Here is a 115,343-nt window from a genome sequence, read left to right on the forward strand (position 1 = left end):
TCCCGCCTGGAGCCGTAGCTCCGCCATGGCTACTCCATGAGTCGGTTGAGCACCTCATCGATGTCCAGCGACCCACCCGAGGCCACGCGATCTTTGGGAGCACTCCTTACCGCTTCGACATAGTCAGGAATGCCGCGCAGACGAATGGTCGCGAGGAGATTGTTAGCGAAATGTACTAGGTGGTCAACATCCTTGGTCCGCTGAAAAGCCAGCATGGCACGGCAGGTGCTACGTAGGAGTTCCCTCTGTTCAGAGGCTTCCAGCCCATCAATTGTTGCCATAGCCCGTTCGACCGCTGGGTCATCATGGGGAACAGAACCGGCCGGGAGGAATTCCTCGTTCATGCCTTCCAACTCCGTGGTGTAGTTTGCTGTTGGTTTCGATGCGAAGAGAGACGGCTATCGATGCTCTCAGCGCACAAACAGGGGTTGCCTGAAGGGAACACCTTCATATAGCGATCACGGGGCCCCGAAGGATCGAACCTTTATTCGATGTGACAGTACGCCTGCGGGTCCTTCTCTGCCAGGGGCGCCCACGGACCTTACCTTTGCGTAAGGAGGCGCCCGGCCGGCACCTCTAGACCCATCCGGTAGAAGATGCCACCCGTGCCGAGCCCCCGGGCGTCAGGCCAGAGTGCCCTCGATGTGCCCTGCTCCACTCATACCGGCTGTTGGATGCCAGGTAAGGCGAAGGATTAGGGGACGAGTCGGCCTGTAGGCCGGGTTCTGTCCTTCGTACGAAGGGGCGACCATCCATCTAGGGCCGCCGTTGCCGGCGGCCTCGAGCGGTCTACCCGCGCGACTCGGGCGGGCAGCCCTCGAACGTCGCGCGCGGAACGCTCCGAGAAGCGTCCCTTCTTGACCTTGCTCCGGGTGGGGTTTACCTAGCCGCCCACGTCACCGTGGGCGCTGGTGGTCTCTTACACCACCCTTTCACCCTTACCTCCCGGCGGAACCGGGAGGCGGTCTGCTTTCTGTGGCACTGTCCCGCGGGTCACCCCGGGTCGGCGTTACCGACCACCCTGCCCTGTGGAGCCCGGACCTTCCTCGGCGGGCCTGGTGGGCCCGACGCGGCCGCCCGGCCGACTCGTCTGATGGACTTTATCAAATTTCAAGCCGTTCCCAACTCGGCGACAAGATCGGCTCGCTGGAATGGGTCCGTCATCGCCTGAGGGGGGCGGTGGCAGGCGCGGTCGTGCCGGGTGAGTCTTCTGGCGGCACCCGGCACGGCCCCGATCAGCTTCCCGACGGCGCCGACGGCACGGCCCCGATCAGCTTCCGGCGTGTGCCTGGGCGAGCTCTTTGCGGCTGCGATGCCCGTCAGCGCAGGTGTGACGTGTCGTTGAACGACTTCACCACGGCCGGGCCGTCCGCGTAGTACTCGACGAGCGACAGGCACGCCACGTCGAGGTGCATCCGGTAGAGGGCCGCCAACGGCGCCAGGAGGGCGTCTGTGAGCAGCAGCTTGATGGGCGTCACGTGGGACACGGCGAGGACCGTCTTGCCTTCGTACCGCTCCACCAGCCGCTCCCTGGCCGCTCCCACGCGCCGGGCGGCGGTGGCGAAGCTCTCGCCGCCGGACGGGGCCACGTCGGGGTCGGCGAGCCAGGCGGACAGCTCGGCGGGCCAGCGCCGCTGCACTTCGGTGAACGTGTGGCCCTCCCAGGCGCCGAAGTCGATCTCCCTGAGGTCCTCGGCCACCTCGACGTCGAGGCCGGTACGGCGGGCGACCGCCTCCGCGGTCTGCCGGGCGCGCTTGAGCGGGGAGGTGACGATCACGTCCAGCCGGTACGGCTCGCGCGACAGCCTCTCCGCCGCCGCCGACGCCTGGGCCAGGCCGTTGGCCGTGAGCTCGGCGTCGCCGACGCCCGAGAACCTGCGTTCGAGGGACAGCTCGGTCTCGCCGTGGCGCAGCAGGAGCAGCGACGTGGCGACGCGGGTGGGCGGGGCCCAGCCGGTGCCCTTGCCCTGGGCGGTCTGCTGCGCGGCGGCGACGGAGGCGGTGGGGGCCGACAGCTCGGCGATGTCGCCGGCGTCCAGGAGGTCGGTCTGCCGGGACGAGCGGGGCTTCTCACGGGTGCCGGGGGCCGTCGCGGCGCGGGCGCCGGAGTCGGTCGCGACAGGGCCGGCGGCGGTGGTGGTGCCGGCGGCGGGGCTGGTGGTGGTGCCGCCGGCGCTCCAGGTCAGGCCCTTGGCGGCGGCGTCCATGGCCTCGTTGGCCAGGCGGTCGGCGTGGCCGTTGCGTTCGCGCGGGATCCAGGTCCACTCCGTCACCCGCAGCCGGCGCACGAGCGCCCCCGCCTCCGACGCCAGCGGGCGCAGGCCCTCGTTCTTGATCTTCCAGCGGCCCGCCATCTGCTCGATGACCAGCTTGGAGTCCATCCGGACCGCCACCTGGGCCCCGTCGCCGCCCAGGTCGAGCGCGGCCCGCAGGCCGGCGATCAGGCCGCGGTATTCGGCGACGTTGTTGGTGGTGACGCCGATCGCCTCGGCCGCCTCCGCCAGCACCTGGCCGTCGGAGGCGTCCTTGACGACCGCGCCGTAGCCGGCCGGGCCCGGGTTTCCGCGCGAGCCGCCGTCGGCCTCGATGACGTATGAGGTCACAGGCCCGACGCCGCCGTACGGACGAGGATGCGGCGGCACTCGTCGCACCGGAGCACCTCGTCGTGGGGGGCGGCCTTGATGCGGTTCATCTCGGCGATGGACAGGGCCACCTTGCAGCCCTGGCACCGGCCGCCGTGGAGCATGGCGGCGCCCACGCCGTACTGCTCGCGCAGCTTCTCGTACAGGGCGAGCAGGTCGGCGGGGATCTCGCCGGCGACGCCGGCCCGGCGGTCCTTGACCTCGGACGCCTCCTTGTCGATCTCGCTGAGCGCGGCGTCGCGGCGGTCCTCCGCCGCGGACAGGGCGACGCGCACCTCGTCGCGCCGGGCCGCCAGGTCGGTCACCTTGGTGTCGGCCGCCTCCCTGCGCTCCATGATCTCCAGCACGACCTCTTCCAGGTCGCCCTGCCGCCTCTGCAGGGAGGCGATCTCGGACTGCAGGCCGGCCAGGTCGCGCGGCGAGGTCACCGCGCCGGAGTCGAGGCGCTTCTGGTCGCGGTCGGCGCGGGTGCGCACGGCGTCGACGTCACTCTCGGCCTTGGCCTGCTCGCGGGCGAGGTCGCCCGCCTCGGTCTCGGCCTCGATCACCTGGGTGGCGAGCTTGGCGAACGCCTTGGAACGCTCGTCGATCTCGGCCAGCTCGGGCAGGGTGCGGCGGCGGTGGGCCAGCCGGTCAATCATGGAGTCGAGCTCCGCCAGGTCGAGCAGTCGCTTCTGGGCCTCAGGGGCTGCTTTCATGATCAAATCCCTCTTGTCCATGCATCGGTGACCGTGGCGGAGACACGCGTTTCAACGGTAACGCCACTCTCGCGCAGGATGGACGCCGCGCTGTCGAGCCAGGGCCACTCGGTGGCCCAGTGCGCGGCGTCGATCAGCGCGGGCCCGCCCGACTCCACGAACTCGCTGGCAGGATGATGCCGCAAGTCCGCCGTGAGGAACACATCGACGCCCGCGGCGGCGGCCGTGCCGAGGAGCGAGTCGCCCGCGCCGCCGCTGACCGCCACGCGCGTGACGGGACGGGACGGGTCGCCCGCCACCCGGATGCCCCAGGACGTGCGCGGCAGCCCCGCGGCCACCCGCTCCGCGAACTCCCCCAGCGTCGTCGGCTCCGCCGGCTCGCCGATGCGGCCCAGCCCGCGCCACGGGTCGTCGGGGAACGGCCGCAGCGGCACCAGGTCGCCGACCAGCCCCACGGCCCTGGCCAGGGCGTCGGACACGCCCGGATTGGCCACGTCGGCATTGGTGTGGGCGGTGTAGAGGGCGATGTCGTTCTTGATCAGGGTGTGGACGAGGCGGCCCTTGGGGGTGGTCGTGGCGACCGTGGTGGTGCCGCGCAGGTAGAGGGGGTGGTGGGTGACGATCAGGTCGGCGCCCCAGTCGAGGGCCTCCTCGGCCACGGCGGCGACCGGGTCGACCGCGAACAGCACCCGCCGCACGCCCTGCGCCGGGTCTCCGCTGACCAGCCCCACCGCGTCCCACGACTCGGCTCGCGCGGGCGGGTAGGCCGCCTCGAGCACCTCGATCACGTCTGTCAACGTCACAGCAGCCACCTGCGCAGACTACCGGGCCGCGGGGTGGTGCGCGGCGGGCGCGGGAGGGGTGACGGCAGAACGGGGTTCGGCGTAACGTAAGTGCACACTGACATCCGGAGGACGGCATGGCACCTAGCGTCGCGATCATCGGAGCGGGGTTCGGCGGACTGTGCATGGCGATCCAGCTCGAACGGGCCGGGATTCGCTCGTACACGGTGTTCGAGAAGGCCGGGGACCTCGGGGGGACGTGGCGGGACAACAGCTATCCGGGGGCGGGGTGCGACATTCCCTCGCATCTGTACTCGTACTCATTCGAGAAGTACGCGAGCTGGACGCGCCGCTATCCCGAGCAGCCGGAGATCCTCGGGTATCTCACGCATTGCGCCGATAAATACGACGTCAGGCGGAAAATCCGCTTCCGTACGGAAGTGCGGGGGCTGGTCTTTGACGGCCGGAAATGGCAGGTCAGTACCGTCTCCGCCTCCCCGGAGGACTCCGACGACTGGGAGGTCGCGGACGCTTCCGCTGAGGGCGAGGGCGCCGCGGATGACGACGGGGCCGCTGCGGACGATGGCGGCGGGGCCGCTGCGGACGATCGCGGCGGCGCCACAGCGGTCGCGAGCGAGTCCGGTGGACCCGGCGGATCGGGCGGACCCGGCGCGGCCGGCGGGACTGGCGGGACTGGCCCGCAAGGCTGGTCGGGCCCGCAAGGCTGGTCGGGCGCGCAAGGCTGGTCGGGCAGGCCGGGCGGGTCCGGGGTTCCGGGGGACGGCGAGGTCCGGACGGAGGCGTTCGACGTGGTGGTCATGGGCGTGGGGCAGCTCAACCGGCCCAGACTGCCCGACATTCCCGGCATGGCGGACTTCGACGGGGTCTCCTTCCACTCCTCCCGCTGGAACCACGCCCACGACCTCACCGGCGGCCGCGTCGCGGTGATCGGGAACGGGTCGTCGGCCGCCCAGTTCGTGCCGCACGTCGCGGAGCAGGCCGAGCACCTGTACGCCTTCCAGCGCACCCCCAACTGGGTGATCCCCAAGCCGGACGCCACGTTCGGGCCGCTGACGCGGCTCGCCTTCCACTACGTCCCCGGCCTGCAGCGCGCCTACCGGGAGTGGATCTACCGGTATGCCGAGGGCACCCTCTATCCGGCGCTCGCCCAGGGCTGGAGCGTGGACCTGCTGAGACGGCGGGCGCTCGCGCACCTGCGCGACCAGGTGCCCGACCCGGAGCTGCGGGCCAGGCTCACGCCCGACTATCCACCGGGCTGCAAGCGGGTCGTCATCGACAGCTCCTTCTACCCCGCCCTGACCAGGCCCAACGTGTCTCTGGTGACCGACAAGATCGTACGGATGACGCCGGAGGGCGTGCAGACCACCGAGGGCACGTACGAAGTGGACACCGTCATCTACGCCACCGGCTTCAAGAGCACGGAGTTCCTCGTCCCGATGCGGGTCGTGGGGCGCGAGGGGCGTTCGCTGGAGGAGCGGTGGAAGGAGGGCGCCGAGGCGTACCTGGGCATCTCGGTGCCCGACTTCCCCAACCTGTTCCTGCTGTACGGGCCCAACACCAACCTGGGGCACAACTCGATCATCTTCATGATCGAATGCCAGGTGAACCACATCATGGCCTGCCTGCCGCACCTCGCCGCGAACGGGCCCATCGAGGTGCGGCCCGAGGTGATGGCCGCCTGGCGCAGGCAGCTCGACGCGGCCATGGCCAGGATGGTGTGGGGGGCGGAGTGCCAGAGCTGGTACAAGACGGCCGACGGCCGCATCACGAACAACTGGCCCGGCCCCACGACGCTGTACCGCCGCCTGACCTCCCGTCCGCCGTGGCCGGCCTACCGGGTCGTCGGCGCGGAGTAGGACGTGCCATGGCCGGGCCGGACGTGCCTGCCGGCCCGGCGTGCCAGGCCAGGCTCGACATGCCGGGCCGGGCTCGACATCCCGGGCCGGGCAGGACGTGCCGGGCAAGACGTGCCGGACCGGGCAGGACCGGCGAGGTCGGCGGGCCGGCACTTGCCTGGTGGGCCTGGCGTGGAGGCTTGGGTTCGGGTCCGACCGGGGGCGCGGGTCTGGGGCGGGGGTGTCGAACCAGGGTCGTACAAGTGATCCAAAAGATCGGACCTGAGGGCGTTGGAGCAGCTCCTGGCCTCGCGATAACGTCCTGCCATGATGCTTCCCCTGCACCAGCGCGCCGTCGTGGCCGACACTCACAACGATCTGCTCATGGCCGTCTCCGCCAGGCCGCCGCGGCAGTGGGCCTCGTTCTTCCGGGAGAGATGGCTGCCGCAGCTGCTCGACGGCGGCGTGAACCTTCAGGTCTTGCCCGTCTTCATCGACGACCAATACCGGCCGGAGGGCGCGCTGCGGCAGACGTTGCGCATGATCGAGTGCGCCCATGTGCTGGCCGAGGGAAATCCCGACCACGTGCGCGTCTGCGTCGACGCCGACCAGATCGACCGGACGCTCGCCGAAGACAAGATCGCCCTGGTGCTCGCGCTGGAGAGCATGCCGGGCCTCGACGCGAGCGTCGAGCTGATCTCGACCATGCACCGGCTGGGCGTGCGGGTGGCCTCCATCGCGCACTGGGGTCGCACACCGCTGGCCGACGGCAGTGGCGAGGACGCGACGGGCAGCGGCCTGACCTCCCACGGCGTGGCCGCCCTGGCGGAGATGGAACGGCTGGGCATGATCTTCGACGTGTCCCATCTGGGCGCGTCCGGCGTCGCCCACGTGCTGGAGCTGGCCACCAAGCCGGTCATGGCCACCCACTCCTCCGCCCGCGCCCTGCGCGACCACCACCGCAACCTCACCGACGACCAGCTCCGGGGCGTGGCGGAGACCGGGGGCGTGATCTGCGTCAACTTCTTCGCCCCGTTCCTCGCCGAGGACGAGCGGGACATGACGCTCGACCGCCTGCTCGACCACATCGAGCACATCGTGTCGGTCGCCGGCATCGACCACGTGGGGCTCGGCCCCGACTTCATCCGCGAGGTGATGGACGACCTGACGCCGCCGTGCTGCGAAGACCTCCACACGAGAGGCGTCGACCCGAAGCAGTCCGTGCCCGGGCTGGAGGGGCCGGCCGGGCTCCCCATGGTCACGGAAGGACTGCTGGCACGCGGTCTGCCGGAAAAGGACGTCATGCAGATCATCGGCGGCAACGTGCACCGGTTCTTCGGAGAGCGCCTCTCGTGACCCCTTCCCCCACCCCAGCCGCCCTCACCATCGTCCATGCCAGGTCGGTGGATGCGTCCCATCGAGGGACGCCGAGCCCTCCCGACGACACGGCCAATGCCAGACCCGCGGACATGTCCCGTCCAGGAACAGCCGACGCGCAGGGCGACGAAGCCGATGCAAGGCCGGTGGACGTGTTCCACCAGGGAACGGCGAACGCGCCCGGCGACCTAACCCGTACCGGGCCGGTGGACGGAGCCGGCGGTGAGGTGGGGAGACGTACCGGCTGCCGCGACCGCTTTCGTTCGCGAGCACAACCACGACCGGTCCGCCGGCCGATCCAACGACCTTCACGCTTTCACGCTCTACACGGGGGACGAACAGCATGATCGACAACGCTGCCCGGGCAGCCACCGCCGCCGGCATGGTCGAAGACCTGGAGGAGCTGGTTCTGTGCGAATCCTTCTCCAGTGATCTGGAGGCCGTGGGCCGCAGTGCGAAGGTCGTGGCCGCGATGGGCGCCCGGCACCTGGGCGTGGTGCCGGAGTTCCTGGTGATCGAAGGGGTCACCCACCTGCGCTGGTCCTTCGGCACGCCCAAGGTGCTGCTGCTCGGGCACCACGACACGGTCTGGCCCATCGGCACTCTCGCCACGCACCCGTGGTCCGTGGTGGACGGGGTGGCGCGCGGGCCGGGCGTGTTCGACATGAAGGCGGGGCTGGTGCAGACGTTCCACGCGCTGGCCGGCCTCGATTCGCTCGACGGCGTCACGCTGCTGGTCACCGGGGACGAGGAGGTCGGTTCGATCACCTCGGCGCGCCTCATCCAGGACACCGCGCGCGGGCTGGCCGCCGCCTTCGTCATGGAGGCCAGCGCCGACGGCGGAGCGTTGAAGACCTCCCGCAAGGGCACCTCGCTCTACACCGTCAACGTGCACGGCAAGGCAGCCCACGCCGGCCTCGAACCCGAGAAGGGCGCGAACGCGGGGATCGAGCTGGCCCACCAGATCCTGGCCATCGCCGGCCTGGGGGCCGGTGCGACCACGGTCACGCCCACGGTCCTGTCAGGTGGCACGACACTCAACACGGTTCCGGCGGCGGCCACGGTGGGGGTGGACGTCCGGGCGGCGGAGACGGCGGAGCAGGAGCGGGTGGACGCGGCGATGCGCGCGCTCCAGCCGATGGTCGCGGGCACCCGCCTGGAGATCGTCGGCGGGCCCAACCGGCCGCCGCTGGAGGCCGCCATGTCGGCCGACCTCTTCGCACTGGCCCAGGAGCTGGCGGCGGGGCTGGGGCTGGGGCCGCTGACCTCGGCTTCGGTGGGCGGCGCTTCCGACGGCAACTTCACGGCCGGGGTGGGGTGCCCGACGCTCGACGGGCTGGGCGCGGTGGGCGGCGGCGCGCACGCCGACCACGAGCACGTCATCGTGTCCGAGATGCCCGGCCGAACGGCCCTGCTACGCGCCCTGATCGAAGCAGTCCGCACCCGCTGACGCCCCACGGCCTACGGCCTCATGGCCCATGCCCCACGGCCCCACGCTCCCACGGGAATTGCGAGGACTGCGGCGTTGCGGGGATTACGGGGACTGCGGGGGGTCGCGGGCCGTGGGCCAAGCCGGCCGTGCCCGTCCGCGGGGGTGGGACACGGACGGGCAGGGGTCATGGGGTTCGGCGGTAGTTCAGACGACCGGGCCGAGGGTTCTCTTCATGACGCACTCATTGGGGAACTGCCTGAGGTACGAGACCGGCATGCCGTACCAATGGCCTTCCACGGTCACGTCCACCGGAGCGAGGATCAGCTGGCAAGGGCCCGGATCATAGTTGAGGTCTTCGATGTACCCGTTCACGCTCCGCACCGCGTCGCAGGCCAGTTCCGGGCGAGGGTGGAGACCTCCGTCCGGGTCGCAGAACAGGCGCACCGCGTACGCACCGCCCGCTTCGGGCGTGACGGTGATCGTGAGCTGCGCGCTCGCGGCGGCGACGGCGGGAAGTGACGCGAACGGGGCCGCGAGGGTGGCGGCCGCGCCCAGCCCGAGTACGGCAAGCCTGCGGGCGACGGTGTGCGCGAACGGCATGAGAACCTCCTGCTCAATGGACGTCCCGCGGCGGGAGCGCGGCCCCACCATGACTACCGTCTGTGATCGTAAAGGGACTAGAGGTGACACAGCTAGCTAGGCGTGATCACTTGGTTAGGGAGTGGTGTCGGTACTGGGCATAGACGTGATCGCCGAACCGGGCGCGAGACCGGGTCGGACGACGGGGAGAGTGCCTGGTAGGGGGCCGCAGGCTGCGGATCGGGCGGCAGGAAGGGTGCCTGGTGGCAGCGGCAGGCGGCAGGTTGGGGGGTGGGGATTGTGTCTGGTGGAGGGTGGGTGGGCGGAGGAGAGTGCGGGACGAGAGTGATGCGGGGTGGTAATTAACTAGGTATTCCACCGGTGTTTCGGGCCTCTGTAATGTGTGGCGATAGGCAAGCTGAACTGAGGAGATCCGCATGGCGGAATTCACCCCCACCGTTCCTGCGCGAGTCCTACCGGCCGTCGCCATCCGCGACCTTCCCGAACCACCCCGTTCCACCTGGAGAATCATCGGCCCCGGGCTGGTCGGTGCCGGCGTCGGGCTGGCGTCCGGGGAGTTCATCCTCTGGCCGTACATCGCCTCACAGGTCGGGCTCGTCTTCATCTGGGGCGCCGCGATCGGCATCATCACCCAGTGGTTCCTCAACATGGAGATCGAGCGCTACACCCTGGCCACCGGCGAGACCGCGCTGACCGGTTTCAGCCGCATGTGGAAGCACTGGGGCCTGGTCTTCGTGATAATGACGCTCTGTTCCAACCTCTGGCCGGGCTGGGTGACCACGTCCGCGACCATGGTGACGTATCTGACGGGCTCCGGCGAGGGGTCCGTGCGGTGGATCGCGATCGGCATGCTCATCCTGATCGCGCTGAGCCTGACACTGGCACCGGTGATCTACACCGCTCTGGAACGGGTGATCTTCGTGAAGATCGCTCTGGTGGCGACGCTGGCCGTGGTGGCGATCGTGGTCGCGATCAACGCCGAGAGCTGGCTGGAGCTGGGCAAGGGCCTGACCGTCGGGGCCCAGTTCCCGGTGCCGCCGCTGGACTTCGCGGTGCTGATGGGCGCCATCGCGTACGCCGGGGCGGGCGGCGGACAGAACCTGTGCCAGAGCAACTGGATCCGCGACAAGGGCTTCGGCATGGGCCTGTACGTGCCGCGCCTGGTCAGCCCCGTCACCGGCCACGAGGAGGCGGCCGCCTCGACCGGCTTCCAGTTCCCGCCGACGAAGGAGAACCTGGCGCGGTGGAAGCAGTGGTGGCGGTTCGCCAACATCGAGCAGGCGTGGACGTTCGCCATGGTGTCGTTCGTGACGATCGCGCTCATGTCGATGCTGGCCCACTCGACGGTGTTCGGCCGGGAGGGGCTGGCCAACAGCATCGGGTTCCTCCAGGTCGAGGGTCAGGTGTTGCAGGAGGTCGTGGGCACGTGGTTCGGCCTGCTGTTCTGGGTGATCGGGGCGCTGGCGCTGTTCGCCTCGGCCATGGGCATCGTCGACTACACCTCGCGGCTGGCCTCCGACACGCTCAAGACGGTCTACCTGCGCGACAAGCCCGTCTCCGTGAACCGCGTCTACTTCTTCACGGTCTGGGCGATCGCGCTGATCGGGATCGGCATCCTGCTGGCGGGTCTCGACCAGCCGCTCATCCTGCTGGTGTTCTCGGCGTGCTTCGCGGCCGTGATGATGTTCGTGTACTCGATCCTGCTGATCGTCCTCAACCGGCGGGCACTGCCGCAGGAGATCAGGGTGCGCTCGTTCCGGCTGGGAGCGCTGATCTGGTCGGTGGCGTTCTTCGGCACGCTGACCGTGATCGTCGTCATTCAGCAGGCGCAGCGGCTGTTCGGCGGGTAGTGACCGGAACGGGTGATCGACGCCCCGGCGTGCGCTCTCCCTTCTGACTCCACACTCCACACTCCACACTCCACACTCAGGCTCCCGCGCTGCCTCGGCGTGCGGGAGGCGGTGCGGGGAGGTGGTGTGGGGAGGTGGTGTGGGGAGGTGGTGTGGGTGGGGGCAGCCTGCGAGAGGCGGCCTGCGGAAGGCGGCCTGCGGAAGGCGGCCTGCGGGAGGCAGTCCGCTGATGGTTGGGCTGTCTCTCGCATGGATCGTGGCATGACTTGACCTCAAGGTAACTTGAGGAAGCAGACTCGACGGCATGAAGACTGTCGAGGTGACGAAGTTCGGCGGCCCCGAGGTGCTCGTGGCCGCGCAGGCGCCGGACCCCGTGGCGGGGCCGGGCCGGCTCGTGATCGGCGTGTCGGTGGCGGACGTGATGTCCATCGACGCTCAGTTGCGGGCCGGGTGGGGGCGCGACTGGTTCCCGGCCGCGCCGCCGTTCGTGCCGGGGACCGGGGTGGCCGGGCGAGTGCTTTCCGTGGGCGACGGCGTGGACCCCTCCTGGGTGGGGCGGCGGGTCGCGGCGCTGCTCCCCCTCGGCGGCGGGTACGCCGAGCGCGCCGTGGCCGCCGTGGAGACCGTCGTGGAGGTGCCCGATGAGCTGCCCTTGTGGCGGGCGGCGGCGCTGATCCAGGTGGGGCCGGCGGCGTTGAGCCTGGTGACGGCGGCCGGGCTGCGGCCGGGGACGCGGGTGCTGGTCACGGGTGCGGGCGGGGCGCTGGGGCTGCCGATCGTACGGCTGGCGAGCGCGGCGGGCGCGCGGGTGACGGCGGCGGCCCACGGCCCGGAGAAACGCCGCGCGGCCCTGGAGGCGGGGGCGGCCCGGGCCGTCGACTACCCCGAACTGGCCGGTACGGGCGCAACGGCCGACCTCGACCGGCCCTGGCCGAGCGGTGCGGACCAGGCCGGAGGATCCGAACCGCCCGTGGCGGATGGCGGCGGACCGGCGGGCGACAGCGGACCGGCGGCCGACGGCGGACCGGTGAGCGACGGCGGACCGGTGAGCGACGGCGGACCGGTGAGCGACGGCGGACCGGTGAGCGACGGCGGACCGGCGGGCGACGGTGGACCGGTGGAGGGGCGGGGTGGGCGGTTTGAGGTGGTGTTCGACGGGGTCGGCGGGAAGGTGGGGGCCGAGGCGTTCGAGCTGGTGGAACCCGGCGGAACGTTCTTCGCGTACGGGGTGCCCAGCGGGTCTACGGCCCTGATCGACCCGGCGGAGGCCGAGCGGCGCGGGGTGCGGGTGGTCGGTATGGAGCAGGTGCAGTTCGCGCCGGAGGAGTTCAGGCGGCTGGCCGAGCTGACCCTGCGCGAGGCCGTGGCGGGCAGGCTGACCACCGCCGTCGGCCTGGCCCTGCCCCTGGAGCGGGCGGCCGAGGCGCATGCCGCGCTGGAGGCGCGCGCGCTGGTCGGCAAGGCGGTGCTGCTCGTGACCGCCACGGCGGTGCGCTACCGGGAGCATGGCGGGCCCGAGGTGCTGGAGCTGGAAGAGGTACCGCTCCCCCAGCCGGGGCCGGGCGAGGTGCGGGTCGCGGTACGGGCGGCGGGGGTGAACGCCATCGACTGGAAGCTGCGCACGGGCTTCCCCGGTGGCCCCGGCGATCCTCTCGACGGCCCCAGGGGCACGGGGATCGAGCTGGCGGGCACGATCGACGCGCTGGGCCCTGGCGTGACCGGGTGGCGGCTGGGCGACGCGGTGTTCGGGCAGGTGGCGACGGGGGCGGTCGCCACGCACGCGATCGCCGACGCCGCCGCGCTGGCGCCCAAACCGGACGACCTCACGTACGAGGAGGCCGCGGCGTTGCCCGTCGCCGTCGAGACGGCCGGGCGCGCGCTGGACCGGCTCGGGATGGCGGAGAGGACGACGGAGGGAACGGCGGAGAGGACGGCGGAGGGGATGACGCTGCTGATCCACGCGGTGGCGGGTGGCGTCGGGCTGGCCGCGGCCCAGCTCGCCCTGGCCCGCGGGGCCAGGGTCATCGGGACGGCGAGCGAACGGCACCACGCGTTCCTGCGCGCCCTCGGGGTCCATCCCGTCGCGTACGGCGAGGGGCTGGCGGAACGCCTGCCGGAGTCGGTCGATCGGGTGCTGGACGCCTCGGGGCGGGGCGAGCTGGAGCTGTCGGTCCGGCTGACCGGCGACCCGGACAAGGTGGTCACGATCGCGGACCCGGCGGGCGCGGCCCGGCTCGGGGTGCACTTCTCCAGCGGCGGGAAGAGCACGATGCGAGAGGGTTCGGGGGAGGCGTTGCTCGCCGCCGCGCGGCGGGTACGGCTGCCGATCGCCGAGGTGTTCCCCCTGGAGCGCACGGCCGACGCGCATCGCCGCAGCCAGGACGGGCACCTGCTGGGCAAACTGATCATCACCACGGAATCGTTCTTGCCGCGTTGACCGGCACACTGGTGCCATGTTGGAAACCTCGGCCCGCCTGCTCAAGCTGCTGTCCCTGCTGCAGGCCCACCGTGACTGGTCGGGCCCGGAGCTGTCGGCCAGGCTCGGCGTCTCGACCAGGACGATCCGCAACGACGTCGAGCGTCTGCGCTCGCTCGGCTACCCGGTGCACGCGACGCCGGGCGTGGCGGGCGGGTACCGGCTGGGCGCGGGGGCGGCGCTGCCGCCGCTGCTGCTCGATGACGAGGAGGCGGTCGCGGTGGCGGTCGGGCTGGGCCGGGCGGCCGGGGGCGGGGTCGAGGGGATCGAGGAGACCTCGGTGCGCGCCCTGGCCAAGCTGGAGCAGGTGCTGCCGTCGCGGCTGCGCCGCCGGGTGAGCGCGCTCAACGCCTACACGGTGCAGATCACGGGCAACGCTCCGCCGGTCCCGCCGGAGGTGCTGACCACGCTGGCGAACGCGGCCCGCGACCACGAGCGGCTGCGTTTCGACTACACCGGCCATGGGGGCGGGGCGAGCGTGCGGAACGTGGAGCCGTACCGGCTGGTGCACCGGCACGGGCGCTGGTACCTGCTGGGCTACGACGTGGACCGGGAGGACTGGCGCACGTTCAGGGTGGACAGGGTGTCGCCGCGCACCCCGTCCGGTCCCCGCTTCACGCCGCGCGAGCTGCCGGGAGAGGGCGACGTGGCGGCGTACGTGGACAAGGGCGTGAACACGGCGATGTGGCGGTACCACGCGACGGTGCTGCTGCACGCGCCGGCCGAGCGGATGGCGGCGCTGCCGCTGCGCCTGGAGGTCGAGCCGGTGGACGAGGCCACGTGCCTGCTGAAGCTGGGCGGTGACGACATCAACGGGATCGCGGTGTGGATCGGCTTCCTCGGCGTGGACTTCGAGGTGATCGACCCGCCGGAGCTGGCCGAGCACGTCCTGACCCTGTCCGAGCGCTACAAGCGCGCGGTCAGCCGGCGGTGAGCGGGGCGCGGCACGCCGGTCAGCGGCCGGTGAGCGGGGCGCGGCACGCCGGTCAGCGGCCGGTAAGGCCGCGGTCAGCGGGCGCGGCGAGGCTCGATGGCATGAAGAACATGACGCACGTGGCGGGCGGCAAGAACGACTTCCAGCTCGTCACCCACCTCACCCTCACCGGCGGGCAGCACGAGATCGGCCGGGCGCTCGCCGAGGAGGCCCGCCGCCTGGGCTGGTCCCCCCAGCCGATCGACCCGGCCGTGAGCCGCGCGCGCAGGACGTGGTTCGAACGCCACTGGCCGCAGCACCACGCCCGCATGGACGGCGCGGCGGAGGCGCTCGGCCTGGACCCGGAGCAGGACGAGCTGGCCCTCGACTGCCTGGGCTTCCTGCCGGAGGACTCGGGCTGCTCGGCGCTGTGGGTGCCGCCGTCGGCGGCGACGGACGGCCACGGCCGGGTGGGCCGCAACTACGACTTCTTCCCCACCACGACCAGCGAGGTCATGGGCGGGCAGCCCCGGCCGGGCGAGCTGCCGATGGCCTCGCGCCCGTACGTGATCACCACGATCCCGGACGAGGGGCTCTCCTCCACGGTGATCACGATGTCGGTCCTCGACGGCTGCATGGACGGCATCAACTCGGCCGGGCTGGCGGTCATGCTGCTGATCGCCGACTTCGAGAGCGCCGCGCCGCCGGAGAGCGACACGCCGCAGGTCGGGGTGGACAGCGTGCAGCTGCCCCGGTTCCTCATCGACACCTGCGAGAATGTGGACCAGGCCAAGCAGGCGCTGCTGGGCGCCAAGCAGTACGACCACGGCATGCCCCTGCACTACCTGGTCGCCGACGCCAACGGGCAGGCGTTCGTGTGGGAGCGGGGCAAGGACGGCAGCGAGCACATCGTGGAGTTCGGCGACGGGCCGCTCTGCGTCACCAACCACCTGCTGCACCGCCATCCCGACCCGATGAACCTGCCCGCGGACAGCGAGGGCAGTTTCGCCTCCTTCGCCCGCCTGCGCGCGCTGTACGAGAGCAGCAAGGGCGCCACGATGTCGGCCGGGGACCTGCGCGAGGCCCTGCGTGCCGTCCGGCCGGCGGAGGACCCGGCCGTGCCGTTCCGCACGTTGTGGAGCACGGTCTTCGACACCGCGGACCGTACGCTGTCGACCTGCTTCTACCTGGGCGACGGGCGTTACACCGAGGAGCTGGAGTTCTCGGCCAGGTAGTCGGCGCGCACCTTCGAGCGCGACAGCTTGCCCGTCGGGGTGCGCGGGAGCTCCTCGCGGTATTCGATCACCTTCGGCTGCTTGAACCTGGCGATGCGCGGCCCGCAGTGCTCCAGCAGCTCGGCGGTGAGCGCGGGGCCGGGCGTGACGCCCTCGGCCGGCTGCACGAGGGCGACCACGTTGTGGCCCCACTCCTCGTCGGGCACCCCGATCACGGCGACGTCGGCCACGGCGGGATGCTCCAGCAGAGCGGCCTCGATCTCGGCGGGGTAGATGTTCACCCCGCCGGAGACGATCAGGTCGGTGCGCCGGTCGCACAGGAACAGGTAGCCGTCGTCGTCCAGGTAGCCGATGTCGCCCGGCGCGTACCAGTCGCCGCGCATGCTGGCGGCCGTCTTGGCCGGGTCGTTCCGGTACTCGAACGAGCCGAGGCTCGACCTGATGTAGATGAGGCCGGGCTCGCCCGGCGGCAGCTCGTTGCCGTCCTCGTCGAGGATCCTGGCCTCGAACATGGGCGCGGGCCGGCCCACGGTGCCCGGCCTGGCCAGCCAGTCGTGCGGTTTGACGGAGAAGGCGATGGTGGACTCGGTGGAGCCGTAGTACTCGTACAGGACCGGCCCCCACCACTCCATGATCCGCTGTTTGACGGCGACGGGGCAGGCGGCGGCGGTGTGGATGACCTGGCGCAGGCTGGAGAGGTCGTACGTGGCCCTGACGTCCTCCGGGAGCTGCAACATCCGGTGGAACATGGTCGGCACCATCATCGCGTTGGTCACCCGGTGCCGCTCGATGAGCTCCAGGATGTGCACCGGGTCGAACCTGGGCGTGATCACCACGGTGTGCCCGAAGTGCAGCGCGAACTGGGCGTGCGCGCACGGCGCGGAGTGGTACATCGGCGAGGTCACCAGGTGCACGCCGTCGCCCGGCTTCAGGTCCACCACCTGGTCGAAGAACCAGGCGTAGAGGGGCACGATCTCCTCGGGCGCGGCGCCGGGCAGCTTGCGCTGCACGCCCTTGGGGAAGCCGGTGGTGCCCGAGGTGTACCACATGACGGTCCCGGCGGTGCGGCCGGCGGGCGCGTCCGCCGGCTGTCCCGCCGCCAGCCCGTCCGTGCCGACCTCCCCGCCGGGCACGGCGTGGCCGGCGTCGGTGACGACCACCTTGGCGTCGCAGTCGTCGAGGATGTACGCCACCTCGGAGGCGGTCAGATGCCAGTTGATCGGCACGTAGTAGAGGCCGATCTGCCCGGTCGCCATGACCATGACCAGGGCGTCGATGCCGTTGGGCAGCACGCCGGCCACGACGTCCCCGGTGGTGAGCCCGCGGGCGCGCAGGCCGTGGGAGACCTGGTTGACGCGGGCGAGCAGGTCGCCGTACGAGGTCCTGGCGCCGTCGGTGTCGATCACCGCGAGGCGGCCGGGGTCGGCGGCGGCGATGGAGTAGAAGCCCGGTAGCCCACTGATGTCCATCACAGCTCCAGCAGTTGCGCGAGACGGGCGCGGTGGATCCGCGGGGGGCCCAGCAGCACTTCGTTCGCCTTGGCCCGCTTGTAGAACAGATGCGCGTCGTGCTCCCAGGTGTAACCGATGCCCCCGTGCAGCAGCAAGTGGTCGCGGGCCACCTCGAAGCAGGCGCGGCCGACGTACGCCTGGGCGAGGGCGGCGGCCTCGGGCAGGTCGGCGGGGGACTCGTCGGTGGCCCAGGCGGCGTATCGGACGATGGACTCGGCCTGTTCGAGCTTGCAGTGCATGTCGGCGAGCTTGTGCTTGACGCCCTGGTAGGAGCCGATGTAGCGGCCGAAGGCCACGCGGACCTTGGCGTAGGCCACGATGGCGTCCAGGGCGGCCCGCATCACGCCGAGCTGCTCGGCGGCCAGGGCCACGCGGAGCCGGTCGAGGATCCCGCTCTCCGGCGCCGGGCCGAGCACCCGGGCGGGCGCGGCGTCGAGCGTCACCAGGGCCTGGCCGCGCGTGAGATCGAGCGTCTCCAGCGGGGTCCTGGTCACGCCCGGCCCGGCCAGCTCGACGGCGGTCATGACCAGGCCGTCCGCGCCGTGCGCCGGCACGACCAGCACGTCGGCCTCCATGCCGGACAGCGTGCGGGGCAGGACGCCGCTGACGGCCGCGCCGTCGTGGGTCAGCTCGGCGCCGTCGATGGTGGCCGCGATCCGGCCCTCGGCGATGCCGCTGAGCAGCTCCTTGTCGGGCACCTGGGTCAGCGCGAGCGCGGTGAAGGCGGTGGCGAGGAACGGCCCCGGCAGGAGCGCGGCGCCGGTCTCCTCCAGGACCACCGCCAGCTCGGCCATGCCGGCGCCCGAGCCGCCGTACTCCTCGGGGACGACCAGCCCCGGCAGGCCCAGCTCGCCGTTGAGGCGCGTGTAGACCTGCGGGTCGTAGCCCTGGCGGGCCTTGGACAGCGGCGAGGCGGTGCTCAGGTATCCCCGGACGGCCGCGCGCAGCTCCTGCTGTTCCTGGCTGAGTACGAGCTTCACGCCTGTGTCCCCACCTTCAGATCCTTGAACGGCACGGTCTTGTCCACGCGCGGCTCCGGCGGCAGGCCGAGCACGCGGTCGCCGACGATGTTGCGCATGATCTCGTTGGTGCCGCCGCCCAGCGCCATGCCGGGGGCCAGCGAGATCGCGCGGGCGAGGGGATGGTCGGCCAGCGCGGCCTCGGGGCCGACGAGCCGCGTGCCGAGGTCGGCCTGGTACATCGCCAGCTCGGCCAGCAGCAGCTTGGCGGCGCTGCCGCGGGCGCCGGGGAAGATGCCGGCCTTGGTCTCCTGGGCCAGCCGCTGGTTGAACAGCGCCAGCGCGCGGCTGCGGATGTGCAGCTCGACCAGCTCGTCGCGGACCAGCGGGTCACTGGTGTCGACGACCTCGCGCAGCGCCTCCAGCGAGGCGGGGTTGTCCTTCTGCCCGCCCATGCCGACGCCCGCCGAGATCGACAGCCGCTCGTGCAGCAGCGTCGTGACGGCCACGCTCCAGCCGTCGTTGACCTCGCCCACGCGGTGCTCGTCGGGGATGGGGACGTTGTCGAAGAAGATCTCGTTGAAGTTGGCCCGGCCGGACATGTCCTTCAGCGGCCTGACCGTCACCCCCGGGTGGTGCATGTCGATGACGAACATGGTCAGGCCCTTGTGCTTGGGCACGTCCACGTCGGTCCTGGCCAGCAGCAGGCCCCAGTCGGCGTGGTGGGCGACCGAGGTCCACACCTTCTGGCCGTTGACGATCCACTGGTCGCCGTCGCGTACGGCCCTGGTCTGCAGGCTGGCGACGTCGCTGCCGGCGCCGGGTTCGGAGAAGAGCTGGCACCAGATCTCCTCGCCGCGCAGCAGCGGGCGGATGAACCGGGCGCGCTGGGCGTCGGTGCCGCGGTCGACGATGGTGGGCCCGGTCATGCCCAGGCCGATCATGAAGACGTTCGTGGGGAGGGTGTAGTGGCGGGCCTCCTCGGCGAACACGCGCTCTTCGGCCTGGGTCAGCCCCTGGCCGCCCCACTGTTCCGGCCAGGTGATGCCGGAGTAGCCGGCGTCGTACAGCTTGGCCATGAATTCCTTGACGCGGGTGAGGCCGTCGGCCTCGGGGTGGTCGTCGGATGGAGCGTTCTCCTGCAGCCAGGCTCGGGCCGCACGCCGATACTCAGCAAGGTTCACATCGACTCCTCGGCATCAGTGCTCACTTACTTTAGTCACGATGGGGCGACTGGTACAGAGCAATGCTCTGGAGGTCCCGGCGACAGGTTCGGAGGTTCTGCCCGTTTCGTCCTTTGAAGGGCAGCCATTGGGGGTATGAGGGCCCCGACCGAAAGGCATTCCGGTGATCTGGTTACCATGATCAACGTGACTGTCGGTGAACGCGGAAACCCGGCCGTACGGGGATTCCCCGGACCAGCGCAGTCCACGCCCGGTTTGTCCTATTAGCCTCATGAACAGAAGTTAGAGTTACTCGCTGTGACAACAGGTTTCAGCCGATTACGGCGCGAGGATTTGCTGAAGACGGCCTGCGAGGTGATCGCGGAGCAGGGATTCGGGCATACCAGGACCCTGGACATCGCCAGGGCCGCCGGAGTCAGCCAGGCGTTGCTCTTCTACCACTTCGAGACCAAGGAGCGACTGCTCGCGCAGGCCTTCGGCTATGCGGCCCGCCTGCACCTCAACGCGCTGGCCGACGTCGAACGCTCAGAGGGCACCCCCACCGAGCGCCTCCGCTCCCTGCTGCGGCTCTGCTCCCCCGCGATCCCCACCGAGGGGTGGCGGCTGTGGATCGACGCCTGGTCCGAGGCGATGCGCAGCGCCGAGCTGGAGGAGACCTCGCGCCGGATCGACGCCAGGGGCCGCACGCTCATGCGCGGCATCATCGAGTCGGGCGTGGCCTGCGGCGAGTTCACCTGCGAGGACCCCGACGCGACCACGTGGCGGCTGTTCGCGCTCATCGACGGGCTGGCGGTGCAGACGCACACGCATCCCAAGGTGTTGTCACGGCGGCGGGTCAACGTACTGATCCGCACGGCGGCGGCCAAGGAACTGGGGGTGCCGGCGGAAAAGCTGTGATACTCACCCTTCCCAGCCTTATTGGACTTTACGTACAATTGCTGGGCGAGGAGAGGAGTGCACGCGATGACATCCGCACCGAGGACATCCGCACCGGGCTCCATCGCCGCCAGGGAACGCGACGAGCAGGTCGCCGGCCGCAGCGCGTACCAGGCGGTCATCGAACGCCTCTCGAAGGCGTCGGTGGACAAGCACTGGGAGCCGTACCGCGACATTCCCTGGGACGACCCGGAGTTCCTCGTCGACCCGGCCGATCCGCGCTGGGAGCTGCCCGAGGTGGACCGGCTGGGCGGGCACCCCTGGTACCGCAGCCGCTCCCCCGAGGTCCGCGCGCGGATCGGGCTGTGGCGCGTGGCCACGGCCATGAAGATCGGCCTGCAGTTCGAGAACCTGCTCAAGCGCGGGCTGCTCAACTACGCCTACCGGCTGCCTAACGGGTCCCCCGAGTTCCGGTACGTCTACCACGAGACCATTGAAGAGGGACATCACGGGATGATGTTCCAGGAGTTCGTGAACCGTACCGGGATGCCGATCCGCGGCATGCCGCGGCCGCTGTCGCTGATCGCCCAGGTGGCGCCCTGGATCCCGCTCATCTCGACCGAGCTGTTCTTCGTGTTCGTGCTGGGCGGCGAGGACCCGATCGACCACGTCCAGCGCAGGGTGCTCAAGGACGGCAGGGCGCACCATCCGCTGGAAGAGACGATCATGCGCATCCACATCGCCGAGGAGGCCAGGCACATCTCCTTCGCCCGGCACTACCTGCGCAACCGGGTGCCGCGCATGCCCGCCCACCGCAGGCTGCTGCTGGGCATCGCCGCGCCGCTCGTCCTCGGCGTGATGGCGCGCATCATGCTCGCGCCGCCCGGGGCGATGATCCGGCGCTTCAGGATCCCCGCGAACGTGGTCGCCGACGTCTACCTGCGCAATCCCGGCGCCAAGCAGGAGGTCCGCGACTCGGTCGGCAAGACGCGGGAGCTGTGCGCCGAGCTCGGGCTGGTCAACGCGCTGACGCGGCGGATCTGGCAGGTGATGGGCATCTGGGACGCCCCCGCGCCGAAGCCCCGCTGACCGGTCTCGCCCCCTGATCAGCACCCGCCCGCCGGCCGGTTTCGCCTGCTCCTCGGGGTGCGCCCGCCGAACTCGTCCGCCGTGGATGGGACCATATACAGGTCAGCGACGTGTATATGGAAGGTTCTGATCTGTGAGGCGGCTACTCACGGTCCTGCTGCTCGCCCTCGCCGCGGTGGGGGTGCTGCACTCCCCCGCGCAGGCGCACAACGTGCTCATCGGCAGCGACCCCCAGGACGGGGCCACGCTCACGGCCTCGCCCGCCCAGGTGACGCTGGTGTTCGACCAGGCCGTGCGCCAGGGATACGCGCAGGTCGGCGTGACCGGGGCGGACGGGTCGGCGTGGGCCGACGGGAGCGCCGTGGTCGCGGCCGAGCGGGTGTCGGTGAAGGTGAAGCCGCTGCCGGCCGGCGGGTCGTACACCGTGGGCTACCGCATCCTGTCCGCCGACGGGCACCCGGTCACCGGGAAGATCAGCTTCAGCCTGGCCGCGTCCGCCTCCGGGGTCGCGGCGGCGGACGCCGCCCAGGGCGCGGGCGCGGAGGCGGCCGAGGCGGCGGCGAACGGCGGGGCCGGGATGGCCGTGGTGTGGATCGTGGCGGCGCTGCTGGTGCTGGGCGCCGGCACGGCCGTGGCCCTGCGCCGCGCCGCCCCCGCCAGGACGGCCGGGGCCGCGGGGACCGGGGCCGCGGGGACCGGGGCCGCCGGGACCGGGGCCGCCGGGACCGCCGGGACCGGGGCCGCCGGGACCGGGGCCGCCGGGGGCACTGTCCCCGAGGCGGTTTCCGGGGGTGCTTCCGGGAGCGCTTCGGAGGCCGCGGGTGAGGGGAGCCGCTCGTGACCGCGCTCGCGCCCGCGCTGCCGCGGCAGCGCGTCGGCGGGCGGGTCGTGGCCGGGGCGTTCGGCGTCTGCGCCGTCGTCGCAGCCGTGGCGGCCAGCTCCTTCACCGCCCAGGAGTCCGTGCCGGGCATCCCCATGCCGGGGCCGGTCGTCTCGATCGGCCTGCCCGTCGTGCGGGTGCTGCTCGACGTGGCCGCCGTCGCCGTGGTGGGGCTCAGCCTGCTGCCCAAGCTGCTCGGGTTCAACCGGCCGGAGCGCACGGAGCCCGTGCTGCTCAGGGTGCGCCCGCTGGCCGTGATGGCCGCCTGGGCCTGGGCGATCTGCGCGCTGCTGACGATCGTCTTCCAGACCGCCGAGCTCAACCCGGGCCGGGTGCCGACGTTCGGGCTGATCGCCGACTATGTCGGGAGCGTCGGCACCGGCCAGGGGCTGCTGTTCAGCGCGGCGTGCGCGCTGGCGGCGGCCGGCATCGGGCTGATGGCGGTGCGGTTCGGGGAGAAGGTGCCGGCGGAGCTGCGGATCATCGTGGCGCTGTTCGGGCTGCTGCCGATCCCGGTGACCGGTCACGCGGTCAACTCGGTCTGGCACGACCCCATCATGATCTCGATGGAGATCCACGTCATGGGCGCGGCGGCGTGGACCGGCGGGCTGGTGGCCACGGCCGCGTTCCTGGCGCCGCACCGCGACCTGCTGGCCGTGGTGCTGCCGAAGTTCTCCAGGATGGCCTCGGTGTGCCTGCTCCTGGTGGCACTGTCCGGGCTGGTCACCGGGCTGGGCACGATGGCGCTGACGCCCGGCGTGACGCTGCCGGACGCGATCCTGACCAGCCACTACGGGCTGCTGGTCGTGGTCAAGACGGCGCTGGTCGCGCTGATCGTGCCGCTGGCGGCGCACATCCGGTTCCGGCTGCTGCCCGCCGTGCGCCGGGGGCGGGCCACCGCCATGGCCGGCTGGGCGGTGGCCGAGGTGAGCGTGATGGGGCTGGCGTACGGCGTGGCGGTGGCGATCACCCGCGCCTCGATCGCCTGAGCGTCCCCCGTCCCCGTCCGGCCGCGCCACCGGGTGCGGCCGGACGGGGACGATGCTGTGACGGCATGCTGTCACGGCGTCCCCGGGGGTGATCCTTATGGCGTGGCGGGGGCGATGACGGGGCGGGGTGGCGTGGTCTCGACCGGCCGGAGGTTGCGCCGGCCGGCCGCGTACTCGATGGCCAGCCAGGTGGCCAGCAGTCCGAGCCCGGCCCACAGCGCCGAGGGGGTGGCCGGCGGCGGCGCGCCGAGCAGCCCCTCCTGGCCCTTGATCGCGCCGTACACCGGGCCCATGACCGCGCTCTGCGCCACCAGCGCGCCGTAGGCGCCGGCGGTCACGACGGCCGCCCCGAGCACCGCGCGCACGACCGGCAGGCGCAGCAGGAACGCCACGTCCACCAGCAGCCCGGCGACCACCATGAAGAACGGCACCGCGGACGGCGGGAACCCGGTGAAGGTCAGCAGCGGCCACAACACCGTCCTGAACCCCACGTAACCGGCCGCGATCAGCGTGGCGGCGCCGAACCTGCCGATCATCACCCTGGCCGCGACCAGCACCGACAGCACGGCGATCACCGCGTAGACCGGATAGAGGAAGTCGGGCACGGGCAGCGTGAACCCGGCCATCATCGTCCGGTCGATCGGCCGGCCCATCTGGTCGGCCGCGAACTGCAGCAGGATCGGCTCGGCGTAGGTGGCCCCGTTGTCCCAGGCGCCGAGCGACAGGATGCCGTATTCCTGGTGCTGCTCGGGGAAGTGCACGTTCTCCAGGAAGAACGCGAACAGCGCGCCCAGCACCACCACGCGCTCCCTGCCTTGGGGCGCCCCCATGAACCAGCCGCGGATGACCCCGGCGATCATGAAGAACGTTCCGACGTAGAGCATGATGTGCGACGGGCTCCACGAGGTGATGTCGAGCCCGTTGACGCGGTGGTTGATCAGGTCGAGCGGCACGGCGACCAGGAAGATGCCGGTGCCCCACTGGATGAGCCTGAGCGCGGCCTTGTCCACGCCGTAGCCGGTGTAACCGTGGATCACGGTCAGGGCGACGGCGATGACCGTGCCGACGGAGTTGAGCAGGTGGGGCGGGGCCAGGTCGTCGCGCAGCCACTTGAAGTGCCACGAGACGTCCCAGGCCGAGCCGAGCACCTTGAGCGTGAACGCCGCCAGCCAGCCGAAGTAGAGCACCCTGAACAGGTCGTGCGGGGTCTCGCGGCCCGCCTCGCCGCGGGTCCAGTAGGGCAGGGCCCAGGCGGCGGCCCTCTTGAACGATGCTGGAGACTTCACGGCAGAGAATCTTACGGTCATCGGCCGCGCCGCCCCTCGACGACCCGGTACGGCCCGTGCGGCGTGATCCTCTCGCCGTCACATAGAGGCTCTCAAGGAGAACATGAGGGGGATCCTGGGGGCCTCGCCGGGCATGCGGTAAACGCCCTCCTCGCCGGTGAGGGTGGCGAAGCGGCGGAAGAGGGTGTGGTCGTGCTCGTGCAGGAACTCCACGCGCAGCCCGGCCGCCGCGATCGCGGTGACGATCTCGCCGAGCCCGTGCCTGAACTGCACGGAAGTCTGGTGTTCGAGCACGTCGTCGCCGGCGTAGGAGTACGGGTCCGCATAGACGTGGGGGCCGCGGTCGAAGTAGTCGTGGGTGACCCGGGTGCCCGTCTCGTCGTCCAGGACGTCGGTGAACGGGTGAAACTCCGCGATGTACAGGAATCCGCCCGGCCTGAGCAGGGCGGCGACCGTCGCGGCCCAGCGCGTGACGTCCGGCAGCCACACCAGGGCGCCGACGCCCGTGTAGACGATGTCGTAGGTCGCGCCGCCGAGCGCCTCCGGCGCGTCGTAGACGTCGGCCGCGACGAACCTGGCCGGGATGCCGCACTCCCCGGCGATCCGCGCGGCCTCCCCGATGGCGGCGTCGGAGAGGTCGAGGCCGGTCACCCGCGCGCCCCGCCTGGCCCAGGACAGGGTGTCGAGGCCGAAGTGGCACTGCAGGTGGACCAGGTCACGGCCCGCGACGTCACCCACCTCTTCCAGCTCGAACGGCCGCAGCGCGCTGCCGCCCGCCCGGAAGCCCGCGACGTCGTAGAAGTCGCTGGTGACGTGGACGGGGACGCGGGCGTTCCAGTTGGCCCGGTTGATCCGCAGGTAGTCGTGCATGATCGCGATGGTAGGCGGGCGTTCGCGGCCGGCGCACGGGCATTTCCCGGCGTTCGTCATCCCGCGGACGCGCGGTTTCGGTGCGGGAGGCGGCGCAGGCGTACGGGGAGGTGTTTGAGGCCGTTCTGGAAGTTGGAGGTGAGCCGGCGCGGGGTGCCCGCCAGTTCGACCTCCCACCTCAGCAGTTCCCTGAAGACCGCGCGGAGCTGCGCGCGGGCCAGGTGGGCGCCCAGGCAGAAGTGCGGGCCGAAGCCGAAGCTGACGTGGTCGTTGGGGGTGCGGGCGATGTCGAAGCGGTCCGGTTCGGGGAAGACGGACGGGTCGCGGTTGGCGGAGGCGTGGTAGACGACCACCTTGTCGCCCGCCCGTACGGACCGGCCGGCGAGGGTGAGGTCGCGGGTCGCCGTACGTCTGAAGTGCATGACCGGGGGCCAGAAGCGCAGCATCTCCTCGATCGCGGAGTCCAGCAGGGAGGGGTCCGCGCGCAGGCGGGCGAACTCGGCGGGATGGCGCAGCAGCGTGAGCAGCCCGCCGGGGATGCCGTTGCGCAGGGTCTCGTTCCCGGCGACGGCGAACAGGAAGAACATGTTCTCGAACTCCGCCTCGGTCAGGCCGCCCTTGCGCATGGCCGACATGACGGACTCGCCGTCCACGGGGTTCTCGGCCAGGGCGTGCGCGTAGGCGAACATGTCGGCCAGCGCCGCCCTGGACCGCGGATTGACGCCCGGCCGGAGCTCGGGCCTGGCCGCGAGCGCCGACCGGCCCATGGGGGTGAGGGCCGCGACGTCCGCCGTGGACAGGCCCACGTAGTCGTCGTCCTGGTAGCCGATCACGCGTGAGGCCCAGTCGTACAGCAGCCGCCTGTCCCGGGCCGGCACCCCCATGACGTGGGCCAGCGTCCAGACCGGCAGATCGGCGGCCACCTCCACGAAGTCGCACTCGCCCTCCGCGAACAGCGCCGCCGCCCGCTCCTCGATCGTCCGCTCCAGCGCGCGCACGGCGCGCGGGGTGAAGGCCGCCGCCACGATCCGGCGCAGCCGGGAGTGGCCGGGCGGGTCCATGTTCAGCATCTGCATCTGAACGAAGCGCAGGTCGGCCGGGGTGTCGGGGTCGCGGATCTGGGTGGCGCCGAGGTGGGAGGAGAAGTCCTCCGGGGTACGGAGCACGTGCTTGACGTCGGCATGCCGGAACACCGCCCAGTAGCCGGGGCCCTCGCGCCACGGGCCGACGGGCGGCTCCGGGACCCAGCAGACGGGTGACTCCTCGCGGAGACGGGCGAACAGGTCGTACGGGACGCAGGTCTCGTACGTGGACGGCATGAAGATCTCCACCACCGCCCGCTCCCCACCGTCACCCGCCGCCCGCCCGGCACGGCCGGGCCCTTCGACGCGGCCCTCACCCGAACACCCGGCCCCCGGCCCTCCCCCGCGCCCCTCGCCCGAGCGCCCGGCCCCCGGCCCTCCGGCGCGGCCCTCGGCTGGACGCCCCGCGTCTTGGCCGTCACCCTCGCCCGTCCCTGCGCCCGTCCCTGCGCCCATCCCTGACATGCCGTCCTCCCGGCTCTTGTCCACAGGCATGTCGAGTCGGCGGCGGCTTGTCCACAGAACCCGAACGCCGCCCCTCAACCTCCCCGTCCAGCGTGCATGATGTCCGCGTGACTCCAGAAGACGCAGAGGCGATCCTCCAGGACTACTTCGCCCCCTGGATCAAGCAGCTCGGTCTGCGGGTGGAGGAGGTGGGCGAGCGGCGCGTCGTCGTGCGGCTGCCGTGGTCCGACGACCTGGCCAGAGAGGGCGGCGGGCTGTGCGGCCAGGCCATGATGGCGGCGGCCGACACGGCCACGGTCCTGGCCGTGTCGGCGGCGCGGGGCGGGTTCGTGCCGATGACCACCGTCCAGCAGTCCACGACCTTCCAGCGGCCGGTGGTGGGCAAGGACGTCCTGCTCGACGTGCGCATCACGAAGCTGGGCCGCACGCTGGCCTTCACCGAGATCACCCTCACGGCCGAGGGCTCCACGGAGACCGCCGCCCACGCCACGACCGTCTACGCGATCATGGGCTGACCAGGCGACCAGGGCCGCGGAGGCCGCCCTCCCTCCCCGGAGAGCGACGACCGGCGCCACACCCATGCCGGCCGGAACGGCCCGCCTGATCCGCGGCGCCGCAGCCCGTGCCGGCCCGGAGCGGCCCGCCTGATGCGTGGCATCGCGCCCCGTCCCGGCGCGGACAGGCTCGCATGACCCGTGGCCCGATCACCGCCGCCCTTATCTGACAGGTAATCGCCAAGCCGCACCGATCCGAGGAGACTGACGAGTGCACACACCGCCATAACGGATTTAAAGGATGAATCATGACGACTTTGGGCACTGTGCAGGAGCTGCTTCGCCGGATCGGTGAGGGTGACGTCGACCGGGCCGCCGAGATGTTCGCCGAGAAGTGCGACTGGGGCTACAACTGGCCGGCGGAGGGGCACCCGGCGGTGCCGTGGATCCGTCCCCGGTCGAGCCGTAGTGACGCGGCGGACCTGTTCCGCGCGCTGCGGACCTACCACGTGCCCGAGCTCAACGAGACCACCGTCGCCCGGATCCTCGTCGACGGGGACGACGCGGTCGTGCTGGGCGAGTTCACCCAGACCGTCACGGCCACGGGGCGACCCTTCACGTCCGCGTTCGCCCTGCATCTCACGGTCACCGACGGCCAGATCAGCCGCTACCACATCTACGAAGACAGCCTTGCCGTGGCCAGGGCGCACTCCGAGGCCTCCCCGGAGCACCAGGCCCCGTGACGGGCGTCCCCCCGGAGGTTCCATGATCCACCAGTCCGCCTTTCGGCAGGTCCCGGCGAGAGTGCCGTCTCAGCGATCTCTCAGGTGCGGTAAGTAGGCTCACCGCATGAAGCGTGTGGCCGCCCTGGTGGTGGCGCTCGCCCTCATCGGGGTGACGACGTGGCTCGTGTGGCCGTCGGCTCCCGAGGTGCGGGGCCAGGACCAGCAGATAACCGTCGTCGACGGACCAGCCGACGACCAACGGGTCGAGCTCGATACGACGTTCTTCCCGCCGCCTGATGGCGGGAAGGCGCCTGCCGTGCTGCTCGCCCACGGTTTCGGCGGCAGCAAGCAGAGCATGCGCGACCAGGCGGTCCGCCTCGCCCAGCAGGGTTACGCCGTGCTGACCTGGTCGGCCCGCGGCTTCGGGCGCTCGACCGGGCAGATCGCGCTCAACTCGCCCGACTACGAGGTCAAGGACGTCAAGCAGCTCATCGACTGGCTGGCCAAGCGTCCCGAGGTGCAGCTCGACGCCTCGGGCGACCCGCGCGTCGGCATCGCGGGCGGCTCGTACGGCGGCGCCATCGCGCTGATGACGGCGGCCCACGACCAGCGCGTGGACGCGATCGTCCCGCAGATCACCTGGTCCGACCTGGCCGACGCCCTCTTCCCCAACGCCGCCACCACCGCCACCACGGGCTCCACCGGCACCACCACCGGCACCACCGGAGCAACCTCTGCCACCGGCGCCACCGGTCAGCCCACCGGCAGTGCTGCCGATCCCTCCTCGGGCGGGCAGGAGGCGGATGCGGCCACCGGTGGCGCGACGGGCACCGCCCCCTCCACCGCCGGTCAGGCGGCGGTCGCGAGCGGGGTTTTCAAGCGCATGTGGGCCGGGATCTTCTTCGGTCAGGGTGTCTCGCTGGACACCATGTCGCTGCTCGGGCGCAGGGAGGCGGCGGGGCCGCTGACGGCGGAGCAGGCGCGGTGCGGCAGGTTCCTGCCCGCGATCTGCGACATCTACCAGCAGGTCGCCAAGGACGGCAGGGCCACCCCGGAGGCGATCGCGCTGCTGCGCGAGTCGAGCCCGGTCACGGTGGCGAACCGGATCAAGGCGCCCACCCTGCTCATCCAGGGCCAGCGCGACTCGTTGTTCCCGCTCAGCCACGCCGACGCCAACGCCAGGGCCATCGCCTCCGCCGGCACGACGGTGAGCCTGGCCTGGTTCGACGGCGGGCACGACGGCGGCAACGGCGAGGCCGACTGGCTCTTCGACCAGTCGGCGGCCTGGTTCGCCCGCTATCTGAAGGGTGAGGGCTCGGCGGAGGCGGCGCCGCCGGTGAGCGCGTTCACGGTGACGCGTGACGGCGGGCGCGACCCCGGCACCCGCCAGCGCGTCCGGCTCCACCCGGAGGCCGGCTCCTACCCCGGCCTGGCGGGCACCGACGTCACTTCCGTCGAGCTGAGCGGCCCCGAGCAGAACATCGTCAACCCGCCCGGCGGCGCCCCGGCCTCGATCTCGACCGTGCCGGGCATCGGCGGCCTGCTGGGCGGCCAGGGCAACGGCGGCGTCGCGATCGACATGCCGGGGCAGAGCGCCACGTTCGAGTCCCGGCCGCTCACCGCCCCGCTCCAGCTCACGGGCAGCCCCACCGTCAAGGTCAAGGTGTCGGGCAAGGGCGAGGCGACGTTGTTCGCCAAGCTGTACGACGTGGCCGACGACGCCCAGTTGCCCACCCTGCCCGCCGGGCTGGTGGCGCCCATCCGGGTGACGATTCCCGAGGGGGCGGGCAGCGCGGAGGCCACGGTCACCCTGCCCGCCGTGGACCACCGCTTCGCCGTGGGCCACCGGCTGCGCCTGGTCGTGACCACGACCGACATGGGGTTCGCGACGCCCGCGGAGCCGGCCACGTACCAGGTCTCGCTGGCCTCCCCCACGCTCGCGGTCCCGACGGTGAGCACGCTGGCCGCCGCGCCGACCGGGGTGGCGTGGTGGGTCTGGGCGATGCCGCTGGCCGCCGTGGTCATCGCCGCCGCCCTCCTGGCCACGGGCCGCACCGCCCCCCGCTCCCGCCTCCGTACGATCCCCGCCACGGCCGGCACCGGCGTCTCCTCCGCGGAGAAGACGGGTGCCGACCTCACGACCAGCGTCAATGGCAGCACCGTCACGGCAGACGCCCACGCCGACACCGGAGCCGAGCCGGAGGCCCGAGCCGAAACCAGCGCCGGGACCGAGCCCGGAGCTGTGGCCGGAGCTGCGGCCGGGGCCGGGGCTGACGAGGGCGCGGCTTCTGACGACAGAACGGACGGCATCACCGCCCGCAACGGTCACGCGGGCCGGGCGGCCGCGGCTGAGGAGCAGGTCACGACGGCTGAGGGCCGAGTCACGACGGCTGAGGGCCGAGTCACGACGGCTGAGGGCCGAGCCACGACGGCAGAGGACCGGGTGGCGGTGGTCGCGGGCCGGGTGGGCGGTGGTTCTCCGTCCGGTGAAAGTGATTCGGGCGGTGGGCGTCGTGAGGGGGACGGTTCGGAGGTGCCGCTGGAGATCAGCGGGCTGACGAAGGCGTACCGCAACGGTGAGCTGGCCGTCGACGGGCTGTCGTTCCGGGTCGAGCGGGGCCAGGTCCTGGGGCTGCTCGGGCCCAACGGCGCGGGCAAGACGACCACCATGCGGATGATGATGGGCCTCATCCACCCCGACGCCGGCGAGATCCGCATCTTCGGCGAGCGTGTGACGCCGGGCGCGCCGGTGCTGTCCAGGCTCGGGTCGTTCGTCGAGGGGCCCGGCTTCCTGCCGCACCTGTCCGGGCGCGACAACATCGAGCTGTACTGGGCCGCGACCGGCCGCCCCAGGGCGGACGCGCACTTCGACGAGGCGCTGGAGATCGCGAACCTGGGCAAGGCTCTGGAACGTGCCGTGCGCACCTACTCGCAGGGCATGCGCCAGCGGCTGGCCATCGCCCAGGCCATGCTCGGGCTGCCGGACCTGCTCGTGCTGGACGAGCCCACGAACGGGCTCGACCCACCCCAGATCCGCGAGATGCGGGAAGTGCTCAAGCGCTATGCGCGCGACGGCCGTACGGTGATCGTTTCGAGTCACATGCTGGCCGAGGTGGAGCAGGCCTGCAGCCATGTCGTGGTGATGCAGCGCGGCCGGCTGATCTCGACCGGCCCCGTGTCGCTGCTGCTCGGCTCTGCCACCGTCGCCAACGGGCACGGGCCGCGCCTGGAAGACGTGTTCCTCGACCTCATCGGAGACAAGACGTGACGACCGCGACAGGCTACGCGCCGAACCGCACGCTGCCGTTGCGGGTGGAGATCGTCAGGCAGTTCAAGCGGCGGCGCACGCTGGGCATGTTCGCGTTGCTGCTGGCGCTGCCGTGGGTGCTCGTGATCGCGTTCCAGATCGGGCCGCAGCCGAGCGGGCAGGGTCAGGCGGCGCTGCGCGTCTCGGACCTGGCCACGCAGAGCGGCCTGAACTTCGCCACGTTCGCCCTGTCGGTGTCGGCCAGTTTCCTGCTCGTGGTGGCGGTCGCGCTGTTCTGCGGCGACACCGTGGCGAGCGAGGCCAACTGGTCGTCGCTGCGCTACCTGCTGGCGGCGCCGGTCCCGCGCGACCGGCTGCTGCGGCAGAAGCTCATCGTGGCGCTCGGCTACTCGGCGACGGCGGTGATCTGCCTGCCGGTGATGGCGCTGGTGGCGGGCACGCTGGCGTTCGGCTGGAAGGACATCCAGGTGCCGGGCACGGGTGAGGTCCTCCCGGCGCTCGACATGTTGCCGCGGTTCGGGATCGTGATCGCGTACGCGCTGGTCAGCCAGCTCGTCGTCGCCGCCCTGGCCTTCCTCATCTCCACCATGACCGACTCCCCGCTGGGGGCGGTCGGCGGGGCGGTCGGGTTGTGGATCGTGAGCACGATCCTCCAGGCGGTCGAGGCGCTGGGGGTGGTGCGCGAGTTCCTGCCCACGTTCTGGAACAACGCGTGGACCGACGCGCTGGCGCCCGAGCTGGACTGGAGCGGCATGATCAAGGGCGCGTCGGTGTCGATCACGTACGCGGCGATCCTGGTCGCGGTGGCGTTCCGGAGATTCCGCCACAAGGACGTCACCAGTTGACCGGCGGTCCGGCACGCGGATGAGCGAGTGAGCGGGTGGGCAGGTCCGGGAGTCGGCGAACAGACGGGTGGGCGGGTCAGTCCTGGGTCCAGTCGAAGGCCTTGGTGACGGCTCTCTTCCAGCCCGCGTACGCCTGCTCCCGCCGCTCCTCGCTCCACCTCGGCTCCCAGCGGCGGTCCTCGGCCCAGTGGGCGCGCAGTTCGTCGGTGTCCCGCCAGTAGCCGGCGGCCAGGCCGGCGGCGTACGCGGCCCCGAGGGCGGTGGTCTCCGAGACGACCGGGCGGCTGACCGGGACGCCCAGGATGTCCGACTGGAGCTGCATGCACAGGTTGTTCGAGGTGACGCCGCCGTCCACCTTCAGCACGTCGAGCACCACCCCCGAGTCCCGCTGCATGGCCTCGACCACGTCCCGGCTCTGGTAGCAGATGGCCTCCAGCGTGGCGCGGGCGAGGTGGGCGTCGTTGTTGAAGCGCGACAAGCCGACGATGGCGCCGCGCGCGTCGGCCCGCCAGTACGGGGCGAACAGGCCGGAGAAGGCCGGCACGAAGTACATGCCCCCGGAGTCCTCCACCTGCCGGGCCAGCGACTCGCTCTGGGGCGCGGAGGTGATGATGTGGAGCTGGTCGCGCAGCCACTGCACGGCCGATCCGGTCACCGCGATCGAGCCCTCCAGCGCGAACACCGCCGGCTGGTCCCCGAACTGGTAGGCCACGGTTGTGAGCAGGCCACTCTCGGAGCGCACACGGTCGGTGCCGGTGTTGAGCAGCAGGAAGTTGCCGGTGCCGTAGGTGTTCTTGGCCTCGCCGGGCGAGAAGCAGACCTGGCCGACGGTGGCAGCCTGCTGGTCGCCCAGGATCGCGTTGATCGTCACCTCGCCGCCGAGCGGCCCGTACCGGAAGGTGGTGCCGTAGCCCTCGGGCTCGGCGGAGGGCCGGATCTCGGGCAGCATCTCGCGCGGGATGCCGAAGAAGGACAGCAGCTCGTCGTCCCAGTCCAGCGTGTCGAGGTTCATGAGCATGGTGCGGCTGGCGTTGGTCACGTCGGTGATGTGCACGCCGCCGTTGGGCCCGCCGGTGAGGTTCCACACGGTCCAGGTGTCGGTGTTGCCGAAGACGGCCTCGCCCCGGCCCACGGCCTCGCGGACGCCGTCCACGTTCTCCAGGATCCACTGGATCTTCCCGCCGGAGAAGTACGCGTCCGGGCGCAGGCCGGTCTTCTCCCGGATGACCTGGCCGCGGCCGTCCCGTTCGAGCGCGGCGGCGATCCGGTCGGTACGCGTGTCCTGCCAGACGATCGCGTTGTAGTACGGGCGGCCGGTGCGCGGGTTCCACACCACCGTGGTCTCGCGCTGGTTGGTCACGCCGAGGGCGGCCAGGTCGTAGTCGTGCAGCCTGGTGCGCTGGAGCGTCGTCTGGATCACGGCGGCGGTGCTGGTCCAGATCTCGATCGGGTTGTGCTCGACCCAGCCGGCCCTGGGCAGGATCTGCTCGTGTTCGAGCTGGAACTTGGCGACCTCGGCGCCCTCGTGGTCGAAGACCATGAAGCGCGTGCTGGTGGTGCCCTGGTCGACGGCGCCGACGAAGTCAGGCATGGAACTCGGTTCTCCTCGGTCATGCGGTCTCGGAACGGGCGGCTTCTCGGGCGGCTTCTCGGGCGTGGGGCGGGTCAGTCGGAGGGCTTCTTGGGCGGCTTCTCGGGCGTGGAGCGGGTCAGTCGGAGGGCTTCACGGTGTCGCGGTCCTCGTCCGGGGGCAGGAAGCGGGCGATGCAGAGCTGGTACAGGCCGGCGCCCAGGAGCGCGCCGATCAGCGGGCCCACGATCGGGACCCACCAGTACAGATCGCCGTACTGATCGCGCCACGCGCCGCCGTAGCCGGTGAGGAAGCTGGCCAGGCGCGGGCCGAAGTCGCGCGCCGGGTTGATGGCGTAGCCCGCGTCGGTGCCGAAGGACATGCCGATCCCCACCACGAGCAGGCCGATGATGAACGGGCCCAGGTTCGCGCTCGGCGCCATGTTGGTCGTGTCGGAGAGGGCGAAGATGACGAACAGCAGGATCGCGGTGCCGATGATCTGGTCGCGCAGGCCGCCCCACATCGTGACGGGCAGGGTGCCGTTGCCGGGCAGGGTCGAGAAGACGGTCTGGGTCTTGATCGTGTGCCCGGGGTCGACCATGGCCAGGACTTCGCTGTAGTTCCAGCGCACGATGAGCGCGGCCAGGAAGGCACCGGCCGTCTGCGCGGCGGCGTACGGCAGGACCTTGTGCCAGGGGAAGCCCCTGAAGAGGGCGAACCCCAGCGTGACGGCCGGGTTGAGGTGCGCGCCCGTGGTGCGCCCCGCGACGTAGACGCCGAGCATCACGCCGATCCCCCACGCCCAGGCGATGCTGTCGTGGTCGCCGAGCCCGCCGGCCGCCACCTGCGCGACGACGCCGACGCCGAACAGGATGAGCACCATCGTCCCCGCGAACTCCGCGATGAGCTCCCCGGTCATCCCCATCCGGCTGAGTCGTCCGGCCACCGGCCACCTCCCTGTAGCAGCGGTGGGTGGCATTCCCGATTCAAGGGAGAGGCACACGGTGGGTGCTCAATAGGTTGCGGAAAGTGATGGCGGCGATGTTCGCCTCGCCGTGCGAGGGGGAAGCCGTCCGGCGGTCAGAGGGGGCGGGTGAAGGTGACCAGGCTGGTGCCGGGGCCGTTGTAGCCCGGCACGGCGTCACTGGCCTCGAAGCCCATGCCGCGGTGGAAGGCGATCGACGTCTCGTTCACCGGTGAGGTGATGGCCCGGACGACGCGGCGGCCGTCCGCGCGGGCCAGGCCGAAGAAACGCTCTACATGGCGCGGGCCAGGCCGCTCTTCCGCGCGCCGGGAGAGACCCCGACGAAGTGGATGTACGCCTCGTCCGGCAGGGACGGCGACAGGAAGCCGATCAGGAAGCCGGTCATCCCGGAAGGGCCCTCGGCGATCAGGCTCGTGCGGTGGAAGTGGTCGAGGAAGAGCCGGGGCAGCGCGGGCAGCAGCGGCCGGCCCCACCAGTCGTCGACCACGGCGGCGATGGCGTCGTAGTCGGCGGGGGTCGCGGAGCGCAGCCGCGAGCTGCCGGCGGGGAGAGCGGGATCGGGGGTTTCGGGCACGCTGGTCAGTCCCGGAGAGGGTACGGGAGAGCCGGGGCAAGGCTCCGGACAGGCGGGTCAGCCTCGGAGGGCGGAGGGCGGACCGGGAGAAGGCTCCGGGCGGGCGGGTCAGCCCCAGTGGGGTGGGCGGTTGTCGAGGTAGAAGGCGTCGGAGTCGCGCTCCCGCCAGTCGCCCCAGCCGAGGTCCGTGTCGTCCGCGGTCTGCTCCGGCAGGCTCATGCTCCGCGCGGGCAGACCGGCCGAATCCGGCGAGGCCGGATCAAGAAGGGCCGGATCGGGGGGAGATGTCCGTTCGGGTGGAGAATTCTTCACGTCACACATGCTACCCGCGCGTACAAAGCAACACCCAGCGTGTCCGCGGGTCCAGGGACAGGTCGCGACCGCGGCGGTACGATGCGAGAGCAGGTGTCGCCTACCCCCGTGAGGCTGCCCATGGCCACCCCGACCGGCTGGCGGCGAGAAGGCAATCTGCCGGCGGAGCTCACCAGCTTCATCGGCCGGACGCGTCTCCTCGCCAACCTCAAACGACACCTCAGCGAGTCGCGCCTGGTGACGGTGACCGGCATCGGCGGGGTGGGCAAGTCCCGCACCGTGCTGCGGCTGGCGCACCAGGTGCGCGCCCACTACCCCGACGGCGTGTGGTTCGCCGACCTGGCGCGGCTGCAGGACGCGGGCATGGTCAAGCACACGATCGCCTCCGCGCTGGGCATCGCCGACCAGTCGTCGCGGGCGGAGTCGGAGTCGCTGTCGGAGTGGGTCGGCGAGCGCGACATGCTGCTCATCATCGACACCTGCGAGCATCTCGTGCAGGGCTGCGCCGAGCTGGTGCACGAGCTGCTGGAGGCGGCGCCCAACCTGAAGGTGCTGGCCACCAGCCGCCAGTCGCTGCACCTGCCCTACGAGCACGTCGTGCCGGTGCCGCCGCTGCAGGTGCCGGGCGACGATCCGGCCGAGAGTCTGTTCACCAACGAGTCGGTGCAGCTGTTCGCGGCCAGGGCCGGGGCGAGCGTGCCCGACTTCGTGCTCGACGAGGACAACATCGGGCCGGTGGCGGAGTTGTGCCGCAGGCTCGACGGCATCCCCCTCGCCATCGAGCTGGCCGCGGTGCGGCTGCGGGCGCTGTCGGTGGAGCAGATCCTCGGGCTGCTGGCCGACCGGTTCAGCCTGCTGGCGGGCGCCAGCCGTACGGCGCTGCCGCGCCACCAGACGCTGCGCGCGGCCATCGGCTGGAGCCACGAGCTGTGCGAGCCGGCCGAGCGGTTGTTGTGGGCGCGGCTGTCGGTGTTCGCGGGCGACTTCGAGCTCGACGCGGCCCGCTTCGTCTGTTCCGACGGGCGGCTGCCCTCCGAGGACATCACCGACCTGGTGACCGGGCTGGTGGAGAAGTCGATCCTGCTGATCAGGAGCAACCACGCGGGCGTGCGCTACAAGCTGATCGACACCCTGGCCGAATACGGCGAGGAGTGGCTGGCGAAGCTGGGCCAGTCCGAGCAGCTGCGCCAGCGGCACCTCGACTACTACCTGAGCCTGGCCCAGCGCAGCGAGGACGCCTGGTCGGGGCCGCGGCAGATCTACTGGTTCGTCCGGATGCGGCAGGAGCACGACAACGTCCGGGTCGCGCTGGAGCACGCGCTGTCGACGCCGGGCAAGGAGCCGCTGGCGCTGACCCTGCTGTCGTCGCTGTGGTTCATGTGGGTGTGCTGCGGGTTCGCCCGCGAGGGGCGCCTGTACCTGGAGCGGGCGCTGGCGGCCAACCCGGTGGTGAGCAAGGAGCGCTGCAAGGCGCTGTGGGTGCTCTCCTACGTCAAGAGCGCCCAGGGCGACAGCGCCGGGGCGCTCCAGGCGGCCGAGACGTGCAGCACCGAGGCGGTCCGGGTGGGCGACTCGCGCGCGGTCATCCTGGCCTCGAAGATGCAGGGCACGGCGGCGCTGCTCCAGGGCGACCTGCAGAAGGCCAGCGCGCTGCTGGGCGTGGCGATCGAGTTCAACACCGACAACAAGGAGCTCAACCCCGGCCTGCTGCCCGCGATCGTCGAGCTGTCGATCGTGCTGACCACGCAGGGCGAGCTGTACGAAGCCGAGTCGCTGCTGCAGGACTGCCTCCAGGTGTGCAAGGAGCGCGGTGAGCTGTGGGTCAGCTCCCACGCGCAGTGGGCCCTGGCCAGCACCCGGCTCGCGGCCGGCCGGATCGAGGACGCGCTGCAGAACGCCAGGGAGGCGCTGCGGATCAAGCGGCACTTCCACGACACGCTCGGCACCCTGACGGCGCTGGAGGCCGCGGCGCGGATCTTCGTCAAGCTGGGCCAGTCGCCGCTGGCCGCCCGGCTGCTCGGGGCGTTGCAGCAGAACTGGAAGACGGCCGGGCTGCCGCAGCTCGGCGCGCCGTGGATGACCGAGGAGCACAACGCCTGCGTCCGGCAGTGCCAGAAGCAGCTGGGCGAGCAGGCCTACAAGAACGCCCTGGAGGAGGGCGCCCGGCTCGATCTCGACGAGGCGTCCGCGCTCGCACTCGACGACCCGGACGCCCCTGGCGAGAGCTGACGCGGGAGCGTCAGACGGCCTTCGGCCACTGGGTGCCGTCCGGCCAGGCGTGCACGTAACGCGCGCTGCCGAGGGAGAACTCGATGTGGCCGCGCACCCAGTGTTCGAGGCCGCGCACATACTTGCGGACCGGGAGCGGAGCCCACCGTTCGAGCGCCGCGCGCCGGTCGAGGAACGCGGCGATGGCGGTGTTGTGCATCTGGGAGATCTCGTGCAGCGCGTCCTGGAGGGTGAGCGACTTGTGCGTGGCCAGGACCGTGACGAGGTTGTGCCGGGCCTTGTCCTTGCCGCACTCCTTGGCGTACGACAGCAGGTCGTTGTCCCAGCCGATGAGGTCGCACGCCAGGTCGGAGAGCGCGCGCACGTCGGGGTGGTGCCACTCCTCGGCTTCGAGCCGGTAGCCCCCGCCGGCCTCGATGAGCGCGAAGCAGGTGTAGGTCGCGCCGGTGATGCGGCGCATCAGGACGTAGTCCTCAGGGGTCGGGATCAGGTCGGCCTCGCGGTTGGCGGCCTCCCAGATCTGGGCGAAGAGGTATTCCTTGACCGTGATGCGCCACCGGTCCACCTGGGCCGGGGTGGCGCTGCCGACGATGCGGCCGAGGAGCTCCTTGAGCGCCAGGCCGAAGGGGTCGTCGCGATCCGGATCACGGCGCCCGTCGAGGATCTCCAGGAGCGGCGGCAGGGCGCGGGCCAGCGCCGACGCGCGGTGCGCCATCAGCTCGCCCTCGCAGAACGCGTCGTCGAAGGCGAAGAGCCAGTTGTACCAGTCGTTGATCAAACGGAGACTGTCGCGCGGCACGGTGGGGTTGGTCCGTGCCGCGAGCAGGCCGATCTTCGAGCGGCGGAAGTGCTCGAGGACATCGGCGCCGTTGAGCAGGTGCGAGGCGGCCAGCCATGCGTGACTCTCCGCGTCGACCTCCGAGGCATGAACGTTGATCTCATTCGGGAACGGACATGGCAGCGGAGGGATGTGGAGCGGTCGCCTACTGATGGAGTGCGCAGAAGTAGCCACGTCCCCAGCATGACGATGGGGTGACTGAAAGGCCACACTCGGCAATTTCTATCCCAATAATACTTATTTCATACTATGAATCTCGTTCTGTGAACCACTGGATAAACTGGTCATTCGCGAACATCTGCGCCGTCTCCAGCGCGGACGGCTGCCCCGCGTTCGGGTCGGCCCCCGCGTCCAGCAGCGCCCTGACCACGGCGGACTCCTTCTTGAACACGGCGCCGGCGAGCGGCGTCTGCCCACGGTCGTTGACCCGGTTCGGGTCGGCGCCGCTTGTGACAAGCATGTGTACAGTCTCGGCGTGACCGTAATAAGCCGCCAGCATCAGCAAAATGTCACCTTTGCCATTGGTCAGATTGACCGGCACCCCCGCTTCGACGTAGGCCCGCAGCGCTTCGGTCTCACCCGCCCTGGCCAGGTCGAACAGCTTGGTCGCGAACTCTTCGAGCTCCGGATCCCCCTCCATGCATCCCATTGTGCCTCGATAGGGTGCCGTGCACGGAATCGTTCCGACGCGCCGTAGGTTCTGGGAAGAGTACCTAGGGAAAGGCTGTTCAACCGTGTTCGACCCGAAGGATCTCTACAAGCTCGCAGACGACGCGCCCGAGCTGCCCGATCCGGTGTTGCTGTACCACTTCGACGGCTTCGTCGACGCGGGCTCCGCCGGACGCCTCGCGCTGGGCCACCTGCTGGCCGAGCTGGAGCACCGGGTCGTGGCGACGTTCGACGTGGACCGGCTGCTCGACTATCGCTCGCGACGGCCGATCATGACGTTCGACACCGACCGGTGGGTGGAGTGCGAGAGCCCGGAGCTGGCCGTTCATGTCGCGAAAGACGCGACGGGCACGCAGTTCCTCGTGATGACCGGGCCCGAGCCCGACCGGGAGTGGGAGCTGTTCGCCGAGGCCGTGGCGGCGCTGGTGGAACGGCTGAAGGTGAGCAAGCTGGTGACGCTGCACGGCATCCCGATGGCGGTCCCGCACACCCGCCCCCTCGGCCTGACCATGCACGCCAGCAGGCCGGAGCTCATCAATGCGCAAAGCAGCGCGTTCGGGCGTGTCCAGGTGCCGGGCAGCGTGGCGGCGCTGCTGGAGCTGCGGCTCGGGGCCAAGGGCCACGACGCGCTGGGATACGCGGTGCACGTGCCGCACTACCTGTCGCAGGCCGAATACCCGACCGCCGCCGTGACGGGGCTGGAGGCCGTGACGAGGGGGACGGGGCTGGTGTTCCCGATGGAGGCGCTGCGCGAGGCGGCCCGCCGCACGACGACGGAGATCGAGGAGCAGATCCAGGCCTCCGCCGAGCTGTCCACCGCGATCACGGGGCTGGAGCAGCAATATGACGCGTTCGCGGCGGGGGCGGAGCGCGAGAACCTGATGGCCGAGACGACGCCCATGCCCACGGGCGACGAGCTGGCCGCCCAGTTCGAACGCTTCCTCGCCGAACGCGACGACGAGTAGCCCGAAGCCCCCTCTTCTTCCGCGCCGGCAGGGGTGACGGCCGGCGCCGGCGCGCCGCCCTGCCCGCGCCGGCCGCCTACCCGCCGCAAAGAGGTGACGGCCGGCGCCGGCATCGCCCGGTCCGCGCCGGCCGCCTTCCCGCCGCAAGGGGTGAGCGCTCCCTCCCTCTCGTACGGCACGGCCGGGGCCGGCCGCCACCCGCCGCACTCCGGCCGGGGGTTTTCCAGGAACACGGCCGCTGACCCTTCAGTGGCGGGCCGCCGTTACGGAGCGCCCCGTGGGCCGTCCGCGGGGCGCCTCGATACCCTGGTCGGATGAGCGAGATCCGCGTCGGCCTGGTCGGCTACGGCACCGCGGGGGCCTACTTCCACGCCCCGCTGATCCATGCCACGCCCGGCCTGTCCCTGACGGCCGTCGTGACCAGGAATCCCGATCGCCAGGCGGAGGTGGCCGGCCGGTACGGCGCCGCGGCGGTCGGGGACGTGCGTGAGCTGTGGGAGCGCTGCGATCTCGTCGTGGTCGCCTCGCCCAACAGGACCCACGTCGCCACGGCCGCCGCCGCGCTGACCGCGGGCCTGCCCGTGGTGGTGGACAAGCCGCTGGCCAGGACCGCCGAGGAGGGCCGCGACCTGGTGCGGCTGGCCGAGGAGCGCGGGCTCATGCTGACCGTGTTCCACAACCGCCGCTGGGACGGCGACTTCCGTACCGTGCGGCGGCTGGCCGATGAGGGGCGGCTGGGCGAGGTGCTGCGGTTCGAGTCGCGGTTCGAGCGCTGGCGGCCGGTGCCCAAGGGCGGCTGGCGGGAGTCCGGCGGGCCCGAGGACGTCCCCGGCCTGCTCTACGACCTGGGCTCCCACCTCGTCGACCAGGCGCTGCAACTGCTCGGGCCGGTGCGCGAGGTCTACTGCGAGAGCGATGTCAGGCGGGCGGGGGTGGCGGCCGACGACGACACGTTCATCGCGCTGACGCATGCCGGCGGGGCCCGGTCGCACCTGTGGGCCAGCTCGATGGCGGCCCGGCTCGGCCCGCGCTTCCGGGTGCTGGGCTCGTCCGGCGGCTTCGTGAAGCACGGGATGGACGTGCAGGAGGAGCGGCTGCGGGCCGGGATGACGCCCGACTCCCCCGGCTTCGGCGACGACGAGGAGGAGCGCTGGGGCGTGCTGGGCACGGAGGACGAGCGGGAGATCGTGCGCACGGAGCCGGGGGCGTACCTGGACTTCTACCGGGGTGTGGCGGCGGCGCTGCGCGAGGGCGCGGCGCCGCCGGTGGACCCGGGGAGCGCGGTCGAGACGCTGGCCGTGATCGAGGCGGCCCGCCTGTCGGCGACCCAGCGCATCGTCGTCCACCTGAGCTGACCACCCGCCGCCTCGGACCGGCACCCGACACCGACGCCCGCCCGACGCCGACGCCGGGAACCTGGCGTGCGCCGGCGTGCCCCCTGGCGGGACCGGGCGCGGCGGGCGCGGGCGGGCGGGGATTGTGGTCAGTCGAGCAGGCGGGAGCGCAGGGCGGCCGTGTCGGCCGGGGTCCAGCCGTTCGCGGACAGCCAGCCCATCGGCCCGCCGAACCGGTCGTCCAGCACGCCGAGGAACTGCTCGATGTAGCGGGCCCTGGGCATGTGGTCGTCGGCCGGGCGCGAGTCCAGGTCTCCCCGGTAGGTCTCGCTCCCGCGCAGCCGCTTGAGGATCAGCTCCAGCCGCTCCCCCGTGGCCTCGTAGTCCTCGACGATGGCCTCCCGGGTCACCCCGGCGATCTCCAGGGCCAGCGCCGACAACACGCCCGTGCGGTCCTTGCCCGCCGCGCAGTGCACCAGCGCGGCCCCGTCGTCGAGCGCCATCGCGCGCAGGGCCGCGACCACGGAGTCGGGCCGCTCGCGCAGGTAGCCGAAGTAGAACCCGGTCACCCGCAGCTCCTCGTCCAGCCCCCGCTCGGCCCACGGCAGCACGCGCTCGCCGTCGATCGTGTCGGCCTCGACATCGGTGTGCCGGCCGCCCTCCGCGAACAGCGTCAGGTGGTGGTGGCGCACCGCGGGCACCCGGGTCAGCGGGCCAGGCCCCTCCAGGGACACCTCGGCATGCGAACGCAGGTCCACCACGTGCCGCAGGCCCAGCTCGTCCACGAGCAGGGTCACGTCGGCGGGGGTGAGGCCCTGCAGGTTGTCGGCGCGGAAGATCCGCCCGCGACGGGTGCGGCCACCGTCGCGAGTGGGCAATCCGCCCAGGTCACGCGCGTTGACCGCGCCTTCCAGGTCGATCCACCTCGTCATCTCGCTCATTATTGCGACCCTATATGTCCGCCAATGATGAGCGAATTCGAGGTTCATAACGCAGCATGAACGTATGGATCCACGTGCTCTGCCCCCACGGCTGGTGATCGATCCATCGCTGCACCCCGAGATCTCGGTCGAGCTACGGTCGAGCCCGCACATTCTGCGCATGGCTCGGTCGGGCGCGCGAATGGACACCACCCATCATCCCGTCCTGCTGTTCGTCCTGCCGGCCTTCCTGCTGATGCTGCTGCTGGTGGCGCAGTGGGAGGTCTTCTTCGTCGCGTGCCTGGGAGCCGGTCTCATCGTGCTGATGCGGTGGCTGGCGATGGACAGCGCGTATCGGTCGACGAAGCGAAGACTCCGGCTGGCCAGGGAGCACGCCAACCAGTACATCCTGCCCGAGGACCTGGACCATCCCTGCCAGATGCTGCTGCGCCGGGCGCAGAACGCGGTGGAGGCGATCATGGCCTCCGCGGTCCACAAGGCGGGGCTGATCGACAGCATCGAGAACCAGGTGTCGCTGCCGGAGGAGCTCTGGCAGATCGCGCAGCGGCTGCGGAAGCTGTCGACGATGCACGCCGAGCACGGCAAGATCATTCCACGGGATCTGCCGCCGGGCATGGAGGACGCGTTCAAGCCGTACACGACGGCGCTGGACGCCGCGTGGACGTCGTTGTCACAACGCGTACGGCACCTGGAGAAGTACGCCAAACAGGTGCTCAAGGCGGACAAGGTCTACCACGCCCATCTCCGGCTGGAGAAGCTGGCCGCCAAGACGCCCGAGTACCAGCAGCTCATCGCCGAGACGGTGCGTGACGAGCTGGCGCACGAGCGCATCAGGGAGCTGTCGGACCAGGCGGCGCACGTGCGCAAGCTGTTCGAGGAGAGCATCCTCCAGGCCAGGCAGGCGGCCGGCGAGCTGCTGCGCTCCCCGCTGACCTAGCCGGGGGCCGCGCGTCGCAGGAGCTCCAGCGTCCTGCGCATGCCGGCCTCGTTGCCCAGGCTGCGGTAGATCTCCCTGGCCTGCTCCAGCGGTCCCACGGCCGCCCGGGGCCCGCCCGCGTCCAGGTGCGCCTCGCCGAGGTAGCGCAGGCTCATGGCCATCCACCACCGGTCCTCCAGCCCCTCGAACTCGTGCACCGCGCGCCGCAGCTCCGCCTCGGACTCCTCGATCCGCCCGAGCCTGGCCAGCACCCGCCCGGCCGAGACCGCGGTCCGCGCCACCCCCCACGAGTCCCCGAGCGCGGTGAGGATCGCCTCGGCCCGCCGCACGTAGTCCAGCTCGCGCAGCCCGTTGTCCGGGTCGCCCACCTCGCCGGCCGCGCGCAGGCAGCGGGCCTCCTCCCACAGCTCCCCGCGCTGCCTGAACATCTCGCCCGCCCGGTCGAGGCTGAAGCCGGCCCTGGTGAACAGGTTCGTGGCCAGCCGGTGGTCGCCCGCGCGGTGCTCGCCGCGCGCCTGCGCCGCCAGCACCTCGCCGTAGACGCGCAGGGTCTGGGCCTCGGAGTAGCGGTGACCCTCCCGCTTGAAGATCTCCAGGGCATCCTCCAGCAGCTCCCTGGCCTCCTCGGGCCGCCGCTCCGCCATGCGCATCTCGGCCAGGTTGCGCTGGGTGCGGGCCATCCACCACAGGTCCTCCTCGCCCTTGAACGCGGCGATCGCCTCGATGAGGTAGCCCTGCGCCCGGTCCAGGTGTCCCTCGCTGAACAGCGTCATCCCGATCGTGCGCATGGCCCTGGCGGCCCACCAGGTCTCGCCCAGCTCCCTGAACAGGCCCAGCGCCCGCTCGGACTCCGCCAGCGCCCGCTCGCGCAGGCCCATCCCGCCGTGCACGGCGGCGGCGTCGAGCAGCGCGATCGCCAGCGCGCGCCGGTCGCCGCCGCGCTCGGCGGCCTCGCAGCCCAGCTCGGCCACGGCCGCCCAGTCGGCCCAGTACGCGCGCAGCGAGTGGCACAACGAGCAGAACGCCCTCGCCAGGCCCCACGTCAGCTCCCAGAGCCGGAGCTGGTGTGCCAGGTGCACCATGGAGATGAGGGAGAGCCGCTCGGCGTTGAGCCAGTCGCCGGCCTTGAGCTGCCCGGCGGCGCCGGCCCGCCGGCCGCCCCTGCTCCAGTCCTGCGGCCAGCGGTTCTGGGCGGCCTCCTCGGCGCGGCGGCGGTAGCCGTACAGGACGCGCTCGATGGCGGCCCTGCGCCGCTCCTCCTCGTCCTGGTCGGCCAGCTCGGCGGCGAACACCCGCACCAGGTCGTGCAGCCGGTAGCGCATCGTGCCGGTCTGGTCGGTGCCCGAGCACTCGGCGAGCTGCACGTCGATGAGCGCCTCCAACTGGTCGGCGCCGTCGAGGCCGGAGATGTCGAGCAGCTCGCCGGCCACCCAGCCGGGCACGTCGGGCGCGGTCAGCGCGCTGAGCAGGCGCAGCAGGCGGCGCTGCATGCCGGTGCAGTCGTCGTAGCTGAGCTGTACGGAGGCGCGCACGCTCTTGTCCACTGTGGGCGCGATCTCCAGCTGGTCGAGGCGGCGGTGCGTGACGGCCAGCCGGCCGGCCATCTCGCGCATCGTCCACTGCTCGCGGGTGGCGAGCCGGCCGCCGCAGATGTTGATCGCCAGCGGCAGGTAGTCGCACAGCCGCACGATCTCCTTGGCGGCCTCCAGGTCGTCGACGACCCTGGCCCCGCCGGCCAGCCTGGCCAGCAGCTCCACCCCGTGCGCCTCGCTGAACTCGCCGAGCCGGGTGTCGTGCGTGCCGTTGAGGAACAGCGGGGCGCGCGAGGTGACCAGCACGGCGCAGCCGGGCTCGGCCGGGATCAGCGGTTTGACCTGCTCGGCGTCGTGGGCGTTGTCCAGGCCGATGAGGATCCTGCGGCCCTTGGTCCAGGTCAGCCAGAGCTTGCGCAGCTCCTCCAGGCCGCCGGGGTCGGTGGTCAGGCGGACGTCGAGCGCGCGCAGGAAGCCGATCAGCACCTCCTCGGGGCGGACCGGGGCGTCCACGCCGCCGCGCAGGTCGGCGTAGAGGCGGCCGTCGGGGAACCAGCCGGCGACCTCCTGCCCGAACCGGGTCATCAGCGCCGACTTGCCGACACCGCCGCGGCCGTACACGGAGACGACCAGGGGCGGTGAGAGGTCGGAGGACTTCCTGCGGGCGGCGAAGACGTCGCGCAGCTCGCCGAGCGCCTCGGCGCGGCCGGTGAAGTGCTCGGGCACGGGCGGCCACTGGTCGGGGGCCAGCGGGCCCGGATCTAATCGCAGCCTGCGCTTGGGGCCGCGCGACTCGGTGGTGGCCCACGTGGTCAGGCCGACGAGGACGGCCGCGGCCATGGTGACGCCGATCTTGGCGGCGGGCGGGATCTCCCATTCGAGGGAGGCCGCCAGCACGCTCGCCGCGGCGGCCGCCAGACCGGCGGAGACCGGTGCGGCCAGCGGCATTTTCCGCCGCTTTCGCGGCTTATCCGGTAGGTCCCCTGTCAAAGAACACCCCCTTTTGGGGGTGATTCAAGCCGATGGGGTACGGCTTGCGCCAGCCGTACCCCACCGTTCACTCAAATGCCGATCACGTGACAGGTGGCCGTCATCGTCTTGCTCGGGTCGCTCTCGGAGGTGGCGGTGAGCTTGACCCGGGCCAGCCGGTCCCCGCCCGCCTCACGCACGGCGTTGACGCTCACGAGCGCCTGCTTGCCGAACGCGACGGAGGCCAGGGCGTTCGGGAGCTGGGCGGTCCAGCCCTTGCCCTGCACCTCGGCCTTGAGGCGGTAGAGGTCGGACGTCAGGTACGCGCTGACGTCCTCCGGGTGCTGCCCCTGCGCCGGGGCCGCCCTGCCGGTGTTGAACAGCGGGAACGTGCAGGTGGACAGGTTCCTGCCGGAGGGGACGCCGGCGGCGGGCAGCAGCCGGAGGCCCCGCTTCTGCGGTCCGGCGCCGTCGAGGGAGCGGATGGCGACGGTGTAGGAGAGCTCGCCGGCGCGGTTGCGGTGCACGTCGGTGATGTAGAAGTGCAGGCGGTTGGCCTCGTCGACGTACTCGTACTCGCTGCCGGAGTCGGTGCCGGCGTGGAAGAGAGCGTCGGAGAGCTGCCGGTAGTCGCCGATCGTGATGGGCACCTTGGTGCCGTCGGGCAGCACGTAGTCGGTCATGCCGATGTCCTGCGGGTTGGCGTCGATCACCCATTCGAACGCCGGGATCTGCCAGCCCGGCCCGCGGTCCTCGTTCTTGGTCTTGGCCAGCAGCACGCCCGAGTCGGGCGTGAAGGAGTCGCTGCCCATCCGGTCCACGACCTCGACGGTGTAGTTCTCCCAGCCGCCGCCGTCGCAGAGCGGGTCGGTCTTGACGTCGCAGGCGGGGCTCTTGTCGCCGGTGTCGAAGGAGATGTTGACGCCCGACAGCCCCTTGTCGCCCGGCTGCACCGACCGGGCCGTGACCCGGGCCGTGACCAGCCCCGACTCGTCGAGCGCCTCGCGCGAGAGCCGCAGCACGTTCTTCTCGTCCACCATGCCGAGCTTGATCTTGTTGCGCAGCATGTGGTGGGCGCCCATGGACGCGCCGCCGGTGGGCGGGATCAGCCAGCGCGAGTGCGGGCCGCCGGGGCCGTTGAAGCTGCCGCGGCTGAGCATCTCCCAGATGCCGGTGTAGGCCCGGCCCGGCGGGCTGGCGTAGGGGTTGTTGTAGTTGTCGGCGATGCCCATGATGTGGCTCAGCTCATGGGCGTAGACGGCCATGCCCGAGCTCTCGGCCTGCACCGAGTCGACGCCGAAGCGGGCGTTGGGCCAGAACGTGGAGCCGGCCTGCCAGGAGGTCCACTCGACGTAGCGGGTCGGTGACCAGTTGGGCAGGGCCGGGTCGGGCGGGCCCCACTCGTCGGTGACGTCCTCCTTGGTGGGGAACTTCATCATGCCGAACTCCTGCCAGGTGGACGACTCGTCCTGGCCGGCGCTCAGGTAGAAGACGAAGTCGAACTGCGCGGCCACGTCCGGGCCGACCGCGGCGAGCCAGGCGGCGTTGCCGTCGGTCCGCAGGTTCCTGGTGCAGGTGTCGCCGGCGGGGCACGAGGAGCGCTGGTACTCCATGGCGTACTCGTGGTCCTTGCCGGGCATCTCGTACGGGCCGAACCCGGTCAGCTCCACGCCGATCCGGCCGCCGGAGTCCTCCATCCAGTACTCGTGGATGGTGTGGCCCTTGTTCAGCTCGTTCGGCGTGTTGAGGAAGTCCTGGTAGAACTTCGCGACCTGGTCGCGCGGCACGCCGTGGGCCTCGGCGCTGGGGTTGCCGAAGACCGTCGAGCCCTTGGGCTGGGTCACCACGAACGGCTGGTTGGGGTAGTCGAGCAGCACGAGCGCGCCCTTGAAGGTGCGCTGCGAGCCCTTGACCGAGGGGTCGTTCCAGTTGGTGCCGGGCGGCTTCTTGTAGTCCGCCCAGGTCATGTTGTCGGGATTCTCCCAGTTCTGCGGGTCGATGGGCTTGATGCCGCCGGCCGGTCGGCCGCGCAGGGCCCGTTCGCCGGCCGCGGGGGCGTCGAGGGGGGTGTCGAGTTGCCAGGGCTGCGTCTGCGGCCAGTGGTTCTGCCGCCACGGGTGCTCAGGATCTTCGGGGGGTGCTGCGGAAGCGGGGGTCGCCATCAGGCTCACCGGGATCAGCACGATGGCCGCCAGCAAACCCTTCAGCAGCTTCTTCGGGGCGTTCACGGATTGACGGTATAGACGTTATTGACGGAGATCACCGAGCAGTTGTAGGGAAGACCTGTACCGGCAATTCCGTCAATTGACGAAATATCCAGGTAAGAGGGTGCTTGTGGCGGATCTCCAGCGGACCGTTGACGAGCTCGCCGCCCGGCTCGACCGGCCGCTGCTGCTGGAGGACCGCGTGCAGCGCGTCGTGGCCTACAGCGAGCAGAGCGGCGCCATGGACGACGTCCGCCGCGACTCGATCCTGCGCCGGCACACGGTGCCCGAGGTGCGGCAGTGGTTGCGCGCGGCGGGCATCCAGGAGGCGACCGCGCCCCTGCGCACGCCCGGCGCGCCGCACCTGGGGCTGCTGCCGCGCGTCTGCGTTCCCGTACGGCACGCCGACCGCCTGCTCGGCTTCCTGTGGTTCATCGACGCCGCGCCGCCCATGACGCAGGCGCAGGTCGCCGAGGCCGCGTCCGCCGTGCCCGGCCTGGCGCTGGCCCTGTTCCACGAGAGCCTGGCCAGCGGGCTGGCCTCGCACCGCGAGCTGGAGGCGGTGACCGGGCTGCTGACCGGCACGCGGGAGGCCGCCGTGGACGCCGCCAGGCAGCTCATCGAGGCGGGCGCGTTCCCGCAGGCGCAGCCGGTCAGCGTGCAGGTGGCCAGGCCGCGCACGGCCGAGCCCGACGACGCGCTGCGGCTGGCGCTGGAGCAGGGGCTGCTGGCGGTGCGGCGGCGGCTGAGCGGGCACCATCCGCTGCACCTGGTGCGCTACGACCACGCCGTGCTGCTCGTCGCCGGGCCGCCGGTCCCGGCCGACGAGCTGCACGCCGCCATGCCGGTGCCGGTGGTGGTCGGGATCGGGCGCGGCCGGCCGGTGCTGGCGGAGGCGGCGGGGGCGTACCGGGAGGCCAGGCACGCGGCCGAGGTGACCGCGCGGGTGCCGGGGCTCGGCCGGACGGCGGAGTGGGCGCGGCTGGGCGTCTACCGGATGCTCACCCAGCTGCCCGACCAGGAGCTGCATCCGGGGCTGGAAGGGCTGCTGGCCGACGCGCAGTACCTGCCGCTGCTGGAGACGCTGGAGACGTACCTCGACCTGGCGGGCAGTGCGGTGGCCACCTCGCGGGCGCTGCGGTTGCACCGCACGTCGCTGTACTACCGGCTGCAGCGGGTGGAGGAACTGGCGCGCACCGACCTGAAGGACGGCGGCGAGCGGCTCGCCCTGCATCTCAGCCTCAAGCTCGCGCGGCTGTCCGGGCGCTACTCGCCCAGGGATTCACATGGTTCGTCCTGATTGCAGCGGGTGCTCGCCGTGGGGCCGCGGGCGGAGGTGCTCGCCTCCCAACCGGCCGCCGAGGAGGTCCGGTGGCGCGGCATGATGGTCACCGGCCTGGTCGACGCCTGCTACGCCCTGCCTCCCGCCCCGTCTGACCAGCGCACTCCCGGCCTGGGCCATCACCTGACTCCGGCCATCACCTGGCCCTGGGCCGTCACCGAGCCCGGGCCGTCACCTGGCCTGGGGCGTCACCTGGCCTGGGGCTGGTCGTCCACCAGGGCCAGCAGCTCGCCGAGCCGGTCGCGCTGCTCCGGCGTCAGCACCGCGAACAGCTCCTCCCCCGCCTGCCTGCGCGCGTCGCGGGCCCGCTCCGCCAGGGCGTGCCCCTCAGGGGTGATCAGCAGCAGCGTGGAGCGGCGGTCGGCCGGATCGATCTCCCTGCGCACCAGCCCGGCCTCCTCCAGCGCGTCCACCACCGGGGTGAGCGAGCGCGGCACGATCCGCAGCTCGTCGGCCAGCCGGACCATGCGCATCGGCCGCTCGGCCTCCGCCAGCGCGCGCAGCGCCCGCGCCCGGCCGGGGTTGAGCCCGAGGGGCACCAGCCGTTCGAGATAGCCGTGCCGCAACCGCCGGCCGACCAGGAACAAGAGCTCGGCGAGCTCCTTCTCTGCCATGGCGGTAAGTTTAGCCGGAACAAATATGAGTTAACCTCTGTTTAGGTGGACATCTGAGAGGAGGCCCCTTGGCGGAGGAACCTCGCGCGCCGCTCGGGCGCATCGTCAAGCTGTTCGGCGCCTACCGCGGCCGCCTGGCCGTGGTCGCCTCGCTCATCGTGCTGTCCTCGCTGGTGTCGCTGGCCTCGCCCTTCCTGCTGCGTGAGGTGCTGGACGTGGCGATCCCGTCCAGGGACGCCGGGCTGCTGACACTGCTGGCGCTGGGCATGATCCTCGTGGCGATCACCACGAACGTCTTCGACGTGCTGCAGACGTTCGTCTCCACGAGCGTGGGCCAGCGGGTGATGCACGACCTGCGCATCGCCGTCTACGGCCACCTGCAGCGCATGTCGCTGGCCTTCTTCACCAGGACCAGGACCGGCGAGGTGCAGTCGCGCATCGCCAACGACATCGGCGGCATGCAGCAGGTCGTCACCTCCACCGCCTCCTCCCTGGTCTCCAACCTCACCACCGTCATCGCCACCATCGTGGCGATGATCGCGCTCGACTGGCGGCTGACCGCGATCTCGCTCGTGCTGCTGCCGGTCTTCGTGTGGATCAGCCGCAAGGTCGGCGCCGAGCGCAAGCGCATCACCACCGAGCGGCAGCGCAAGCTGGCGGCCATCGCCTCCATGGTGCAGGAGTCGCTGTCGATCAGCGGCATCCTGCTGGGCCGCACGATGGGCCGCTCCGCCGAGCTGACCGAGCGCTTCGGCCGCGCCTCCGACGAGCTGGCCGACCTCGGCGTGCGCACCAGCATGGCCGGGCGCTGGCGGCAGGCCTCCATCCAGCTCGTCATGGCCGCGATGCCCGCCGTGATCTACTGGGCCGTCGGCCACACCGGGGCGATCTCCGTGGGCACGCTGGTGGCCTTCACCACGCTGCAGACCGGCCTGTTCCGGCCCACGGTGTCGCTGCTGCGCCTCGGGGTCGAGGCGCAGACCTCACTGGCGCTGTTCGGGCGCATCTTCGAGTATCTGGACCTGCCGGTGGACATCCACCCGGGCACGCGCCGGCTGGACGACGTACGCGGCGAGGTGCGCTTCGAGAACGTCGACTTCTCCTACGGCGACTCCCCCACCCTGACCGGCGTGGACCTCACCGTGCCCGCGGGCACCAGCCTGGCGGTGGTGGGCGAGACGGGCTCGGGCAAGACCACGCTGAGCTACCTGCCGCCCCGGCTCTACGACGTCACCGGCGGGCGGGTCACGATCGACGGGGTGGACGTGCGGGAGCTGACGTTCGAGACGCTAAGCGCGGCCGTCGGCGTGGTGTCGCAGGAGACGTACCTGTTCCACGCCTCGATCGCCGACAACCTGCGCTTCGCCCGGCCCTCGGCCACCGACGAGGAGCTGGAGGCGGCGGCGCGGGCCGCGCGCATCCACGACCACATCGCCGCGCTGCCCGACGGCTACGACACGATGGTGGGCGAGCGCGGCTACCGCTTCTCCGGCGGGGAGAAGCAGCGCCTGGCCATCGCCCGCACGCTGCTGCGCGACCCTCCCGTGCTGATCCTCGACGAGGCCACCAGCGCCCTGGACACGCAGACCGAGAAGGCCGTGCAGGAGGCGCTCGACGGGCTGGCCAGGGGCCGTACGACGATCACGATCGCGCACCGCCTGTCGACCATCCGCGACGCGGACCAGATCGTCGTGCTCGACCGCGGGCGCGTCGTCGAGCGGGGCACCCACGAGGAGCTGATGGCCCGTGGCGGCCGGTACGCCGCCCTGGTGAGCCGCGACCAACCGGTCGAACTCGTCTAAACCACTTTTAAACGTGTCTTGCCTCACATTCCGGCCAGACCGGAATCCCGTCGCAGAAGAAGCGTGTTTGTTCCCGCGGTGCTTCTTCAAGGCAAGGACTTTTCGTGTCTCTGACATCCTCCACGTTCAGAGCCCTGCGTCATCACAATTACCGGCTCTGGGCGGGAGCGGACATCGTCTCCGTGACCGGCACCTGGATGCAGGTGCTGGGTGTCAACTGGCTCATCCTCACCATGACCGGGTCGGCGACCAGCGTCGGGCTGAGCCTAGTCATGCAGGCGCTGCCGACCCTGCTGCTGGGCATGTGGGGCGGCGCGCTCGCCGACCGGCTGCCCACCCGGCCCGTCGTGATCGCCGCGCAGCTCGGGCACGCCGCGCTCGCCGCCGCGCTGGCGGTGATCGCGCTGACGGACGTGCGCTCCGTGCTGCCCATCTACGCCGTGGCGCTGGCCGGCGGCATCGTCGGCGCGCTGGGCGGGCCCGCGCTCGGCCGCTTCGGCGCCGAGGTGGTGCCGCCCGACGACCTGCCGAACGCGATGGCGCTCGGCTCGGTCCTCAACTCCGCAGGCCGCATCCTGGGCATGAGCCTGGCGGGCGCGCTGTTGCCTGTCACCGGCAACGGCGGGCTGTTCGTGCTCAACGCGGCCAGCTTCTTCGTGGTCATCGCCGCCGTGCTGGTCATGCGGCGCGAGGAGTTCCACGTCCTGGCCGTCTCCGAGCGGCAGCCCGGCGCGGTGGCCGAGGGCCTGCGGTACGTGCTGCGCACCCCCTGGCTGCTCGTGGTCCTGGCGCTCTGGTTCGTCTCGGGCAGCCTCGGGCGCAACTTCCAGGTCACCATGGCCGCCATGAGCGCCGGCCCCCTGGCGGCGGGCGCCGGCGGGTACGGCCTGCTGTCCACGGTTTTCGCGGTCGGCACGGTGCTGGGCGGCTTCCTGGCCGCCACCCGGCCCCATCTGACGCTCAGGCTGCTGCTGGTCACGGCGTTCACGACCGGGGTGGCGCAGGCGCTGAGCGGGCTGATGCCGTCGCTGTGGACGTTCGCGGCCGTCATGCTGCCGATCGCGGCCGGCGCGGTGGCCCTCGACACCACCGTCTCCGCCAGGGCGCAGCTCGACAGCCCGGAGGCGATGCGCGGCCGGGTGATCGCGGCCCTGTCCATCGTCAGCGCGGCGGCGGGCGCGGTGGGCGGGCCGCTGCTCGGCCGGCTCAGCGACACGCTCGGGCCGCGCGTCGCGCTGGAGATCGGCGGCGTGGCCTGCGTGGCGGCGGCCCTGCTCGCCGCGGCGGGCCTGGCCAGGGTGTCCCGCCGCGCGGCCGGAGAGGCCGTCAGGGCTCCGGCCCTCGAAAGAGAGACCGTCAAGGCTCCGGCCCTCGAAAGAGAGACCGTCAAGGTCCCGCAGCCCGCCCTCGAGAACGCCTGACCGCGGGTGCGCCTGACCCGTGAGGAAATTCTTCGTCACCCCCCTTGGTTGCAATCCAGTGAAGAGGTAACCTGTAACTGAAGTTGGAGGTTACCTAGCAACCAGCGAGGAGGGTGGAATGTTGTTGACCTCGATCGATCCGTTCGTCCAGGAGTTCGAGCGGCAGTTCAACCGCCTGGCCCGCCAGACCTTCGACAACGGCGGCGCCGCCGTGATGCCGATGGACGGGCTACGCCGCGCCGACGACGTTCTCCTTCGGTTCGACCTTCCCGGCATCGACCCCGACTCCATCGAGGTCACGGTCGACCGCGGCGTCCTCAGCGTCAGCGCCCGCCGCGAGGAGGAGATCGCCGAGAACGAGCGGCTGTTCGTCCGGGAGCGCACGATGGGCACGTTCACCCGGCGTGTCTACCTGTCCGAGCACCTCGACAGCGACAAGATCGACGCGGGTTACGCCGATGGCGTGCTCACCGTCCGCATCCCGGTCCTCGAGCGGGCCAAGCCGCGCAAGGTGGCCATTCAGCGCGGTGAGACCAAGGCCATCAAGGCCTGATGCGCGGTCCGGGGGCGGGCGTCCCCGCCCCCGAGCCACAAGGAGAGCACCACATGCCCGACCTGCCCTTCGACGACGAGCACGCACCTCTCTACTCCCTCGGGCAGGTCGCGGAGATGCTGCAGGTCCAGCAGGCCTTCCTGAGGCGGCTCGACCAGCACGACGTCATCAGGCCGAGCCGGTCGAGCGGCGGCCAGCGGCGCTACTCGCGGCGTGACATCATCGTCGTCCAGCATGTGACGCGGATGGCCGAGGAGGGCATGACGCTCATCGCCATCCGCCGCATCCTGGAACTGGAGCGCGAAGTCGCCACGCTGCGCCGCCAGCTCAAGGAGGCCCACGCCCGGCTGCGCGACTCGGAGTGAGCGAACCACCCCGGGCGTCGCGGGACGGCGGGGGGCGCGGGGGCGCGTACTCTCGTGGCGTGCACAACACCAGATACGCGCCCTCCGGCATGGTGTGCAGCGTCGACCACCTGGCCTCGTCGGCCGGGCTGGCGATGCTGGAGCGCGGAGGGTCGGCCGCCGACGCCGCCATCGCCGCGAACGCCGTGCTCGCCGTCGTCGCCCCGCACATGTGCGGTCTGGGCGGCGACCTGTTCGCCCTGGTCCACGACGGGAGCCGGGTGAGCGCGCTCAACGCCTCCGGACGGGCGGGGTCCGGCGCCGACCCCGCCCGGCTGCGCGCCGAGGGCCACACGCGCATGCCGCACCTGCACGACATCAGGTCCGTGCCCGTGCCCGGCTGCGTGGACGGCTGGGCCGCCCTGCACGCCGGGCACGGCCGCCTGCCCATGGCCGAGCTGCTCGCCCCCGCGATCCGGCTGGCGGAGGCCGGGTTCCCCGCCTCGCCGCTGATGGTGGCGGGCGCGGCCAACGCGGCCCGGCGGCCCGGCGGCGCCGACTTCGCCTCCGTACGCGCCGCGGGCGACCGCGTGACCAGGCCCGGCGTGGCCCGCGCGCTCACGGCCGTGGCCGAGCGCGGCCGGGACGGCTTCTACCTCGGCGAGTTCGGGGAGGGCCTGATCGGGCTGGGCGCCGGCGAGTTCACCGAGGCCGACCTGGCCGCCCCCGGCGCCGACTGGGTCGAGCCGCTCAAGACGCGCGCCTTCGGCCACGACGTCTGGTCGATGCCGCCCAACTCCCAGGGCTACCTGCTGCTGCGGTCCCTGGCCATCGCCGAGGGGCTCGACCTGCCCCGCTCGCCGCACCACCCCGCCTGGGCCCACCTGCTGGCCGAGGCCGCCAGGGTCGCCGGGCACGACCGGCTCGACGTGCTGCACGAGGGCGCCAAGGACCTGCTCGACCCGGCCGAGATCACCCGGCGGCGGGCGCTCATCGACCCCCGCTCCCGGCTGCGGCTGCGCGCCCCGGCCGCGGCGGGCGACACGACCTACCTGTGCGTCATCGACGCCGACGGCAGGGGCGTCTCGCTCATCCAGTCGAACGCGGCCGGCTTCGGCAGCATGGTGTTCGAGCCGCGTACCGGGATCAACCTCCACAACCGTGGCATCGGCTTCTCCCTCAAGCCCGGCCACCCCGCCGAGTACGGCCCCGGCAGGCGTCCGCCGCACACCCTCGCCCCCGCGCTGATCACCCGCCGCGACGGCACGCTCAGGTCCGTGGCGGGCACGATGGGCGGCGACGCGCAGCCCCAGATCCTGCTGCAGGTCATCACCCGCCTGCTGCGGCACGGCGAGGAGCCGGGCCCGGCGATCTCCGCGCCGCGCTGGCGGCTGGGCACCGGCGGCACGGGGTTCGACACCTGGGACGCGCCCGACGACGCCGTCATCGACCTGGAGGAGGGCGGGAGCTGGGGCGACGGCCTGGCGGCGCTGGGCCACCGGGTGGCGGCCCTGCCGTACGGCGGCTCGTTCGGCCACGCCCACCTGATCGACGTGCGCGAGGACGGCATGCTGGCCGGGGCGGCCGATCCGCGTTCGCTCGTCGGCGCCGCGATTGGACGCTGACCATCGGGGTAGCGAGCGTCCCCATGGCTACGGACGTCATCACTCTCATCACGAAGGATCACAGGGTCGTGGAAGGCCTCTTCGAGAGGCTCAAGAAGAAGGAGGGCGACCAGCGGGCCACGGTCGCCGAGCTGCACGCCCTCCTCATCGCCCACGCGCGCGCCGAGGAGGACCGCGTCTACCCCGGCATCGACGCCCACCACAGCGTCGAGGAGCACAAGGAGGCGGAGGTCCTGCTCGACTCCCTCGTACGCGCCGAACCGGGCACGGCGGAGTTCGCCAAGGCCCTCGACGCGCTCATCGAGTCGATCAACCACCACGTCGAGGAGGAGGAGACCAAGCTCCTCCCCGCGCTGAAGAAGTCGGCCGACGCCAAGGAGCTGGAGCGGCTCGGCACGCTGTTCCAGCAGCGCCGCGCCGAGGAGCTGCGGGCGCTGTCCGGCGGGCCCTCCGGCACCGCCGGCGGCGAGGCCACCAAGGCCGAGCTGTACGAGCAGGCGCAGCGGGCCGACATCCCCGGCCGTTCGCAGATGGACAAGGAGGAGCTGGCCCAGGCGCTGCGGCAGGCCAAGTCCTAGGATTCCGGCCCGCACCATGGGTAGGGGTGGAATATGACCGAAACACCTCCGAACCGGCACGGCATGGCGGACGAGCAGGAGATCGAAGTCACGGAATGGACCGATGACCTCGGCCTCCGCCACGAGGTCGTCGGCGACGACCCCCGGCACAGGGACACGCTCGACGAGCGGCTGCGGCGGGAGGCTCCCGAGCGGCTGCACGAGCCCCGTCCCAAGCACCGGCTGACGCAGCCGGACGAGGGGCTCGGGCCGGACCGGGACGGCGAGGAGATCGGCGCGGACTACCTCGACGACAACGACGACATGTCCGCCGAGGAGCGGGCGGTCCGCATCGATCCCGAGGACAACCTCACGTGAGCCGCCGCAGGGCGGGCAGCAGGGCGTGCAGGTCGTCGACGATCACGTCGGCGGCCTGTGCCTGCGGCCGCTCGGCGTGCAGGTAACCCCACGGGCCGCGGCGCAGCAGCGCGGTCCGCATGCCCGCCGCGGCGGCCGGCAGCACGTCGTTGTCCAGCCGGTCCCCCACGTAGAGGATCTCGCCGGGCTCGCGGCCCGCGACCGCGGCGACCTTGGCGAAGAAGCCCGCCTCCGGCTTGGCGACGCCCCAGCCGTCGGAGGTGTGCACGGAGTCGGCGGGCAGGTCCATGGCGACCAGGGCGTCATAGGCCCGGCGCGGCTGGTTGCCCGCGATGATCACCTGGTGGCCGGCGGCGCGGATGGCGGACAGGGCCGCGCGCACGTCGGGGTAGAGGTCGTCGGCGTCGAAGTGGTTGCGCAGGCCGTCGGGGTCGTCGCGTTCCCAGGCCGCCTCCTCGGCGTCGAGGTCGAGGCCGGGGCGCAGCAGGCGGAAGGCGTCGGTGTGGGGGCGGTCGAGCGCGGCCATCCCGCCGAGCGCGCCCATCAGCACGAACGGGCTCACGCCCAGCCGCGCGGCCCAGCGCGACCAGATGCGCGTCTCGCTGATCAGCGTCTCCCCGACGTCGAACACCACTGCTGCGATCATCGATCCCCCAAGCTTCCCGTCTCGCCACGCGGGCCCGGCTCCCTCGCGAGCACCGGGCAAACCATCCGCAAGGGGAAATCCTTTCACGCGCCCGGCACCCGCCGGCGCGCCAGGGGGCCGATCCACGAGACCGGCCCCGCCACCTGAGGGCGCGGCGGGCCGCATGTCAGGGACCCGCGGGTCCCGGGGCCGCGCGCCGGGAACCGCGCGTCCAGGGACCGCGCCCGGGAACCGCGCGTCCAGGGACCGCGCCCGGGAATCGCGCGTCCGCCGGCCGCGCGTCAGGGGGCGAGTTTCTCCATCGCCTTGGCGATCCGCTTCTCCGACACGGGCGTCGGGGTGCCGAGCGTCTGCGCGAAGAAGCTCACCCGCAACTCCTCGATCATCCAGCGGATCTCCACCACGTCCGGGTCGCCGCGCCGGGCCGGGTGCAGCCGCTCCAGCAGGTCGTGGTAGTCGTCCTCGACCTTGTGCACGCGCTCCATCCACTCCTGGTCGCGCCACGGCTCCTCGGGCAGCTTGGCGAGGCGGCGGTCGACGGCCCGCAGGTAACGCAGGATGTCCGGCAGCCGCCGCTGCCCCGTGGCCGTCACGAAGCCCTTGTAGACGAGGCGGCCGAGCTGGTCGCGCACGTCGTCGGTGGCGGCGCTCGGGCGCAGCGCGTCGAGGCGCACGTTGGACTCGTGCCACACGCTCAGGATCTGCTCCACCTTCGCCAGCACGTCGGCGGCCGTGTCGTAGAGGTGGGCCCGCACGTGCTGGTAGAGGCGGTCGAAGCCGGCCGGGTCCCAGGCGGGGCCGCCGAGGTCGAGCATGAGCTTGTCGACGGCCGCGTTGACCACGTCGTCGAACAGCGCCACGGCGCCGCCGTGCGGGCTGCGTGACAGGGCCAGCTTGGCCTGGTTGGGCAGGCCGCCGAGCAGGGACTTGGCGGGGTTGGTGACGTTGAGCAGGAGCAGGCGGCGCACGCCGGGCCAGTGGGAGCGGCGCTGCTCGGCCTGCGTCTCGAAGATCTTGACGGAGACGGAGTCGCCGGCGTCCACCAGGGCCGGGTAGCCCTTCATGCGGCCCTGCTCGAAGACCCTGGGCAGGGTGCCGAAGCTCCAGGTGCGCAGGCCGGTGCGCTCCAGGTCGTCGCCGGCCTGGGAGAGCGTCTGGCGCAGGCGGGGCGCCAGGCGGCGCTTGAGCGCGTCGAGGTCTTTGTCCTCGGCCACGGTGCGCTTGCGCTCATCGATCACCCGGTAGGTGATGCGCAGGTGGTCGGGCACCTGGTCGAGCTGCCAGGCGTCGCGGGGCACCCGCACGCCGGTCAGCCGCAGCAGCTCGCGCTCGACGGCCGCCAGCAGCGGCTCGCCGCCCTGCTTGACGCCCGCCAGCACCTGCTTGGCGTAGTTGGGGGCGGGCACGAAGTTGCGGCGCAGGTGCTTGGGCAGCGAGCGGATCAGCGCGGTGATCAGCTCTTCGCGCAGGCCGGGGATCTGCCAGTCGAAGCCGTCGGAGCTGATCTGGTTGAGCACCTGGAGCGGCACGTGCACGGTGACGCCGTCGGCGTCGGTGCCGGGCTCGAACTGGTAGGTCAGCTTCATGCGCTGACCGAGCTGCTTCCAGGTGTCGGGGTAGTCGCGGGCGCTGATGTCGGCGCCCTCGTTGACCAGCATCTCCGGCGAGAACGTGAGCAGGTCGGGCTGGTCCTGCCTGACCTTCTTCCACCAGGAGTCGAAGTGGCGGGCCGAGACCACGTCGGCCGGCACGCGCTGGTCGTAGAAGTCGTAGAGCGCCTCGTCGTCGACCAGGATGTCGCGGCGGCGGGCGCGGTTCTCCAGCTCCTCGACCTCTTCGAGCAGCCGCCGGTTGTCCTTGAGGAACTGGTGGTGGGTGTCCCAGTCGCCCTCCACCAGCGCGTGCCTGATGAACAGCTCGCGCGACAGGTCGGGGTCGATGCGGCCGTAGTTGACCTTGCGGCCGACCACGAGCGGCACGCCGTACAGGGTGACCTTCTCCAGGGCGATCACGGCGCCCTGGTTCTTCTCCCAGTGCGGCTCGGAGTAGGTGCGCTTGACGAGGTGCTGGGCGAGCGGCTCGACCCAGTCGGGCTCGATCTTGGCGTTGACCCTGGCCCACAGGCGCGAGGTCTCGACCAGCTCGGCCGACATGACCCACTGCGGCTGCTTCCTGGCCAGCGCGGAGCCGGGGAAGATGGCGAAGCGGGCGTTGCGGGCGCCCAGGTATTCCTGGATCGGCCGGCGGCCGTCGCCGCCGGCGCGCTTGTCCATGACGTCCTTGACGCCGATGTGCGACAGCAGCCCGACCAGCAGCGAGGTGTGCACCCGCTGGGGGTCGGCGACGCCGCTGTCGGGCCGGGCGCCGAGCGCCTGGCGGAGCTGGCTGTAGATGTCCTGCCACTCGCGTACGCGCAGGTAGTTGAGGAACTCGGCCTTGCACAACCGCCGGAACGCGCTGGAGGACAGCTCTTTCTGCTTGTCGCGCAGGTAGTTCCACAGGTTGAGGTAGGCCATGAAGTCGGACTCGGGGTCGGCGAAGCGGCGGTGCTTCTCGTCGGCCTGCTGCTGCTTGTCGGAGGGACGCTCGCGCGGGTCCTGGATGGACAGGGCGGCGGCGATCACCATGACCTCGCGCAGGCAGCCGTTCTTCTCCGCTTCGAGGACCATGCGGCCCAGGCGCGGGTCGACCGGGAGCTGGGCGAGCTTGCGGCCGATGCCGGTGAGGTTGTTGTGGGCGTCGAACGCGCCCAGCTCGTGCAGCAGGTTGACGCCGTCCTTGACCTGGCGGCGGTCGGGCGGCTCGACGAACGGGAACGCCTCGATGTCGCCCAGCCCGATCGAGGTCATCTGGAGGATGACGGAGGCCAGGTTGGTGCGCAGGATCTCGGGGTCGGTGAACTCGGGCCGGCTGAGGAAGTCGTCCTCCTCGTAGAGCCGGATGCAGATGCCGTCGGACGTGCGCCCCGAGCGGCCCTTGCGCTGGTTGGCGCTGGCCTGCGAGATGGGCTCGATCGGCAGGCGCTGCACCTTGGTGCGGTGGCTGTAGCGGGAGATGCGGGCGTAGCCGGGGTCGACGACGTATTTGATGCCGGGGACGGTCAGCGAGGTCTCGGCGACGTTGGTGGCCAGCACGATGCGGCGGCCGGTGTGGCGCTGGAAGACGCGGTGCTGCTCGGCGGCGCTCAGCCGGGCGTAGAGCGGCAGGATCTCGGTGTTGCGGAACTCCGCCTTGCCCAGCGCGTCGGCGGCGTCGCGGATCTCCCGCTCGCCGGACAGGAAGACCAGGATGTCGCCGGGGCCCTCGCCGATCAGCTCGCGGCAGGCGTCGACGATGCCCTGCGTCTGGTCGTCGTCCTCCTCCAGCGGCCGGTAGCGCACCTCGACGGGGTAGGTGCGGCCGGAGACCTCGATGATCGGCGCGTCGTCGAAGTGGCGCGAGAAGCGCTCGGGGTCGATCGTGGCGCTGGTGATGATGACCTTGAGGTCGGGGCGCTGGGGCAGGAGCTGTTTCAGGTAGCCGAGGATGAAGTCGATGTTGAGGCTGCGCTCGTGGGCCTCGTCGATGATCAGCGTGTCGTACTGGTCGAGCAGGCGGTCGTTCTGCAGCTCGGCCAGCAGGATGCCGTCGGTCATCAGCTTGACCAGGGTGCGCTCGCTCGCCTGGTCGGTGAAGCGCACCTTGTAGCCGACCACCTCGCCGAGGCCGGTGCCCAGCTCTTCGGCGATGCGCTCGGCGACGGTGCGGGCGGCGATGCGGCGGGGCTGGGTGTGGCCGATCAGCCCGCGCACGCCCCGGCCCAGCTCCAGGCAGATCTTGGGGATCTGGGTGGTCTTGCCGGAGCCCGTCTCGCCGGCGATGATCACGACCTGGTGGTCGCGGATGGCCGCGAGGATGTCGTCTTTCCGCTGGGAGACAGGCAGGTTTTCCGGATATTTCACCTCTGGCACGGCTTCGCGGCGTCGTACCAGACGCTGCTCGGCGCGTTCCACGTCGGCGAGGATCTCCGCGGCGATCTTGTCGCGCGTGTCGCGGGAGCGGACCCGGCGCATGCCGTCGAGCCTGCGCCGCAGCCGCCGCTGGTCGCGCGGCATGAGCTCGGGCAGGCGGGACTGGAGCTCGGCGAGTGGAGAGGACAACGAAGGCGTTCCCATACTGCTTTCAGGATATTTGAGCCCGGCATCCCCGGAGCCAACCGCCCATGCTGCCCGACGCGGCGCACCCGCGCATCCCAATATCGGCGTGTCTACCGATCGTGGATCGTGATCACGTAGCCCTCGGGGTCGGCGAAGCTGAACGTGCGCCCGAAGGGGCCGTCCACGGGCGGGGTCACGATGGGCACGCCCGCCGCGAGCAGCTCGTCGTGCAGCCGCTGCGCGTCCCCGGCCTTGAGCCAGAGCGCCACGCCGGCGCCGGGCCGCTGGGGCAGCTCCACGCCGGGGAGCGGCTCGCGCACGGCGAAGGCGATGGGCTCGGTCGCGAACACGATCGCGTGCGGAGGCGACACGGGGGCGCGCTCCAGCCCGAGGCGGGTCTCGTAGAACGCGGCGGCCCCGGCCAGATCGCGAACCTGAAGGGCGACGAAGTCGACACCGGTGACGGTCATGGTCTGCTCCCTCTACATGTCAGAGTTTTGACATAGGAGACCATATGTCAGAATTCTGACATGACGCAACAGGACGCCCGCCGGACCGTCGGCTACCAGCTCAAGCGGGTGCAGGCCGCCCTGCGCGCCGCCATGGACGGCGCGCTGCGCGTTCACGGGCTCACGACGCCGCAGTACGCGTGCCTGGAGCTGCTCGGGCAGCAGCCCCGGCTGTCGAACGCGGAGCTGGCGCGCGGGGCGTTCGTGAGCCGGCAGTCGATGAACGTGGTGCTGCGCAACCTGGAGGAGGCGGGGCTGGTGGAACGGCCCTCGACCGCCCCGTCGGGGCGGGCGCTGCCGACGCGGCTGACGGCCGAGGGCGAACGGGTCCTGGAGGCGGCCAGGGCGGACGTGCTGGCGATCGAGGCCCGGCTGACCGCCCGGCTGGACCCGGAGCAGACCCGGATCCTCCTGGCGCAGCTGGAGGACATGGCCGAGTCCCTGTCACAGTGACGCCCGCCCGGCAGGCGGCCGGGCGGATCAGCCGGCCGGCGGACCCGCCGCGGCGTGGGCGGCGCCGATGATGCCCGCCTGGTTCTGCAGCGCCGCCGGCGCCACGGGCGTGTCGAGCCGGATGTGCGGCAGGAACTTGTGCGCCTTCTTGCTCGCGCCCCCGCCCACCACGATCAGCGAAGGGGTGAACAGCATCTCCACGTAACGCAGGTACTCCTCCACCCGCTCGGCCCACTCCTCCCAGCTCAGCTCGTGCTCCTCCCTGGCCCGCGCCGAGGCCCGGTGCTCGGCGTCCCTGCCGTGCAGCCGCAGGTGCCCCAGCTCGGTGTTGGGCAGCAGCACCCCGTCGGTGAACAGCGCGCTGCCGATCCCCGTGCCGAACGTCAGCACCAGCACGGTGCCGCGCTGCCCGCGCCCCCGCCCGAAGCGCACCTCGGCCAGGCCGGCCGCGTCGGCGTCGTTCAGCACCGTCGCGCCGCCGAACAGCCGGGCCGCGTCCACGCCGACCCACGCGTGGTCCACGTTGGCGGCGGTCTTCACCACGCCGTCCACCACGACGCCGGGGAACGTGACGCCGACCGGGCCGTTCCAGCCGAAATGCCCGGCGATCGAGGCCACCACCTCCGCCACGGTCTCGGGTGACGACGGCTGTGGCGTCGGCACGCGCAGCCGCTCTTCCAGCAGCTCACCGGTCCGCGTGTCGACCGGCGCGCCCTTGATCCCGGTGCCGCCGATGTCGATGCCCAACACGTTCATGAATCTCATCTCCCCCACCAGACGCCGGAAACTCTATTTCCGGACGGCTGAACCCGTCTCCCGCCCTCCGCGTATCTCGCGTCACAAGCGCTCATTAGGAGGCAACGGATGCGGCCACGCATCATCACACTCTGCGCTGTCGCGGTCGTCTTGGGAGCGACTCTCACCTCTCCCGCACACGCCACCACCAGGACGCGATTCGACGTCATCAACCTTGTGTCGGACGTCAAGGGCAAAGCCCCTGTCACCGACCCCAAGGTCGTCAACCCGTGGGGCCTGGCCATGGGAAAGACCCTGTGGGTTTCGAACACCGGCACAGGCAGCGCCACCGTCTACTCCGGGACGGGCAAGAAGGAGCGGACGGAGGTCGCCATCCCCGGCGGGGCTCCCACCGGCCAGGTGTTCAACCCCGGTGACGGCTTCACCGTGAAGGGCAAGCCGGCCACCTTCATCTTCTCCAGCCCCAGCGGCGCCATCACCGGCTGGAACGCGGAGGTCGACCCGGCCAACGCGATCATCGCGGCCTTCACCCGCGGCGCCGACTACAAGGGCTTGGAGCTCGTCCAGACCGAGGACGAGGCGTTCCTGCTGGCGGCGGACTTCGCCGGCGGGCGCATCCACGCCTTCGACGAGGACTTCCGGCGCATCAGCCTGGCGCGCTGGCAGTTCAGGGACCGGGCGGTGCCCAGGGGCTACCGCGCCTACAACGTGGCGGTGGCCAACGGCAACATCTGGGTCGCGTACGCGCTGCGCGACGCCGCCACCGGCAAGCCGGTCTTCGGCAGGGGCAAGGGCTTCGTCAGCCGCTTCACCGCCGAGGGACGCCTGACCGGCCGGATCTCGCGCGTCGGGCTGAACGCGCCCTGGGGCATCACGGCGGCCCCGAAGGGCTGGAGCCAGTACCGGGGCGCGCTGCTGGTCGGCAACTTCGGCGACGGGACCGTGCACGCCTACCGGAACGGCCGCCACCTCGGCTCGCTGCGCACGTCCGACGGCAGGCCGGTCGTGCTGCCCGGGCTGTGGGACCTGGAGCCCGGCACCGCCGCGACCGGCGGCGAGAGCTCGCTGTGGTTCTCCGCCGGCATCGACGGCACCAAGCACGGCCTGATCGGGGTCATCGCGCCGCAGGGCACGAAGGTCAGCTCGGCGCCCGCCGCGCCGTCGGGCAGCCCGTCGCACCCGTCGGGCCACCGGACGGGCGCCACTACCCAGCCGCCCTCCCAGAACGGCTACGGCGGGTACTGACAGGCGTCCGGCCGCCGCCGTCCCTCCGCCCCGGCGAGAAGCGCAGCTCGCCCACGACGGCGGGGGACGGCGGCTCCGTACGCACGGGAAGCCGAGGACGGTCAGGCCAGCACGGCCGCCAGATCGGCGTAGGCGCGGTAGTGCACGCCCGTCATGCCGAGCGCCCTGGCGGCCTCGACGTTCGCCTGCCGGTCGTCCACGAACAGGCAGCGCTCCGGCGGCACACCGGCGCGTTCGGCGGCGATCTCGTAGATGCGCCGGTCGGGCTTGGCCACGCCGACCCGCGCGCTGCTGACCACGTCGTCGGCGAAGTACGTCAGCCCCAGCCGGTCGATGTGCTCCTCCAGCGTGTCCATCGCGTTGGTCACGATGATCACCGGCACCCGCTCCTGCGCCCTGGCCAGCAGCGCCTTGACCTTTTCGTCCACCCAGAACTCGATCGCCATGAACTCGGCCACGGCCCGGCGGGCGCGCTCGTCCCCGCCCAGGGCCACGGCGATCGACTCGGCCCACTCCGCCTCGGTGACCTGGCCGAGCGTGGGAGGCAGGATCACCTCGGGGTCGAAGGCCGTCTTCATGAGGGGCAGGCCGTAACGGGCCTCGATGTCGGCCTGGGCGGCGTGGTCGAAGTGGCGCAGCACGCCGTCGAAGTCGCTGAGAACCGCGTCAAAGGGGAGCACGAACAGCATTCTGCCCCAGCGGCGCGGCCGGAGGGCAGGTCCGCCGCGACCCGCCGGCCGGCCGGTCGGGGCGTTCGCGGGCCGCGGTCAGGTGCCGGGGCGACCGGCGGCACTACCATCTCCGAGACAGGGTTGGGTATCGGAACGGTAGGGCATGAGCGATCATCGGCTGCCACGCGAGCTGGGCCGCCTGTTCGCCGACGGCGGCAGGGGGCGCAGGCTGCCCGTGGCGTTGCCCCCCGGTGACGTGGTCTGGCCGGATCCCGGCTACACCGGGCAGGGGGAGGCGCCGCGGCCGGCGTTCTGGATGAGCGACGGGCCGGCGAGCGGCGCGGACTGGGCGCTGCTGCGCGAATGGCACCCGCACAGCGGCCTGTGGCCGCTCCTGCTCGACGAGTCGGCGCAGCCGTGGGCGGTCGGGCAGGTGGTGCCGGACGATCCCCGCCAGATCGACCACTTCACCGCCGAGGGGTTCATGACCGAGGTGTGGCAGGAGTGGGTGGCCCAGATGCCGCACGACGCGATGGCCGAGCTGGAGCCGTACGGCGCGATCTGTCCCGGTCTGGCCGCGCCCGGGGTGCTGAAGGCCGATCCCGAGGCGGTGGCCGACTGGCTGGCGGGCGAGCTGGCCGGCAAGGGCATGCCGCTGGGCCTGGTGGCCGCGGGCCGGGGCGCGGACACGCTGGCGGTCATGGGGTGGCAGGGGGCGCTGCACCACAACGAGTGGATGGTGCCGATGGCGGCGGTGGTGCGCAGCTGGGAGGACCGGTTCGGGGCGCGGGTGGTGAGCGTCGGGTTCAACACGCTCGACCTGAGCGTGGCGGCGCCGCCGGTGGACCCCGAGCACGCGTTACACGTGGCGGCCGAGCACTGGACGTTCTGTCCCGACAACGTGGTGCAGGGCGCGGGCGATCTGCAGGGGTACGCCGAGCAAATCATCGGCGGGCACGCCTGGTCGTTCTGGTGGGACTGAGCCGCTTGGACAGGACCATGTCGCTCCGGTGAGACGGAGTCTTCCGGCGGGGCGGAAAGGGGCCGTTTTACGCTAGCTTTAACTTCCGTGTCCTGGGGAGATCTCACGCCGGAGCTGCTGCACTCCTCCGTCTGGGGCGATGCCCTGGTGGGTGCGGCGGGCATCCCCGTCTACGACATGCCGCTGGTGTCGGTGGGCGGCGGTCTCGGCTCGTTCACCCTGCTCGACGTGCTGCGCATCCGCGGCGTGCCCACCTCCGCGATGCGGGTGCTCTCCACCAGCGACACGCCCTGGCAGACGTGGGAGTACCTGACGCGGGTCTCGCAGCTCCCGGCCCGCGAGCGCATCCGCTCCGACTCCGGCGCGCGGCCCGACAACATCTGGGGCTTCCCGTCGTACGCGGTGCAGGAGGCCTGGCAGGACCGCTCGCTCAAGCCGCTGCTCCAGGTGCTCACCGAGCCGGTCCTGACCGACTTCTACAGCCCGCGGGCCGCGCAGGTCATGAGCGGCGTGCAGCGCGAGGCCGACCGCATCGGCTACTGGGAGATGCTGGCCAAGGGCCAGGTGCGGATGGTCAGGAAGCGGCTGGGCGGCGGCTACTTCACCGTGCTGACCCCGCCGGCGGGCAGCGGGCCGACCAAGCGGGTGGCGCTGCGCTCCCGGTTCGTGCACCTGGCCGTGGGATATCCGGGGCTGAAGTTCCTGGACGATCTGCAGGAGTTCCGGCAGCGGCGGGGCGAGCGCTATCGCGTGGTCAACGCGTACGAGCCGCATGAGCACGTCTACGACCAGCTCAGCAGGCGTCCCGGCGTGGTGGTGGTGCGCGGGGCGGGCATCGTGGCCTCGCGCGTGCTGCAGCGCCTCATGGACGACAGGGAGCGGCACGGCCTGCGCACCCAGATCGTGCACCTGTTCCGCACCTACGTCACCGGCCCGCACGGCCCGCACCCGTTCATGCGCCGCAAGGGCGGCGACGGCTGGGCCTACCAGGCGTTCACGATGCCGAAGTCGGCCTTCGGCGGCCAGCTCAAGGCCCAGTTCCGCAAGGCGTCCCCGGAGCGGCGGGCCGAGCTGGCCGCGCTGGTGGCCGGCACCACCACGCCGAAGCTGGCGCGCTGGCAGGAGCAGCTGCGCCGGGCCAGGCAGGGCAGCTGGTATCACCCGGTGCAGGCCGAGGTGGAGCGCATCGACCAGACGCCGGACGGCCGGCTGGTCACCCACACGCGCAGCGCGGGCTCGGCGTCCATGCAGTACGTCTCCGACTTCATCATCGACTGCACCGGCCTGGAGGCCGACATGCCCGAGCACCGCGTGCTGGACGACCTGCTGCGGCACGGCGGCGCGCGCCCCAACAAGGCGGGCCGGCTGCAGGTGGGCCGTAGCTTCGAGGTGCTGGGCACGGAGAACGGCGACGGCGTCCTGTACGCCTCGGGCGCCGCCACCGCCGGCAACCACTTCCTGGCCGTCGACAGCTTCCTCGGCATGCAGACCGCGGCCCTGGACATCGCCGACGACCTGGCCAGGCGCGGCTTCTGCAAGGGGCTGGGGCCGGTCAGGTCGGTGGCGCAGTGGCTCAGGTGGGCGGCGAACAGGGGGCCGGCGTGATCCCGACGCTGGCCGGGCGGGTGCAGACCCGGCTGTTCGTGACGGCCACGGTGGGGGTGGTGCTGACGGCGCTGCTCACGCCGCTGCTGCCGATGTCCTTCGGCGACGCCTTCCTGGTGCTGGCGGCCGTGGCGGTGGTGGGCGTGGGCTGGGAGCTGCTCTACCACCTGCTGATGCAGTTCCGCTGGGACAAGGACTGGCCGACGCTGTTCGGCCTGCTCACGGCCGTCCCCGAGGGGCTGCTCATGTGGTGGCTGCTGGATCAGGGCCTGGTGCCGGGGGTGGACGGGCCGGTGCCGTTCTGGGCGTTCGCCGTCATGTTCGGGGTCGTGTGGATCGGCCAGTGGCTGTTCGTGAACGGGCCCATGCGGGTGCTGTTCGTCCAGTGGCGGCTGCGGGGCGGCCGCCTGATATGACGGGGGAAGATCATGGGTGGGGTCGAACCGGCCCGGCCGCTGTCCTTCTGGCTGGGCACGCTGGCCACGGTCGCGGGGGTGGTGCTGCACCTGCCGATGTACCTGCACGGCGCGGAGATGCACTACCGGCTGGCCGGGATGCCGATGGACCTGCCGATGACGATCGGCATGGTGCTGATCGTCGTGGGGCTGGTCGTGGCCGCGTGGGGGCTGGTGCCGCCGGGGGCGTTCGCCGCCAGGCCGGCGGGCGAGGTGCGGGTGCGGGCGCTGGACGACCAGCGGATGCGCCCGGCGCACATCGGGCTCATCGTGGTCATGTCGGTGGCCGTGGTGATCGACGCGATGAAGCCGATCACGCTCGGCTTCGTCGCGCCGGGCATGGTCGCGGAGTACGGCCTGAAGTCGCCGCTCAACCCCGGCGGTGACCTGCCGGTGGCCCTGCTGCCGCTGTTCGGCCTGACCGGGACCGTGCTGGGCTCGCTGCTGTGGGGCTGGCTGGGCGACAAGATCGGCCGCAAGCCCTCCATCCTGTACGCGGGCGTGCTGTTCATCGGCACCGCCATCTGCGGCGTCATGCCCAGCTTCGCGGGCAACCTGCTCATGTGCGTGGCGATGGGACTGGGCGCGGGCGGCATGTTGCCGATCGCGTTCTCGCTGCTGGCCGAGACGATCCCGCCCCGGCACAAGGGCTGGGTCATGGTGCTGATCGGCGGCAACCTGGCGGTGGCGTACCTGCTGGCGAGCTGGTTGTCGGCCACGCTGGCACCGGAGTACTCCTGGCGGGTGTTGTGGCTGGTGGGCCTGCCCACGGGGGTGTTCCTGATCCTGCTCAACCGGTTCATCCCCGAGTCGCCGCGCTTCCTGCTGGCCCACGGCCGCGACGCCGAGGCCCGCGCGGTGATGGCCAGGTACGGCGCCGAGATCGCCTCGGACGCCGAGGTGGAGCGGGTCGAGGACGAGCACGGGGGCGGCTACTCGCGGCTGTTCCGCCGGCCGTTCACCGGGCTCACGGTGGCCGTGGTGATCCTGGGGCTGAGCATCGGGCTGGTCACGTACGGCTTCCAGCTCTGGATCCCGTCGAACCTGCAGCGGCTCGGGCTCGACCAGCCGACCGCGGACCGGGCGCTGGCGGACTCGACGCTGCTCGGGCTGCCGCTGATCTTCGTCTCGGCCGCGATGTACGGCCTGTGGAGCGCCAAGAAGACGATCGTGGTGCTCTCGGCGCTGGTGGGCGTGGCGCTGCTGGTGCTGTCGTTCTCCGGCGAGACGCTGGCGCAGGACCGCACCTGGCTCTACCTGCTGCTGGCGGGGCCGATCGTGGGGACGGCGGCGATCGCCGCGGTGCTGGCCGCCTACAGCTCCGAGATCTACCCGACCCGGGTGCGCTCGCGCGGCTCCGGGCTGTCGGCGGGCGTCGGCAAGTTCGGCGGCGTGGCCGTGACCGGCGTGCTGGTCGCGGGCGCGGCGGCGCCGTCCATCGGCACGACCGCGCTGCTCGGGGCGGTGCCCCTCGTGCTCGCCGTGATCGCGGTGCTGGTGTTCGGCGTCGAGCCGGCCAAGGGCCCGGCCGGCGAGCCGGCGGAGCCCTCCGCCGCGTAGCGCGAGTCGGCGGAACCCTCCGCCGCGAGTCCGAGTCGCGGAACCCTCCGCCGCGTGGCGCGTCAGGGGATCAGGGCCACGGCGCCGTAGTTGCCCGACGCGCCGGGTTGTTCGGCGCAGACGATGTCGTGGCCATGGGGCCGCCATTCCGGAACCCACACCAGCCCCGGATCGACCAGCACCAGGCCGTCCAGCAATGCCTCGACCTCCTCCCGGGTGCGAATCGCGTGGCCGGGGAGCGTCATCGCCAGCAGGTCGTGAATGGCCGGCAACAACTCCTGCGGGATCGCGTCGAACGTGGTCTGCAACAGCGACAGGTAGCTCCGCTCGGGCACCGCCTGCCTGATGCGTTTGATCACGTAATGGAAGTATTCGTCGTCGTTCAGGCTGTGGGCGGACAGCAGCAATACGGCCATGGGCCGGTCCCAGTCGAGGAACGTCTGCACCACCCGGTCATCGAGGATGTCGTCGATCTCGCGCACGTCGCCCTCTACGACGCGTACGAGGTCGGTGACGGGTTCGATGGTCGCCCGCGCCCCGGCCAGCACCATAGGGTCGTTCTCCACGTAGACCACGCGCGGCGTCGAGGAGCGCAGGGCATGGCGGGCGACGTCGTGCAACTGCCTGCCCGGCGGCAGGCCGCTCGGCACCCCGCTGCCGATGATCACGAACTGGTCGACGCCTTCACCCGCCAGATGACGGACCACACGGCACAGATATTGGAGCACGGCCCTGGCGGCCGTCGTCGTGATCGGGGCCGCCTGGTCGTAACGGCGCATCGCGTCCCGGTCGGCCACGAAGTTGTTCTTCCCACCCGCGGCGGCGTCGAGGATCCGGGTGAGCCGTGCGTGGGTCATCTCCAGTTTCGCCAGGTTTCGGATGGCACGCTGACGCATTGAGTGTTACCCCTTTCCCCTCGCCCACTATCGCGGGAAAAAGCTGATCCTTTCGGACCCCACTCGATGACCCAGACCATATGATCCTCGCCGCACGGGGAAAGACAACCGGGAAAGCCATTGATGATGGCTATACCTACGTAACCATTCGTTGGTACAAACCAACGGAACAGCTCAAATGACCAGCGAACGCGAAAGCTTTTCGCGATGGGAATTCAGCGTCTCGAAGGTCTCGTCGCGCGTGGTCGTCGTCACCGACAGCTTCGTGAACGCCTGGTGGTAGGACTCCACCGCGGCCGTGTCGGTGATCAGCGTGTCGGACTCGATCCCGTGGGCGCAGGCGATGTCGGGCTCGAACGCCTCCGCGAAGCGCCACAGCGTGAACGGGCCCGTGCGCGGCACGTAGGCCGGATCCTCCAGCGGCACCACGTGCAGCGAGACGTTGGGCCGCTTGGCGTGCTCGATCAGCACCTCGAGCTGGCGGAGCTGGACGTGCCGCCCGACGATCGAGCGCGTCAGCACGCTCTCGTCGATCACGGCCCAGAGCACGACCCCGCTGTCGCGGGCCACGGCCTCCTGGCGGGCCAGCACGAGGGCCAGCGCCTCTTCCACCGTCTGCTGCCCGAGCGTGGCCGGGCCCGCCACGGTGATCGCGGCCCTGGCGTATTCCTCGGTCTGCAGCAGCGGCGGGACGAACTGGTTGTGGTAGGTGCGGATCACCGTGGCGCGTTGTTCGAGCGCGTAGCCGGTGGCCAGCCAGACGGGGATGGACATCGCGTCGTACCAGGCGGCCTCGCGCTCGCCCCTGGCCAGCGACAACACGTATTCGCGGATCGGCGGGACCGAGACGCCGTAGACGGTCAGCAGGCGCTCGACGGTGATCGGCGCGGGGGCGAGCCGGCCCTCCTCGATGGCGGGGATCGCCGCCGCGCCCCTGCCGATCGCGGTCTCCACCTGCTCGACGGAGAGCTGCGCGGCCAGGCGCAGGCCGTGCAGCCGCTTGCCCAGCGCCCGGCGCTGCGGGTCGCTCAGCGGCGCGCCCGCCTCGGGGATGTCGGCGGACGGCTCGGGCTCCTCGGGCAGCCCCTCGGCCTTGCGGGCCAGCTCGATCACGCCGCGCAGCACGGTCAGCGAGGTCTCGGACAGGCCGGAGGCGGACAGGCCGATGGTGGCCGCGCGCAGCTGCAGGTCCTCCACGGAGCCGGACTCGAGGTAGTCGTCGCCGACCAGCCAGCCGACGCTCACCTGGAGGCAGGAGGCCAGCGCCCGCAGCACCTGCAGCGTGGGGTTGGTCTGCTTGCCCGTGCGCAGCTGGCTGACGTAGGCACGGGTGATCGGGATGCCGGCCTCCGTCAGGGCGGAGGCGACCTGCGCGCCGGTGAAGCCGCGCTTGGTCAGCGCGAGATCGAGCCGTTCGGCGAAGTTCGCCACGGCACCCACCTCCTACCGCCCGTGAACTTTTTCCAGCCTAAGGGACCGCGGGCCGCACTGTCCCCTGCCATGCGGGCAAGCTCTGCCCGGCGGGCTGCTAACAACTTATGCGCAAACTGTGAGTTGACATAGCCCTGCATCGAAGCGGAGTATCGGAGCACGTGGTAACTGTGACTTAACAGCCCAAGGGTTCTGAAGAGATCCCCGTCGAGGAGGTGGCCGGACGTGACCATGGATTCCCCGGGTAGCTCCTGGTTCCTGGAAGATCCGGTTTCCTCCGGGCAGGAGCGGGTCGTCCAGCGCATCTGCACCCGCGTGGCCGGTTCGGTCACCGCGGCCGACGTGCACGTGGCGAGCCTGCCGCTGGGCGGAGTGCAGGTCTGGCTCGACGACCCCCGCCACCGCTGGCAGTTCCATCACCGGATGGCGCGCGAGCTGCGGCTGGCCGGCTGGCACACCGAGACCGGGCCCGACCGCCTGCTGCTGCTCGGCTGGAGCGCGGTCTGCCTGAGCCACCGCGTCAGGATGCTGGGCGCGGCGCTGGCCGGCCGGCTGGCCGACTTCGACAGGACCGCGTTCACGGCCGTCATGGTCGCCACCCGGCTGCGTCACGAGGGCTTCCCCGCGCGGGAGCTGCCCTCCGAGGTCGAGTCCCGCTGCGCGGACGAGCTGCGCTGGCCCGCCAGGCTGGCCGACCTCGACGGGCTCGAACGCCGCTCGTCACTGGAGCCGCTGCGGCTCAGGCTGGCCCAGGTGGCCGGGCTGGAGGCCACGGTGGCCCGCCGCTGCGGCGAGCATCTCGCCCTGGCCTCGAAGGTCGCGCGCACGGTGGCCGGCGGTGCGGGACCGGCCAGGAGGCGCGCCTCGCGGCCCCCGGCCGGGCTGACCGAGCGCATGGTCTGCGTCAGCGTGCCCAACGTGCCCGAGCGCGCCGGCGGGAACGGCGCCGGGAGCGGGGCCGAGAGCGCGGTGACGGCACGATGACGCGCGGCCCTGCCCCGTACTGCCTGGGCGCGACGGCGGTCATCACGGCCGCGTCCGGGCAGGCGCCGCCGTACGGGCGGCCGGTCCAGGGCCCCGTCACCACGGAAAGGCCCGTCCAGGGCCCCGTCACCATCCAGAGGCCCGTCCAGGGTCCCGTCACCATCGAGAGGCCGGCCCCGGGCCTCGGCGCCTCCGGCAGGAGGCCGTCCCGCGGGCGCGGCACTTCCCGGAGGCCGTCTCGCGGCCTCCGCACCTCAGGCAGGCCGGTCGGGATGGGGCCGGCCGGCGAGGAACCGGCCGGGATCGCCCCGGCCGTGAGAGAGCGGGCGCTGACATCGAACGGCGGGCGGTCCCCGGCCACGTATGGCCGGCCCGTCCCGCCCACCGCCTGTGCGGAACCGGTGACAGCGCCGTTGGCGCTGGCCCCGGCGCTTCCCCACCCCCCCGGCACCGTGCGGCACGTGCCCGACTTGTTCGGCGCGGTGCTGTTGGCCTGCGCGGTAGCGGCTGGCGTGCTGGCCATCTCGAGGGGTTGCGCCTGGGGTCGGCTTTCTCCCCGCCCGGGGGCGGTGGACGCGACGTGCCCGTCCGGCACGGCCGTCCCCCCGCCCGCGTCCGGCGGGGTCGCGCACGGCGGGGGCCACGCCCCGGGCGCGGGCGACCGGCACGACCGCGTGCCGGTGGCCGACCCGCCGTCCGCCGTTCCGCTCGCCGCCACGGCGCTGGTGCGGGTCGCCGTGGCGTCGGGACATGAGACCGGACCTCGATCTCAACGCGCGGCGGAAGGGGGGCCGGCGTGGCCACGCCGGCTCCCCGCCGGGCCGCGCGGCCTGACAGGAAACTCAGCCCGCTACACATAGGAGCGATCATGCTCGCCGACGAGCTGCGCAGGTCACAACCGCACGAAGTCCACCCGCGGGGCGCACGTCCCGCCGATCCGCCGCCGCCCCGCGACGAGGACCGGGACCGGCAGGCGGGCTCCGCGCGCACCGTGCACCGGCTGCGCCGCATCCGCCAGGTGTCCGTCGAGGCCATCACCGAGATCGACCAGGCGCTGCGGCACCGCGCCTCCTGACCCCACGCATCCCGCACAGGAGGAAGACCATGCGCACCGTCCGGGGCACACCGTGAGCCGCGGCAGGATCGGCGTGATCGTGGCGCCCGCGAACCCGTCGGCGGAGCCGGAGCTGACCAGGCTGCTCGGCTCCCGGGCCGACATGCACGTCGCCCGGCTCCCCGTACGCCCGGGGCCGTCCCTGGCCGACCGGCTCGACAGCTACAACGCGGCGCTGCCCGCCATGGTGGACGTGTTCGGCGGTCTGCGGCTCAACGCGATGGTCATGGCCTGCAGCGAGCCGCGCTACCTGCTCGGGCCCGACGAGGACCGCGAGCAGTGCGCGGAGCTGACCGCGGCGACCGGAGTGCCGTTCGCCACGGCCACGCTGGCCATGCGCGAGGCGATGGAGCACGTGATGGCCACCGACATCGTGCTGGTCTCGCCGTACCAGCCGTGGATCACGGACCTGGCCGAGCGGTTCTGGAAGTCGTCCGGCCTGACCGTCACCCAGGTGGTGCAGGTGCGCGCGTGCGACGGCTACTCCTCGTACGCGGTCACCCCGGCCGACCTGCTCAGCCAGGTCGATCCGGCCGAGCTGCCCGAGGACGCGGTGCTGCTGTTCACCGGCACCGGGCTGCCCACGCTGCCCGTGCTGCGCCGGCTGACCAGCGGCAGCGACCGCCTGGTGCTCACCTCGAACCTCTGCGTGGCCTGGTGGGCCCTGTCCCGGGCCGTCGGCAGGCACGTGACGCTCAGCCGGGTGCCGCACCGCCGCCGCGTGACGGCCCAAGGGGGGCGCTCGGCATGAACGGCGTCATCGTGGTCGGGGCGGGCCCCGCCGGGCTCACCGCCGCGCTCTCGCTGGCCAGGGCGGGCGTCCCGGTCACCGTGCTGGAGCGCGAGCACGAGCCGCCCCGCCGGCCGCGCGCCTGCACGTTCCACCCCGCCACCCTCGACCTGCTGGACGACCTCGGCGTCGCCGCGGGACTCGTGGCCGCCGGGCGGGTGGTGGACCGGGTGCAGTGGCGGGACCGGTCCGGGATCGTGCTGGCCGAGATGGGCATGAACCGGCTGCACGGCCTGACCAAGCATCCGTTCCGGATCCACGCCGACCAGTCCGCGCTGACGCCGCTGCTGCTCGCCGCCCTCAACGCCTGCCCCGACGTGGACGTGCGGTTCGGCGCGCGGGTGGACGGCGTGGCGGAAGGCGGCACCGGGATCCGGGTCCGCGTCGGCCACACCTGGACGCGGGCCCGGTACCTGATCGCCGCCGACGGCCCCGACAGCACCGTGCGCGGCTGCCTGGGGCTGCCGTTCCCCCGGTCCGCCTATCCGGCGCAGGCGCTGCGAGTCTTCACCGACTCGCCGCTCGACCGGCTGCTGCCGGGCCTGGCGCCGCTGACCCACGTACGGGACGTGCAGCAGTCGTGCACGCTGCTCGGGCTGCGCGACCACTGGCGGATCATCTTCAAGATCCCCTGCGACACGCACGAGCCGCTGTCGCCGTCGAACCTGTCCCTCCTGGTGCGCAGGACCCTGCCGGGCGCGGGCGAGCCGATCAGGCTGACGGGCGCGGACCGGTTCGGGCTGTCGAGGGGGGTGCTGACCTCGTACCGGTGCGGGCGGGTGCTGTTCGTGGGCGACGCCGCGCACCTGACCTCGACCGCCGGCGGGCTCAACATGAACGCGGGCATCCACGACGCCGCCGAGGCCGGACAGGTGCTCGCGGCCGTCATCCGCGGGCGGGCCCGGCCCGCCGCGCTGGAGGCGTGGGCCTGGCGGCGGCGCTCGGTGCTGATGAAGCGGGTGATCCCGCGGGGCGAGAGGCGGCCGGTGGGGGTGCGCGAGCGGGACACCGCCCGGCTGGCCGCCGCCATGGCCGGGCTGCGGGCCATCGCCCGCGATCCCGACGCCACGCGCGCCTACCTGGCGCAGGCGTCCCTGCTCGACGCGCCCGGCCCGCGCGTGCCGAAGCGGCCCATGAGCGATCCCGCTGTGCCCGATCCCGCCGTGCCCGATCCCGCTGTGCCCGATCCCGCTGTCTCCGATTCCGTGGGGCGGGCCTGAGGAGAACGGACACGCGTCCGCGTACCGATAGGAGGAGGTGACACCGGATGTGGCGAACCCTGTCAGACGACGCGCGCCAGGCCATTCGTGACCTGTGCGATAAGCACGGAGCCCGCCTCTACGACTACTGCCGCACCGAGCTCGCCGCGGGCGACGCCGAGCAGGCGGTCGCCGGCGCCGTGATGACGGCGCACCTGTACGCGGACCGCGTGGTGGACCCGGCCCTGCGCCGGCCCTGGCTGTACGCGGTGACCCGGGCCCACCGGGCGGTCGTGGCCAAGCCCGCGAGCATCGGCTCGTGGTCCCGCCCCGGCCGCATGTCCGAGCTGCTGCCCGAGGCGCTGCTGTCCCTGGACCGCCCGCAGCGGGAGCTGCTCGACCTGGCCGTACGCCACGGCCTGGCCGACGCGGAGCTCAGCGCGATCTTCGAGCTGCCGGAGGCCGAGGTGCACGCCATCGTGGCGCAGGCCGCGGCCGGCCTCGAAGAGTGGTTCGCCGCGATCATGGCGGCCCGCTCCCGCGACGGCTGCCCCGACCTGACGGCCCGCATGTCGGAGTGGGTCGCCTCCCCCGGCCGGCGGGCCAGGTCCCGCATCGGCCGCCACATCCAGTCCTGTGCGACCTGCCGGGCCGCGCCCAGGACCATGACGGCGGGCGCGCTGCTACGCCGCCTGCCGATCGCGTCGTCGCCCGGCACACTTCCCAACCGGCTGGCGTTGGCGCAGCCGTTGCCCGGCGAGGGGCCGATCTGGCGGGCCGACGGCTTTCCTGTGCAGGCCCGCACACTGGTGGAGACCGGCTCTTCGACGCCGGCTCCTCCGGTCGCCGGCGCCACGCCGTCCGTCCCGGTCGCCGGCCCCACGACGGCGACGCCGGGAAAGCCCTGGTCGGCGGCGGGCGCGGCCGCCGCCGACCAGGAGCCCGCCCTGAGGCCGATGCCCCTGGCGGCCCCCGTGCCCGAACCGCCCGACGGGCCCCCGCGCCTGCCGGAGCCCACCGAGGACACGCTGCCGGCCGTCCCGCTGGAGGGGACGATCCCGCTGCCCGCCCCCGTCGAGCGGGCGATGCCCCTGGCCGCTCCCGTGCCTCTTCCCGAGCCCGGCGACGAGCCGCCGCCCGGGCCCGGCCGGCAGGATCCGCCGGCGGCGCCGGCCGTACGCGGGCGCCACCCCTTCACGCCGCCGAGCCGCACCCGGCCCTTCCGCGGCGGCACGTACGGCGACAAGCTCGTCTACACCACCGTGACCAGGGGCGAGAGCAACGGCCACGGCGACCACGGCACGATCGTCCGCTACGGCGGCATCACCCTGTCCGCCCTCCAGCAGGCCCCGAACGGGGACGCCGCCCAGTGGCAGGAGTTCTGGCGCGACCCGTCCGACGACGAGGACGATCCCGAGCCGGGCACCCCGATCAGGGCGGTGGCCAGGCTCGGGCTGATCATGGGCGTCGGCCTGCTGGCGGCGGGCCTGATCTGGGCTGTCATGAACGCCCGCGAGCACCCGGCCACGCTCACCAAGGCCGCCGCGCAGACCAGCGTGCTGCTGGAGGAGCCCGCGCGCCGGGTCGCCGAGGCGGCCACGGCGGGCGAGGGAGGAGCGGCGAGCACCGCGGAGTCGCCGGAGTCGGGGATGAAGGCGCTGTCCAGGAAGGCCGAGCTGCCCCGCCCGGCGCCGCCGGTGGCGCGGCTGTCGCCGTCGTCGGCGTGGCTGGGCGCGAAGCGCACGGGGACGTTCGGGCTGTCGTGCACGGGCCGGTGCGAGATCGTCTCGGCCTCCGGCACGAGCGGCGTCACCGTGTCCGGGAACCGCTTCCGGGTCAAGGAGACGGCGGCGGACCGGGCGCTCGCGCGGGAGAGCTGCGAGCCGCGCGTGCGGCGCGGGCAGATCACCGTCCGCTGGACGGGCCAGACCACCGGGGACGGCCGCCGCACCGGCGGCACCACCGCCGCCGGGGGCACGCTCACCATGCGGGTGGCCTGGACGGTCGCCCCGCGCGACGACGCGCTGACGCGCGACGCCCGCGACGGCGTCTTCCTGCGGGACTGCGACTAGCCCCGGCCACCGGGCGGAGCCGGCGTCACGAGGGGCTGCGGGCAGGAGCCGGGGACCCGGCTCCTGCCCCCGTACGGTTTAGAAGAAGTGGAAGCCGGGCTCGGGCTCGGGCAGGTCGAGCCGGTCGGGGCCGCGGAACGTGGCGGTGTCCTTCGGCACGTCGGCCAGCGGCGTGCCCAGCACAAACGGCACGCTCACGCTGCTCCTGGCCAGGTCGATGGTGACGTTGGCGCCGGTGCCGGTCTCGTCCGTGTAGGTCGAGTCGGTCCCGGCGATGACCAGGCCGATCCGGTGGCCCTTGCGGAACGTGTAGTCCTGCGGCAGTGTCAGCCACTTCACCGTGCCGTAGACGCCGGCGGGCAGCGGGGTGGCCTGGCTGAGCGAGTGGCGGTTCTGCACGTCGATCCAGCCGCGGGCGACGATCTCCAGCGGGCGGGTGGCCACGTTCGTGACGACCTTGCGGTAGCAGGCGTCGTCGGCCGCGGTGCTCTCCCCGTGGCAGTCCTCCTCGGTGAGCGTGGTGATGCCCTGGCCGCGCCGCCAGTCGACGCGGGTCGCCGCGCCGAAGTCGACCAGGAGCGCGGTCAGGTTGGAGGTGGGCTTGTCCAGCTTGACCCGCAGGTCGGCGGTGGGCGTGCCGGACAGGCGCAGGTCGAGCGGGAGCGCGCCGGTCGTGAACGCCACCCGGCCCGGGTTCGCCGTGCCCACGTCGGCCACCATGTCGGTCTCGCTCATGGCGACGTCGGTGAAGGAGGCGGTGCTGTTCCTGGCGGCCGGCCGCAGGCCGAGCGAGCCGTCGGGCGCCGGGCGCAGCTTCGCCTCGATCGCGAACGGGGCCGGCCAGTCGCGCTGGGTGATCCACTGCGCCGGGCCGATCTCGACGTCGGCGCGGGGCTCGTGCATGATCCCGTTGCGTACGCCGTGCAGCCAGTGGTCGAACCAGCGGTGCAGCGTGTCCACCCACAGGCCCCGGCGGCCCTCGAAGTCGAACGGGTCGACGTGCTGGGTCTGGCCGACCCAGATCTTGCGCGGCACGTGCCGGTCGGCCAGGGCCTTCCACCAGGCGGAGAAGTTGTCGGGCTTGACGTTGAGGTCGTTGACCGTGTGGATGACGAAGACGCTGGCCTTCACCTTGGAGACGTCGCCGAGCAGGCCGCCGATGTAGTCGCGTTCGGCCCAGAACGGGTTGTGGTCGCCCGTGTCGTCGCCGTCCTCGGCGTCCATCCTGTCGCGCACCGCCTGGCACTTGGCCTCGGGGTCGGTGTCGACGTAGTTGGCCAGCCAGGAGGCGTAGTCGTAGTTGTACACGACGCCGTTGGAGCGCTGGTACTTGTACCAGGAGCTGATCGCCGAGATGGGCACGATGGTCTTGAGCCCTTCGACGCCGGTGGCGGCCACGGCGTTGGCCAGGGTGCCGTCGTACGACTTGCCGATCATCGCGGACTTGCCGGTCGTCCAGTCGGCCACGGCCGGGGCGCCGTCGGCCCGGAACGCCTTGGCGCGGCCGTTCAGCCAGTCGATGACGGCCTTGCCGCCCAGCACGTCGGCCTTGCCGCCGACGTCGGGGCAGCCGTCCGACCTGGTGGTGCCGAGCATGTCGACGTTGAGGACGGCGTAGCCGCGGGGCACGAAGTAGTTGTCATAGAAGAGCGGAAACTTCGTGACATTTCCGGCGGCGTCGTAGATTTTGCGCTCTGACTCGTTTCCGCGGCCCGAGTTGTCGTAGTACGGGCTCTCATCGATGATCACCGGCACCCTGAGCCCCGGGCCGGACTCCTTGGGCCTGATGATGTCCACCCTGACCTTGTCGAGGTTGCCGTCGAGGTCGCTGTCGACGGTCGACTCGACGTACACGTGCTCGCGGATCGCGTCCGCGTACGAGAAGACCGGCTGTGTACGGCCGTTCTCGACCGTGATCCGGGGAGCGGCGGCGGCAGCGGCTTGGGCGGGAGTCGCGATCGCGAGGGTGAGGGCGACGGCGAAGAGGGCTGGGCGTAATTGTGACACGCGTGACCTCCGGGACTGGTGACCGATAAGCGGAATCTCTCAGACCGCCCGGGAGGTGGCAAGATCCCAGGTGTGGATGTTCTGGACAGAGTTCGGGGCTGCCTCCTGGGCGGCGCGATCGGCGACGCCCTCGGGGCGCCGATCGAGTTCCGGTCGTTGCGCGATATCCGCAGGGATCACGGTAAGGACGGCGTCACCGGTTACGTCACGACCTGGCATGGCAGGACCGGCCAGATCACGGACGACACCCAGATGACCCTCTTCACCGTCGAGGGTCTCCTGGACGCCCGTGACGTCGCGGGCCGCGCCAGTGGACCGGGCGCGGGGAAGAGCGCCGGCACGCCGGGTGACGGCTTCCGGGAGGCGGCGGTCGAGGCGGTGCGCCGGGCGTACCTGCGCTGGCTCGACACGCAGCAGTTCCCCGCTCCCCCGCCCGCGGACCCGCCCGGGCGGGCGGGCCGGCTGTCGCGGGAGCAGTGGCTGTACTCACGGCGCGCCCCGGGCAACGCCTGCCTGTCGGGCCTGCGTCACCCCTTCCCCGGGCCGTCCGCGTGGGGCCGTCCCGGCCCGGTGAACCCCGGCTCGAAGGGGTGCGGCACGGTGATGCGCTCGGCCCCGTTCGGCCTGATCGCCCGCCCGCCGCAGCACCCCGGCACCCCCGGCGCCCTTGGTGCCCCCGGCGGCCCGGCCGGTGACCTGGACAGACAGAGCGGCGACCTCGGCATGCAGGGCGGCGACCTCGGCGGGCGGGGCGGGCCGGGCCCGTGGGGCGGGTTCGGCGCGCGGGAGGCGTTCGAGCTGGCGGCGGTCTGCGGCCAGATCACCCACGGCCATCCGACCGGCTACCTGGCCGCCGGCGCCTTCGCCGCGATCATCGCCCACCTCATGGCCGGCGAGGCGCTGGAGCCCGCCGTCCAGCGGGCGATGGACCTGCTGGCCCGCTACCCCGGCCACGAGGAGACCAGCGCCGCCCTGGACGCCGCCGTGTCCCTGGCCGCAAGGGGCGCCCCCTCCCCCGAGGCGGTCGAGTCGCTGGGCGGCGCGTGGATCGCCGAGGAGGCGCTGGCCATCGGCGTCTACTGCGCCCTGGCCGAGCCTGCGGTGGACAGGGCGCTGCTGCTGTCGGTCAACCACTCGGGCGACAGCGACTCGACCGGCTCGGTGTGCGGCAACCTCCTGGGCGCCCTGCACGGCGCCGCCGTCCTGCCCGCCGCCTGGCTGGACCCGCTGGAGGGCAGGGAGACGATCGAACGCCTGGCCGCCGCGCTCGCCTGACCGCGCCACGGCCCACCCCAGCGTCTAGGGTGGATGTCCGTCAGCTCGATGAGGAGAAGGTGCATGCGTAACGTCGCTCGGACCTCGCTGGTGGACGCCGCCATCGCCGAGCTCCGCCGGGAGATCGCCGCAGGGGTGTGGCCGGTCGGCACCAAGATCCCTTCGGAGAGCCGGCTCGCGGAGAGCCTGGGCATGAGCAGGCTCTCGGTGCGCGAGGCGGTGCGCGTGCTGGCCCACGCGGGGCTGCTGCACACCCGGCAGGGCGACGGCACCTACGTGACCGCGACCGACGAGTCGAAGGTCGCGCTGCGCCGCCGCCTCGACACCGCGGCCGCCATGGACATCATCGACGTACGCCGCGGCCTCGACCTCGTCGCGGCCCGGCTGGCGGCCGGGCGGCGCACCGAGGAGGACCTGTCGGCGATGCGCGAGACCCTGGCCCGCAGGAACGCGGCCGGCCGGGCCGGCGACCTCGACGGCTTCGCCGACGCCGACGTGGACTTCCACCTGCAAGTGGCCGACGCCGCGCACAACGCCCTGCTGGCCGACCTCTACCGCAGCATGAGCGACGCCCTCCGCGACAGCGTCAGAGATCAGGAGGAGGCCGCCCTCACCCCGGACTCCTCCCACGAGGAGCTGCTGCGCGCCATCGAGGAGAAAGACCCGGCCAAGGCCGTCGCGGTCTCGGTCTCCATCCTCGACCAACAGGAACGCGACCTCTGACATCTCTTACCCCACGACCATGCCAAATGAGCACAGGTGTTCGATCTCCCGGGTGACGCGGCACCCGCCGGGAGACTAGGCTGTGGCTGTGAGCCGGTGGGACGACAGGGAACGCGCCGCGATGGTGGCGCTGCTCCGCCGCACCTCTACGGAGCAGGGCGAACGCGACCTCGTCCAGCGGCTCGATGAGGCGTCTCCGGTGGCGGTGCTGCGCGAGCGCCTGGGCTCCGCCGACCTGTTCTCCGATCCGGTCGAGGACGCGATGGCCGGCGCGGCGGAGGAGATCGCCTCCTGGGAGCAGGACGGCATCCACGTCCTCACCATGGGAGACGATCGTTACCCGCACAGGCTGTGCGACGTGTTCGACCGGCCCCCGTTGCTGTTCGCCCGCGGGACGGTGCTCGCGGAGGACGACGGCGTCGCCGTGGTCGGCTCCCGCACGGTCTCGCCGCAGGGCCGGTCGCTCGCCACCGAGCTGGCCACCCGGCTCGTCGAGCGTGGCCTGACCGTCGTCTCGGGCCTGGCCGCCGGTGTCGACACCGCGGCCCATCAAGCCGCGCTCCGCGCGGGCGGCCGGACGGTGGCCGTCATCGGCACCGGAATCCGCCGGCATTTCCCTCCCGAGAATCGCGACCTCCATCGTGAGGTGGCCGAGCGAGGAGCGGTGTTCTCACAGTTCTGGCCTGATCGTGCGCCGGACAAGACAACGTTTCCCCTGCGCAACGGCACGATGTCGGGCTACAGTCTGGCGACGATCATCGTCGAGGCCGGCGAGCGGAGCGGGACTCGCATTCAGGCGCGCAAGGCCGTGGAGCACGGACGGCCTGTGATCCTGATGCGGTCCGTGATCGAGCGCACCGAATGGGGCCGGATCACGGCGGACAGACCCGACGTCCACGTGGCCGAGGACGTCTGTGGAGCGATCGCCATCGTCGATGATCTGCTGGACCGACACAAGCAGCTTGAAAGGTTCCTTTCGAGGATGGGCTGACCCCATTGGCCGAGACGCTACCGGTGCTCAGGGAGATGATTCGCGAGCGGCTTGGCGCGATCATGACCAATCCCCTCAGGATCCCCAACGTCACCTGTGAGGTCTGCACGGGTCCTGTCGCCTCGCGGTACACGCGGTGTTACCGGTGTCACGAAGACGCGCGCAGGGAAGACGTACCTGTCGCCCGGCGGGTCGTCCCCCTGACCTATGCCGTGGCGGGCACCCAGGTGGAGCGGGACATGTACCGGTACAAAGACTTCATGCCGGCTGCCCAGAGGCTCCGCAATTCCTCTTACCAGCGGTTACTCCTGCTCCTTCTCGGGTTCGCCCAATTCCACGCCTCCTGCCTCGACCTCGTGGCACGCAGGCCCGTCACCGGCATGGCGACGGTCCCCTCGCTCCGGGGGCGCACGGGCGCGCATCCGCTCGTCACCCTGGCGGCCGTCCTTCCGGGGCACTGGGCCCAGGTGAAGCTTGAGGCCACCGCCGGCATCCCCGAGGCGCAGCGCCGTGATCTGCGGCCCCAGCACTTCGTCGTGCCCGATCGGGACATCGTGGCGGGTCAGCACATCCTCCTGCTGGAGGACACGTGGGTGCAGGGGCGTCATGCGCAGCCGGCGGCGGCCGCGCTGCTGCTCGCGGGAGCCTCGGACGTGACGATCCTGGTCATCGCCCGCCGTATCCGTACCGACCTGCGGCTGTCGCTCGCGGAGGACTCCCTGCGGCAGATCCTCACCGAGCGCGAATACTCCGTGGACCTCTGTCCCGTGGCCGGCAAGAGCTGCAGGCACTGGCCACGACATCCCCGGTTCACGCCGTAGTGCCGGTCAGGGGAGGAGGGTGAGGAGGGCGACGATTCCCAGGGCCAGGGAGGCGGTGGCGGCGAGGAGGGGGATCGTGGCGGGTGCGCGCCGGCCGGAGCCCTCCTGGACGAACACCGGGCGGATCCAGCGCAGGTAGTAGAAGAGGCTGGCGACGGTGTTGGCGGCGGCCAGGACCGCGAGCCAGGCGTACCCGGCGTCCCAGGCCGCCGCGAACATCAGCAGCTTGCCGGCGAAGACGGCCGTCGGCGGTGTGCCGACGAGGCCGAGCAGGCACACGACCAGGGCGAACGCCGTCCAGGGCGAGCGCCGGGCCAGGCCGGCGTAGTCGGCCAGGGTGTCCGTGCCGGTGGCGACGACGACGGCGAAGGCGCCCAGGTTCGTGACGGCGTACGCGGCCAGGTAGAACAGCAGCGCCGGCGCCGCCAGGTCCGTGCGGCCCGCCACCGCCACCGGCACCAGCAGGTAGCCGGCCTGGCTGATCGTCGAGTACGCCAGCAGCCGCCGCACGTTCGGCTGGTGGAAGGCGGCCAGGTTGCCCAGGGTCATGGTGGCCGCCGCGAGGACGGCGAGCAGCGCGGGCTCGTCGAAGACCTCCGAGGCCAGCCGGTACGCCGCCACGAACGCCCCGATCTTGGGCACCGTGGTCACGAACGCCGCCACCGGCCGCGACGCGCCCTCCGCCACGTCGGGCACCCAGAAGTGCGCCGGCGCCGCCCCGGCCTTGAACAGCGGCCCCGCCAGCAGCAGGACCGCGGCCACGGCGGGCGCGCGGGCGCCGGAGTAGGCGGTGGCGCCCGAGTGGCCGTACGCGAGCGTGACGCCCGCCAGCATGAGCACGCCCAGGAACGCGCCCATCAGGTAGTACTTGAGCGCCGCCTCGGTGCCGGGCGCGTCCTTGGCGAACCCGGCCAGCGCGTACGCGGGGATGCTCGCCAGCAGGTACGCCGCCACGAGCACGAGCAGGTCGCCCGCCCCCGCCATGACGATCGTCCCGAGGGCGGCCAGCGAGGTCAGCGTGTAGAGCTCGCTCTCCCGCGCGTGTCCCCTGGCCCGGCCGGCCATCAGGCAGAGGGCGAGGAGGGTGGACAGGGTGACGGTGAGGCGGGTGACGTTCGTGGCGGCGTCGACGACGTAGCCCTCGAAGGTCCCGGGGCTCAGGGCGGTGGCGGCGGTGGCGGCGGCGGTGGCGGCGGCCCCGGCGAGCGCGGCGGCGTTGATCCAGGCGGTCACGCGCTGGCGCTCCCGCGCGGCGTACAGCCCGGCCAGCAGCCCGGCCACCGCGCCCGCCAGGATCAGCAGCTCGGGGAGGAGGGCGAGCGGGTTCATCGGCCTGCCAGGTTCACGATGGCGGAGGCGGCGGGTGCGATCAGGTCGAGCAGCCACCGCGGGGCGACGCCGATGGCCAGCGACAGGGCGAGCAGCGGGGCGATCGCGGCCAGCTCGTGCGCGCGCAGGTCGGTGACGCGGCCGGTCAGCTCGCCCGGCCCGCCGAGGAAGGCCCGGTGCAGGGCGCGCAGCAGCAGGGCCGCGGTGATGAGGATGCCGAGCAGCGACAGCGCGCCCGCGACCACCGCGCCGGCCCCGATCACGCCGGTGAAGATCTGGAACTCGGCGATGAACCCGGACAGGCCGGGCAGCCCCAGCGAGGCGAACGCCGCCACCGCCGTCACGCCGGTCAGGACCGGGGCCTGGCCCGCCAGTCCGCCGAACCGGCCGAGGTCGTGGCTGCCGGCCCGGTCCCACAGCACGCCGGTGATCAGGAACAGCGCGCCGGTGATGAGGCCGTGGCTGACCATCTGGGTGACGGCCCCGCTGACCGCCAGCTCCCTGGCCGCCCGGCCGCCGCTCAGGCCCGCCGCGCCCAGGGCCAGGACGATGTAGCCCATGTGGTTGACGGAGGTGTAGGCGATCAGGCGTTTGAAGTTCTCCTGGGCCAGCGCGACCAGAGCGCCGTACAGGACGCTGACGACGCCGATCACGATGACGGCCCAGGCGTACGCGCGCCACTGCTCCGGCAGCATGGGCACGGCGATGCGGGCGAAGCCGTACGTGCCCATCTTGAGCAGCACCCCGGCCAGGATCGCCGAGCCGGCGGCGGGCGCGTCGGTGTGGGCCGCCGGCAGCCAGGTGTGCACGGGCACGACCGGCGTCTTGACCGCGAGCCCGACGCCCACGGCGAGCAGCACCGCGGCGCCCGCGCGCGGCGGGCCGACGGTCAGGTCGGCGGTCAGGTCGGCGGTCAGGTCGGCGGTCAGGTCGACCATGTCGAACGTGTGCGGCTCGGCCGCCAGGTACAGGCCGATGAAGCCGAGCAGCAGCGCCAGCGAGCCGAGGAAGGTGTAGAGGAAGAACTTCAGCGCCGAGCGCGCCCGATCGCCGTGGCCCCAGCCGACGATCACGAAGTACATGCCGACGATCGCCAGGTCGAAGAAGACGAAGAAGAGCAGCAGGTCGAGGGCGGCGAACAGGCCGAGGCAGACGGTCTGCAGGAACAGGAACAACGCCGCGTACGCCCTGGGCCGGCGCGTCCGGCGCAGCGAGTAGACGGCGCAGAGCAGGAACAGCAGCGAGGTCATGGCGATGAGCGGCAGCGACAGGCCGTCCACGCCGACGTGGTAGCCGGCCCGCACGGAGGGGATCCAGCGCAGCCTGGTCTCGTACGCGAAGCCGCCGGCCCGGCCCGGGCCGTACCCGGCCCACATGGCCACGACGAGGGCCAGGTCGGCGGCCGTGGCGGCGATCCAGATCCAGCCGGCCGCCCGCGCGCCGAGGCGGGGCAGGGCCAGCAGCGCCGCGGCCGCCAGAGGCAGGAAGATCACTATGGCGAGCACGGTTCACCTCAGGAGGGCGAAGGCGACGGCCAGCAGGGTCAGCGCCACGGCGGCCTGGGCGAAGTAGAGGTGCACCTGTCCGGTCTGCGGGCGTCTGGCCAGCGTGCCGAGGCGGCCGGCCGCGGCGGCGACGGCTCGTACGAGGCCGTCGAGCCCGGTCTCGAACGGCGCCCTGACGATCCGGGCGGCGGCCAGGCCCGCCCGCGGCACGGCCTCCACGCCGGCGTCGATCCCCCGGTCGTCGAGCCCGGCCGCGGTCCTGGCCAGGGTTCTGACGGCGCGGGCGGCGGCGGTCACAGCGGCGTCCAGGACCCGGTCGTCGAACCGCGCCAGCGCCCCGGCCAGCGCCAGGACCGGGCGCGCGACGAGCACCACGGCCATCCGCTCCAGCCCCATCCACTCCCGGAGAAAGGCCCCGGCCGCACCCACCGGAAGGGGGGTCACGGGAGCGGGGGTGCGGACCAGGATCGTGGCCGCGGACATGGTGAGCGCGGACACGGTGAGCGCGGACACGGTGAGCGCCGCCGCGCCCGACAGGAGCAGGCCGCCCCACGAGGGCGCGGCGGCGTGCGGATCGCCCACCAGCCGCCCCCACGCCTCGAACGCCCCGGGCAGGCCGACCGCGCCGAACCCGGCGGCGGCCAGGGCCAGCACCGGCAGCGGCGCCCGCTCCCAGGGCGTCAGCTCGCGGGCGTCCGCGCGGCCGGGGCCGGGCCGCCAGACCGCGGCCAGCGCCTTGGCCGAGTACGCGGCGGCGAGCAGCCCGGCCGCGAACAGCACCGCGTACAGTCCCGGCTCCCGCACCGCGCCCAGGATCGTGTCCTTGGTCACCCACAACGACAGCGGCGGCACCCCGGCCAGCGCCACCGCCCCGACCCCGAACGCGAGCCCGACCACCGGATACCGCCGTCCCGCCCCGCCCAGCCGCCGCAACGTCTCGGTGCCGAGCGCCGACAGCCAGGCCCCGGCCGCCAGGAACAGCAGGCTCTTCACGGCCGCGTGCGCGACGAGCTGCGCCGCGCCGCCCGCCACCGCCGCCACCCCGGCCGCCGCGACCATGAACCCGAGCTGCGCGCACGTGGAGGCGGCCAGCAACTGCTTCAGCTCCCGCTGCGCGAGCGCGACGGCGCCCAGCAGCAGCGCCGTCAGCGCGCCCGCCCACGCCACCAGGTCGGCCGCCCAGCCGGTGGCGGCGAGCAGCGGCTGCACCCGGAGCAGCAGGTACGCCCCCGCCGCCACCATGGCCGCCGAGTGCAGCAGCGCCGACACGGGGCTGGGCCCGGCCATCGCCCGCGACAACCAGAACGAGAACGGCAGTTGCGCCGACTTGCCCAGCGCCGCCACCACGAGCCCGCCCGCCACCAGGTCCCGCCACGGCGCGGGAAGCCCCGCCGGCCCGTCCGGCGCCGGCGCCCCGCCCGCCCACGACCCCGCGCCCGCCAGGGCCGCTCCGGCCGCGAAGTACAGGCCGAGGTCGGCGGCGCGGGTGGTGAGGAAGGCCACGGCGCCGGAGCGCACCCGCGCGGGATCGTGCCACCAGTAGCCGATGAGCGCGTACGACACCGCGCCCATGACCTCCCACCCCATCAGCAGCAGGACGAGGTCGCCGGCCGTCACGGTCAGCAGCATGGCGCCGACGAAGAGCAGCATGAGCCCGTGGAACCGGGCCGTGCGCAGCTCCCCCGCCGCGAACACCAGCACGCACAACCCCACCGCCGCCACCATGACCACCATGACGGCCGACAGCCCGTCCACGACCAGCCCGTTCGCGAGCAGGCCGTCCCCGGTCAGCCCTGTGCCGGACGACCCCGTGCCGGATGATCCTGTGCCGGATGATCCTGTGCCGGGCAGCAGCCGGACGGGTGTGGCGGGCCGGGTCACGGCAGCGTGCACGGCCAGCGCCAGCGTCAGCACGGCCGCCGTGACAGCCACCCCGGCGGGCACCCCGGCGGCCACCCCGGCGGGCGCGCGCCGCGCCGCCCGTCCCAGGAGCAGCAGCAGGCCGCCCGTCACCGCGGGCAGGACGGGCAGGGCGGGCAGCAGCCACGGGGACGGGTTCACCCTTTCAGATCCCCCGCCTCGTCGGTCAGGTCCACGTCGCGGGCGCGGAAGATCGCGGTGACGACCGCGAAGCCCATGGCCATCTCCAGCGCCATGACGGTGACGGCCACCAGGACGAGGACCTGGCCGTCGGCGGTCCGGGGAGCGACGTAGTGCCAGAAGGCGCCGCCGGCCGCGATGACGCCGTTGATCATGAGTTCCAGGCCCATCATGAGCATGACGATCGACTGCTGGGACAGCACGCCGTACAGGCCGATCGAGAACAGGGCGGCGGCCAGCAGGAGGAAGGTCTGGAGCGTCATCGGTCATACCGTCCGCGGTGCGTGGCGAGCACGACGGTGGCGACCATCGTGGCCAGGATGGCCACGCCGACGACCATCATCACGAGCATCCGCGGCCCCATGATCGCCAGGCCCAGCGCGCGCGTGGGGTCGGCGGGTGGCGGCCCCCGGCGCGCCGGCCACGGCGTCAGGAACGCCCCGGCCGCCAGCAGCACGAAGACGGCTGCCGCGATGATCTTGGCGGCCCGGTCGCCGTGCACCATCTTCATGGGCATCAGGCCGCCGGGGTTCATCATGTACATGATCATGAAGACGGCCATCACCAGCATCTCCATGACCATCATCAGGATGACCAGCACCCCCACGTAGTGCAGGTCGACGAGCAGCAGCGTCCCGCCCACGGCCAGCAGCGAGGCCAGCAGCGCGAACGTGGCCCGCGCCATCGAGTCCACCACGAACACCGCCACGCCGCCCGCCACCGCCAGGACGGCCAGCGCCCAGAACGCCCCCACGCTCACCGCAGCACCACGATTCCGACGACCAGCGTCTGTACGAGCGTGAGCGGGATCAGCACCACCCACGCGAACACCGTGAACCGATCCATCCGTACGGCCGGAACCCGCTGCTTGACCAGCACCAACACGCCCAGGACCGCCGCCGTCTTGAGCGCCGCCCACGCCCAGCCGGGCAGCAGCGGCCCGGCGCCGCCGCCCAGGAACAGCGGCACCGCGGCGGCGGACACGACGACCAGCAGCGCGTACCGGCCGGCCGCGAACAGCAGCCGGTCGGCCCCCGACAGCTCCGCCGGCACCCCGCCCGCCACGTCCCTGCCGACCGGCTGCCCCATCGGCCCCCAGAACGCCATCGCCAGCGCGGAGATCAGGTATACCGCGAACGCGACCGGCATCCACACCGCGAACCACACCCCCCGCTGCGCCGCCACCACGTCCCCGAACCGCAACGACCCCGCGCCCAGCGCCACCGTGATCAGCGCGAACATGTGCGGCAGCTCGTAACCCAGCCCCTGCGCCAGGAAGCGGTACCCGCCGACCAGCGGGTACACGGAGTTGACCCCCCACCCGACGAGCCACAGCGCGCCCCAGACGCACACCTCCATGGCGTTGAACCAGACGATCCCCACGCTCGTGTCGAGCACGGGCGCGCCTCCCAGGGGCAGCACGACGGCGGCGAGGAGCGCGGCGAGCGGCAGCGCGACGACGCCCGCCCGGACGAGCAGCAGGTCGGGTACGAGCGTGCGCCGCCCCCGCTGCGTCACCAGCCGCGCCACCTCCCGCAACGGCGCCCCGACCGCGCTCCCGACCCCGCCCGCCCTGCCGCTCACCCGTCCCAGCCCGGCGTCCAGGGCCGCGGCGGCCCATCCGAACACCACCAGCGCGACCAGCAGCCCCACCGCGTCAGCCACCGCCCGCCGCCGGCCCGGTGGGAAGTCGTTCGAGGTCCGGGTCGAGGCTCGCCACGATCAACCGCGCCACCGCCAGCTCGGCCCCGGCCAGCAGCCCGGGCAGCAGCGCCACCGTCGCCCCGGTCTCCTCCCATCCGCCCCTCCGCCCCCGCCCGGCGCGCGGGGAGGGCCGGGGCAGGGGTCGATGATCGCCGATCTCGCCGAGGGCCTCCCGGGCGCGGTCCAGCCATCCGTACGCCCGATCGAGCACGTCTCCCCGCATCCACTCCGGCACCCCCGGGCCGCCCTCGACCACGCCCAGCCCGCGCAGCATCCACCGCAACACCGCCGACCGGCGCACCCGGCGGGCGAACCGGTCGTAGTCGCGGCTCACCCCGGCCGGCTCCGCCCCCGCCAGCAGCCGGTCCCGCAACCTCCTGGCCTCCCTGGCCGCCGCCGGCCAGCCGGCCACCCCGAGCAGCCGCTGCAGGCTGTCCAGCCGGCCCGCCGCCCTGCGCCGCGCCACCTCACCCCCACCCACCCCCGCTGGACCCCACCCTGGGTCGTCCCAGAACGCGACCCCGGACTCGCCCGGCGGAAGGGCTCTTACCGTCGCCTCCTGGATCAGGTCGCCCTGCAACACCGTCTCGACGACGAGCCCGGCAGGCCAGTCGGCCAGCACCGGCCCCAGCGGCACATGCAGCCGATCCAGCTTCAGCCCGTCCCGATCGTCCCCCCGCCCGGCCATCGCCACGCCCCCGGGCGCCCCCATGCCGTGCTCATGATGCCCACCGTGCCCATGCCCACCGTGCCCATGCCCACCGTGCCCATCACCACCGTGCCCATCCCCTCCGTGACCCCCACCGCCGGGTCGGCCGGGGTCGTCGTGGGGGTCCGCGAGGTGTGTCGTCTCGTCCCCGAGCGCGGTGACCGCCCGGTCCAGGGCGGCGGTGACCTCGCTCACGCCGGTGCGCGCGGTCAGCCGGACCTGGGCCCGGGGGCCGGGCAGCGACTGCCAGACCCGTTCGACGGCCTGGGCCGGCTCCCCCGGTGCCGGGACCCCGCACACCACCATCACCGTGGCCTCGGCCGGCGACAGCGCGACCGGCCAGCCCCGCCGATCGAGCTCGGCCTCCACGAGCAGCCGGGCCCGCGTCCCGTACGGGCAGGCGACGACGAGCACCCGGGGCCGGCGGGCGGCCAGGCGCAGCAGCCATCCCCTCACGCCCACCGGAAGGCCCCTTCGCGCCACGCGTACAGGACGCCCACCAGCAGCAGCCCCAGGAACGCGAACATCTCCACCACGGCCATGGCGCCCACCTCGGCGGCCACGACCGCCCACGGGTACATGAAGATCATCTCCATGTCGAAGGCGAGGAAGACGAGCGTGACCGCGTACCACCGCACGTGGAACCGCGACAGCGCGTGCTCGCGGGGCCATGCCCCCGACAGGAACGGCCCCGCCCCGGCCACGCCACGGGGCGCGAGGAGGAACGAGACCGCGTACACCCCCGCGACCCCGGCCGCGAACAGCCCCACGAGCCCCAGCACCGCACCCATCACCAGCCCCCCGTCCACTCGCTCACCGCTCACCTGGAGAAACCAGGAGAAGCCGACCGCTCACCAGAAGCAGTCAGGGAGCGCCGGAGCGGAGGCCCCGGAGAGGGGCCGGGGTGCGCCCCGACGCGTGCCGCTCGGGAAGGACGGCGTCGCGGGCACACCCCGGCGGTCCGCTACCCGCGCTACCCGGAAATGACGATGGTGTCCGCCGACGGGTCGGACTCCTCCTCCCGCCGCCGTCCCCGTGCCGTCAGCCGCAGCGCCACCGCCGCCAGCAGCGCACCGCCGGCGGCGGCGATGACCAGCGCGTACGCGGGCACGCCGCCACCGTCCCGCGCCCGTCCGGCCGCCGCCGGAGCCACGGCCGGCCCCTGCGAGGCCCCCGGCGTCGCCCCGGCCCCCGCCACCGCCCGCTCCCCTGACTGCCGGCCGGCCTGATCCCCGGGCTGCCTGCCGACCTGATCCCCGGCCTGCTGCCCCGGCTTCTCTCCCGGCCCGAACCCGGGCGGCCGCACCTCGCCCCAGTGGTCCTCGGCGCCGGGGGCGAGCGACATCACCAGGTCCGGCGGCACGGGATTGATCCGCAGCGCGCCGGGCACGGTGAGCAGCCCCACCTCGTACGGCTCGAAGGGCCCCTGGACGCCCTGCACCCGCCACACGCCCTCGGACAGGACCACGGACGTCGCGTAGTGCGCGGCCTCGGGCAGCGCCGTGCCGTCGAACGTCACGCTCCGGCCGTCACCCCGCGTGAACCGCAGCCCGACCGGCTCCATCTTCCCGCTGAAGGGATGGCTGCCGTGCTGCAGCACCCAGAACCCCAGCGCGTACGACTCCCCGGCGGCGAACCGGGACGGCACCGGGTCCAGGTACGTGACCGCCCAGTTCCCGGCCCCGGCAACGGACCCGCCAGCCCCGCCCGTCACGGCGGACCCGGCGGACGCGGCCGGCGCGGCCACGAGCGCCAGCGCACCGGCCACCAGCAGGACCATGATCTTCCTCATGTGACCACCTCCGGTGTAGATACACCGGAGACCCGGCCGGGGTTCTCCCACCCGCAGTCAGAAATGCGACATTTCCTGAAAGGGCGAGCACAATAGAAGAGGCAAGGGCGAGAATCCGGCGAGGAGCGAGGAGGCTTGCGCCGTGTCCGCCGCCGGACGTGAATATCTCACCGCGATGCTCGACGTGCTCGTTTACGAGAACGTCCTGATCGCGTGGCGCCGGGCGCCGCTGGGCGGCTATCTGGTCGTCTCCCATGAGGGCGAGGAGATCAGGCTGACCGCGCAGCAGGCCGAGATGTGGGCGCGCGGCGCGTTCGCCGTCTATCTCGCGCTCGTGGACCAGCGCCGCATCCGCCCCCGCATCCCCGGCGACACCGCCCAGAATTAGCCACGGTGAATGCCCGGGATATGCGGCGGCCATTCTTCTGGCCCCGCTTTTCGCGTCCTGCCCGCCATATCCCGGCTCCGGGCGGCGGCCGGTCCCCCGGCCGCCGCCGCCCCGCCCCTCGGAAGACCTCAGATCGGCTCAGGAAGCCCTGTTGTTCATGAACTGCGAGATCTTCCAGTCCTCGCCCTCGCGCGTGAGCACGAACAGCTCCCGCAGGTTGTTGTCGCCCTGCTTGCTCGTGGCGCGGACGATGGCGTCGTCGCTGCCGGCGTTGCGGGTCTCCTCGACGGTGTGCTCGGCCTGCTTCATGCCGTTGGCGCCCTGGAGCTGCTTCTGGAACAGGGCGCGGATGGCCTGGGCGCCCTCCGCCGTGGGCTGCCCGTTCACCGCGGCCACCGCGTCGTCGGAGAAGGAGTTGACGACCTGGTCCACGTTCCCGGACTTGAGCGCGTCGAAGAAGCCCTGGACGGCGGCCTGCGCCTCCCCGCCGCCCGCGGTGTCGGTCGGCGAGCCCGTGTCGGTGGGAGAGGAGTCGGTGTCCCCCGGCGACATCGAGTCCATGTCCGTGGGCGTGCCGGGGCTCGCCGCCCCCTTCATCGCCTGCGTGTTGTTCCCCGAGGAACAGCCCGCGACCAGGAGGGCGGGCACGATCGCGGCCAGCAGGAGTGCCCTGCACTGAGAAATCTTGCTCATGGCCGCTTTGATGCCCGCGCCGGTCGGCGGCGAATGCGGGGTTTAGGCACTCCGCACGACCCCTTTACCTGCTCCGTGCACAGCTCACGATCTCGCTTCACGCGCATTGGAGAGACCGGTCAGAGCCGCGATCGTTGCCGCCCTGAGACCAGCGCGCCCGGGCGCGCCGATAGCGTCCCTTCAGTGCCGCGAACCCAGGCGAACCCCGAACCCCTTCCGCAGCGCGAGGACGCCGAACGCTGCGACAGCGTCCGGTCCGGGCGGCGCTGTGTGCTTCCGGCGGCCCACCGGGGCGCGCACGTCTACCCGCCCGCCGAAGCGGTGAGCGCGGCGGCCCCCGAGGCGTGAGCCAGGCCGGTCTTCAGGTGGCCGCCGTCCGCGATCCCCCGTTCGAGGCTGACCTCCACGTATCCGCCGTCGCCCACCCGTACCGGGTAGACGGGCACCGACAGCTCCTCGTCGTCGAAGCAGCGCCCGGTCACCAGCGAGTACACCTGCTTGTGCAGCGGCGAGGCCACGGTCGGCTCGCCCTGCCGGGTGCCGACGATGCCGCGCGAGAGCACGTACGCCCCGGTGTAGGGGTCGAGGTTGGACAGCGCGTACAGGTCGCCGTCGTAGGTCAGGAAGACGGCCACCTGGACGCCGTCCACCAGGGCGCAGACGCCGCTCTCGGGGCGCAGCGCGCCGACGGGGCAGATCGGGGTCCAGCTCATCGGGCCATCACCGGCTTGATCTGGCCGCGCTCGCTGGCGAACACGATCGACGGGTCGGGCGTGCCGGGGGCGTTGACGAAGCTGACGAACCTGCTCAGCTTCTCCGGGTCGTCCAGGGTGGCGGCCCATTCGTCGGCGTACGTGGCGATGTGGTGCTCCATCTGCGCGTCCAGGTCGGCGCAGATGCCCAGGGAATCTTCCATGATCACCTCGCGGAGGTAGTCGAGCCCGCCGTCCAGCGACTCGAGCCAGGCGGCGGTGCGCTGGAGCCGGTCGGCCGTGCGGATGTAGAACATCAGGAACCTGTCGATGGTCCTGATCAGCTCCTCCGAGCTCAGGTCGGTGGCCAGCAGGTCGGCGTGACGGGGCTTGAAGCCGCCGTTGCCGCCGACGTACAGGTTCCAGCCCTGCTCGGTGGCGATGATGCCGAAGTCCTTCGACCGGGCCTCCGCGCACTCGCGGGCGCAGCCGGAGACGGCCGACTTGAGCTTGTGCGGCGAGCGCAGGCCGCGGTAGCGCAGCTCCAGCGCGATGGCCATGCCGACGGAGTCCTGCACGCCGTAGCGGCACCAGGTGGAGCCGACGCAGGACTTGACCGTGCGCAGGGCCTTGCCGTACGCGTGACCCGACTCGAACCCGGCGTCCACCAGCCGCCGCCAGATCTCCGGAAGCTGGTCGACGGTGGCCCCGAACAGGTCGATGCGCTGCCCACCGGTGATCTTCGTGTAGAGGCCGAAGTCGCGGGCCACCTCGCCGATCACGATCAGCTTGTCCGGCGTGATCTCGCCGCCGGGGATGCGCGGGACGACCGAGTACGTGCCGTTCTTCTGCATGTTGGCCAGGAACTTGTCGTTGGTGTCCTGGAGGGTGGCCCGCTCGCCCTCCAGCACGTGCCCGTTGTGCAGCGAGGCCAGGATCGAGGCCACGGCCGGCTTGCAGATGTCGCAGCCCCGGCCCGTCCCGTGCCGGGTGATGAGCTCGGAGAACGTCGTGATGCCGCGCACCCGTACGATGTCGAACAGCTCGGCCCGCGAGTACGTGAAGTGCTCGCACAACGCCTTGCTGACCTCGACGCCCGACTTCTCCAGCAGCTGCTTGAGCAGCGGCACGCAGCTCCCGCAGGTCGTGCCGGCCCGCGTGCACGACTTGAGCCCCGGCACGTCGGTGACGCCCTTGTCGGCGATGGCGGTGCGGACGTCGCCCGCGCACACGTTGTTGCAGGAGCAGACCTGCGCCTCGTCGGGCAGGTCGAGGTTCGCGCCGGCCCCGCTGAACAGCAGGTCCGACGGCGAGGCCGGCAGCTCCTTGCCCACGAACGGCCGCAGCTGCGTGTACGGCGAGGCGTCGCCCACGCAGATGCCCCCGAGCAGCGTCCGCGCGTCGTCGCTGATGAACAGCTTCTTGTAGACGCCGCCCACCGGGTCCATGTAGGTGACGTCCAGCGCCCCCTCCATCGCCCCGAACTGCGCCACCTCCACGCCCAGCAGCTTGAGCTTGGTGGACAGGTCGGCTCCGTCGAACGTCGCCGAGCCGCCCATGATCCGGTCGGCGGCGACCTCGGCCATCGTGTTGCAGGGCGCGACGAGCCCGTAGACCATGCCGCCGGCCAGGGCGCACTCGCCCACGGCGTAGATCGCGGGGTCGGAGGTGCGCATGCCGGCGTCCACCACGATGCCGCCCCGGGGGCCCACCTCCAGCCCGGCGGCCCTGGCCAGCTCGTCGCGGGGCCTGATGCCGGCCGAGAAGACGACGACCTGCGCGTCCAGCACGGCGCCGTCCGGCTTGCGCAGCCCGGTCACCTGCTCGCCGTCGTGCACGATCTCCTGCACGCCGGCGCCGGCGTGCACGGCCAGCCCGAGCCCCTCGATGTGCGACTTCAGCACCGAGCCGCCGCCCTCGTCCACCTGGCGCGGCATCAGCCAGGGGCTCATCTCGACGATGTGCGTCTTGAGGCCCAGCGCGCGCAGCGCGTCGGCGGCCTCCAGGCCGAGCAGGCCGCCGCCGACCACGACTCCCTCGGCGGCGTCCTTGGCGGCCGTCCTGATCGCGTCGAGGTCCTCGATGGTGCGGTAGACGAAGGCGTGCTCGGCGCCCGGGACCGGGGGCACGAACGGCGCGGAGCCGGTGGCCAGCACGAGCACGTCGTAGGGCTCGGCGCCACCGTCGGCCAGCGTGACCTGCCTGGTCTCCCGGTCGATGCCGGTGACGCGGGTGTTCAGCCTGGTGACGATCCCGGCGGGCACCTCGTAGGTGAGGTCCTCGGCGCTGGTGCCGGACAGGTAGGAGGTCAGGTGCACCCGGTCGTAGGCCGGGCGCGGCTCCTCCCCGATCACGGTCACGGTGCCGCCGAAGCCCTTGTCCGTGAGGGTCTCCACGAGCCGGTGAGCCGTCGGGCCGTACCCCACGACGACGATCCTGTTCATACCGAAACCCCTTCCTGCTCACAAAGCCAGCCGACGATGCCTTCCACGGCGTCGCGGCAGGTGCCGCATCCCGTCGTGGCCCTGGTGGCGCTCGCCACCGCGGCCACGTCCCTGGCCCCGGCCTCCCAGCACGCCCTGATCTGGCCCTTGGTCACGTTGTTGCACTGGCAGACCTTGGCCGCGTCGGGCATCAGCGTCGGGCTGTCGGCCACGGGCGCCGAGGCGAGCCCGGGGAAGAGCAGCCCGGCGCGGTCGCCGGGCACCGGCCCGCCGCGGTCGAAGAGCTGGGTGAGCGTGCCGACGGCGTCGCTCTCGCCCAGCAGGATCGCGCCCACCAGGCGGCCGTCCCGGATGACGAGCTTGCGGTAGGTGCCGCGGGCCCGGTGGCTGAAGCGGACCACCTCGGCGTGCTCCTCGCCGAGCTGGGTCTCGCCCATGGCGGCCAGCTCGACGCTCTTGGCCTTGAGCCGGGTGACCAGGCGGGAGCCGCGGTAGAGGGCCTTGCCGCCGGTGATGACGTCGGCGGCCACGGCGGCCTGCTCCCAGGCGGGCGCGACCAGGCCGTAGACGGTGCCGTCGTGCTCGGCGCACTCGCCGATGGCGAAGACGGACGGGTCGTCGGTGCGCAGCTCGTCGTCCACGACGACGCCGCGCCGCACCTCCAGGCCCGCCTCGGCGGCCAGGCCGGTGACGGGGCGCACGCCGCAGGCCAGGACGACGAGGTCGCCCTCGACGAGCTCGCCGTCGTCGAGGCGGACGCCGTGCTCCTCGACGCCGGAGGCGGAGACGCCGGTGCGGATGTCGACGCCGAGCCCGGCCAGCGTCTCTCCCAGGACGAGACCGGCCTCGACGTCGAGCTGGCGCTCCATGAGGTGGCCCGCCAGGTGCAGCAGGGTGACCGGGAGGCCGCGCCCGGCCAGGCCGCGGGCGGCCTCGATGCCGAGCAGGCCGCCGCCGACGACCACGGCCCGCCCGGCGCTCTCGGCGCGGGCGAGGATGCGCTCGCAGTCGTCGAGGGTGCGGAACGGGATGGCCCGCTCGACGCCGGGGATCGGCGGCACGATGGCGTGGCTGCCGGTGGCCAGCACGAGCAGGTCGTACGGCTCGCGCCGGCCGCTCTCGGTGACGACGTGCCGGGTGTCCCTGTCGATGTGCGCGACCGCGTCGCCGAAGGCGGCCTCCACGTGGTGGGAGTCGTACCAGGTGGGGTCGAGCAGCCGGACCTGTTCGGGGCGGGAGCTGCCGGCGAGCACGTTCGACAGCAGCACCCGGTTGTAGGGGTGGCGCGTCTCCGCGCCGAAAACGGTGATCTTCATGTGCGGGTCGCGGGTGCGCACCTCGCTCACGAGCCGCGACCCGGCCATCCCGTTGCCCACGACGACGAGCCTCATGAGTCCCTCTCCACCCTGACAGCGCAGACCTTGAACTCCGGCATCCTCGACGTCGGGTCGAGTGCCGGGTTGGTGAGCCGGTTGGCGCCCTCCCAGTGGAAGGGCATGAACACGGTGTCGCGCCTGATGGCGTCGCTGATCCTGGCGACGGCCTTGGCCTCGCCTCTCCTGCTGCTGACGCGCACGACGTCCCCGGCGGTGATGTCGAGCTGCTCGGCCAGATCCGGGTGCAGCTCGACGTACGGCTCGGGGGCGGCCTGGACGAGCGGCGCGATCCTGCGGGTCTGGGCGCCGCTCTGGTAGTGGGCGAGCACCCGGCCGGTGCTCAGGTAGACGGGGTAGTCCTCGTCCACCTCCTCGGCGGCCGGCCGGTGCTGGACGGGGACGAACCTGGCGCGGCCGTCGGGGTGGGCGAACCGGTCGAGGAACGGCCGGGGCGTGCCCGGGTGCTCGGGGGAAGGGCAGGGCCAGAAGACGCCGGTCTCGTTCGCGATGCGCTCGTAGGTGATGCCGGAGTAGTCGGCGGGGCCGCCGGCGCTGGCGCGGCGCAGCTCGTCGAAGACCCTGGCGGGCTCGGTCTCGAAGGTGTGACCCAGGCGCCGGGCCAGGGCGGCCAGGACGTCGAGGTCGCTCCTGACGCCTTCGGGCGGCGTGACGGCGCGGCGGCGGAGCAGGACGCGGCCTTCGAGGTTCGTCATGGTGCCGCTCTCCTCGGCCCACTGGGTGACGGGGAAGACCACGTCGGCCAGGGCGGCGGTCTCGGACATCACGAAGTCGCAGACCACGAGCAGGTCGAGGCCGCCGATCCGGCCGGCGACGTGCTCGGCGGCGGGGGCGGAGATGACCGGGTTGGAGCCGAACAGCAGCAGCGCCTTCGGCCCTTCGGGGGTGCCGAGGGCGTCCAGCAGCTCGTACGCCGACCGCCCCGGCCCCGGGAGGTCCTCGGCGGGGATGCCCCAGACGCGCGCCACGTGCTCGCGGGCGGCCGGGTCGTCGATCTTGCGGTAGCCGGGGAGCTGGTCGGCCTTCTGGCCGTGCTCCCGGCCGCCCTGCCCGTTGCCCTGCCCGGTCACGCAGCCGTACCCGGAGCCCTCCCTGCCGGGCAGCCCGAGCGCCAGGGCGAGGTTGATGAACGCGGTGACCGTGTCGGTGCCCTTGGCGTGCTGCTCGGCGCCGCGCCCGGTCAGGATGTAGGCCCGCTCCACGGCGGCCATGGCCCTGACGGCCTGCCGCATGTGGTGGACGGGCACCCCCGTGACGCGCTCGACCCGCTCGGGCCACCAGGCCGACAACGAGGTGCGGACCTCGTCGAAGCCGGTGGTGCGGGCGGCGACGTACTCCTCGTCGACCAGGCCGTCGGCGATGGCCAGGTGCAGCAGCCCGAGCGCGAGGGCCAGGTCGGTGCCGGGCGTGGGCTGCAGGTGCAGCCAGGCCAGCTTGGCGGTCTGGGTGCGGCGCGGGTCGATGACGATCAGGCGCGGCCCGTCCAGATGGCGCACGAACGGCGGCATCGTCTCGGCGACGTTGCCGCCGGCGATCATGACGACGCCGGCGTCGTCGAGGTCGGTGATGGGGAAGGGCATGCCCCGGTCCAGGCCGAACGCCCTGATGGAGGCGGCGGCGGCCGAGGACATGCAGAAGCGGCCGTTGTAGTCGATCTGGCTGGTGCCGAGGGCGACCCGGGCGAACTTGCCCAGCGTGTACGCCTTCTCGTTGGTCAGCCCACCCCCGCCGAACACGGCCACGGCGTCGGGGCCGTGCTCGGCGCGGATGGCGGACAACCGGTACGCCACGTAGTCCAGTGCGACGTCCCACTCCACGGGCTCGCCGTGCAGGAGGGGGGCGGTCAGCCGCTCGCCGTTGGTGAGCAGCTCACCGGCGGTCCACCCCTTCTGGCACAGCGCGCCCGAGGCGTTGGCCGGGATGTCGGTCCTGGGGCTGATGGCCAGCTCGGGCCCGATCTCCATGCCGCACTGCAGGGCGCAGTACGGGCAGTGCGTCTTCGTCGTCACGTCAGATCCGGGCATAGGCGAGGCTCCCGACGACCTTGACGCCCACCGTCCTGGTGTAGCACCACCAGGTCAGGGCGAAGCAGGACACGTAGAACACCCCGAAGGCGAGGAAGGCCGGGGCGGGGGTGCCGGCGGCGGCGAAGGCCATGCCGAACGCCCGGTTGATGAGGAACCCGCCGAGCGCGCCGACCGCCGAGATGATGCCGATGGCGGCGGAGGCCTGGCGCTTGCCGTACAGCAGGGTCTCCTCGCTCTCGTCGCCGCGCTCGGCGATGGCCTTGGCCTGGAAGATGGCCGGGATCATCCGGTAGGTGGAGCCGTTGCCGATGCCGGCGGTGAGGAAGAGCAGCTGGAAGGCGAGGAAGAACAGCCAGAAGTCGCCGGAGGCGCCGGCCAGCCAGACCAGCAGCACGCCGCCGCCCATGCCGGCGAAGTTCCACAGCGTGACGGGCGCGCCGCCGAGCCGGTCGGCCAGCCAGCCGCCGACGGGCCTGATCAGGGAGCCGACGAGCGGCCCGGCGAAGGCGACGGCGGCGTAGGGGGCGTCGGGGAAGAGGCTCTGGCTCAGCAGGGGGAAGGCGGTGGAGTAGCCGATGAACGAGCCGAAGGTGCCGATGTAGAGGAAGGACATGATCCAGGTCTGGGCCTTGCCCGCCACCGCGAGCTGCGCGCGCGGGTTCGCCTTGGCGCTGGTCAGGTTGTCCATGAAGAACCAGGCGCAGCCGGCGGCCACGACGATGAACGGGATCCAGAACCAGCCGGCGGCGGCCAGCCCGAGCGAGCCGATGACCAGCGGCATGACGAGCTGCACGGAGCTGACGCCGATGTTGCCGCCGGCGGCGTTGAGCCCCAGGGCGACGCCCTGCTTGGCGCGCGGGTAGAAGTAGGTGATGTTGGCCATGCTGGAGGCGAAGTTCCCGCCGCCGAAGCCGGCCAGCGCCGCGATCACCAGGAAGAGCCAGTAGGGGGTGTCCGGGTCGTTCACCGCCACGCCCAGCAACACGGCGGGGATGAGCAGCAGGAACGCGCTGACCACGGTGAAGTTGCGGCCGCCGAACCTGGCAGGGCCGAACGTGTAGGGCACCCGCAACACGGAGCCGATCAGGTTCGGCAGGGCGACCAGCCAGAAGAGCTGGTCGGTGGAGAACTCGTACGAGCCCATGCGGGTGGCGACGATGCTCCACAAGGTCCACACCGTGAAGCCGAGGTGCTCGGCGACGATCGAGAAGATCAGGTTGCGCCGTGCCACCCGCTTGCCTGACCTCTCCCAGAAGGTGGGGTCATCGGGGTGCCACTCGGCGATCCAGCGCGCCATCGACCTCTCCTACGCTCGGCGTCCGGGGATCTCCAAGGTAGGAAGGGCTCGTTACGCACGATGACCGTCCGTGGCGGTGCGTTCGTTACGGGTGATTCACCTCGGTAACAAGACCCGCACAAGCGTCACGCCGGAAACATGCCGGTAATGATCGGTTATCAGGTTCTTCCTGGGGTAACAGCTCCAGACAAGGGGGGAATCATGATCAAAAAGCTGCACCAGATGGGCGTGAAGTCGGGCCACATGTACACCGCCGGCCTCGCCTCGATCGGCCTGGCCTTCGCGAGCTGGATGCTGTCGAAGAAGGCCGAGTCGGCCGGGCTGGACCGGGCCGACCGGTGGGGCATCTTCGTCGGGGAGTGGGCGCCCACGTTCTTCGCGATGGGCATCGCGCTTCGCATGGAGGAGACCCACCGCGAGATCGAAGAGCCGGGCACGAGCATGTTCGACCAGTCGGAGAGCACGCGCTCCCGGTCGCACGCGGGCGTCTGACCGCAGATGTCACGCAGGTCACGTCACGGAGCGTGACCTGCGTGGCATGCGTGGAGGATTCCGTCGGGGGTCTCAGTCGCGCCGCTCGGCGAGGCGGCGCAGGGGCTCGTCGGTCAGCCGGTAGCGATACCAGTCGTCCTGGTTGACCGCGCCGAGCTTCTCGTAGAAGTCGATGGACGGCTGGTTCCAGGTGAGGACCGCCCACTCCAGCCGCTGGTAGCCGCGCTCGGCGCAGATCTCGGCCAGCTTGCGCATCAACGCGACGCCGTGGCCGCCGCCCCGGTGCTGCGGGCGGACGTACAGGTCCTCCATGTAGATGCCGTGCACGCCGCGCCAGGTGGAGTAGGTCAGGAACCACAGCGTGAAGCCCACCACCTCGCCGTCCTGCTCGGCCATGTGCACGAAGGCGGCCGGGTTGTCGCCGAACAGGGTCTCGCGCAGCTGCTCCTCGGTCACGCGCACCTCGTGGGCGGCCTTCTCGTAGGTGGCGAGCTCTCGGATCATGCTGACGATCTCGGGCACGTCAGCGGGCGTTGCAGGACGAATCATGGGATCCAGGGTACGGGTGGCGCGCCCTCGCTCATACGGGCGGCCGCCGGCGCTGAGGGGGACGCTGGGGAACCTGTTGCGCCGGGCGCCTTCCGGCATCCGGGAGACTGGTGCCGCTGAGGCACTCGTGGAGAAAGGTGACACCCATGGAACAGCGCGCGTTGGGGCGTACCGGACGCCAGGTCGGGGTGATCGGGCTCGGCGCCTGGCAGCTCGGCGCCGACTGGGGCCAGGTGACGGAGGACGACGCCGTCGCCACGCTGCGGGCGGCCGTCGACTCGGGCGTCACCTTCATCGACACCGCCGACGTGTACGGCGACGGGCGCAGCGAGCAGATCGTCGGCCGCTTCGCCAAGGACCGCCCCGGGCTCACCGTGGCCACCAAGATGGGCCGCCGGATGGAGCAGGTCCCGGCCAACTACGTGATGGCCAACTTCCGCACCTGGAACGAGCGTTCGCGCAGGAACCTCGGCGTGGACACCATCGACCTGGTCCAGCTGCACTGCCCGCCGACGCCCGTCTACTCGACCGACGCCGTCTACGACGCGCTCGACACGCTGGTGTCGGAGAAGAAGATCGCGGCGTACGGCGTCAGCGTCGAGACGTGCGAGGAGGCGCTGACCGCCATCGCCCGGCCGGGGGTGGCGACCGTGCAGATCATCCTCAACGCGTTCCGGCTCAAGCCGCTGGAGCGGGTCCTGCCCGCCGCCCGCGCGGCCGGGGTCGGCATCATCGCCCGGGTCCCGCTGGCCAGCGGCCTGCTGTCGGGCAAGTACGACGAGCACACGACGTTCTCCCCCGACGACCACCGCGCCTACAACCGGCATGGGGAGGCGTTCGACGTCGGGGAGACCTTCTCGGGCGTCGACTTCGGCACCGGCCTGGAGGCCGTGCGCCGCCTGGCGCCGCTGGTGCCCGAGGGCGTCACGATGGCCCAGTTCGCGCTGCGCTGGGTGCTCGACCAGGAGGGCGTCTCGGTGGTGATCCCCGGCGCCCGCAACCCGGCCCAGGCCACGGGCAACGCGGCGGCCGCCGGCGTGCCGCCGCTCGACGCCGCCACGCTGGCGGCGGTGCGCGACGTCTACGACGACCTCATCCGCCCGCAGGTGCACCACCGCTGGTGACCGCGGCGGATTTGCCCGGGCGCGGAAACGCGGCGGCCCCCCGGTCTACCCAAGCCGGGGGGCCTGAACGACGACCGCCATATCTGAGCGCCGGCGGCGTTTAAGGAAACGGGTCACCTTGATGACGTGTGCTCTGCCGTTGAGCCACCGCCGCATGAGAAGAGCGGCGGGCCGGATTCGAACCGGCACCCCAACGTCTCACAGCCCCTTTCCGATCGGTCCGGCACTCGACGATCAATGCTGAATCTGGAGCGAGAATCTGAATCTCAGACGGCCGCCTCTGCCGATTGGGCCACCGGGGCGCGAATGCCCCGGAGAGGATTCGAACCTCCACCTGCACACCGTCATGTCAGCCTCAGGCCTCAGCCTCAGCTTGCGCTCTCAGCGCACCCTCGCCTCAAGGCGAGGGGGTCCTTGGGTTCATTCGCGTCCGCTCTGCCCGAACAGGTAGGCGAACACCTTCTCGCCGACCTTGCGCTCGACGATCTGGGTGCCGTTCGCCTCCTCCCGCGCGTACTTCACCGCGTCCCGCAGCTTCTCCACGCGCGCCAGCAGCTCGTTGACCCGCCGCTGCGGCAGCGCGCCGGAGAAGGACACCTTCGTCCAGTAACCGACGACGACGTCCTCGTTGTAGACCTGCACCTGCGCCGGGTGCTTGTCGGTGGCCGCCGCCAGCACGTGGTTGCGCGGCACCTTCTTGGTGCGCGTGGTCTTCACCGGATCGGTCCGCCAGGTGTCGGTGGCCTCGTCGCGCGACCAGGTCTCGGCCGGGTCGAGCGTGGGCAGCTTGGACACGAGGGTGTGGACGTCGGCGAGCTGCTTCTCCAGGAAGAGCAGGTAGGTTACCGGCACGTCCTCGATGAGCGCCACGCCGTCGATCTTCACGCTCGCCCTGGCCTCGCAGTTGGCCCAGTCTTTGGTGGCGGTCACGTCGAACAGCCGCGTCAGCGCGGCCCCGACCCCCTTGAGCACCTCGTCCACCTGCACCTGGACGCGCGTCGACTCGGGCGGCAACTGCTCGCCCTCGTCGTCGATCGGCTGGTAGGTGCGGGACAGGCCCGACAGCAGGGGCGCCTTCTGGATCTGGTGGTAGGCGTCCGTCACCTTGCGCTGGACGTCCGACTTCACACCCTTCTCGACTGCGAGGATCTGGTTGAGCTTGGTCACGAACCCGACCATAGGCCCATCGGGGTATCCGCACACCTGATTTTTCGGACCTGCACCCCTCTGGGGGCGTATGCCGCGTCTCGCCACACCTTTGCGACATTTCACCAAATCACGGCAATAATCCATCTGAATAATGATTCTTCGCCCGCATTTTGCATGACCGGGCGACCCCGCTTTCCCGAATGACGCACAAACTCTGCGGGCCTCTATGCTGCGCGGTTACCATTTCCGGGTGGAAACTCCGTCCCGCCGCATTACGCCCGGGCGGTGGCTGGTGCCCGCGGGTCTCCTCACCCTCGCCCTGGCCGGCGTGGCCTGCGCACCGCACGACGGTCAGGACGGGAAATCGGCGGACGATCGTGCCCCGGTGACCGACGCCGTCCGCCGCGACGTGGCCGATCGGCTCGCGGGCGAGTCCCTGAGACTGGCCGGCGCCGACCCGCGCCTGTCCGTGGCGCTGGCTCTGGAGGCCGCCGCGCTGGCGCTGGAGGCCGCCGCGCTGTCGCCCACGCCGAAGGTGACCGCCGCCCTCGACCGGCTGCGCGGCCCGCACCCGGTCACCCGCTTCGCGACCGGCCCCGCGCCCGTGCGCGCCCTGGGCTTCGGCGGCGACGGGCGCTTCCTCGTCACCGGCGACGACACCGGGAAGGTCACCGTCTGGGACACCTACACCGGCCGCGCCCGGCTGACGGCGCAGGTGCGGGGCGCGGTGACCGAGGCCGCCGTCAGCCACGGCGCCGGCTTCGCCGCGGCCAGGGGCGCCGGCGGCGAGGTGCGGGCGTGGGACCTGGGCACCGGGCGGCCCGCGGGCGCGTTCACCGGCGTCCCCGGCCACGCGTCCGGGCTCGTCTTCGTGCCCGGCCCGAAGGAGCTGCTGGCCTTCGCCGCCGGCGCGGGCACCGTGCAGGTGTGGGACACGCAGCCGTGGCAGCGCCGGCACACGTTCCGTCCCGACGGCGGCGCCGCCTCCCTGACCTGGTTCTACGGGAGAGACGTCAGCACGGTGCTGGCCTCGCTGTCCGCCCGCGGCGCCCTGGAGGCCTGGGACCTGGAGAAGGGCCGCCGGCTCGGCATGACACGGGTTCCCGGGCCCCGGGGCGGCTCCCCCGCCCTGGGCGGCCACTCGTACGGCGACGAGGACGCCGTCGTCTCCTCGGGCGGCGCCTCGTGGCTGGCCTGGCTCGGCAGGCTCGTCTTCCACGACGAGCCCGGGCCGGCCTTCCAGCCCCTGCGCCGTCCCATGGCCTTCCCGTCCGTCATGGGCGGCATGGCGGGCCTGCTCGTCGCCGCCGACCCGGCGAAACGCGAGGTGACGGTCTGGCGGATCAGATCGGCCTATCCCGAGCGCACCTCGAAGCTCTCCCGCCTCCTCACCCACCGCCTCGACGCCGGCGGGCGCGCCCGGCTGACCGCCCTGGCGACCAACCCCCCGCACTACGGCATCGCCGGCGAGAACGCGCCGCCCGTGCGCGTGCCGGTCGCCGTCGCGCTCACGGACGGCTCGGTCACGCTGTGGGACCTGCTGAAGGGCCCCCGGCTGACCGGCGGCAAGGAGGCGATCGACAACGAGCTGCACCAGCTGTGCTCCGGCACCCCGCTCATCCTCAGCCGGCAGGAGTGGCGCAGGTCCATCCCCGAACTGCCCTACGCCCCCGCCTGCGTAGAGATCATGAAGCGACGCTCCGCGGGAGGCCACGATTGAACGCCCGACACCCCCTCCGCGCCCGGTGGGCCCGCACCCGGTCCTGGCGGCAGCGGCTGCGCGAGGACGGCCCGAGCAGGCGGGTGCTCGGCTGGGTGGCCGTGGCGGGCCTGGCCGTGGCGGCCTGGACCCTCTACCAGGGGTACGCCGGCCAGGGCGAGTTCAGCGTGCTCAAGCTGTCGGCCGGGCAGAGCCGGACGATCGAGACCGTCAAGCGGGACAAGAACGCGGGGAAGAGCTCCCCCTCCAAGGAGGAGGCCACGGTCCTGTCCCTCTACCTGGCCAACAACACCGACGACCTCAAGGTCTTCCGCGAGATCAAGGTGCGCACCAAACGCTTCGTCGAGCTCACCCCCTGCGTCCACGGCGTGGGCGGCCCGGTCGAGATCACCGAGGGCTACGACGTCGACCTGCCCGCGCACGGCAAGAGCACGCAGACCCCCATCCTCTACAAGCTGGAGCCCCGGCAGGCGGAGGGCATGGCGATCACCCTGGGCTCGCGCGTCGCGACGAGAGGCGTGTACGAGCTCGAGGTGTTCCTGCACGACGGAGCCGACTACCGGAGCATGGGCACCGTGACGGCCCTGTCGGACCCGGCGGTCAAGCAGATGTACCCGCTCGACCTCGACACCCTGCCGCTCAGCGACTTCCCCGACCCGGCGTGCCTGCGGGAGCTGGAGCGCGGGCTCACCGGCTTCATCGCCGGGGCGGACGCGGCGCCCCCGGAGGTCCGCGCCCTGCGCGACGGCGTACGCGCCACCGCCGAACAGCTCAGATAAGCACCGCCGAGGGACAGCCCCCGGCGGCGGCAGGCCAGCCACACGCCGACGCCGCCCAGGGCGACCGCGCCCCAGATGCCGAGCCCGCCCTCCCAGATGAACAGCGCCTGGTAGGGCTCCTTGACCGCGCGCGGGCCGAAGTACGTCTGCCAGTCCACGATGACGTGGTAGAGGCGGCCGCCGATCAGCCCGAAGATCACCGCCGGGACCGCGATGTCGTAGATGACGCCCTTCTCGCCGCCCCGGGCACGCCAGCGCCGCTCGCTCAGCCAGGCGCCGACGACGATCGCGAGGATCTGGCACAACGCGTAGGCGCGGATGGGGATGAAGCCAAGATGCCAGACACCTTCAGCGGGGCTGGGGATCGCCGCAAGGTCCATGCTGGGGACAGTAGCCCACGCATCCCTTCCGCGGCCGCCCCGCGTCGCGGCAATCTCCCCGCCCCCGCCGGGCGTCACGCTCGGGGAGCGGCCTGCACGGGAGGGCGCCTTCAGACCGTCCTTTTGGGACTTGCCCCCAGGTGGCCACAATCGGCCAGGCGCGCCCGCGAACGTCCGGCTCAGCGCCCGCGCGGCGGCCGGGCCGCCCCGTTAGGGTCCGGCGCCAAACGGCCCCATGCCACGCCACGCGATTGACCCGCTACCGGCGGTGTCCCATATTCGGCAGAGGTCCAACACCTTCAAGGGCGAGGGAGGGAATCGCGCATGGCAACGTACAAGACGCAGATCCAGTGGGGCGGGCCCAATGCCGAGTGGCACGACGACACGGACCTGACGATCGTCATCAACAACCGCGCCGGCGTCGTACCGAACACCGGCATGCCCGGCACCGGGACCCAGGTGACCTGGTCGAGCCCGCAGGGCAACGGCTCGATCACGTTCTTCGAGGACGGCAACCTGTTCAGCGGCTCGGCGCAGTTCAAGGGCGAGGGCCCGGTCGGCTACCGCGGCACGCTCAAGCCCTAGCACCGGCCCGGCTCCGCACGACCCCGCCCTCGTGACGAGGGCGGCCCGTGCGGCGGAAACCATCCGGCCGGCCGGCGGGGACCATCCTGCCGGCCGGCGCCCGCCCAGGGATCGGGGCCGGCTACTGCTGCTGTTGCTGCTTCAGCCGGAGCGCTTCCTTGCGGTTGTCGGCCTGGATCGACCGCTCGCGCTCCAGCCACTCCGGATTCTCCGCCTTCAACGCGTCGATCTCGGCGGTGGTGAGCGGCTCGGTGATGCCGGCTCTGGCCAGGCCGGAGATGGAGACCCCGAGCTTCGCGGCGACGACCTGCTTGGGGTGCGGGCCGTTGCGGCGCAGGTCGGAGAGCCAGGCGGGCGGCTTGGCCTGCAACGCGTTGAGCTCGTCCCTGGAGACGACACCCGCCTGGAACTCGGCGGGCGTGGCCGAGAGGAGGACACCCAGCTTCTTGGCCGCGGTCTCGGGCTTCATCGTCTGGGTGCTCTTCGGTTTGGACGAGGTCATGGCACCAAGCGTAGTCAGTCGGAACGGGTTCCCCGGACATCGGTACCCTGGGCACGTGACTGAGGGAGAGCCCGGCAAAGTGTTCCGGCTGGCATACGTGCCCGGGGTGACCCCCGCCAAGTGGGTCAACGTCTGGACCGAGAGGATGCCCGACGTGCCCATCGCCCTGGTCACGGTCCCCGCCGCCGAGGCGGTGGCCCTGCTGCGCGACGGCGGCGCCGACGCCGCCTTCGTCCGCCTCCCGGTCGACCGCGACGGGCTCAGCGTGATCCCCCTCTACGTGGAGACCACGGTGGTCGTGGTGCCCAAGGACCACGCCGCGACCGCCGTCGAGGAAGTGACCGTCGCCGACCTCGCCGACGATGACGTCCTCCATCCCCTGGACGACGTCATCGAATGGCCGGCGGCCAGGCCCGGGCAGCCGGCCTTCACCCGCCCCGACACGACGGCGAGCGCGATCGAGCTGGTGGCCTCCGGCGCCGGGCTGCTGCTGACCCCGCAGTCGCTGGCCCGCCTCCACCACCGCAGGGATCTCACCTACCGGCCGGTGACGGACGCCCCGCAGTCCCAGGTCGCGCTGGCCTGGCCCACGGACGCGACCACCGACCTGGTGGAGGACTTCATCGGCATCGTCCGGGGCCGGACGGTGAACAGCTCACGCGGCCGTACCCCCGCCCCTCCGCAGAAACCGGCCCCGCAGGCCCGCAAACCCGCCCGTAACACCTCGACCCGCCGGGCCGCGCCGGCCAGGCGGAAGGGCCGCCGCCCCCGCTGAGCCGGCGGGAGCGCTCATCGGCGTTCCAGGGCGGTCATGTGCGCGGCGATCCGCCCGGCGGTGGGGCGGTGCAGGGTGTCCACCACCTGCCCGTCGGTCAGGAACACCACCGAGTCGGCGTAGGAGGCGGCGACCGGGTCGTGGGTCACCATCACCACTGTCAGCGGTTGGGTCAAACCCCGGGGGGAGGCGCTCATCTCCATCATCACTGTCAGCCGTTGCTGGGTCTCGTCGTGCAGATCGCGCTCGATCCGGTGGCGCTCGGCGTCCGCGGCGTCGATGAGGCGGAGCTGGTTCTCGGAGAGCATCTCGACCCGGCGTGCCAGGCGGTCGACGTGCGAGGGGGCCAGCAGGCGCCGGGCGATCGCGGCGTCCCACGCGGCCATCCCGCGGACCACCCACGGCGCGCCGAACAGGCACAGCAGGCCGGCCCCCACCAGGGCCGCCGGCGCATTACCGAAGGGGCAACGTCCGTCAGGTCGCCATCCCGGAAGTGACCATCCCGGCTCTCCGCGAACACCTCGACCAGTTCGCCAAGCCAGCACCCGACGAGCTGATCTTCACCGGCGTACGCGGCAGCATCCTTCGCCGCAGCAATTTCCGACACGCGGCCGAAGGGGATGTAAGCAGCGAGAAGATCGGCTTTCCCGGCCTGCACTTCCACGATCTCCGACGCACCTGCGACACGATCGCTGCCAGCTCCGGCGCGAGTCCCACAAGTTCTAATCAAGATCGCCCACATCGGCCAATGCACGTTGATGGCAAGAGCCCCGTTTTCCGCAGGTGGGAGACGGGGCTCTTTCTGCTGGTGGGCGGCACTGGGTTCGAACCAGTGACCCCTCGCTTGTAAGGCGCTTCCCAAAGGGGCGGGATCAGGCCCGATTCCCGCCCCTGCCTGGCGTTATAGTCCTCGCTGATCCCTGACAGTCCAGGGCTGTCCGGCGCGATTGTCACTCAGTTGGTCACTCAGAATTCGTCGTATCCGGAGACCTGGCCGATGGGGAAGATGTGCCGGTTCGCGGCGCAGATCGTCTCAAGAACGTGCACAGGCGTGTCCTCTGTGGAGTAGCTGGCGCGCAACACCTGCACGATCCATTCTCCGGACTCCAGCTCCAACGTTTCACGCTCGAAGGCTGTCGGCGGCCGGGCGGTCAGGTTCTCCTCGGCGTGACCGAACGCGTAGCCCAGGGCGGTCAACGCGGACTGGAGCGACGGCTTCACGAACTCCGGCTCGGCAATTCTGGTGTCGCCGAACAGGTCCGCGCGGAAGAAGCTCGTCGCGATGCGTACCGGTACGTCGTTCGCGGTCATCATCTTGCGCCGGGCCACGATCTCGGTACCGGACTCGACACGCAGGCACGCCGCCACATGCTCGCTGGCAGGCTCCAGCCCCACGTACAGCATCCGGCGATCCGCCTTGAGCCCCTGCCGTTCCGCTTCTGCCAGGAACAGGGACTTCGAGCCCCGGACGGCGGGCTCAGTGGGCAATGCGCGCTGCACCAGCACCCGCGGGGCTGACGAGGCGGGCCCTTCCGGTGCGCGGGCCGCAGGTCCCTTGCGCATCTGCGAGATGCGCCCCGGTGAGACGCCCAGCCGCCCGGCGATCTCCTCCAAGCTCATTCCGGACTCCCGCGCCTCGGCGATGGCCTGCCGCCGCATCTTGGCCGCCTCGGTCACCAGCCCCTGTTCCTCGGTCATGAGTCGGCTGAGGATGCGGGCTCGTTCCACGGGATCACTGACCTGCGCGACTTCTCTCAGCGTCTTCAAGTCCATCCGTGTGCCGCCTCCTCAGCGACCGACATTCGGGGCACTTTAGGCCCCCTATTGCAGGGGTCCGACCCGGGCTCTACGCTCGACTTTAGCCCCCCTAAAGCGGGGTCCTACAGTAGACCCCCGCCTACGGGACGAATGGTGCTGCAACACCACCCGCAGACGGGGGACTGAAGCATCGAGAGCTTTGGGGCGTCAACGATGCACGACCAGGTTATCGCCGTGCCCAAGAACGGCAAGGAATCGCAAGCCGGATCCTCCGCAGAACTCCTGCGGGAGATCCTCCAAGACGAGCAAGGCATCCAGGCGGACACTCACATCGGCTACGACCTCGCCCTGGTATCCGTCTGGGTGGGGCTGGTGGTCTGGTGCGATGGCGAGTGGTACTGGTGGCGAGCGGGCTGGGACGACCGGGGCAAGCGTGTGCTGTACGCTCGCCACCCGGCCGGCGAGCCATCACGGGCCGCACGACGGATCGCCTTCCGCTACGCAGATCTCCGAAGTAAGCATCCCGTCTCAGGGACGATCCGCGACCTTCCTTCTCCGGGAGCGGCAGAAGAAGCGGGCACCTGATGGAGGAGCCTCACGAGAAGCTGGGATACCGGGTCAAGATCGTAGACATGCTGCACAGTCCCGCCCGTACCCGGGCTGTCGGCGGGTTGCTGATAGGACAGACCGGAACGGTGGCGAATGTCCTGCGGAGCGGCACGCTGGCACTGGTAGAGCTCGATGGTGATTGGGCTGACCTCCCGTACGGAGTACGACGGTGGCCCGTCCACTGGGACGACCTGCTCATCTCCTTGAGAGAGAGCGAACCGAACGCCGACTATCGCGTCGGCCTGTCCGGCCCAGGCCGCGAGGCGATACAGCATGCCGTTCCAGCGGACACCAAGAACAGCTTGTGCGGAGAGCCGGTGTACCCACTGCCCATCTGCGGCTGGTTCATCTCCTTCGCACCCACGGCCAAACAGGCTTGCCCAGTCTGTGCCCGGCTCGTACTGGAACGGGCCAGTTCCTGACAGGCGATGTACCACTTCGTACGCCGTCGACTCACCGCGTAGCGGCAGCGGGCCGGGTCCGGAGTGTCAAGTCCGGCTTCGCGTGTACGTTCGCCGGTCGCCGTTCCTCGATCATGCGTTGTCCTGCGGTCAGAGCCGGGCTTGATGCGGAGGAGCCGGCCTGCTGGGCTTGCCTGAGTCGATGGTGTGCGAGGTGATCCCCACCTCGGTGCCGGAGTGCTCCCGCCGGAGGCGTGAAGCTTGAAGAATCGTCTCATCTCTCGTAACTGGAGCGGCCAGCGCTCATGCAGACGCCAAGCGGTCGGGCGGGGACTGCAGCAAGCGAGATCTAGAAGCAACGCCGTTCAGTTAAGGGAGAGGGCTGTTCGTCAAGACCGATGAACAAAGCAGCGGAGCTGCTGTAGAAGAGGTCTGTCACTCCAAGACATCCTCACCACAGGAGCTCCGCTGTTGGAACAGGTTGCCATAGAACGAAGGGCCGGGGTAGCCGCTGGGGTGTTCGCGCCGGGCCACCTGGGCGAACTGACCCGGATCATCCCGTTCGAGATGGTCGATGAGGTACTGGCGCAGACGCGTGCGCTGGAGCGCAGGGTCCGGCTGGTGCCGGCGCGGGTCACGGTCTACCTGCTCCTGGCCGCGGCGTTGTTCACCGATCTGGGCTACCGGCAGGTGTTCGACCGGTTGTGCGCCGGACTGGCGGGCCTGGCACCGGTACGGCCCAGCGGCAGTGCTCTTCGCCAGGCCCGCCAGCGACTGGGGCCGGCCCCGATGAAAGCGCTGTTCGACCTGATCAGCGGCCCTGCAGTGACAACTGCCGCCGCCGGATGGTGGCGAGGCCTGCGCGTGGTCGCCGTCGACGGCACCCTGCTGCCGGTCCCGGACTGTCCGGCCAATCTTGCGGTCTTCGCCCGGCAGCGGCTCGCCAACGGGATCTCGGGATACCCGCAACTGCGGCTGACCGCGCTGGTGGCCTGCGGGACCCGGTCGGTGATCGCCGCCGTGTTCGGGCCGGCCGCCATCGGCGAGCTCGACCACGCCCGCCGCCTGGCGGCGCACCTGCGGACCGGGATGCTGCTGCTGGGCGACCGGAACTTCGCCGCCGCCGATCTGCTCAACCAGATGGCCGGCACCGGCGCCGATGTGCTGGTGCGCTGTAAGTCCGGCCGCAACCTGCCCGCCGTGGGCCGCTGCCGGGACGGCTCGTTCCTGGCCCGGCTCGGCGCGCTGACCGTCCGCGTCATCGACGCCGAGATCACCATCCGCACCGCGGCAGGCCGCAGAACCGGCCACTACCGGCTGCTGACCACGCTCACCGACGCCTCGGCCTGCCCGGCGGCCGACCTCATCCGGCTCTACCACGAGCGCTGGGAGATCGAGACCACCTACGCCGAGCTGAAGTCCACCATCTTGAGCGGGCACGTCCTGCGGGCGCACACTCCTGCCGGTATCGAGCAGGAGGTCTGGGCCCTGCTGACCGTCTACCAGGTGCTGCGCACCGCGATGACCGACGCCACCGACAGCATCCCGGGCACCGACCCCGACCGGGCCGGCTTCACCACCGCCCTGGCCGCCGCCCGCGACCAGCTCATCCTGGCCGCAGGCGTCATCACCGGCACCGACATCGACCTGATCGGCAGCATCGGCCACCACGTCCTGGCCCACCTCCTGCCCGCCAGGCGAATCCGCACCAAAGACCGCATCGTCAAACGCGCGATCTCCAAATACAACGCCCGCGGACCCACCATCGACCGGACCACCTACAAAGCCACGATCAGCATCACCATGATCCCGGCCAGCCCTTGACACCGCCGTCCCAGCCTTAACTGAACGACGTTGGATCTAGAAGCGCGCTGGCGGTGCTACAGCGCCGATGGCATGCGGTGTTTTGAGCGTGATGTTCAGCGGGGTGGTAAGGGGTAGAAACCTAACCGCAGCCGAGGATTCGCCTGGCACTGGCGGCGTATGCCGTGTCGCGACCCGGCAGCGACCGAGCTGACAGCATGTCGCCGACGCGGTGTCCACTAG

101 protein-coding genes, 1 other RNA gene and 2 pseudogenes (1 of these 104 cut by a window edge) are annotated in these 115,343 nt (G+C 71.9%); 53 read left to right on the top strand and 51 right to left on the bottom strand.

The window, feature by feature from the left end; all coding sequences use genetic code 11:
* The 6 genes from IO39_RS55855 to IO39_RS00820 all read right to left on the bottom strand — a co-directional run.
* Positions 1–27 carry the 5' end (the start) of a hypothetical protein gene (locus IO39_RS55855; RefSeq protein WP_169789003.1) on the bottom strand. 294 nt of this gene lie to the left of the window's left edge, so 27 of the gene's 321 nt are visible here — the first part of the coding sequence; its start codon is at positions 25–27; the stop codon falls past the left edge of the window.
* A gap of 2 nt (positions 28–29) precedes the next feature.
* Positions 30–344 carry a hypothetical protein gene (locus IO39_RS54010; protein ID WP_157547763.1) on the bottom strand — a complete coding sequence of 105 codons (315 nt, stop codon included), beginning with the start codon at positions 342–344 and terminating at the stop codon, positions 30–32.
* Positions 345–698: 354 nt separating this feature from the next.
* Positions 699–1,089, bottom strand: an RNA gene (gene rnpB / locus IO39_RS50145) — RNase P RNA component class A.
* A 230-nt stretch (positions 1,090–1,319) separates the two neighbouring features.
* Positions 1,320–2,603, bottom strand: a complete 1,284-nt coding sequence (locus tag IO39_RS00810; protein WP_043614725.1) for a bifunctional RNase H/acid phosphatase — start codon at positions 2,601–2,603, stop codon at positions 1,320–1,322.
* A complete protein-coding gene (locus IO39_RS00815; RefSeq protein WP_043614200.1) occupies positions 2,600–3,340 on the bottom strand; it encodes a zinc ribbon domain-containing protein in 741 nt (246 codons plus the stop codon). Before IO39_RS00815 ends, IO39_RS00810 begins: the two co-directional genes overlap by 4 nt.
* Positions 3,341–3,342: 2 nt before the next feature.
* Positions 3,343–4,143, bottom strand: coding sequence for a Nif3-like dinuclear metal center hexameric protein (locus IO39_RS00820; protein ID WP_043614204.1), 801 nt, complete (start codon positions 4,141–4,143; stop codon positions 3,343–3,345).
* Positions 4,144–4,259: 116 nt separating this feature from the next.
* Here IO39_RS00820 and IO39_RS57345 point away from each other — a divergent pair, with 116 nt between their 5' ends.
* The 3 genes from IO39_RS57345 (at position 4,260) to IO39_RS00835 (ending at position 8,805) form a co-directional block, all read left to right on the top strand.
* Positions 4,260–5,999 (top strand): flavin-containing monooxygenase, encoded by a 1,740-nt coding sequence (locus tag IO39_RS57345; RefSeq protein WP_084772040.1) that lies wholly within the window; start codon positions 4,260–4,262, stop codon positions 5,997–5,999.
* A 306-nt stretch (positions 6,000–6,305) separates the two neighbouring features.
* Entirely contained in the window at positions 6,306–7,334 is a 1,029-nt protein-coding gene (locus IO39_RS00830) for a dipeptidase (protein ID WP_043614206.1), read from the top strand.
* A 364-nt stretch (positions 7,335–7,698) separates the two neighbouring features.
* The gene (locus tag IO39_RS00835; RefSeq protein ID WP_052422297.1) at positions 7,699–8,805 is read left to right on the top strand and encodes a M20 family metallopeptidase; all 1,107 of its coding nucleotides are present in this window, start codon (positions 7,699–7,701) and stop codon (positions 8,803–8,805) included.
* A gap of 186 nt (positions 8,806–8,991) precedes the next feature.
* Here the strand turns inward: IO39_RS00835 and IO39_RS00840 are convergent, their stop codons facing one another.
* Entirely contained in the window at positions 8,992–9,387 is a 396-nt protein-coding gene (locus IO39_RS00840) for an SSI family serine proteinase inhibitor (protein ID WP_043614732.1), read from the bottom strand.
* 416 nt (positions 9,388–9,803) lie between these two features.
* Between IO39_RS00840 and IO39_RS00845 the strand changes: the two genes are divergently transcribed.
* The 5 genes and pseudogenes from IO39_RS00845 (at position 9,804) to IO39_RS00865 (ending at position 15,861) form a co-directional block, all read left to right on the top strand.
* Complete coding sequence (locus tag IO39_RS00845) at positions 9,804–11,237, top strand: Nramp family divalent metal transporter (protein ID WP_043614208.1); 1,434 nt, start codon at positions 9,804–9,806, stop codon at positions 11,235–11,237.
* Between the two features lie 304 nt (positions 11,238–11,541).
* A pseudogene (locus IO39_RS59380) lies at positions 11,542–12,696 on the top strand (zinc-binding dehydrogenase); the annotation flags it as partial.
* Positions 12,697–12,711: 15 nt separating this feature from the next.
* Positions 12,712–13,674 (top strand): NADP-dependent oxidoreductase, encoded by a 963-nt coding sequence (locus IO39_RS59385; protein ID WP_342671395.1) that lies wholly within the window; start codon positions 12,712–12,714, stop codon positions 13,672–13,674.
* 16 nt (positions 13,675–13,690) lie between these two features.
* On the top strand, positions 13,691–14,647 hold the full coding sequence (locus tag IO39_RS00860) for a helix-turn-helix transcriptional regulator (RefSeq protein WP_043614215.1): 957 nt from the start codon (positions 13,691–13,693) through the stop codon (positions 14,645–14,647).
* A gap of 101 nt (positions 14,648–14,748) precedes the next feature.
* Positions 14,749–15,861 (top strand): C45 family autoproteolytic acyltransferase/hydrolase, encoded by a 1,113-nt coding sequence (locus IO39_RS00865; protein WP_211266850.1) that lies wholly within the window; start codon positions 14,749–14,751, stop codon positions 15,859–15,861.
* Here IO39_RS00865 and IO39_RS00870 read toward each other — a convergent pair.
* The 3 genes from IO39_RS00870 to IO39_RS00880 are packed head-to-tail and all read right to left on the bottom strand — an operon-like array spanning position 15,828 to position 19,515.
* Complete coding sequence (locus tag IO39_RS00870; protein ID WP_052422300.1) at positions 15,828–17,330, bottom strand: AMP-binding protein; 1,503 nt, start codon at positions 17,328–17,330, stop codon at positions 15,828–15,830. The genes IO39_RS00865 and IO39_RS00870 overlap by 34 nt on opposite strands.
* The gene (locus tag IO39_RS00875; RefSeq protein ID WP_043614221.1) at positions 17,330–18,352 is read right to left on the bottom strand and encodes an acyl-CoA dehydrogenase family protein; all 1,023 of its coding nucleotides are present in this window, start codon (positions 18,350–18,352) and stop codon (positions 17,330–17,332) included. The genes IO39_RS00870 and IO39_RS00875 overlap by 1 nt, the downstream gene beginning before the upstream one ends.
* Positions 18,349–19,515, bottom strand: a complete 1,167-nt coding sequence (locus IO39_RS00880) for an acyl-CoA dehydrogenase family protein (RefSeq protein WP_043614224.1) — start codon at positions 19,513–19,515, stop codon at positions 18,349–18,351. Before IO39_RS00880 ends, IO39_RS00875 begins: the two co-directional genes overlap by 4 nt.
* 297 nt (positions 19,516–19,812) lie before the next feature.
* Between IO39_RS00880 and IO39_RS00885 the strand changes: the two genes are divergently transcribed.
* From IO39_RS00885 to IO39_RS00900, 4 genes are all read left to right on the top strand, one after another.
* The gene (locus tag IO39_RS00885) at positions 19,813–20,412 is read left to right on the top strand and encodes a TetR/AcrR family transcriptional regulator (RefSeq protein ID WP_043614227.1); all 600 of its coding nucleotides are present in this window, start codon (positions 19,813–19,815) and stop codon (positions 20,410–20,412) included.
* A gap of 66 nt (positions 20,413–20,478) precedes the next feature.
* Positions 20,479–21,480, top strand: coding sequence for an AurF N-oxygenase family protein (locus IO39_RS00890; protein ID WP_043614230.1), 1,002 nt, complete (start codon positions 20,479–20,481; stop codon positions 21,478–21,480).
* Between the two features lie 133 nt (positions 21,481–21,613).
* Positions 21,614–22,321, top strand: a complete 708-nt coding sequence (locus IO39_RS00895) for a copper resistance CopC family protein (RefSeq protein WP_063765190.1) — start codon at positions 21,614–21,616, stop codon at positions 22,319–22,321.
* Positions 22,318–23,349 (top strand): CopD family protein, encoded by a 1,032-nt coding sequence (locus IO39_RS00900; RefSeq protein ID WP_084772042.1) that lies wholly within the window; start codon positions 22,318–22,320, stop codon positions 23,347–23,349. The genes IO39_RS00895 and IO39_RS00900 overlap by 4 nt, the downstream gene beginning before the upstream one ends.
* A 95-nt stretch (positions 23,350–23,444) precedes the next feature.
* Here IO39_RS00900 and IO39_RS00905 read toward each other — a convergent pair whose 3' ends face one another.
* The 3 genes from IO39_RS00905 to IO39_RS00915 form a co-directional block, all read right to left on the bottom strand.
* Positions 23,445–24,635 carry a hypothetical protein gene (locus tag IO39_RS00905; protein WP_245641750.1) on the bottom strand — a complete coding sequence of 397 codons (1,191 nt, stop codon included), beginning with the start codon at positions 24,633–24,635 and terminating at the stop codon, positions 23,445–23,447.
* A 78-nt stretch (positions 24,636–24,713) separates the two neighbouring features.
* Complete coding sequence (locus IO39_RS00910) at positions 24,714–25,505, bottom strand: class I SAM-dependent methyltransferase (protein ID WP_043614748.1); 792 nt, start codon at positions 25,503–25,505, stop codon at positions 24,714–24,716.
* 56 nt (positions 25,506–25,561) lie between these two features.
* Complete coding sequence (locus IO39_RS00915) at positions 25,562–26,839, bottom strand: cytochrome P450 (RefSeq protein ID WP_245641751.1); 1,278 nt, start codon at positions 26,837–26,839, stop codon at positions 25,562–25,564.
* Between the two features lie 320 nt (positions 26,840–27,159).
* Here IO39_RS00915 and IO39_RS00920 point away from each other — a divergent pair, with 320 nt between their 5' ends.
* The 4 genes from IO39_RS00920 (at position 27,160) to IO39_RS00935 (ending at position 32,384) form a co-directional block, all read left to right on the top strand.
* Positions 27,160–27,567, top strand: coding sequence for a PaaI family thioesterase (locus IO39_RS00920; RefSeq protein WP_211266851.1), 408 nt, complete (start codon positions 27,160–27,162; stop codon positions 27,565–27,567).
* Positions 27,568–27,854: 287 nt separating this feature from the next.
* Positions 27,855–28,289, top strand: a complete 435-nt coding sequence (locus IO39_RS00925; protein ID WP_043614235.1) for a nuclear transport factor 2 family protein — start codon at positions 27,855–27,857, stop codon at positions 28,287–28,289.
* Positions 28,290–28,395: 106 nt separating this feature from the next.
* The gene (locus IO39_RS57350) at positions 28,396–31,539 is read left to right on the top strand and encodes an alpha/beta fold hydrolase (protein ID WP_245641752.1); all 3,144 of its coding nucleotides are present in this window, start codon (positions 28,396–28,398) and stop codon (positions 31,537–31,539) included.
* A complete protein-coding gene (locus tag IO39_RS00935; protein ID WP_043614238.1) occupies positions 31,536–32,384 on the top strand; it encodes an ABC transporter permease in 849 nt (282 codons plus the stop codon). Before IO39_RS57350 ends, IO39_RS00935 begins: the two co-directional genes overlap by 4 nt.
* 76 nt (positions 32,385–32,460) lie before the next feature.
* Here the strand turns inward: IO39_RS00935 and glpK are convergent, their stop codons facing one another.
* The 3 genes from glpK to IO39_RS59390 all read right to left on the bottom strand — a co-directional run bounded on the left by glpK (position 32,461) and on the right by IO39_RS59390 (position 35,513).
* Positions 32,461–33,975: a glycerol kinase GlpK gene (glpK, locus tag IO39_RS00940; RefSeq protein ID WP_043614242.1), complete on the bottom strand. Its 1,515-nt coding sequence runs from the start codon at positions 33,973–33,975 to the stop codon at positions 32,461–32,463.
* Positions 33,976–34,093: 118 nt separating this feature from the next.
* Entirely contained in the window at positions 34,094–34,900 is an 807-nt protein-coding gene (locus IO39_RS00945) for an MIP/aquaporin family protein (RefSeq protein ID WP_245641753.1), read from the bottom strand.
* A 310-nt stretch (positions 34,901–35,210) separates the two neighbouring features.
* The gene (locus tag IO39_RS59390; RefSeq protein ID WP_342671394.1) at positions 35,211–35,513 is read right to left on the bottom strand and encodes a GNAT family N-acetyltransferase; all 303 of its coding nucleotides are present in this window, start codon (positions 35,511–35,513) and stop codon (positions 35,211–35,213) included.
* A 420-nt stretch (positions 35,514–35,933) separates the two neighbouring features.
* Here IO39_RS59390 and IO39_RS00955 point away from each other — a divergent pair, with 420 nt between their 5' ends.
* Positions 35,934–38,054, top strand: coding sequence for an ATP-binding protein (locus IO39_RS00955; RefSeq protein ID WP_245641754.1), 2,121 nt, complete (start codon positions 35,934–35,936; stop codon positions 38,052–38,054).
* A 10-nt stretch (positions 38,055–38,064) separates the two neighbouring features.
* Here the strand turns inward: IO39_RS00955 and IO39_RS00960 are convergent, their stop codons facing one another.
* Together IO39_RS00960 and IO39_RS00965 are read right to left on the bottom strand one after the other, a co-directional pair.
* Positions 38,065–38,832: a terpene synthase family protein gene (locus IO39_RS00960; protein ID WP_043614252.1), complete on the bottom strand. Its 768-nt coding sequence runs from the start codon at positions 38,830–38,832 to the stop codon at positions 38,065–38,067.
* Between the two features lie 307 nt (positions 38,833–39,139).
* Positions 39,140–39,541, bottom strand: a complete 402-nt coding sequence (locus IO39_RS00965; RefSeq protein ID WP_157547765.1) for an ankyrin repeat domain-containing protein — start codon at positions 39,539–39,541, stop codon at positions 39,140–39,142.
* A gap of 85 nt (positions 39,542–39,626) precedes the next feature.
* Between IO39_RS00965 and IO39_RS00970 the strand changes: the two genes are divergently transcribed.
* Positions 39,627–40,526, top strand: coding sequence for a proteasome assembly chaperone family protein (locus IO39_RS00970; protein WP_043614255.1), 900 nt, complete (start codon positions 39,627–39,629; stop codon positions 40,524–40,526).
* Between the two features lie 314 nt (positions 40,527–40,840).
* The gene (locus IO39_RS00975; protein ID WP_043614258.1) at positions 40,841–41,881 is read left to right on the top strand and encodes a Gfo/Idh/MocA family oxidoreductase; all 1,041 of its coding nucleotides are present in this window, start codon (positions 40,841–40,843) and stop codon (positions 41,879–41,881) included.
* Between the two features lie 128 nt (positions 41,882–42,009).
* Here IO39_RS00975 and IO39_RS00980 read toward each other — a convergent pair whose 3' ends face one another.
* Positions 42,010–42,801: a tyrosine-protein phosphatase gene (locus IO39_RS00980; RefSeq protein WP_043614263.1), complete on the bottom strand. Its 792-nt coding sequence runs from the start codon at positions 42,799–42,801 to the stop codon at positions 42,010–42,012.
* A 64-nt stretch (positions 42,802–42,865) separates the two neighbouring features.
* Here IO39_RS00980 and IO39_RS00985 point away from each other — a divergent pair, with 64 nt between their 5' ends.
* On the top strand, positions 42,866–43,738 hold the full coding sequence (locus IO39_RS00985) for a hypothetical protein (protein ID WP_157547767.1): 873 nt from the start codon (positions 42,866–42,868) through the stop codon (positions 43,736–43,738).
* Here the strand turns inward: IO39_RS00985 and IO39_RS00990 are convergent.
* On the bottom strand, positions 43,735–46,218 hold the full coding sequence (locus IO39_RS00990) for an ATP-binding protein (protein ID WP_043614269.1): 2,484 nt from the start codon (positions 46,216–46,218) through the stop codon (positions 43,735–43,737). The two genes, IO39_RS00985 and IO39_RS00990, sit on opposite strands and share 4 nt — an antisense overlap.
* A 113-nt stretch (positions 46,219–46,331) precedes the next feature.
* Positions 46,332–48,467, bottom strand: coding sequence for a M6 family metalloprotease domain-containing protein (locus tag IO39_RS00995; RefSeq protein ID WP_245641755.1), 2,136 nt, complete (start codon positions 48,465–48,467; stop codon positions 46,332–46,334).
* Positions 48,468–48,573: 106 nt separating this feature from the next.
* Between IO39_RS00995 and IO39_RS01000 the strand changes: the two genes are divergently transcribed.
* Positions 48,574–49,743, top strand: coding sequence for a PucR family transcriptional regulator (locus IO39_RS01000; protein WP_043614272.1), 1,170 nt, complete (start codon positions 48,574–48,576; stop codon positions 49,741–49,743).
* 230 nt (positions 49,744–49,973) lie between these two features.
* On the opposite strand, the gene IO39_RS01005 is transcribed toward IO39_RS01000, so the two are convergent.
* Complete coding sequence (locus tag IO39_RS01005) at positions 49,974–50,399, bottom strand: MarR family winged helix-turn-helix transcriptional regulator (protein WP_043614275.1); 426 nt, start codon at positions 50,397–50,399, stop codon at positions 49,974–49,976.
* 68 nt (positions 50,400–50,467) lie between these two features.
* On the opposite strand from IO39_RS01005, the gene IO39_RS01010 reads away from it, so the two are divergent.
* From IO39_RS01010 to IO39_RS01040, 7 genes are all read left to right on the top strand, one after another.
* Entirely contained in the window at positions 50,468–52,201 is a 1,734-nt protein-coding gene (locus tag IO39_RS01010) for an ABC transporter ATP-binding protein (RefSeq protein ID WP_245641756.1), read from the top strand.
* 104 nt (positions 52,202–52,305) lie between these two features.
* Positions 52,306–53,622 (top strand): MFS transporter, encoded by a 1,317-nt coding sequence (locus IO39_RS01015; RefSeq protein WP_211266852.1) that lies wholly within the window; start codon positions 52,306–52,308, stop codon positions 53,620–53,622.
* Between the two features lie 118 nt (positions 53,623–53,740).
* Positions 53,741–54,175: an Hsp20/alpha crystallin family protein gene (locus IO39_RS01020; RefSeq protein ID WP_043614280.1), complete on the top strand. Its 435-nt coding sequence runs from the start codon at positions 53,741–53,743 to the stop codon at positions 54,173–54,175.
* Positions 54,176–54,228: 53 nt separating this feature from the next.
* Positions 54,229–54,540 carry a MerR family transcriptional regulator gene (locus IO39_RS01025; RefSeq protein ID WP_043614283.1) on the top strand — a complete coding sequence of 104 codons (312 nt, stop codon included), beginning with the start codon at positions 54,229–54,231 and terminating at the stop codon, positions 54,538–54,540.
* Between the two features lie 59 nt (positions 54,541–54,599).
* Positions 54,600–56,144, top strand: a complete 1,545-nt coding sequence (locus tag IO39_RS01030; protein ID WP_043614286.1) for a gamma-glutamyltransferase family protein — start codon at positions 54,600–54,602, stop codon at positions 56,142–56,144.
* A 23-nt stretch (positions 56,145–56,167) separates the two neighbouring features.
* Positions 56,168–56,722 carry a hemerythrin domain-containing protein gene (locus tag IO39_RS01035; protein ID WP_052422303.1) on the top strand — a complete coding sequence of 185 codons (555 nt, stop codon included), beginning with the start codon at positions 56,168–56,170 and terminating at the stop codon, positions 56,720–56,722.
* Positions 56,723–56,755: 33 nt separating this feature from the next.
* On the top strand, positions 56,756–57,079 hold the full coding sequence (locus tag IO39_RS01040; RefSeq protein ID WP_245641757.1) for a DUF5709 domain-containing protein: 324 nt from the start codon (positions 56,756–56,758) through the stop codon (positions 57,077–57,079).
* Here the strand turns inward: IO39_RS01040 and IO39_RS01045 are convergent.
* The 3 genes from IO39_RS01045 to IO39_RS01055 form a co-directional block, all read right to left on the bottom strand.
* Positions 57,072–57,725, bottom strand: coding sequence for an HAD family hydrolase (locus IO39_RS01045; protein WP_043614292.1), 654 nt, complete (start codon positions 57,723–57,725; stop codon positions 57,072–57,074). The two genes, IO39_RS01040 and IO39_RS01045, sit on opposite strands and share 8 nt — an antisense overlap.
* Positions 57,726–58,006: 281 nt before the next feature.
* Positions 58,007–61,879, bottom strand: coding sequence for an ATP-dependent RNA helicase HrpA (gene hrpA, locus IO39_RS01050; RefSeq protein WP_043614295.1), 3,873 nt, complete (start codon positions 61,877–61,879; stop codon positions 58,007–58,009).
* Between the two features lie 92 nt (positions 61,880–61,971).
* Entirely contained in the window at positions 61,972–62,331 is a 360-nt protein-coding gene (locus tag IO39_RS01055) for a VOC family protein (RefSeq protein ID WP_043614298.1), read from the bottom strand.
* A gap of 60 nt (positions 62,332–62,391) precedes the next feature.
* Between IO39_RS01055 and IO39_RS58735 the strand changes: the two genes are divergently transcribed.
* Entirely contained in the window at positions 62,392–62,823 is a 432-nt protein-coding gene (locus IO39_RS58735) for a MarR family winged helix-turn-helix transcriptional regulator (protein ID WP_043614301.1), read from the top strand.
* Positions 62,824–62,850: 27 nt separating this feature from the next.
* Here the strand turns inward: IO39_RS58735 and ppgK are convergent, their stop codons facing one another.
* Positions 62,851–63,579, bottom strand: a complete 729-nt coding sequence (gene ppgK / locus IO39_RS01065) for a polyphosphate--glucose phosphotransferase (protein WP_043614304.1) — start codon at positions 63,577–63,579, stop codon at positions 62,851–62,853.
* 216 nt (positions 63,580–63,795) lie between these two features.
* Between ppgK and IO39_RS01070 the strand changes: the two genes are divergently transcribed.
* A complete protein-coding gene (locus IO39_RS01070; protein ID WP_052422304.1) occupies positions 63,796–64,824 on the top strand; it encodes a TIGR03118 family protein in 1,029 nt (342 codons plus the stop codon).
* Between the two features lie 101 nt (positions 64,825–64,925).
* Here IO39_RS01070 and IO39_RS01075 read toward each other — a convergent pair whose 3' ends face one another.
* Positions 64,926–65,504 (bottom strand): HAD family hydrolase, encoded by a 579-nt coding sequence (locus IO39_RS01075; protein WP_211266853.1) that lies wholly within the window; start codon positions 65,502–65,504, stop codon positions 64,926–64,928.
* 154 nt (positions 65,505–65,658) lie between these two features.
* Here IO39_RS01075 and IO39_RS01080 point away from each other — a divergent pair, with 154 nt between their 5' ends.
* The 4 genes from IO39_RS01080 to IO39_RS01095 all read left to right on the top strand — a co-directional run bounded on the left by IO39_RS01080 (position 65,659) and on the right by IO39_RS01095 (position 70,097).
* On the top strand, positions 65,659–66,477 hold the full coding sequence (locus IO39_RS01080; protein WP_043614310.1) for a DUF4253 domain-containing protein: 819 nt from the start codon (positions 65,659–65,661) through the stop codon (positions 66,475–66,477).
* A gap of 87 nt (positions 66,478–66,564) precedes the next feature.
* Positions 66,565–68,082, top strand: a complete 1,518-nt coding sequence (locus IO39_RS01085; protein ID WP_043614313.1) for a hypothetical protein — start codon at positions 66,565–66,567, stop codon at positions 68,080–68,082.
* Positions 68,079–68,498: a hypothetical protein gene (locus IO39_RS01090; protein ID WP_043614766.1), complete on the top strand. Its 420-nt coding sequence runs from the start codon at positions 68,079–68,081 to the stop codon at positions 68,496–68,498. Before IO39_RS01085 ends, IO39_RS01090 begins: the two co-directional genes overlap by 4 nt.
* 12 nt (positions 68,499–68,510) lie before the next feature.
* On the top strand, positions 68,511–70,097 hold the full coding sequence (locus IO39_RS01095; protein ID WP_052422305.1) for an MFS transporter: 1,587 nt from the start codon (positions 68,511–68,513) through the stop codon (positions 70,095–70,097).
* 62 nt (positions 70,098–70,159) lie between these two features.
* Here the strand turns inward: IO39_RS01095 and IO39_RS01100 are convergent, their stop codons facing one another.
* Both IO39_RS01100 and IO39_RS50125 read right to left on the bottom strand, forming a co-directional pair.
* Positions 70,160–70,954: an SAM-dependent methyltransferase gene (locus IO39_RS01100; RefSeq protein ID WP_052422306.1), complete on the bottom strand. Its 795-nt coding sequence runs from the start codon at positions 70,952–70,954 to the stop codon at positions 70,160–70,162.
* Between the two features lie 213 nt (positions 70,955–71,167).
* On the bottom strand, positions 71,168–72,424 hold the full coding sequence (locus IO39_RS50125; RefSeq protein WP_052422307.1) for a helix-turn-helix domain-containing protein: 1,257 nt from the start codon (positions 72,422–72,424) through the stop codon (positions 71,168–71,170).
* A 225-nt stretch (positions 72,425–72,649) separates the two neighbouring features.
* Between IO39_RS50125 and IO39_RS01110 the strand changes: the two genes are divergently transcribed.
* From IO39_RS01110 to IO39_RS01135, 5 genes are all read left to right on the top strand, one after another.
* Positions 72,650–73,408, top strand: a complete 759-nt coding sequence (locus IO39_RS01110; RefSeq protein ID WP_157547771.1) for a hypothetical protein — start codon at positions 72,650–72,652, stop codon at positions 73,406–73,408.
* 868 nt (positions 73,409–74,276) lie between these two features.
* Positions 74,277–74,483 carry a hypothetical protein gene (locus tag IO39_RS01120; protein WP_043614320.1) on the top strand — a complete coding sequence of 69 codons (207 nt, stop codon included), beginning with the start codon at positions 74,277–74,279 and terminating at the stop codon, positions 74,481–74,483.
* Positions 74,484–74,535: 52 nt separating this feature from the next.
* Positions 74,536–75,273 (top strand): maleate cis-trans isomerase family protein, encoded by a 738-nt coding sequence (locus IO39_RS01125; protein ID WP_052422308.1) that lies wholly within the window; start codon positions 74,536–74,538, stop codon positions 75,271–75,273.
* Entirely contained in the window at positions 75,270–76,532 is a 1,263-nt protein-coding gene (locus IO39_RS01130) for an FAD-dependent oxidoreductase (protein ID WP_052422309.1), read from the top strand. The genes IO39_RS01125 and IO39_RS01130 overlap by 4 nt, the downstream gene beginning before the upstream one ends.
* A 47-nt stretch (positions 76,533–76,579) precedes the next feature.
* Positions 76,580–78,583 carry an RNA polymerase sigma factor gene (locus IO39_RS01135; RefSeq protein ID WP_043614323.1) on the top strand — a complete coding sequence of 668 codons (2,004 nt, stop codon included), beginning with the start codon at positions 76,580–76,582 and terminating at the stop codon, positions 78,581–78,583.
* 78 nt (positions 78,584–78,661) lie between these two features.
* Here IO39_RS01135 and IO39_RS01140 read toward each other — a convergent pair whose 3' ends face one another.
* The gene (locus IO39_RS01140) at positions 78,662–80,590 is read right to left on the bottom strand and encodes a Xaa-Pro dipeptidyl-peptidase (RefSeq protein WP_043614326.1); all 1,929 of its coding nucleotides are present in this window, start codon (positions 80,588–80,590) and stop codon (positions 78,662–78,664) included.
* 72 nt (positions 80,591–80,662) lie between these two features.
* Here IO39_RS01140 and IO39_RS01145 point away from each other — a divergent pair, with 72 nt between their 5' ends.
* The 4 genes from IO39_RS01145 (at position 80,663) to IO39_RS01160 (ending at position 84,400) form a co-directional block, all read left to right on the top strand.
* On the top strand, positions 80,663–81,865 hold the full coding sequence (locus tag IO39_RS01145; protein ID WP_063765192.1) for an ADP-ribosylglycohydrolase family protein: 1,203 nt from the start codon (positions 80,663–80,665) through the stop codon (positions 81,863–81,865).
* Between the two features lie 63 nt (positions 81,866–81,928).
* Positions 81,929–82,588 carry a FadR/GntR family transcriptional regulator gene (locus IO39_RS01150; RefSeq protein ID WP_043614331.1) on the top strand — a complete coding sequence of 220 codons (660 nt, stop codon included), beginning with the start codon at positions 81,929–81,931 and terminating at the stop codon, positions 82,586–82,588.
* An 88-nt stretch (positions 82,589–82,676) separates the two neighbouring features.
* On the top strand, positions 82,677–83,579 hold the full coding sequence (locus IO39_RS01155) for a DNA-processing protein DprA (RefSeq protein ID WP_157547773.1): 903 nt from the start codon (positions 82,677–82,679) through the stop codon (positions 83,577–83,579).
* A gap of 260 nt (positions 83,580–83,839) precedes the next feature.
* Entirely contained in the window at positions 83,840–84,400 is a 561-nt protein-coding gene (locus IO39_RS01160) for a hypothetical protein (protein WP_157547775.1), read from the top strand.
* Between the two features lie 6 nt (positions 84,401–84,406).
* Here IO39_RS01160 and IO39_RS01165 read toward each other — a convergent pair whose 3' ends face one another.
* The 9 genes from IO39_RS01165 to IO39_RS01205 all read right to left on the bottom strand — a co-directional run bounded on the left by IO39_RS01165 (position 84,407) and on the right by IO39_RS01205 (position 93,539).
* The gene (locus IO39_RS01165; protein ID WP_043614337.1) at positions 84,407–85,729 is read right to left on the bottom strand and encodes an NADH-quinone oxidoreductase subunit N; all 1,323 of its coding nucleotides are present in this window, start codon (positions 85,727–85,729) and stop codon (positions 84,407–84,409) included.
* Positions 85,726–87,234 (bottom strand): complex I subunit 4 family protein, encoded by a 1,509-nt coding sequence (locus IO39_RS01170; protein ID WP_043614340.1) that lies wholly within the window; start codon positions 87,232–87,234, stop codon positions 85,726–85,728. Before IO39_RS01170 ends, IO39_RS01165 begins: the two co-directional genes overlap by 4 nt.
* 3 nt (positions 87,235–87,237) lie before the next feature.
* Entirely contained in the window at positions 87,238–89,295 is a 2,058-nt protein-coding gene (locus IO39_RS01175) for a proton-conducting transporter transmembrane domain-containing protein (RefSeq protein WP_211266854.1), read from the bottom strand.
* The gene (gene nuoK, locus IO39_RS01180; protein WP_043614343.1) at positions 89,292–89,597 is read right to left on the bottom strand and encodes an NADH-quinone oxidoreductase subunit NuoK; all 306 of its coding nucleotides are present in this window, start codon (positions 89,595–89,597) and stop codon (positions 89,292–89,294) included. Before nuoK ends, IO39_RS01175 begins: the two co-directional genes overlap by 4 nt.
* Positions 89,594–90,094, bottom strand: a complete 501-nt coding sequence (locus IO39_RS01185) for an NADH-quinone oxidoreductase subunit J (protein ID WP_043614347.1) — start codon at positions 90,092–90,094, stop codon at positions 89,594–89,596. Before IO39_RS01185 ends, nuoK begins: the two co-directional genes overlap by 4 nt.
* On the bottom strand, positions 90,091–90,999 hold the full coding sequence (locus IO39_RS01190; protein ID WP_043614351.1) for an NADH-quinone oxidoreductase subunit H: 909 nt from the start codon (positions 90,997–90,999) through the stop codon (positions 90,091–90,093). The genes IO39_RS01185 and IO39_RS01190 overlap by 4 nt, the downstream gene beginning before the upstream one ends.
* Complete coding sequence (locus IO39_RS01195) at positions 90,992–92,209, bottom strand: hypothetical protein (RefSeq protein ID WP_043614354.1); 1,218 nt, start codon at positions 92,207–92,209, stop codon at positions 90,992–90,994. Before IO39_RS01195 ends, IO39_RS01190 begins: the two co-directional genes overlap by 8 nt.
* The gene (locus tag IO39_RS01200) at positions 92,200–92,571 is read right to left on the bottom strand and encodes an NADH-quinone oxidoreductase subunit A (RefSeq protein WP_245641758.1); all 372 of its coding nucleotides are present in this window, start codon (positions 92,569–92,571) and stop codon (positions 92,200–92,202) included. The genes IO39_RS01195 and IO39_RS01200 overlap by 10 nt, the downstream gene beginning before the upstream one ends.
* A gap of 149 nt (positions 92,572–92,720) precedes the next feature.
* Entirely contained in the window at positions 92,721–93,539 is an 819-nt protein-coding gene (locus tag IO39_RS01205) for a hypothetical protein (protein WP_157547777.1), read from the bottom strand.
* Between the two features lie 142 nt (positions 93,540–93,681).
* Between IO39_RS01205 and IO39_RS01210 the strand changes: the two genes are divergently transcribed.
* A complete protein-coding gene (locus IO39_RS01210; protein ID WP_043614360.1) occupies positions 93,682–93,927 on the top strand; it encodes a hypothetical protein in 246 nt (81 codons plus the stop codon).
* Between the two features lie 138 nt (positions 93,928–94,065).
* Here IO39_RS01210 and IO39_RS01215 read toward each other — a convergent pair whose 3' ends face one another.
* The 6 genes from IO39_RS01215 to IO39_RS01240 all read right to left on the bottom strand — a co-directional run bounded on the left by IO39_RS01215 (position 94,066) and on the right by IO39_RS01240 (position 102,474).
* Positions 94,066–94,620, bottom strand: coding sequence for a YybH family protein (locus IO39_RS01215; protein WP_084772052.1), 555 nt, complete (start codon positions 94,618–94,620; stop codon positions 94,066–94,068).
* A gap of 302 nt (positions 94,621–94,922) precedes the next feature.
* Positions 94,923–95,333: a nitrite reductase small subunit NirD gene (gene nirD, locus IO39_RS01220; RefSeq protein WP_063765193.1), complete on the bottom strand. Its 411-nt coding sequence runs from the start codon at positions 95,331–95,333 to the stop codon at positions 94,923–94,925.
* The gene (nirB, locus tag IO39_RS01225) at positions 95,330–97,756 is read right to left on the bottom strand and encodes a nitrite reductase large subunit NirB (RefSeq protein WP_043614366.1); all 2,427 of its coding nucleotides are present in this window, start codon (positions 97,754–97,756) and stop codon (positions 95,330–95,332) included. The genes nirD and nirB overlap by 4 nt, the downstream gene beginning before the upstream one ends.
* A complete protein-coding gene (locus IO39_RS01230) occupies positions 97,753–99,147 on the bottom strand; it encodes an FAD-dependent oxidoreductase (protein ID WP_043614369.1) in 1,395 nt (464 codons plus the stop codon). Before IO39_RS01230 ends, nirB begins: the two co-directional genes overlap by 4 nt.
* The gene (locus IO39_RS01235; protein WP_043614372.1) at positions 99,144–101,174 is read right to left on the bottom strand and encodes a molybdopterin oxidoreductase family protein; all 2,031 of its coding nucleotides are present in this window, start codon (positions 101,172–101,174) and stop codon (positions 99,144–99,146) included. The genes IO39_RS01230 and IO39_RS01235 overlap by 4 nt, the downstream gene beginning before the upstream one ends.
* On the bottom strand, positions 101,161–102,474 hold the full coding sequence (locus tag IO39_RS01240; RefSeq protein ID WP_043614375.1) for an MFS transporter: 1,314 nt from the start codon (positions 102,472–102,474) through the stop codon (positions 101,161–101,163). Before IO39_RS01240 ends, IO39_RS01235 begins: the two co-directional genes overlap by 14 nt.
* A gap of 201 nt (positions 102,475–102,675) precedes the next feature.
* On the opposite strand from IO39_RS01240, the gene IO39_RS01245 reads away from it, so the two are divergent.
* A complete protein-coding gene (locus tag IO39_RS01245) occupies positions 102,676–102,966 on the top strand; it encodes a hypothetical protein (protein ID WP_043614379.1) in 291 nt (96 codons plus the stop codon).
* A 72-nt stretch (positions 102,967–103,038) separates the two neighbouring features.
* On the opposite strand, the gene IO39_RS01250 is transcribed toward IO39_RS01245, so the two are convergent.
* Positions 103,039–103,515, bottom strand: a complete 477-nt coding sequence (locus IO39_RS01250) for a GNAT family N-acetyltransferase (protein ID WP_084772054.1) — start codon at positions 103,513–103,515, stop codon at positions 103,039–103,041.
* A gap of 146 nt (positions 103,516–103,661) precedes the next feature.
* On the opposite strand from IO39_RS01250, the gene IO39_RS01255 reads away from it, so the two are divergent.
* Positions 103,662–104,639, top strand: coding sequence for an aldo/keto reductase (locus IO39_RS01255; protein ID WP_043614382.1), 978 nt, complete (start codon positions 103,662–103,664; stop codon positions 104,637–104,639).
* Between the two features lie 420 nt (positions 104,640–105,059).
* Here the strand turns inward: IO39_RS01255 and IO39_RS01260 are convergent, their stop codons facing one another.
* Positions 105,060–105,806, bottom strand: a complete 747-nt coding sequence (locus IO39_RS01260; RefSeq protein WP_043614808.1) for a DUF7873 family protein — start codon at positions 105,804–105,806, stop codon at positions 105,060–105,062.
* Between the two features lie 232 nt (positions 105,807–106,038).
* Between IO39_RS01260 and IO39_RS01265 the strand changes: the two genes are divergently transcribed.
* Complete coding sequence (locus IO39_RS01265) at positions 106,039–107,508, top strand: WD40 repeat domain-containing protein (protein ID WP_157547779.1); 1,470 nt, start codon at positions 106,039–106,041, stop codon at positions 107,506–107,508.
* The gene (locus tag IO39_RS54030; protein ID WP_043614388.1) at positions 107,505–108,287 is read left to right on the top strand and encodes a hypothetical protein; all 783 of its coding nucleotides are present in this window, start codon (positions 107,505–107,507) and stop codon (positions 108,285–108,287) included. The genes IO39_RS01265 and IO39_RS54030 overlap by 4 nt, the downstream gene beginning before the upstream one ends.
* Before the next feature lie 20 nt (positions 108,288–108,307).
* Here IO39_RS54030 and IO39_RS54035 read toward each other — a convergent pair.
* Positions 108,308–108,667, bottom strand: a pseudogene (locus IO39_RS54035) (prolipoprotein diacylglyceryl transferase family protein); the annotation flags it as partial.
* 324 nt (positions 108,668–108,991) lie between these two features.
* Between IO39_RS54035 and IO39_RS01275 the strand changes: the two are divergent.
* On the top strand, positions 108,992–109,252 hold the full coding sequence (locus tag IO39_RS01275) for a hypothetical protein (protein WP_043614392.1): 261 nt from the start codon (positions 108,992–108,994) through the stop codon (positions 109,250–109,252).
* A 121-nt stretch (positions 109,253–109,373) separates the two neighbouring features.
* Here IO39_RS01275 and IO39_RS01280 read toward each other — a convergent pair whose 3' ends face one another.
* Positions 109,374–109,754, bottom strand: a complete 381-nt coding sequence (locus IO39_RS01280) for a DUF5997 family protein (protein ID WP_043614395.1) — start codon at positions 109,752–109,754, stop codon at positions 109,374–109,376.
* A gap of 55 nt (positions 109,755–109,809) precedes the next feature.
* On the opposite strand from IO39_RS01280, the gene IO39_RS01285 reads away from it, so the two are divergent.
* Positions 109,810–110,529, top strand: coding sequence for a LysR family substrate-binding domain-containing protein (locus IO39_RS01285; RefSeq protein WP_043614398.1), 720 nt, complete (start codon positions 109,810–109,812; stop codon positions 110,527–110,529).
* A gap of 14 nt (positions 110,530–110,543) precedes the next feature.
* Here IO39_RS01285 and IO39_RS58740 read toward each other — a convergent pair whose 3' ends face one another.
* Complete coding sequence (locus IO39_RS58740) at positions 110,544–110,966, bottom strand: histidine kinase (protein WP_043614401.1); 423 nt, start codon at positions 110,964–110,966, stop codon at positions 110,544–110,546.
* Between the two features lie 56 nt (positions 110,967–111,022).
* On the opposite strand from IO39_RS58740, the gene IO39_RS54040 reads away from it, so the two are divergent.
* Positions 111,023–111,379: a site-specific integrase gene (locus IO39_RS54040; protein WP_157547781.1), complete on the top strand. Its 357-nt coding sequence runs from the start codon at positions 111,023–111,025 to the stop codon at positions 111,377–111,379.
* Between the two features lie 116 nt (positions 111,380–111,495).
* Here the strand turns inward: IO39_RS54040 and IO39_RS01295 are convergent, their stop codons facing one another.
* A complete protein-coding gene (locus IO39_RS01295) occupies positions 111,496–112,302 on the bottom strand; it encodes a UTRA domain-containing protein (protein WP_043614405.1) in 807 nt (268 codons plus the stop codon).
* 198 nt (positions 112,303–112,500) lie between these two features.
* On the opposite strand from IO39_RS01295, the gene IO39_RS54045 reads away from it, so the two are divergent.
* Positions 112,501–112,872, top strand: a complete 372-nt coding sequence (locus IO39_RS54045; RefSeq protein ID WP_157547783.1) for a hypothetical protein — start codon at positions 112,501–112,503, stop codon at positions 112,870–112,872.
* 941 nt (positions 112,873–113,813) lie between these two features.
* Positions 113,814–115,121 (top strand): IS4 family transposase, encoded by a 1,308-nt coding sequence (locus IO39_RS01300; RefSeq protein WP_157547785.1) that lies wholly within the window; start codon positions 113,814–113,816, stop codon positions 115,119–115,121.
* Positions 115,122–115,343 lie beyond the last annotated feature (222 nt).

This window comes from Nonomuraea candida, assembly GCF_000725485.1.
GTDB classification, from domain to species: domain Bacteria; phylum Actinomycetota; class Actinomycetes; order Streptosporangiales; family Streptosporangiaceae; genus Nonomuraea; species Nonomuraea candida.

What these genes read in the sequence shown, in the direction of transcription:
- IO39_RS00890 (WP_043614230.1), top strand. Translation starts at nt 20,479, where the DNA reads ATGACATCCGCACCGAGGACATCCGCACCGGGCTCCATCGCCGCCAGG.
- IO39_RS01040 (WP_245641757.1), top strand. Translation starts at nt 56,756, where the DNA reads ATGACCGAAACACCTCCGAACCGGCACGGCATGGCGGACGAGCAGGAG.
- IO39_RS01045 (WP_043614292.1), bottom strand. Translation starts at nt 57,725, where the DNA reads ATGATCGCAGCAGTGGTGTTCGACGTCGGGGAGACGCTGATCAGCGAG.
- IO39_RS00910 (WP_043614748.1), bottom strand. Translation starts at nt 25,505, where the DNA reads ATGCACGACTACCTGCGGATCAACCGGGCCAACTGGAACGCCCGCGTC.
- IO39_RS00925 (WP_043614235.1), top strand. Translation starts at nt 27,855, where the DNA reads ATGACGACTTTGGGCACTGTGCAGGAGCTGCTTCGCCGGATCGGTGAG.
- IO39_RS00815 (WP_043614200.1), bottom strand. Translation starts at nt 3,340, where the DNA reads ATGAAAGCAGCCCCTGAGGCCCAGAAGCGACTGCTCGACCTGGCGGAG.
- IO39_RS01280 (WP_043614395.1), bottom strand. Translation starts at nt 109,754, where the DNA reads ATGACCTCGTCCAAACCGAAGAGCACCCAGACGATGAAGCCCGAGACC.
- IO39_RS00840 (WP_043614732.1), bottom strand. Translation starts at nt 9,387, where the DNA reads ATGCCGTTCGCGCACACCGTCGCCCGCAGGCTTGCCGTACTCGGGCTG.
- IO39_RS57350 (WP_245641752.1), top strand. Translation starts at nt 28,396, where the DNA reads ATGAAGCGTGTGGCCGCCCTGGTGGTGGCGCTCGCCCTCATCGGGGTG.
- IO39_RS58735 (WP_043614301.1), top strand. Translation starts at nt 62,392, where the DNA reads ATGACGCAACAGGACGCCCGCCGGACCGTCGGCTACCAGCTCAAGCGG.
- IO39_RS00865 (WP_211266850.1), top strand. Translation starts at nt 14,749, where the DNA reads ATGAAGAACATGACGCACGTGGCGGGCGGCAAGAACGACTTCCAGCTC.
- IO39_RS01135 (WP_043614323.1), top strand. Translation starts at nt 76,580, where the DNA reads ATGTGGCGAACCCTGTCAGACGACGCGCGCCAGGCCATTCGTGACCTG.
- IO39_RS00975 (WP_043614258.1), top strand. Translation starts at nt 40,841, where the DNA reads ATGAGCGAGATCCGCGTCGGCCTGGTCGGCTACGGCACCGCGGGGGCC.
- IO39_RS01150 (WP_043614331.1), top strand. Translation starts at nt 81,929, where the DNA reads ATGCGTAACGTCGCTCGGACCTCGCTGGTGGACGCCGCCATCGCCGAG.
- IO39_RS54045 (WP_157547783.1), top strand. Translation starts at nt 112,501, where the DNA reads ATGCACGACCAGGTTATCGCCGTGCCCAAGAACGGCAAGGAATCGCAA.
- IO39_RS01160 (WP_157547775.1), top strand. Translation starts at nt 83,840, where the DNA reads ATGCCGGCTGCCCAGAGGCTCCGCAATTCCTCTTACCAGCGGTTACTC.
- IO39_RS54010 (WP_157547763.1), bottom strand. Translation starts at nt 344, where the DNA reads ATGAACGAGGAATTCCTCCCGGCCGGTTCTGTTCCCCATGATGACCCA.
- IO39_RS01035 (WP_052422303.1), top strand. Translation starts at nt 56,168, where the DNA reads ATGGCTACGGACGTCATCACTCTCATCACGAAGGATCACAGGGTCGTG.
- IO39_RS01130 (WP_052422309.1), top strand. Translation starts at nt 75,270, where the DNA reads ATGAACGGCGTCATCGTGGTCGGGGCGGGCCCCGCCGGGCTCACCGCC.
- IO39_RS01275 (WP_043614392.1), top strand. Translation starts at nt 108,992, where the DNA reads ATGGCAACGTACAAGACGCAGATCCAGTGGGGCGGGCCCAATGCCGAG.
- IO39_RS01205 (WP_157547777.1), bottom strand. Translation starts at nt 93,539, where the DNA reads ATGAGGAAGATCATGGTCCTGCTGGTGGCCGGTGCGCTGGCGCTCGTG.
- IO39_RS01250 (WP_084772054.1), bottom strand. Translation starts at nt 103,515, where the DNA reads ATGATTCGTCCTGCAACGCCCGCTGACGTGCCCGAGATCGTCAGCATG.
- IO39_RS00845 (WP_043614208.1), top strand. Translation starts at nt 9,804, where the DNA reads ATGGCGGAATTCACCCCCACCGTTCCTGCGCGAGTCCTACCGGCCGTC.
- IO39_RS01255 (WP_043614382.1), top strand. Translation starts at nt 103,662, where the DNA reads ATGGAACAGCGCGCGTTGGGGCGTACCGGACGCCAGGTCGGGGTGATC.
- IO39_RS00830 (WP_043614206.1), top strand. Translation starts at nt 6,306, where the DNA reads ATGATGCTTCCCCTGCACCAGCGCGCCGTCGTGGCCGACACTCACAAC.
- IO39_RS01240 (WP_043614375.1), bottom strand. Translation starts at nt 102,474, where the DNA reads ATGGCGCGCTGGATCGCCGAGTGGCACCCCGATGACCCCACCTTCTGG.
- IO39_RS00965 (WP_157547765.1), bottom strand. Translation starts at nt 39,541, where the DNA reads ATGGGATGCATGGAGGGGGATCCGGAGCTCGAAGAGTTCGCGACCAAG.
- IO39_RS01295 (WP_043614405.1), bottom strand. Translation starts at nt 112,302, where the DNA reads ATGGACTTGAAGACGCTGAGAGAAGTCGCGCAGGTCAGTGATCCCGTG.
- IO39_RS01055 (WP_043614298.1), bottom strand. Translation starts at nt 62,331, where the DNA reads ATGACCGTCACCGGTGTCGACTTCGTCGCCCTTCAGGTTCGCGATCTG.
- ppgK (WP_043614304.1), bottom strand. Translation starts at nt 63,579, where the DNA reads ATGAACGTGTTGGGCATCGACATCGGCGGCACCGGGATCAAGGGCGCG.
- IO39_RS00980 (WP_043614263.1), bottom strand. Translation starts at nt 42,801, where the DNA reads ATGAGCGAGATGACGAGGTGGATCGACCTGGAAGGCGCGGTCAACGCG.
- IO39_RS01080 (WP_043614310.1), top strand. Translation starts at nt 65,659, where the DNA reads ATGAGCGATCATCGGCTGCCACGCGAGCTGGGCCGCCTGTTCGCCGAC.
- IO39_RS00990 (WP_043614269.1), bottom strand. Translation starts at nt 46,218, where the DNA reads ATGCCGCTGGCCGCACCGGTCTCCGCCGGTCTGGCGGCCGCCGCGGCG.
- IO39_RS01020 (WP_043614280.1), top strand. Translation starts at nt 53,741, where the DNA reads ATGTTGTTGACCTCGATCGATCCGTTCGTCCAGGAGTTCGAGCGGCAG.
- IO39_RS01120 (WP_043614320.1), top strand. Translation starts at nt 74,277, where the DNA reads ATGCTCGCCGACGAGCTGCGCAGGTCACAACCGCACGAAGTCCACCCG.
- IO39_RS00860 (WP_043614215.1), top strand. Translation starts at nt 13,691, where the DNA reads ATGTTGGAAACCTCGGCCCGCCTGCTCAAGCTGCTGTCCCTGCTGCAG.
- IO39_RS00985 (WP_157547767.1), top strand. Translation starts at nt 42,866, where the DNA reads ATGGATCCACGTGCTCTGCCCCCACGGCTGGTGATCGATCCATCGCTG.
- IO39_RS00835 (WP_052422297.1), top strand. Translation starts at nt 7,699, where the DNA reads ATGATCGACAACGCTGCCCGGGCAGCCACCGCCGCCGGCATGGTCGAA.
- IO39_RS01025 (WP_043614283.1), top strand. Translation starts at nt 54,229, where the DNA reads ATGCCCGACCTGCCCTTCGACGACGAGCACGCACCTCTCTACTCCCTC.
- nirB (WP_043614366.1), bottom strand. Translation starts at nt 97,756, where the DNA reads ATGAACAGGATCGTCGTCGTGGGGTACGGCCCGACGGCTCACCGGCTC.
- IO39_RS00870 (WP_052422300.1), bottom strand. Translation starts at nt 17,330, where the DNA reads ATGGACATCAGTGGGCTACCGGGCTTCTACTCCATCGCCGCCGCCGAC.
- IO39_RS01245 (WP_043614379.1), top strand. Translation starts at nt 102,676, where the DNA reads ATGATCAAAAAGCTGCACCAGATGGGCGTGAAGTCGGGCCACATGTAC.
- IO39_RS01230 (WP_043614369.1), bottom strand. Translation starts at nt 99,147, where the DNA reads ATGAGGCTCGTCGTCGTGGGCAACGGGATGGCCGGGTCGCGGCTCGTG.
- nuoK (WP_043614343.1), bottom strand. Translation starts at nt 89,597, where the DNA reads ATGACGCTCCAGACCTTCCTCCTGCTGGCCGCCGCCCTGTTCTCGATC.
- nirD (WP_063765193.1), bottom strand. Translation starts at nt 95,333, where the DNA reads ATGAGCTGGACCCCGATCTGCCCCGTCGGCGCGCTGCGCCCCGAGAGC.
- IO39_RS01165 (WP_043614337.1), bottom strand. Translation starts at nt 85,729, where the DNA reads ATGAACCCGCTCGCCCTCCTCCCCGAGCTGCTGATCCTGGCGGGCGCG.
- IO39_RS01005 (WP_043614275.1), bottom strand. Translation starts at nt 50,399, where the DNA reads ATGGCAGAGAAGGAGCTCGCCGAGCTCTTGTTCCTGGTCGGCCGGCGG.
- IO39_RS01215 (WP_084772052.1), bottom strand. Translation starts at nt 94,620, where the DNA reads ATGAGCAAGATTTCTCAGTGCAGGGCACTCCTGCTGGCCGCGATCGTG.
- IO39_RS01095 (WP_052422305.1), top strand. Translation starts at nt 68,511, where the DNA reads ATGGGTGGGGTCGAACCGGCCCGGCCGCTGTCCTTCTGGCTGGGCACG.
- hrpA (WP_043614295.1), bottom strand. Translation starts at nt 61,879, where the DNA reads ATGGGAACGCCTTCGTTGTCCTCTCCACTCGCCGAGCTCCAGTCCCGC.
- glpK (WP_043614242.1), bottom strand. Translation starts at nt 33,975, where the DNA reads ATGCCTGACTTCGTCGGCGCCGTCGACCAGGGCACCACCAGCACGCGC.
- IO39_RS57345 (WP_084772040.1), top strand. Translation starts at nt 4,260, where the DNA reads ATGGCACCTAGCGTCGCGATCATCGGAGCGGGGTTCGGCGGACTGTGC.
- IO39_RS01235 (WP_043614372.1), bottom strand. Translation starts at nt 101,174, where the DNA reads ATGCCCGGATCTGACGTGACGACGAAGACGCACTGCCCGTACTGCGCC.
- IO39_RS01100 (WP_052422306.1), bottom strand. Translation starts at nt 70,954, where the DNA reads ATGACCCACGCACGGCTCACCCGGATCCTCGACGCCGCCGCGGGTGGG.